The organism is Microbacterium sp. Cr-K20, assembly GCF_000708325.1.
GTDB lineage: Bacteria > Actinomycetota > Actinomycetes > Actinomycetales > Microbacteriaceae > Microbacterium.
In genome coordinates, this window is record NZ_JARE01000082.1 from 55830 (window position 1) to 169084 (window position 113255).

The 113255-nt window shown below is 68.0% G+C and carries 108 protein-coding genes and 3 tRNA genes (2 of these 111 cut by a window edge); 57 read left to right on the plus strand and 54 right to left on the minus strand.

Translation table 11 applies throughout. The features are described from left to right. The 3 genes from GZ67_RS0118855 to GZ67_RS0118865 all read right to left on the minus strand — a co-directional run. A protein-coding gene (locus GZ67_RS0118855; protein ID WP_029264221.1) for an MSCRAMM family protein crosses the window boundary here: on the minus strand, positions 1-82 show its 5' portion. 1877 nt of this gene lie to the left of the window's left edge; the window shows 82 of its 1959 coding nt (coding positions 1-82); the start codon lies at positions 80-82; the stop codon falls past the left edge of the window. 81 nt (positions 83-163) lie between these two features. Further along, complete coding sequence (locus tag GZ67_RS0118860) at positions 164-1219, minus strand: LLM class flavin-dependent oxidoreductase (protein ID WP_029264220.1); 1056 nt, start codon at positions 1217-1219, stop codon at positions 164-166. A 28-nt stretch (positions 1220-1247) separates the two neighbouring features. Beyond that, positions 1248-2759 (minus strand): DUF7059 domain-containing protein, encoded by a 1512-nt coding sequence (locus GZ67_RS0118865; RefSeq protein ID WP_029264219.1) that lies wholly within the window; start codon positions 2757-2759, stop codon positions 1248-1250. Between the two features lie 97 nt (positions 2760-2856). On the opposite strand from GZ67_RS0118865, the gene GZ67_RS0118870 reads away from it, so the two are divergent. From GZ67_RS0118870 to trxA, 4 genes are all read left to right on the plus strand, one after another. Beyond that, on the plus strand, positions 2857-5037 hold the full coding sequence (locus GZ67_RS0118870) for a DUF6049 family protein (protein ID WP_029264218.1): 2181 nt from the start codon (positions 2857-2859) through the stop codon (positions 5035-5037). Beyond that, positions 5030-6646 (plus strand): murein biosynthesis integral membrane protein MurJ, encoded by a 1617-nt coding sequence (gene murJ / locus GZ67_RS0118875; protein ID WP_029264217.1) that lies wholly within the window; start codon positions 5030-5032, stop codon positions 6644-6646. Before GZ67_RS0118870 ends, murJ begins: the two co-directional genes overlap by 8 nt. Before the next feature lie 119 nt (positions 6647-6765). Further along, the gene (gene trxB, locus GZ67_RS0118880; RefSeq protein WP_029264216.1) at positions 6766-7740 is read left to right on the plus strand and encodes a thioredoxin-disulfide reductase; all 975 of its coding nucleotides are present in this window, start codon (positions 6766-6768) and stop codon (positions 7738-7740) included. A gap of 66 nt (positions 7741-7806) precedes the next feature. Then, positions 7807-8130 (plus strand): thioredoxin, encoded by a 324-nt coding sequence (gene trxA / locus GZ67_RS0118885; protein ID WP_021201395.1) that lies wholly within the window; start codon positions 7807-7809, stop codon positions 8128-8130. 63 nt (positions 8131-8193) lie between these two features. Here trxA and GZ67_RS0118890 read toward each other — a convergent pair whose 3' ends face one another. From GZ67_RS0118890 to rpmH, 10 genes are all read right to left on the minus strand, one after another. Beyond that, positions 8194-8529, minus strand: a complete 336-nt coding sequence (locus tag GZ67_RS0118890) for a hypothetical protein (protein WP_017829903.1) — start codon at positions 8527-8529, stop codon at positions 8194-8196. Positions 8530-8538: 9 nt separating this feature from the next. Continuing rightward, positions 8539-9987 (minus strand): sugar porter family MFS transporter, encoded by a 1449-nt coding sequence (locus GZ67_RS0118895; protein WP_197021091.1) that lies wholly within the window; start codon positions 9985-9987, stop codon positions 8539-8541. 63 nt (positions 9988-10050) lie between these two features. Beyond that, entirely contained in the window at positions 10051-11022 is a 972-nt protein-coding gene (locus GZ67_RS0118900; RefSeq protein WP_029264214.1) for a ParB/RepB/Spo0J family partition protein, read from the minus strand. After that, positions 11022-11897: a ParA family protein gene (locus GZ67_RS0118905; protein WP_231481882.1), complete on the minus strand. Its 876-nt coding sequence runs from the start codon at positions 11895-11897 to the stop codon at positions 11022-11024. The genes GZ67_RS0118900 and GZ67_RS0118905 overlap by 1 nt, the downstream gene beginning before the upstream one ends. A gap of 1326 nt (positions 11898-13223) precedes the next feature. Continuing rightward, on the minus strand, positions 13224-13844 hold the full coding sequence (gene rsmG, locus GZ67_RS0118910; protein ID WP_029264212.1) for a 16S rRNA (guanine(527)-N(7))-methyltransferase RsmG: 621 nt from the start codon (positions 13842-13844) through the stop codon (positions 13224-13226). Positions 13845-13880: 36 nt separating this feature from the next. Beyond that, positions 13881-14372 carry a Jag family protein gene (locus GZ67_RS0118915; RefSeq protein WP_029264211.1) on the minus strand — a complete coding sequence of 164 codons (492 nt, stop codon included), beginning with the start codon at positions 14370-14372 and terminating at the stop codon, positions 13881-13883. Then, entirely contained in the window at positions 14369-15439 is a 1071-nt protein-coding gene (gene yidC, locus GZ67_RS0118920) for a membrane protein insertase YidC (protein ID WP_029264210.1), read from the minus strand. The genes GZ67_RS0118915 and yidC overlap by 4 nt, the downstream gene beginning before the upstream one ends. 3 nt (positions 15440-15442) lie before the next feature. Then, positions 15443-15793 carry a membrane protein insertion efficiency factor YidD gene (gene yidD / locus GZ67_RS0118925; protein WP_029264209.1) on the minus strand — a complete coding sequence of 117 codons (351 nt, stop codon included), beginning with the start codon at positions 15791-15793 and terminating at the stop codon, positions 15443-15445. After that, positions 15790-16143: a ribonuclease P protein component gene (gene rnpA / locus GZ67_RS0118930; RefSeq protein ID WP_081860056.1), complete on the minus strand. Its 354-nt coding sequence runs from the start codon at positions 16141-16143 to the stop codon at positions 15790-15792. The genes yidD and rnpA overlap by 4 nt, the downstream gene beginning before the upstream one ends. A 6-nt stretch (positions 16144-16149) precedes the next feature. Continuing rightward, positions 16150-16287 carry a 50S ribosomal protein L34 gene (rpmH, locus tag GZ67_RS0118935; protein ID WP_013584598.1) on the minus strand — a complete coding sequence of 46 codons (138 nt, stop codon included), beginning with the start codon at positions 16285-16287 and terminating at the stop codon, positions 16150-16152. 438 nt (positions 16288-16725) lie between these two features. On the opposite strand from rpmH, the gene dnaA reads away from it, so the two are divergent. The 7 genes from dnaA (at position 16726) to GZ67_RS0118970 (ending at position 26743) form a co-directional block, all read left to right on the plus strand. Continuing rightward, positions 16726-17994: a chromosomal replication initiator protein DnaA gene (dnaA, locus tag GZ67_RS0118940; RefSeq protein ID WP_372469430.1), complete on the plus strand. Its 1269-nt coding sequence runs from the start codon at positions 16726-16728 to the stop codon at positions 17992-17994. A gap of 494 nt (positions 17995-18488) precedes the next feature. Next, a complete protein-coding gene (gene dnaN / locus GZ67_RS0118945; RefSeq protein WP_029264206.1) occupies positions 18489-19631 on the plus strand; it encodes a DNA polymerase III subunit beta in 1143 nt (380 codons plus the stop codon). A gap of 212 nt (positions 19632-19843) precedes the next feature. Continuing rightward, a complete protein-coding gene (recF, locus tag GZ67_RS0118950) occupies positions 19844-21037 on the plus strand; it encodes a DNA replication/repair protein RecF (RefSeq protein WP_029264205.1) in 1194 nt (397 codons plus the stop codon). Further along, positions 21030-21533 carry a DUF721 domain-containing protein gene (locus GZ67_RS0118955; RefSeq protein WP_029264204.1) on the plus strand — a complete coding sequence of 168 codons (504 nt, stop codon included), beginning with the start codon at positions 21030-21032 and terminating at the stop codon, positions 21531-21533. The genes recF and GZ67_RS0118955 overlap by 8 nt, the downstream gene beginning before the upstream one ends. A 118-nt stretch (positions 21534-21651) precedes the next feature. Continuing rightward, entirely contained in the window at positions 21652-23742 is a 2091-nt protein-coding gene (gene gyrB, locus GZ67_RS0118960; protein ID WP_029264203.1) for a DNA topoisomerase (ATP-hydrolyzing) subunit B, read from the plus strand. Between the two features lie 44 nt (positions 23743-23786). Then, positions 23787-26342, plus strand: a complete 2556-nt coding sequence (gene gyrA, locus GZ67_RS0118965; protein ID WP_029264202.1) for a DNA gyrase subunit A — start codon at positions 23787-23789, stop codon at positions 26340-26342. After that, positions 26339-26743: a DUF3566 domain-containing protein gene (locus GZ67_RS0118970; RefSeq protein ID WP_029264201.1), complete on the plus strand. Its 405-nt coding sequence runs from the start codon at positions 26339-26341 to the stop codon at positions 26741-26743. Before gyrA ends, GZ67_RS0118970 begins: the two co-directional genes overlap by 4 nt. Positions 26744-26815: 72 nt before the next feature. Here GZ67_RS0118970 and GZ67_RS0118975 read toward each other — a convergent pair whose 3' ends face one another. After that, entirely contained in the window at positions 26816-27526 is a 711-nt protein-coding gene (locus GZ67_RS0118975; protein WP_036304393.1) for a VIT1/CCC1 transporter family protein, read from the minus strand. Positions 27527-27658: 132 nt separating this feature from the next. Between GZ67_RS0118975 and GZ67_RS0118980 the strand changes: the two genes are divergently transcribed. The 6 genes from GZ67_RS0118980 (at position 27659) to GZ67_RS20680 (ending at position 31767) form a co-directional block, all read left to right on the plus strand. Beyond that, a complete protein-coding gene (locus GZ67_RS0118980) occupies positions 27659-28927 on the plus strand; it encodes a sensor histidine kinase (protein WP_029264199.1) in 1269 nt (422 codons plus the stop codon). After that, positions 28915-29604, plus strand: a complete 690-nt coding sequence (locus GZ67_RS0118985) for a LuxR C-terminal-related transcriptional regulator (RefSeq protein WP_029264198.1) — start codon at positions 28915-28917, stop codon at positions 29602-29604. The genes GZ67_RS0118980 and GZ67_RS0118985 overlap by 13 nt, the downstream gene beginning before the upstream one ends. Next, positions 29601-30560: a hypothetical protein gene (locus GZ67_RS0118990; protein WP_029264197.1), complete on the plus strand. Its 960-nt coding sequence runs from the start codon at positions 29601-29603 to the stop codon at positions 30558-30560. Before GZ67_RS0118985 ends, GZ67_RS0118990 begins: the two co-directional genes overlap by 4 nt. Positions 30561-30645: 85 nt before the next feature. Then, positions 30646-30719 (plus strand) — tRNA-Ile (locus GZ67_RS0118995). 26 nt (positions 30720-30745) lie between these two features. Then, positions 30746-30818, plus strand: a tRNA-Ala gene (locus tag GZ67_RS0119000). Between the two features lie 133 nt (positions 30819-30951). Next, positions 30952-31767, plus strand: coding sequence for a hypothetical protein (locus tag GZ67_RS20680; RefSeq protein ID WP_136025802.1), 816 nt, complete (start codon positions 30952-30954; stop codon positions 31765-31767). A gap of 110 nt (positions 31768-31877) precedes the next feature. Here GZ67_RS20680 and GZ67_RS0119010 read toward each other — a convergent pair whose 3' ends face one another. Genes GZ67_RS0119010 through GZ67_RS0119025 form a run of 4 tightly spaced genes read right to left on the minus strand, consistent with a single transcriptional unit; the run spans position 31878 to position 34819 of the window. Then, positions 31878-32252 (minus strand): HNH endonuclease, encoded by a 375-nt coding sequence (locus GZ67_RS0119010; protein WP_029264195.1) that lies wholly within the window; start codon positions 32250-32252, stop codon positions 31878-31880. A gap of 29 nt (positions 32253-32281) precedes the next feature. Beyond that, entirely contained in the window at positions 32282-32713 is a 432-nt protein-coding gene (locus GZ67_RS0119015) for a hypothetical protein (RefSeq protein WP_051662644.1), read from the minus strand. Continuing rightward, on the minus strand, positions 32713-33849 hold the full coding sequence (locus GZ67_RS0119020) for a M24 family metallopeptidase (RefSeq protein WP_029264193.1): 1137 nt from the start codon (positions 33847-33849) through the stop codon (positions 32713-32715). The genes GZ67_RS0119015 and GZ67_RS0119020 overlap by 1 nt, the downstream gene beginning before the upstream one ends. A gap of 58 nt (positions 33850-33907) precedes the next feature. Then, positions 33908-34819 carry a helix-turn-helix domain-containing protein gene (locus GZ67_RS0119025; RefSeq protein WP_029264192.1) on the minus strand — a complete coding sequence of 304 codons (912 nt, stop codon included), beginning with the start codon at positions 34817-34819 and terminating at the stop codon, positions 33908-33910. A gap of 156 nt (positions 34820-34975) precedes the next feature. On the opposite strand from GZ67_RS0119025, the gene GZ67_RS0119030 reads away from it, so the two are divergent. The 4 genes from GZ67_RS0119030 (at position 34976) to GZ67_RS0119045 (ending at position 40427) form a co-directional block, all read left to right on the plus strand. After that, complete coding sequence (locus tag GZ67_RS0119030) at positions 34976-36520, plus strand: APC family permease (protein WP_051662646.1); 1545 nt, start codon at positions 34976-34978, stop codon at positions 36518-36520. Next, positions 36517-37653 carry a tyramine oxidase subunit B gene (locus GZ67_RS0119035; RefSeq protein WP_029264190.1) on the plus strand — a complete coding sequence of 379 codons (1137 nt, stop codon included), beginning with the start codon at positions 36517-36519 and terminating at the stop codon, positions 37651-37653. The genes GZ67_RS0119030 and GZ67_RS0119035 overlap by 4 nt, the downstream gene beginning before the upstream one ends. A 40-nt stretch (positions 37654-37693) precedes the next feature. Then, positions 37694-38872: an N-methyl-L-tryptophan oxidase gene (solA, locus tag GZ67_RS0119040; RefSeq protein WP_029264189.1), complete on the plus strand. Its 1179-nt coding sequence runs from the start codon at positions 37694-37696 to the stop codon at positions 38870-38872. Positions 38873-39002: 130 nt separating this feature from the next. Beyond that, positions 39003-40427: an aldehyde dehydrogenase family protein gene (locus tag GZ67_RS0119045; protein WP_029264188.1), complete on the plus strand. Its 1425-nt coding sequence runs from the start codon at positions 39003-39005 to the stop codon at positions 40425-40427. Between the two features lie 48 nt (positions 40428-40475). Here the strand turns inward: GZ67_RS0119045 and GZ67_RS0119050 are convergent, their stop codons facing one another. Further along, positions 40476-40922, minus strand: coding sequence for a DUF1801 domain-containing protein (locus tag GZ67_RS0119050; protein ID WP_029264187.1), 447 nt, complete (start codon positions 40920-40922; stop codon positions 40476-40478). Between the two features lie 116 nt (positions 40923-41038). Between GZ67_RS0119050 and GZ67_RS0119055 the strand changes: the two genes are divergently transcribed. Together GZ67_RS0119055 and GZ67_RS0119060 are read left to right on the plus strand one after the other, a co-directional pair. Then, positions 41039-42634: an amidohydrolase gene (locus GZ67_RS0119055; RefSeq protein ID WP_029264186.1), complete on the plus strand. Its 1596-nt coding sequence runs from the start codon at positions 41039-41041 to the stop codon at positions 42632-42634. Between the two features lie 44 nt (positions 42635-42678). Then, positions 42679-43101, plus strand: coding sequence for an NUDIX hydrolase (locus tag GZ67_RS0119060; protein WP_029264185.1), 423 nt, complete (start codon positions 42679-42681; stop codon positions 43099-43101). Positions 43102-43103: 2 nt separating this feature from the next. Here the strand turns inward: GZ67_RS0119060 and GZ67_RS0119065 are convergent, their stop codons facing one another. Next, a complete protein-coding gene (locus tag GZ67_RS0119065) occupies positions 43104-43559 on the minus strand; it encodes an aminoacyl-tRNA deacylase (RefSeq protein WP_029264184.1) in 456 nt (151 codons plus the stop codon). Between the two features lie 56 nt (positions 43560-43615). Then, the gene (locus tag GZ67_RS0119070; RefSeq protein ID WP_029264183.1) at positions 43616-44116 is read right to left on the minus strand and encodes a hypothetical protein; all 501 of its coding nucleotides are present in this window, start codon (positions 44114-44116) and stop codon (positions 43616-43618) included. A gap of 144 nt (positions 44117-44260) precedes the next feature. On the opposite strand from GZ67_RS0119070, the gene GZ67_RS0119075 reads away from it, so the two are divergent. Continuing rightward, on the plus strand, positions 44261-44818 hold the full coding sequence (locus GZ67_RS0119075; protein ID WP_029264182.1) for a peptidylprolyl isomerase: 558 nt from the start codon (positions 44261-44263) through the stop codon (positions 44816-44818). Positions 44819-44839: 21 nt separating this feature from the next. Continuing rightward, a complete protein-coding gene (locus GZ67_RS0119080) occupies positions 44840-45733 on the plus strand; it encodes a rhomboid family intramembrane serine protease (RefSeq protein WP_029264181.1) in 894 nt (297 codons plus the stop codon). Between the two features lie 280 nt (positions 45734-46013). Here GZ67_RS0119080 and GZ67_RS0119085 read toward each other — a convergent pair whose 3' ends face one another. Next, positions 46014-46253, minus strand: a complete 240-nt coding sequence (locus GZ67_RS0119085; protein WP_029264180.1) for a cell division protein CrgA — start codon at positions 46251-46253, stop codon at positions 46014-46016. A 104-nt stretch (positions 46254-46357) separates the two neighbouring features. On the opposite strand from GZ67_RS0119085, the gene GZ67_RS0119090 reads away from it, so the two are divergent. Genes GZ67_RS0119090 through GZ67_RS0119100 form a run of 3 tightly spaced genes read left to right on the plus strand, consistent with a single transcriptional unit; the run spans position 46358 to position 47965 of the window. After that, positions 46358-47152: a class E sortase gene (locus GZ67_RS0119090; protein WP_029264179.1), complete on the plus strand. Its 795-nt coding sequence runs from the start codon at positions 46358-46360 to the stop codon at positions 47150-47152. A 28-nt stretch (positions 47153-47180) separates the two neighbouring features. Continuing rightward, positions 47181-47336 carry a hypothetical protein gene (locus tag GZ67_RS20945; protein WP_036304389.1) on the plus strand — a complete coding sequence of 52 codons (156 nt, stop codon included), beginning with the start codon at positions 47181-47183 and terminating at the stop codon, positions 47334-47336. Next, a complete protein-coding gene (locus GZ67_RS0119100) occupies positions 47333-47965 on the plus strand; it encodes an anthranilate synthase component II (protein ID WP_029264178.1) in 633 nt (210 codons plus the stop codon). The genes GZ67_RS20945 and GZ67_RS0119100 overlap by 4 nt, the downstream gene beginning before the upstream one ends. Before the next feature lie 32 nt (positions 47966-47997). Here GZ67_RS0119100 and pknB read toward each other — a convergent pair whose 3' ends face one another. Genes pknB through GZ67_RS20950 form a run of 7 tightly spaced genes read right to left on the minus strand, consistent with a single transcriptional unit; the run spans position 47998 to position 56861 of the window. Next, positions 47998-49689 (minus strand): Stk1 family PASTA domain-containing Ser/Thr kinase, encoded by a 1692-nt coding sequence (gene pknB / locus GZ67_RS0119105; RefSeq protein WP_029264177.1) that lies wholly within the window; start codon positions 49687-49689, stop codon positions 47998-48000. 44 nt (positions 49690-49733) lie between these two features. Next, positions 49734-51476 carry a protein kinase domain-containing protein gene (locus GZ67_RS0119110; RefSeq protein WP_029264176.1) on the minus strand — a complete coding sequence of 581 codons (1743 nt, stop codon included), beginning with the start codon at positions 51474-51476 and terminating at the stop codon, positions 49734-49736. Further along, on the minus strand, positions 51473-52927 hold the full coding sequence (locus tag GZ67_RS0119115; protein WP_029264175.1) for a penicillin-binding transpeptidase domain-containing protein: 1455 nt from the start codon (positions 52925-52927) through the stop codon (positions 51473-51475). The genes GZ67_RS0119110 and GZ67_RS0119115 overlap by 4 nt, the downstream gene beginning before the upstream one ends. Then, positions 52924-54309: an FtsW/RodA/SpoVE family cell cycle protein gene (locus GZ67_RS0119120; RefSeq protein WP_029264174.1), complete on the minus strand. Its 1386-nt coding sequence runs from the start codon at positions 54307-54309 to the stop codon at positions 52924-52926. Before GZ67_RS0119120 ends, GZ67_RS0119115 begins: the two co-directional genes overlap by 4 nt. Continuing rightward, positions 54306-55610, minus strand: a complete 1305-nt coding sequence (locus GZ67_RS0119125; protein ID WP_029264173.1) for a PP2C family protein-serine/threonine phosphatase — start codon at positions 55608-55610, stop codon at positions 54306-54308. Before GZ67_RS0119125 ends, GZ67_RS0119120 begins: the two co-directional genes overlap by 4 nt. A gap of 7 nt (positions 55611-55617) precedes the next feature. Next, positions 55618-56139: an FHA domain-containing protein FhaB/FipA gene (locus GZ67_RS0119130; protein ID WP_029264172.1), complete on the minus strand. Its 522-nt coding sequence runs from the start codon at positions 56137-56139 to the stop codon at positions 55618-55620. Then, the gene (locus GZ67_RS20950) at positions 56136-56861 is read right to left on the minus strand and encodes an FhaA domain-containing protein (protein ID WP_029264171.1); all 726 of its coding nucleotides are present in this window, start codon (positions 56859-56861) and stop codon (positions 56136-56138) included. The genes GZ67_RS0119130 and GZ67_RS20950 overlap by 4 nt, the downstream gene beginning before the upstream one ends. A gap of 144 nt (positions 56862-57005) precedes the next feature. On the opposite strand from GZ67_RS20950, the gene GZ67_RS0119140 reads away from it, so the two are divergent. Continuing rightward, positions 57006-57088: transfer RNA gene (locus tag GZ67_RS0119140), tRNA-Leu, on the plus strand. A gap of 105 nt (positions 57089-57193) precedes the next feature. Here GZ67_RS0119140 and GZ67_RS0119145 read toward each other — a convergent pair. Then, complete coding sequence (locus GZ67_RS0119145; protein WP_029264170.1) at positions 57194-58042, minus strand: ribokinase; 849 nt, start codon at positions 58040-58042, stop codon at positions 57194-57196. 112 nt (positions 58043-58154) lie between these two features. Between GZ67_RS0119145 and GZ67_RS0119150 the strand changes: the two genes are divergently transcribed. Beyond that, positions 58155-59087, plus strand: a complete 933-nt coding sequence (locus GZ67_RS0119150; protein WP_029264169.1) for a nucleoside hydrolase — start codon at positions 58155-58157, stop codon at positions 59085-59087. Positions 59088-59090: 3 nt separating this feature from the next. Here the strand turns inward: GZ67_RS0119150 and GZ67_RS0119155 are convergent, their stop codons facing one another. After that, positions 59091-60107, minus strand: coding sequence for a LacI family DNA-binding transcriptional regulator (locus GZ67_RS0119155; RefSeq protein WP_029264168.1), 1017 nt, complete (start codon positions 60105-60107; stop codon positions 59091-59093). Between the two features lie 104 nt (positions 60108-60211). Between GZ67_RS0119155 and uriT the strand changes: the two genes are divergently transcribed. The 4 genes from uriT to GZ67_RS0119175 all read left to right on the plus strand — a co-directional run bounded on the left by uriT (position 60212) and on the right by GZ67_RS0119175 (position 71315). Continuing rightward, positions 60212-61627 (plus strand): uridine transporter UriT, encoded by a 1416-nt coding sequence (gene uriT / locus GZ67_RS0119160; RefSeq protein ID WP_029264167.1) that lies wholly within the window; start codon positions 60212-60214, stop codon positions 61625-61627. 148 nt (positions 61628-61775) lie between these two features. Further along, positions 61776-68564 carry a DUF7927 domain-containing protein gene (locus GZ67_RS0119165; RefSeq protein ID WP_029264166.1) on the plus strand — a complete coding sequence of 2263 codons (6789 nt, stop codon included), beginning with the start codon at positions 61776-61778 and terminating at the stop codon, positions 68562-68564. A gap of 174 nt (positions 68565-68738) precedes the next feature. After that, positions 68739-70283, plus strand: a complete 1545-nt coding sequence (locus GZ67_RS0119170) for an FGGY-family carbohydrate kinase (protein WP_051662647.1) — start codon at positions 68739-68741, stop codon at positions 70281-70283. Between the two features lie 21 nt (positions 70284-70304). Further along, on the plus strand, positions 70305-71315 hold the full coding sequence (locus GZ67_RS0119175; RefSeq protein ID WP_051662648.1) for an NAD(P)-dependent oxidoreductase: 1011 nt from the start codon (positions 70305-70307) through the stop codon (positions 71313-71315). A gap of 53 nt (positions 71316-71368) precedes the next feature. On the opposite strand, the gene GZ67_RS0119180 is transcribed toward GZ67_RS0119175, so the two are convergent. Next, the gene (locus GZ67_RS0119180; protein ID WP_168380822.1) at positions 71369-72280 is read right to left on the minus strand and encodes a sugar-binding transcriptional regulator; all 912 of its coding nucleotides are present in this window, start codon (positions 72278-72280) and stop codon (positions 71369-71371) included. Positions 72281-72378: 98 nt separating this feature from the next. Between GZ67_RS0119180 and GZ67_RS0119185 the strand changes: the two genes are divergently transcribed. From GZ67_RS0119185 to GZ67_RS0119195, 3 genes are read left to right on the plus strand one after another with little or no spacing between them, the layout of a single operon-like run. Further along, on the plus strand, positions 72379-73722 hold the full coding sequence (locus GZ67_RS0119185; RefSeq protein ID WP_197021090.1) for an MFS transporter: 1344 nt from the start codon (positions 72379-72381) through the stop codon (positions 73720-73722). 27 nt (positions 73723-73749) lie between these two features. Further along, positions 73750-74376 carry a class II aldolase/adducin family protein gene (locus GZ67_RS0119190; RefSeq protein ID WP_029264161.1) on the plus strand — a complete coding sequence of 209 codons (627 nt, stop codon included), beginning with the start codon at positions 73750-73752 and terminating at the stop codon, positions 74374-74376. Positions 74377-74388: 12 nt separating this feature from the next. Beyond that, positions 74389-75912 carry an aldehyde dehydrogenase family protein gene (locus GZ67_RS0119195; protein ID WP_029264160.1) on the plus strand — a complete coding sequence of 508 codons (1524 nt, stop codon included), beginning with the start codon at positions 74389-74391 and terminating at the stop codon, positions 75910-75912. A 9-nt stretch (positions 75913-75921) separates the two neighbouring features. Here the strand turns inward: GZ67_RS0119195 and GZ67_RS21085 are convergent, their stop codons facing one another. Both GZ67_RS21085 and GZ67_RS21090 read right to left on the minus strand, forming a co-directional pair. Next, complete coding sequence (locus GZ67_RS21085; RefSeq protein WP_205818583.1) at positions 75922-76506, minus strand: MFS transporter; 585 nt, start codon at positions 76504-76506, stop codon at positions 75922-75924. Then, the gene (locus GZ67_RS21090) at positions 76503-77120 is read right to left on the minus strand and encodes an MFS transporter (protein WP_205818586.1); all 618 of its coding nucleotides are present in this window, start codon (positions 77118-77120) and stop codon (positions 76503-76505) included. The genes GZ67_RS21085 and GZ67_RS21090 overlap by 4 nt, the downstream gene beginning before the upstream one ends. A 90-nt stretch (positions 77121-77210) precedes the next feature. Here GZ67_RS21090 and GZ67_RS0119205 point away from each other — a divergent pair, with 90 nt between their 5' ends. Both GZ67_RS0119205 and GZ67_RS0119210 read left to right on the plus strand, forming a co-directional pair. Then, positions 77211-77654, plus strand: coding sequence for a winged helix-turn-helix transcriptional regulator (locus GZ67_RS0119205; RefSeq protein ID WP_029264159.1), 444 nt, complete (start codon positions 77211-77213; stop codon positions 77652-77654). Between the two features lie 124 nt (positions 77655-77778). Beyond that, positions 77779-78429, plus strand: a complete 651-nt coding sequence (locus tag GZ67_RS0119210; RefSeq protein ID WP_136025806.1) for a hypothetical protein — start codon at positions 77779-77781, stop codon at positions 78427-78429. Between the two features lie 21 nt (positions 78430-78450). Here GZ67_RS0119210 and GZ67_RS0119215 read toward each other — a convergent pair whose 3' ends face one another. The 4 genes from GZ67_RS0119215 to GZ67_RS0119230 form a co-directional block, all read right to left on the minus strand. After that, complete coding sequence (locus GZ67_RS0119215; RefSeq protein ID WP_029264157.1) at positions 78451-78753, minus strand: hypothetical protein; 303 nt, start codon at positions 78751-78753, stop codon at positions 78451-78453. Further along, positions 78750-79016, minus strand: coding sequence for a hypothetical protein (locus GZ67_RS0119220; RefSeq protein ID WP_029264156.1), 267 nt, complete (start codon positions 79014-79016; stop codon positions 78750-78752). The genes GZ67_RS0119215 and GZ67_RS0119220 overlap by 4 nt, the downstream gene beginning before the upstream one ends. Before the next feature lie 285 nt (positions 79017-79301). Next, positions 79302-80105 (minus strand): SDR family oxidoreductase, encoded by an 804-nt coding sequence (locus tag GZ67_RS0119225; protein ID WP_029264155.1) that lies wholly within the window; start codon positions 80103-80105, stop codon positions 79302-79304. Beyond that, the gene (locus tag GZ67_RS0119230; RefSeq protein WP_029264154.1) at positions 80102-80602 is read right to left on the minus strand and encodes a MarR family winged helix-turn-helix transcriptional regulator; all 501 of its coding nucleotides are present in this window, start codon (positions 80600-80602) and stop codon (positions 80102-80104) included. The genes GZ67_RS0119225 and GZ67_RS0119230 overlap by 4 nt, the downstream gene beginning before the upstream one ends. Before the next feature lie 77 nt (positions 80603-80679). Between GZ67_RS0119230 and GZ67_RS0119235 the strand changes: the two genes are divergently transcribed. After that, entirely contained in the window at positions 80680-80973 is a 294-nt protein-coding gene (locus GZ67_RS0119235) for an LPXTG cell wall anchor domain-containing protein (RefSeq protein ID WP_029264153.1), read from the plus strand. Here the strand turns inward: GZ67_RS0119235 and GZ67_RS0119240 are convergent. Continuing rightward, complete coding sequence (locus GZ67_RS0119240; RefSeq protein ID WP_029264152.1) at positions 80957-81484, minus strand: helix-turn-helix domain-containing protein; 528 nt, start codon at positions 81482-81484, stop codon at positions 80957-80959. The two genes, GZ67_RS0119235 and GZ67_RS0119240, sit on opposite strands and share 17 nt — an antisense overlap. A 70-nt stretch (positions 81485-81554) precedes the next feature. Between GZ67_RS0119240 and GZ67_RS0119245 the strand changes: the two genes are divergently transcribed. Together GZ67_RS0119245 and GZ67_RS0119250 are read left to right on the plus strand one after the other, a co-directional pair. After that, the gene (locus tag GZ67_RS0119245) at positions 81555-82265 is read left to right on the plus strand and encodes an ABC transporter ATP-binding protein (RefSeq protein ID WP_029264151.1); all 711 of its coding nucleotides are present in this window, start codon (positions 81555-81557) and stop codon (positions 82263-82265) included. Further along, positions 82262-83056, plus strand: coding sequence for an ABC transporter permease (locus GZ67_RS0119250; RefSeq protein WP_029264150.1), 795 nt, complete (start codon positions 82262-82264; stop codon positions 83054-83056). Before GZ67_RS0119245 ends, GZ67_RS0119250 begins: the two co-directional genes overlap by 4 nt. Before the next feature lie 19 nt (positions 83057-83075). On the opposite strand, the gene GZ67_RS0119255 is transcribed toward GZ67_RS0119250, so the two are convergent. Further along, on the minus strand, positions 83076-84227 hold the full coding sequence (locus GZ67_RS0119255) for a calcium:proton antiporter (protein ID WP_029264149.1): 1152 nt from the start codon (positions 84225-84227) through the stop codon (positions 83076-83078). Positions 84228-84423: 196 nt separating this feature from the next. Between GZ67_RS0119255 and GZ67_RS21180 the strand changes: the two genes are divergently transcribed. Continuing rightward, positions 84424-84558: a hypothetical protein gene (locus GZ67_RS21180; RefSeq protein ID WP_017829963.1), complete on the plus strand. Its 135-nt coding sequence runs from the start codon at positions 84424-84426 to the stop codon at positions 84556-84558. A gap of 67 nt (positions 84559-84625) precedes the next feature. Here the strand turns inward: GZ67_RS21180 and GZ67_RS0119265 are convergent, their stop codons facing one another. Then, the gene (locus tag GZ67_RS0119265) at positions 84626-85612 is read right to left on the minus strand and encodes an SRPBCC family protein (protein ID WP_029264148.1); all 987 of its coding nucleotides are present in this window, start codon (positions 85610-85612) and stop codon (positions 84626-84628) included. Next, a complete protein-coding gene (locus tag GZ67_RS0119270; protein ID WP_029264147.1) occupies positions 85609-85854 on the minus strand; it encodes a hypothetical protein in 246 nt (81 codons plus the stop codon). The genes GZ67_RS0119265 and GZ67_RS0119270 overlap by 4 nt, the downstream gene beginning before the upstream one ends. Positions 85855-86000: 146 nt before the next feature. On the opposite strand from GZ67_RS0119270, the gene GZ67_RS0119275 reads away from it, so the two are divergent. Next, positions 86001-86309: a hypothetical protein gene (locus GZ67_RS0119275; protein WP_029264146.1), complete on the plus strand. Its 309-nt coding sequence runs from the start codon at positions 86001-86003 to the stop codon at positions 86307-86309. A gap of 15 nt (positions 86310-86324) precedes the next feature. On the opposite strand, the gene GZ67_RS0119280 is transcribed toward GZ67_RS0119275, so the two are convergent. Both GZ67_RS0119280 and GZ67_RS0119285 read right to left on the minus strand, forming a co-directional pair. Then, positions 86325-87509: an alcohol dehydrogenase catalytic domain-containing protein gene (locus GZ67_RS0119280; protein WP_029264145.1), complete on the minus strand. Its 1185-nt coding sequence runs from the start codon at positions 87507-87509 to the stop codon at positions 86325-86327. 88 nt (positions 87510-87597) lie between these two features. Then, a complete protein-coding gene (locus tag GZ67_RS0119285) occupies positions 87598-88914 on the minus strand; it encodes a cytochrome P450 (RefSeq protein WP_036304435.1) in 1317 nt (438 codons plus the stop codon). 154 nt (positions 88915-89068) lie between these two features. Between GZ67_RS0119285 and GZ67_RS0119290 the strand changes: the two genes are divergently transcribed. Beyond that, on the plus strand, positions 89069-89551 hold the full coding sequence (locus tag GZ67_RS0119290) for an SRPBCC family protein (RefSeq protein WP_029264143.1): 483 nt from the start codon (positions 89069-89071) through the stop codon (positions 89549-89551). Here GZ67_RS0119290 and GZ67_RS0119295 read toward each other — a convergent pair. Genes GZ67_RS0119295 through GZ67_RS0119305 form a run of 3 tightly spaced genes read right to left on the minus strand, consistent with a single transcriptional unit; the run spans position 89529 to position 93236 of the window. After that, positions 89529-90533: a hypothetical protein gene (locus tag GZ67_RS0119295; RefSeq protein WP_029264142.1), complete on the minus strand. Its 1005-nt coding sequence runs from the start codon at positions 90531-90533 to the stop codon at positions 89529-89531. The genes GZ67_RS0119290 and GZ67_RS0119295 overlap by 23 nt on opposite strands. A gap of 7 nt (positions 90534-90540) precedes the next feature. Then, complete coding sequence (locus tag GZ67_RS0119300; RefSeq protein ID WP_029264141.1) at positions 90541-92379, minus strand: substrate-binding and vWA domain-containing protein; 1839 nt, start codon at positions 92377-92379, stop codon at positions 90541-90543. Positions 92380-92411: 32 nt separating this feature from the next. Continuing rightward, entirely contained in the window at positions 92412-93236 is an 825-nt protein-coding gene (locus GZ67_RS0119305; protein WP_269319700.1) for a shikimate 5-dehydrogenase, read from the minus strand. A gap of 569 nt (positions 93237-93805) precedes the next feature. Here GZ67_RS0119305 and GZ67_RS0119310 point away from each other — a divergent pair. Further along, positions 93806-94012 carry a cold-shock protein gene (locus GZ67_RS0119310; RefSeq protein ID WP_017203899.1) on the plus strand — a complete coding sequence of 69 codons (207 nt, stop codon included), beginning with the start codon at positions 93806-93808 and terminating at the stop codon, positions 94010-94012. A gap of 137 nt (positions 94013-94149) precedes the next feature. Here GZ67_RS0119310 and GZ67_RS0119315 read toward each other — a convergent pair whose 3' ends face one another. Continuing rightward, complete coding sequence (locus GZ67_RS0119315; RefSeq protein ID WP_029264139.1) at positions 94150-94815, minus strand: HAD hydrolase-like protein; 666 nt, start codon at positions 94813-94815, stop codon at positions 94150-94152. Between the two features lie 143 nt (positions 94816-94958). On the opposite strand from GZ67_RS0119315, the gene GZ67_RS0119320 reads away from it, so the two are divergent. Further along, the gene (locus GZ67_RS0119320; protein WP_029264138.1) at positions 94959-95270 is read left to right on the plus strand and encodes a hypothetical protein; all 312 of its coding nucleotides are present in this window, start codon (positions 94959-94961) and stop codon (positions 95268-95270) included. Between the two features lie 27 nt (positions 95271-95297). Here GZ67_RS0119320 and nucS read toward each other — a convergent pair whose 3' ends face one another. Further along, entirely contained in the window at positions 95298-95993 is a 696-nt protein-coding gene (gene nucS, locus GZ67_RS0119325; protein WP_029264137.1) for an endonuclease NucS, read from the minus strand. Between the two features lie 56 nt (positions 95994-96049). Next, a complete protein-coding gene (locus tag GZ67_RS0119330; protein ID WP_029264136.1) occupies positions 96050-96937 on the minus strand; it encodes a GAP family protein in 888 nt (295 codons plus the stop codon). Between the two features lie 116 nt (positions 96938-97053). On the opposite strand from GZ67_RS0119330, the gene GZ67_RS0119335 reads away from it, so the two are divergent. Continuing rightward, on the plus strand, positions 97054-98250 hold the full coding sequence (locus GZ67_RS0119335) for a sensor histidine kinase (RefSeq protein ID WP_029264135.1): 1197 nt from the start codon (positions 97054-97056) through the stop codon (positions 98248-98250). Continuing rightward, a complete protein-coding gene (locus GZ67_RS0119340; protein ID WP_029264134.1) occupies positions 98247-98894 on the plus strand; it encodes a response regulator in 648 nt (215 codons plus the stop codon). The genes GZ67_RS0119335 and GZ67_RS0119340 overlap by 4 nt, the downstream gene beginning before the upstream one ends. Before the next feature lie 4 nt (positions 98895-98898). On the opposite strand, the gene GZ67_RS0119345 is transcribed toward GZ67_RS0119340, so the two are convergent. Then, complete coding sequence (locus GZ67_RS0119345; protein WP_029264133.1) at positions 98899-100137, minus strand: MFS transporter; 1239 nt, start codon at positions 100135-100137, stop codon at positions 98899-98901. Between the two features lie 60 nt (positions 100138-100197). Between GZ67_RS0119345 and GZ67_RS0119350 the strand changes: the two genes are divergently transcribed. Next, a complete protein-coding gene (locus tag GZ67_RS0119350) occupies positions 100198-101256 on the plus strand; it encodes a LacI family DNA-binding transcriptional regulator (RefSeq protein WP_029264132.1) in 1059 nt (352 codons plus the stop codon). Between the two features lie 24 nt (positions 101257-101280). Here the strand turns inward: GZ67_RS0119350 and GZ67_RS0119355 are convergent, their stop codons facing one another. Further along, complete coding sequence (locus tag GZ67_RS0119355) at positions 101281-102780, minus strand: hypothetical protein (protein ID WP_029264131.1); 1500 nt, start codon at positions 102778-102780, stop codon at positions 101281-101283. Between the two features lie 118 nt (positions 102781-102898). Here GZ67_RS0119355 and GZ67_RS0119360 point away from each other — a divergent pair, with 118 nt between their 5' ends. Genes GZ67_RS0119360 through mnhG form a run of 6 tightly spaced genes read left to right on the plus strand, consistent with a single transcriptional unit; the run spans position 102899 to position 109256 of the window. Continuing rightward, positions 102899-105865, plus strand: a complete 2967-nt coding sequence (locus GZ67_RS0119360; protein ID WP_029264130.1) for a Na+/H+ antiporter subunit A — start codon at positions 102899-102901, stop codon at positions 105863-105865. Next, positions 105865-106464 carry a Na(+)/H(+) antiporter subunit C gene (locus GZ67_RS0119365; protein WP_029264129.1) on the plus strand — a complete coding sequence of 200 codons (600 nt, stop codon included), beginning with the start codon at positions 105865-105867 and terminating at the stop codon, positions 106462-106464. Before GZ67_RS0119360 ends, GZ67_RS0119365 begins: the two co-directional genes overlap by 1 nt. After that, positions 106461-108014 (plus strand): Na+/H+ antiporter subunit D, encoded by a 1554-nt coding sequence (locus GZ67_RS0119370; protein WP_029264128.1) that lies wholly within the window; start codon positions 106461-106463, stop codon positions 108012-108014. Before GZ67_RS0119365 ends, GZ67_RS0119370 begins: the two co-directional genes overlap by 4 nt. Then, positions 108011-108604, plus strand: coding sequence for a Na+/H+ antiporter subunit E (locus tag GZ67_RS0119375; protein WP_029264127.1), 594 nt, complete (start codon positions 108011-108013; stop codon positions 108602-108604). The genes GZ67_RS0119370 and GZ67_RS0119375 overlap by 4 nt, the downstream gene beginning before the upstream one ends. After that, on the plus strand, positions 108601-108870 hold the full coding sequence (locus tag GZ67_RS0119380; protein ID WP_029264126.1) for a monovalent cation/H+ antiporter complex subunit F: 270 nt from the start codon (positions 108601-108603) through the stop codon (positions 108868-108870). The genes GZ67_RS0119375 and GZ67_RS0119380 overlap by 4 nt, the downstream gene beginning before the upstream one ends. Further along, positions 108867-109256 carry a monovalent cation/H(+) antiporter subunit G gene (gene mnhG / locus GZ67_RS0119385; protein WP_029264125.1) on the plus strand — a complete coding sequence of 130 codons (390 nt, stop codon included), beginning with the start codon at positions 108867-108869 and terminating at the stop codon, positions 109254-109256. Before GZ67_RS0119380 ends, mnhG begins: the two co-directional genes overlap by 4 nt. Positions 109257-109278: 22 nt before the next feature. Here the strand turns inward: mnhG and GZ67_RS0119390 are convergent, their stop codons facing one another. Together GZ67_RS0119390 and GZ67_RS0119395 are read right to left on the minus strand one after the other, a co-directional pair. Next, complete coding sequence (locus tag GZ67_RS0119390) at positions 109279-110040, minus strand: alpha/beta fold hydrolase (RefSeq protein WP_051662649.1); 762 nt, start codon at positions 110038-110040, stop codon at positions 109279-109281. A gap of 57 nt (positions 110041-110097) precedes the next feature. Beyond that, positions 110098-112761: a penicillin acylase family protein gene (locus tag GZ67_RS0119395; RefSeq protein WP_029264123.1), complete on the minus strand. Its 2664-nt coding sequence runs from the start codon at positions 112759-112761 to the stop codon at positions 110098-110100. A gap of 288 nt (positions 112762-113049) precedes the next feature. Here GZ67_RS0119395 and GZ67_RS20300 point away from each other — a divergent pair, with 288 nt between their 5' ends. After that, a protein-coding gene (locus GZ67_RS20300; protein WP_231481883.1) for a GntR family transcriptional regulator crosses the window boundary here: on the plus strand, positions 113050-113255 show its 5' end (the start). The gene runs 463 nt beyond the window's last position; 206 of the gene's 669 nt are visible here — the first part of the coding sequence; the start codon lies at positions 113050-113052; the stop codon falls past the right edge of the window.

A 113255-nucleotide genomic window follows, 5' to 3' on the forward strand; every position in this document is an offset into this window, starting at 1 on the left:
CGGCCGAGGCCGGGAGGACGCCGACGAGCACCGCGATGAGGACGATGGTTCCGGCGATGGTCGCTCTGCGAGAGGCACGCATGCGGTCAGCGTACTGATATACCGGTGCGGTCCGAAAGTGAATTCCTCGATACGGGGTGCCGGCCAGCGGGCGCGCGCCGCGTCAGATCGCGTCGCCCTGGACGGGTCCTTCCGTGTTGGGCTTCCAGCCGAGCGCCGGTGCGACGTGTGTCGCGAACGCCTCGAGCACGTGCAGGTTGTACTCCGGGCCGAGCTGGTTCGGGATCGTCAGCAGAAGGGTGTCGGCGGCCATCACGGCCTCGTCCTGCTTCAGCTGCGCGATGAGCACGTCCGGTTCGGCGGCGTAGGTCTTGCCGAACGTCGAGCGGAAGCCGTCGATCACACCGATCTGGTCGGCGTTCTCCTCGCTGCGCAAGCCGAAGTACGCCCGGTCCATGTCGGAGACGAGCGGGAAGACGCTGCGGCTCACCGAGACCCGCGGGCGGCCGGTGTGCCCCGCCTCCTTGTATGCGGAGCGGAACAGTTCGATCTGCTCGCGCTGCAGCTCGTGGAACGGCTGACCCGTCGCCTCGGTCACGAGGGTGGAGCTCATCATGTTGAGACCCTTGCGTCCGGTCTCCTCGGCCGTGGCGCGCGAACCCGAGCCCCACCAGATGTGATCGCGCAGGGTCGGCGACTGCGGCTCGATCGCGAGGTACCGACCGGCACCCACCATCCGCGGGTCACCGGGAGCGAGGCCCTCGCCGTCGATCGCCCGCAGGAACAGGTCGAACTTCTCCCGCGCGAGCACGCTGCCGCGCTCCGGGTCTTCCTCGTCGACGTAGCCGAACGTCTCATAGCCGCGCAGCGCCGTCTCGGGTGAACCACGGCTCACGCCGAGCGCGATCCTGCCGTCGGCGATGAAGTCGAGGGCGGCCGCCTCTTCGGCGAACTGGAACGGGTTCTCATAGCGCATGTCGATCACGCCGGTGCCGACTTCGATGCGCTTCGTGCGTGCGGCCATCGCCGACAGCAGCGGCATCGGAGAAGCGGCCTGACGCGCCCAGTGGTGCACGCGCACCGAGGCGCCGTTCACACCGATCTCGTCGGCTCCCTCGGCGATCTCGATCGTCTGCTTCAACATGTCGCCCGCGGTACGGGTCGCCGAGCCGGGCACGTCGGCGTAGTGACCGAAAGAGAGGAATCCGAAAGCCTTCATGATCTATTCCAACGCATGAATCTGAGGACTATTCCCCCGGCAGCAGGATGCCGTCGAGGATGAGGGAGCGGATGCGGGGCTCGAGGTCGGCCCACAGGTCGGCGAGCGGCACCTCGAAGAGGTCCGCCAGCGCGGCCGCGATCTGCACCACGGTGAGCTCGCCGTCACAGGCGCCGACGAAACCGGCGAGAGCCGGGTCGACAGAGATCGTGCGACCGAAGCCGCCGCCCTGACGCAGCTCGATCACGCTCGGGTCGTCGTCACCCGGCATCAGATGCCGCGCCTCGGTGACGTCGGCAGCGACCACCAGGGTGGCCGGCAGCCCTTCGGCGAGCACATCCTGCGCCGCGAGGCCCGTCGCCAGGGCGGCCCCGACGTTCGCGATGTGCTGGGCGATGCGCTCGGTGCGCCGCAGTGGTTCGCCCGAGGTGCCCCGACGCATCAGCACGTAGCCGAAGCCGATCGAGGTCACTCCACGGGCGGCGAAGTCGTCGAGCCATGCGGTCAGCAGCGGCGTGAAACCGGGGTCGCGCGGCGTGGTCCCCCCATCGCGGATCCACAGTTCCGCGTAGCCCAGAGGCGAGAGTTCCTCCCGCTCGATCACCCAGAGGTCGAGTTCGGCCGGCACCCAGGCTTCGAGACGTGCGAGCCCGGTGATCGCGGCCTTCGACTCCCAGTTGCCGAGCAGCTGCGCGATGCCGTTCCGGGTCAGGTGGGCAGGGGCGCTGCGGATGAACTGCTCCACCAGCGCATCCCCCACGAGTCCGCCGTCACGGTATTCGTATGCGGGCACTCCCTCGACGCGCGGGGTGATCACGAACGGAGGATTCGAGACGATCAGGTCGAACGCCTCCCCCGCCACCGGCTCGAACATGCTGCCGTGGCGGAACTCGATGTTCGTCACCCCGTTGAGGTGGGCGTTGATTTCGGCGAACGCGAGGGCACGGGTCGAGATGTCGGTCGCGACGACCGTGCCGGCACGTCGTGCGACGAGGAGCGCCTGGATGCCGCATCCGGTGCCCAGGTCGAGCGCGCGCTCCACTTCGATCGGGACGATGGTCTCGGCGAGCGTGCGCGATGCCCCGCCGACACCGAGCACGTGGTCGGCGGGCAACGGGGCGTCGAGGGCGACCTCATCGAGATCGCTCGCGATCCACCATTCCCCCACCCCGTCGGCGTCGACGAACGACTGCGGTCGCAGCAGGGCCGTCGGCGTCACCGTGTCGGGGTCCGCCTCGGCGAGACCGAGTGCCACGAGTCCGTCCACTCCGAGCCGCGGCAGCGCGTCGATGACATGGGCGCGCGGCTGTGGCATTCCGAGCACGAGCAGACGCCCGAGCGTGGCGAGCGTTCCGGAGTCACCGTCGATGGCCCGCAGGATCGGCTCCCGCATCCCGCGGGCGAGTGCGTCGTCCGCCTCCTCACCCCACAGGCGCCGCAGCGGCTCGGAGCGGAGGTCCGCAGCGTCGAGATCCGCGGCGAGCGCGGCCGTGCGGAGAGGGTCGGGGACCGGTGCGGGGGTGTCGGACACGGCCGTCACTCTACGCGTCTTCAGGGTTCTCTTTCGCAGAGCCTCCTAGAATCACTAGGTCAGTACTCACGAGCAGCCTCTTCCCGGGCGTTCGAGGAAGACCTTCATGACCGCGATCACCCCCGACATCGGCCTCCGTGCGCGCCTGCGACGGCTCGCAGGAGCGACCGCTGTTCTCGCGATCGCAGTGAGCGGCTGTGCGTTCGTCGCACCGAGCGCCGCGGTCGCCGCCGATCAGGCGCAATCCGACGACGAAAAGAGCGTCGAGCTGCATGTCTCGGCCGGTCTTCGCGGGCTCGTCGCACCGGGGTCGTCCACGTCGGCGATCGTCACCGTGGAGAACGCCACCGACGCGGCACTCACCACGGGTGGTCAGGTCGAGGTCGAACTCAATCGCACCCCGCTCACCGATGCTGAGGCCGTCTCCACCTGGCTCGACGACGGCGAGGCGACAGGGGCCTTCGCCTCCATCGGCGCCGAAGACACCGATCCGATCGATGGCGGTGCGTCGGCGACGACCACGATCTTCGTGTCCGAGGCGACCCTGGGTGACCTCGCGCCCGGCGTCTACCCGCTGCGCGCGGAACTCACGGCCTCGACCGGCGATGCCGCAGACGCCGAGGCCGTGGATGCGACCGCGACGAGTGTGCTGGTGATCGCCGCCCCCCAGACCGCGCAGGTCGGGGTGCTCGTTCCCGTCACGGCGACGCCGGAAGGCGGCGCACTGCTGACGGCCGCCGAGCTCTCGGAGCTCACCGCTCCCGAAGGAACCCTGACCGCGCAGCTCGACGGCGTCGCCGGGACGACCGCCGTGCTGGCCATCGATCCGTCCATCCCCGCCGCGATCCGGGCGCTCGGCACCGCCGCCCCGGAGACCGCCCGCGACTGGCTGACACGACTCGACAACCTCCCGAACGCGCGTTTCGCGCTGCAGTTCGGTGATGCGGATGCGACGGCGCAGGCGCAGGCGGGTCTGCCTGAGCTGCTGCAGCCCCGGGCTCTCACCCCATTGCTCGATCCCGCGAACTTCCCGGGAGTCCCGGCAACGGCCGCACCGACCGATGCGCCTGATGCGACACCCGGTCCGACCCCGAGCGCCACGGAGTCTCCGGCACTCCCCAGCGATGACGAACTCACGGCGATCGACGGCGCTCTGCCGCACATCCTGTGGCCGCAGACCCCCACCTCCGCCGACCTGACCGCCTTCGCCGGCTACGTGGGCGCCGACACCACGACGATCGTCTCCTCGACGGCGGTCGGCGGACAGAGCGCGGCTCATGCGACAGCTGGCGGCAACGACCTCCTGGTCACGGATGCCGCGACCTCCGACGTGCTCTCGCGGGTGGCGGCGGCGCGGAATCCCGCCGACCGTCAGCGGCTTCTCGCCGAGGCGGCCGCCCTCCTCCAGCTGGCACAGCGTGCCGCCCCCACCGCTCCCCTGCTCGTCGGCCTGGACCGAGACGAGAACCGCTCCTCCGACGCGCTGCGCGACGCGATCACCGCCGCCGACTCCGCCGGGTTCGAGCTCGCGACGCTCCGGGCTACCCCGCCCGCCGCGGCGACCGTCACCGGGGAGCCGGATGCTGCGCGGTCCGCCGCGGTCACGACGCTTCTCACGGATGAGTCCCGGCTCACCGCGTTCTCGTCGATCCTCGCCGACCCCCAGGTGCTGCTCAGCCCCGAACGCATCCGGATCCTACGCACGCTGTCGGTTGGAACATCGGCCGCCACGTTCGCCGAGGGTTTCGCGGATCATCAAGCACAGACGAACGCCACGCTCGACGCGGTCAACATCCCCCCGTCCAGCACGATCCAGCTGCTCACGGCGAACGCCGATCTGCCGATCGCGGTGCGCAACGACCTGCCGTGGCCTGTGACGGTGCAGCTCTTCGTCTCGCCGACGGATCCGCGTCTCGAGGTCAGGTCCCCGGACGAGACGATCGTGCAGGCTCAGTCCACGACCCGCATCAAGGTGCCCGTGTCGGCTCGAGTGGGCAGCGGCGAGGTCGACCTCCGACTCAGTCTCTACAGCCCCACGGGCGTGCAGATCCAGGGTGATCAGACGCTCAGGGTCGCGGTGCGTGCGGAGTGGGAGACGATCGGACTCGTCGTCCTCGGCGGCATCATCGTGCTGCTGATCGCGCTCGGTGTGATCCGCACCGTGCGCCGCAAGCGGCGTGAGGCAGTCGAGGAATCAGCAGTCGAAGCGCAGATCGAAGCCCTGGAGGAAGAGGAAGCCGTGGAAGCCCGCCCGGACGCCACCACGACAGAAGACACGCGTGAGTAGCCTCGGCCGCGCGAGCGCCGTCATCGGCGCCGGCACTCTCGTCTCCCGTCTCACCGGCCTGCTGCGCAGTATCGTCCTCGTCGGAGTGATCGGCTCCTACAAGTCGGGTCCCGCCGACGCGTTCGCCGCCGCGAACACACTGCCCAACAGCGTCTTCTCGCTCATCTCGGTCGGCATCCTCACAGCCGTGATCGTGCCGCAGATCGTGAAGGCCGCCGCGGATGCCGACGGCGGCAACGCGTTCATCTCGAAGCTCTTCACGCTCGGGACGGTCGTGCTCGTCGCCGTCACCGCAGTCGCGACGATCGCCGCCCCTTGGCTGATCCAGCTCGTCGCGGGTGGTCTCCCGCCCACGACCCAGGCACTTGCGACAGCACTCGCATACTGGTGTCTTCCACAGATCCTCTTCTACGGCCTCTACGCGCTCCTCGGCGAAGCACTGAATGCCCGCCGCATCTTCGGCCCGTTCACGTGGGCCCCCGTCGTCAACAACATCGTCTCGATCATCGGCTTCCTCCTGCTGGGATGGGTGTTCTCGCCCGTGTCCCGAAGCGCTGCGGACTGGACGCCGGACATGATCGCCGCACTCGGCGGGACCGCGACCCTCGGCATCGCCATCCAGGCCCTCGTGCTCCTGCTGTTCTGGCGGCGCACCGGTCTCGCACTCCGCCCGGACTTCCACTGGCGCGGCGTCGGATTGGGTGGTGTCGGAAAGCTCGCCGGCTGGACTTTCCTCATGGCGTTCGCATCGCTCGCGGCAGGGATCCTTCAGGGACGGATCGTCAGCGCCGCCTCCGAATCGGGTGCCTCGCTCGCGGTCACCGGCAATGCCTGGCTGATCTTCATGCTGCCGTACTCGGTCATCGTGCTCTCGATCGGGACGCCGTACTTCACGCAGATCAGCGAGCATGCGGCAGCCGGTCGTCACGACGAGGTGCGGGGAGACATCTCCCGCAGCATCCGCACCCTCCTGTTCTTCATCGTCGCCGCAGTGGCGGCCGTAGCCGCCGCCGCGATTCCCGCCTCGCGCGTCTTCACAGAGAGCGCGCCCGATGCGCAGGGCGCTGCCCTGGTGCTGCTCTGTTACCTGATCAGCCTGATCCCGCTGACGATCCTCTTCATCGTCCAGCGCACGTTCTACGCCTACGACGACACCCGCACGCCGTTCTGGTTCACGATCTTCCAGTGCGTGCTCATCGTGATCACCGCTCTGGCCGCGGCCGGGCTCCTCGCCGCAGACGTGATCCCGCTGACCCAGCTCGCCGCAGCCGTCGCCCTCGGTCAGTCCGTCGCAAGCACCCTGCAGACGATCGTCGCCACCTGGCTGCTGCACCGGAAGATCGGTGGGCTCGGGGTGGGGTCCTGGATGCTCGCCATCCTGCGATTCGCCGTGGCGGGAGTCCCTGCCGGCTTCGCCGGCTGGGGCGTGTATCTGCTCCTCGGCGGCCCCTTAGGGTGGGCGACGTCCGGTGTCATCCCGGCAACTCTCGCGACCGCGATCATCGGCCTCACGGTCGTCGTCGTCTACGTTGCGATCCTCGCCCTCATGCGCGCCCCCGAGCTCAAGGCGGCCGGCGGCCTCGTGCGTCGTTTCCTGCCCGGCCGCTGATCCGCATCCGGAGCCGTCTCCCAGCCCGGTGGCGCACACTGGCGAGGGAATGCCGCGCGGTTACCATGGGTTGAAGCAGTCGAAGGTCATTCGACCGCAGTTTCTAAGACGGAGAGCACATGCGTCAGGTCATCATCATCGGCTCCGGCCCCGCCGGATTCACGGCTGCCATCTACGCGGCCAGGGCCAACCTCAAGCCGCTGCTCATCGCGAGTTCGGTCGAGGTCGGCGGCGAGCTCATGAACACCACCGAGGTCGAGAACTACCCGGGCTTCCCCGAGGGCATCCAGGGTCCTGAGCTGATGGCGAAGTTCCAGGAGCAGGCCGAGAAGTTCGGCACCGAGGTCCTCTACGACGACGTCACCGAGCTCGACCTCGACGGCCCCGTCAAGACGGTCACGCTCGGCTCCGGTGCCGTGCACGAGACGCAGTCGCTGATCTACGCGACCGGCTCGGCCTACCGCAAGCTCGACATCGCCGGTGAGGAGCGTCTCTCCGGCTACGGCGTCTCCTGGTGCGCCACCTGCGACGGGTTCTTCTTCCGCGAGAAGACGATCGCCGTCGTCGGCGGTGGCGACTCCGCCATGGAAGAGGCCACGTTCCTCACCCGTTTCGCCTCGAAGGTCTACGTGATCCACCGCAAGGACACGCTGCGTGCCTCGAAGATCATGCAGGAGCGCGCCTTCGCGAACGAGAAGATCGAGTTCGTGTGGAACAGCGAGGTCGCCGAGGTCCTCGGTGGCGACTCCGTCTCCGGTGTGCAGCTGCGCAACACGGTCGACGGCACGCTCAGCGACCTTCCCATCGACGGACTCTTCATCGCGATCGGCAACGACCCGCGCACGCACCTCGTGCACGACAAACTCGAGCTGACGCCCGAGGGCACCATCTGGGTCGACGGCCGTTCGTCGAAGACCTCGGTTCCCGGCGTGTTCGCCGCCGGCGACGTGATCGACCCGACGTACCGCCAGGCCATCACGGCCGCCGGTACCGGCACGGTCGCGGCCCTCGATGCGGAGCACTTCCTCGCTGATCTCGAGGATGCCTCCGTGGAGGTTCCGGCTGCGGAGGCCGCCGAGATCATCGTCGCCTGAGGCGGCGGGAACACTTTTCCCTCGTTTGCTGTTGTAGCAGGCGAACCCCAATCAAGGAGAACTCTGATGAGTGCAAAGGCTACGAGCCAGGCGACCTGGGAGCAGGACGTTCTGCAGGCCGACGGTCCGGTGCTGGTGGACTTCTGGGCTGAGTGGTGTGGTCCGTGTCGCATGGTCGCGCCGGTTCTGGACGAGATCCAGGCCGACAACCCCGACAAGATCACCATCCTCAAGCTCAACGTCGACGAGAACCCCGAGCTGGCGATGAAGTATCAGATCACGTCGATCCCGGCGATGAAGGTCTTCCACGGTGGTGAGGTCAAGACGACCATCATCGGTGCGAAGCCGAAGTTCGCGCTCGAGAAGGACCTCGCCGCATTCATCGGCTGATCCTCTGACGTCGAAAGGCCGCCATCCCCCGGGGGTGGCGGCCTTTTTCGTGTCCTCAGGCGGTCAGGAGGCGTCGGCGACGCTGGGGTCCCAGCGTCGGTGGCGCTGCTTCTCGTCGAGAAGCCCCCAGACTGCTGAAGTGAGCTCGGGGTACTCAAGGGCGATCTGCCGCAGCACACGGTAGTGCCGAGCGGCGTTCGGGCGCACTCCGTCGTTCGCGTTGATGTTGTCGGCGCGCAGGAGGTAGACGACCAGCTCGTCGACGCTCGGCAGCTCCTCCATGAACTCCCAGGGGTCCTCCCCGCCGAGGAGTCGCTCCTGGATGAGGACCGCGAGCTCGTCTGCCGCCTCCGCGCGCAGCACTTCCAGGCTGGCGCGGCGCTGTACGGACTCGGTCATACATCCAGCCTACGTCTGCTGCGGACCCCCGCGTCGCACGACCTTCATGTTCTCGGTCATCTCCTCGAGCTCCTTGCCCTTGGTCTCGGGAACTTTGAAGAACACGAAGAAGAACGACAGGAGGGCGAAGAACGCGTAGAAGCCGTAGGCGAACGTGAGTCCGATCTCGGCGAAGGCCGGGAACGTGGTCGAGATGAAGAAGTTCGCGACCCACTGTGCTGCCGCAGCCACCGCGAGAGCACCGGCGCGGATGGAGTTCGGGAAGATCTCGCCCAGCAGCACCCAGACCAGCGGACCCCAGCTCGCGCCGAAGAAGACCACGAAGCCGTTCGCGCAGACCAGGGCGACGGTCGCCCACGGGTCCGGAAGCGTCGCCGTCCCCTGAGCGTCGAGCGTGCCGAACGAGAACGCGACGGCCATGAGCCCCAGCGTGACAGTCATGCCGACGGATCCCACGAGGAGCATGATGCGCCGCCCGATCTTGTCGACGAGCAGGATGGCGACGATCGTCACGACGATGTTCGTCACCGACGTGATGACGGAGGTGAGCAGGGCGCTCGACTCGTCGAATCCGACCGACTGCCACAGGGTCGTCGAGTAGTAGAAGATCACATTGATGCCGACGAACTGCTGGAATACCGAGAGCAGGATGCCGATCCAGACGATCGGCTTCAGTCCGAACCTGTTGCCCCGAAGGTCTCGCAGGGACTCAGCGCGCTCGGTGTCGATGGTCCCCGTGATCTCGGAGATCTTCGCGTCGACGTCAATCGTCCCCGTGACGGTCTGGAGAACCTCCTCCGCCCGTTTCAGCTCCCCCTTTCGCACCAGGTAGCGCGGGGATTCGGGGAGTCGTAGCGCCATGATCCCGTACACGAGTGCCGGAATGGCTTCGACGATGAACATCCATCGCCAGGCGGTGAGTCCCCAGAGCGGCTGGTCTGCGGCGCCGGCGATATTGGCCAGCAGAGCATCCGACAGGAGGGCAGCGAAGATTCCGGTGACGATGGCCAACTGCTGCAGGGATCCCAGACGTCCACGGACGGCTGCGGGCGATACTTCGGCAATGTACGCGGGGGCGATCACCGAGGCCGCACCGACACCCAGTCCTCCGACCACACGCCAGAAGATCAGATCGATCACACCGAAGGCGAGGCCCGATCCGATCGCCGAGACGAAGAAGAGCACGGCCGCGGCGACCATGACCGGAATGCGTCCGTATCTGTTCGAGACGAGTCCCGCGAACCACGCTCCGATCGCGCACCCGATGAGCGCTGAAGAGACCGCGAATCCCTTCAGCGCGGCTCCGAGGTCGAACCCGGAGACATCGCCGGCCAAGGCATCAACGGCACCGTTGATCACGGCGGTGTCGAACCCGAAGAGGAATCCACCCAACGCCGCCGCGATACTGACCCCGATCACACGGCGCTTGATGGCGGCTGGACCTGTTGCTCTGGACATGACTGACTCCCCCTCGACGTCGAGATGACGCGAGTCTAGATGAAGGGCGGACGACGGTGGGTGTTACCTGGCGGAGCCGTAGCCGCTCTCGCCGAGCTCCTCGAGAATTCGATTGAGATCCTGAATCGAAGCGAAATCGATCGTGACCTGGCCTTTTCGTGCACCGAGTGCGATCTTGACGCGAGTGTTCAGCCGGTCACCGAGCTTTCCGGCGACCTCGTCGAGGTATGCCCGCCGTGCTCCGGGAGTCGCTTTCGTCGTCTTGCCGGCCGACGGCTGCGACTTCGCAGCCTCTTCCGTGGCGCGCACGGAGAGGTCTTCGTTCACGACCTTGTCGGCGAGGCGCTGCATCGATTCGGGATTCTCGAGACTGAGGATCGCGCGGGCGTGGCCGGCGGTCAGCACGCCGGCAGCGACGCGCTGCTGCACGGGGACGGGCAGCTTCAGGAGCCGGATCGTGTTGCTGATCTGGGGCCGCGAGCGGCCGATGCGCGTGGCCAGCTCCTCCTGAGTGATGCCGAAGTCCTCCAGAAGCTGCTGGTACGCAGATGCTTCTTCCAGCGGATTGAGCTCGGACCGGTGGAGGTTCTCCAGCAGGGCATCGCGGAGGAGATCCTCATCGGCCGTCTCGCGGACGATGGCCGGGATCGTCTCGAGTCCTGCCTCACGAGCGGCGCGGGTGCGCCGCTCCCCCATGATCAACTCGTACTCGCCCTCGGTGTTCTTGCGCACGACCACGGGCTGCAGCACGCCGAACTCGCGCACGCTGTGCACCAGCTCCGCGAGGTCTTCCGGGTTGAAGTGCGTCCGCGGCTGGCGCGGATTCGGGACGATCGCGTTCGGGTCGACCTGGACCAGGTGGATCCCCGGGACCTCTTCCAGCGCCGGGGCCTCGGCATCCGGCCCGACCGTCGCCTCCGCGGCAGCCGGCCGCAGGCTCGCACCGGGGAAGAACACATCGACGGGACGCTCCGCCTGATCAGCCGTGGGGATCAGGGCCCCGATACCCCGACCCAGTCCAGTGCGCTTGGCCATCATTTCTCCTTGCTCTGCGTCGCTGTCCGCGATGCGATCTCGACAGCGGCCTCGCGGTAGGCGATGGCGCCGGCGGATTGTCCGTCATAGGCGATCACGGTCTGTCCGAAGCTCGGCGCTTCGGATACACGGACCGAGCGCGGAATCACCGTCTCCAGCACCTGATCCGGGAAGTGCGTGCGCACCTCTTCAGCGACCTGCTGGGCGAGGCGGGTGCGGCCGTCGAACATCGTGAGCAGGATGGTGGAGAGATGCAGGTCGGGATTCAGATGCTTCTGGATCATCTGGATGCTGCCGAGCAGCTGGCTCAGCCCCTCCAGTGCGTAGTACTCGCACTGGATCGGGATGAAAACCTCGGATGCGGCCGTGAAGGCGTTGATCGTGAGGAGCCCCAGCGACGGCGGGCAGTCGATGATCACGAAGTCCATCGGATTGTCGGCGAGGTAGTCCACGAGCGCGCGCCGCAACCGGTGTTCGCGGGCCACCTGTGCGACGAGCTCGATCTCCGCCCCTGCGAGGTGGATCGTGCTGGGCGCGCAGAAGAGGTTGGGATCTTCGGGACTGGGCTGGACGATGTCGGCGAGGGGGAACTCCTCGATGAGCACGTCGTAGACACTGGGGATGTCGGCGCTGTGCGGAACACCGAGCGCGGTCGACGCATTGCCCTGCGGGTCGAGGTCGATGACCAGGACCTTCGCCCCCAGGCCCGCGAGGGCGGACGCAATGTTCACGGCCGTCGTGGTCTTCCCCACGCCGCCCTTCTGGTTCGACACCGTCAGGACGCGCGTCTCGCCGGTGAACTCGACCGATGCGGCCTCCAGTGCGCGCCTCCGGGCCGAAAGGTCGGCAATCTCCCGCGCGAGCGGTGTATCCATCCCGAACGATTCGTTCGTCGATGTCTTCTCGGATTGTTTCACGTGAAACATCCACTCCTTTCGGGGCCGCGTTCCACTCTAATCGCTGCGGGCGACACCGGCTTACGCGAGTCCACGACGTGCCTCCGATCCCGCAGGAAGCGAGCCCGCACAGCTCGCTTTCGATGGGCACCGCGACCGGACGAGAGGGGATCCATGCTCTCCGCACCACGCACCTGGATCGATGTTTCACGTGAAACGATGACGGATTCACTTCCTCATGAGGCGGGCACGGGGGCCGACAACCCTCACGAGCAATCTGGTCGGCTGGGAGGGAGTGGTCGGCCGCTCGCGCAGGCAACTGATGCGGCGGAAGGAGTGACGATAGCCCGAAGCCACCCGGGCAGCGGGCTCGACATGTGTGGTGCAGAGACTGGAGCGAAGCTGTGCGAGCGCGCCGCGCACGACAACGACGGCAACCACTCCCCCACCCGCGCCCACCAGCAAGGCGACACTGCGGTGTCTGAACCGCAGCGGGTAGTTGCACCGTCGTACGCCACACCTGTTCTGGCGGGGCACACTGCCCCGCAGAGCGACGTTTCACGTGAAACATCGTCCACGTCCGCCTCCGGCACCACGCTGAGGCAGAGGAGAACCGCGGCACCTCGCAGGGGGTCCCACTGAACTCGCCGTGCTATCGACACCGTGGGCCGTTCCTCCGACTTCACAGACGTACCGTCCCCACGCCGGCATCACCGCTCGTTCCGGCGCCGCCTTCCGACCAGCACCGGTGAAGCTCACGACGAGTGGGTCGCGACCGCTCGAGACGAGGCCGAGGGGAACAGCGCCCAGACCAGCGGGAGCCACCCCGGTCCTCACAGAGCACTACCTCCCGGAACCGCAGCCTTCACAGCCATCGCGACGCCTCCCCCGTTCGTCATACCCGCCATCGATATACGGGTACGCGGCAGAAGAGGAGAACCTCCTCCGTAGGACCGGTCGCCCGTTTCACGTGAAACACCGCGCACGGAGATCCCTGGTTTGCAGGCATGCGTCGCGTCGATGGGTAGAACTCCGTGCACGGTCACCATCTCAGCCGCGAACTCCTTCCTACTCGCAGGGAAGACCACGGTCGACTGCGTGAAGTCCCCACGGGCGACCGAATGCACACCGGGTTTCTCCCGCACGAAATCCGGCGGCCGAGCGGTGTCCACCGGTAGATGAGAAGGCTTCGCCAGCTACAGCTATCGCGGTGTTTCACGTGAAACATCGATGCGCCGCGACTACCCCGATACGAAGAAGCGGGGTGTTTCACGTGAAACACCCCGCTTACCTGATGGCAGAAGCTCAGCGCACTCGAGCTCGGACCACGCGGGTCGTCTCCGGCAGCACACCCTCTCCCAGTACTTCCACCCGTACGTCGGAGAGACGGAACTTCTTGATCTGCTTCTGAGCAGCCTCGACCTCGTTCGCCGCATTCATACCCTTGAGAAGGATGAGCTCTCCCCCGTCACGCACCAGCGGTGCCGTGATCGGGACGAGAGTCCGCAGCGCGCTCACCGCGCGCGCCGTCACGACATCGAAACTTGCGGGGGGCACGTCTTCAGCCCGCGCACGCAGCACGGTCGTGTTCGTCAGCCCGAGTTCCGAGACCTGTTCATTGAGCCAGGTGATCCGACGCTCCATCGGTTCGACGAGCGTCCACTCCACATCAGGACGAGCGATTGCGAGCACGATCCCGGGAAGGCCCGCACCGGATCCGATGTCGGCAACAGAACCGCGGAAGAGAGGCGCGGCGATCACACTGTTGAGGATGTGGCGCGTCCACAGGCGAGGAAGCTCTAGAGGACCGATGAGTCCTCGCTCCTCCCCTTCACGTGCGAGCGCTGCTGTGAACGCCCGCGCGATCTCGATGCGATCTCCGAACAGCTCGGCGGAGATCGGCGGTTCCTGCTCGAGCTCACTCATGAAGGTTCACACAGAATCGATGTTTCACGTGAAACATCAACGACGGCGGAGAACCGTGTGCCGGTCAGCGCCTTCGCCGTACGACTCGGAGACGAGCCCACGTTCCGCGGCGATGTCATGCACGAGCTTGCGCTCATAGCTGGACATCGAGGGCAGCGAGGCCTGGGACGAACCCTCATCGAGCTTGGCTGCGGCAGCGTCGACGAGCGTCTCGAGCTGGCGACGGCGCGTGTCGCGCGAGCCGGCGATGTCGAGGATGAGGCGCGAGAACGAGCCAGTCTTGCTCTGCACGGCCAGACGGGTCAGCTCCTGCAGCGCCTGCACCGTATCGGGGGCGGAGAGCAGGGACAGCCCGTCGCCCTCAGCTTCGATCGAGACGTAGGCGCGGCCCTGACGGACGTCGAGATTCAGGTCTCCGTCGATGTCGGCGATGTCGAGAAGTTCCTCGAGGTAGTCCGCCGCGACGTCGCCTTCGTTCTCGAGCTGAGCCACCGTGGGCTCGGTGTTCTCGGTCATGGTCTCAGTCATGAGCCGCTCCCCTTCTTCTTCGCGCGCTTCTTACCCACCGGCTGCTGACGCTTCGGTGCTTCCGCCTTGGCCTTCTCGGCCTCTTCGAGCAGACGCTGCTGCTCCGCCTCGTATGCGGCCATCGGCACGACCTTGCCTGAGGAGTCGATCGCCTTGCCCTTGCGAGCGAGACGCTCTTCACGGGCCTTGGCGGCTTCAGAGCCGGGAGTCGGCATCTCGCGGATGACGAGGAACTGCTGTCCCATGGTCCAGAGGTTCGAGATGAACCAGTACACGACGACACCGAGCGGGAAGAAGACACCCGAGAAGATGAAGCCCAGCGGAAGGACATAGAGCATGATCTTCTGCATCTGGTACGCCTGGCCGGTCTTGGCCTCGGGCGACAGGTTCTTCGAGATGATCTGCAGCTGCGTGAAGAACTGCGAGGCGATCATGAGGACGACGAGCGTGACCAGGATGACGATCGCGGTCGTGTTCTGCGCGTCGACCGCGTTGCCCAGGGTCTCGTGCAGCGAAGCGACTCCGAAGAGCTTCGCGTCGTAGAACTCCTTGGTGAGCTCCGGGCTCAGCAACCCGACGCCACCGACACTGTCCTTGGCGTGCTTGCTGACGTCACTCAGAACGCTGTACAGAGAGAAGAAGATCGGCATCTGCACGAGCAGCGGCAGACAGCTCGACATCGGCGTCGTGCCGTGCTTCTTGTACAGGGCCATCGTCTCGCGGCTCATGGCCTCGCGAGAGAGCTGATCTTTCTTACCTCGGTATTTCTCCTGAACTTTTCGCAGTTCAGGAGCAATTTCCATCATCTTTCGCTGGCTCTTGATCTGCTTCACGAACAGCGGGATCAGGGCGGCACGGACGACGATGACGAGTCCGACGATCGACAACACCCAGGTGAGACCGGATGCGGCGGGAAGGCCGACGGTGGTCAGCAGCCAGTGCCAGGCGACGAGGATGAGTTCGACGACCCACTTCAGCGGCCAGAGGATGGTGCCGATCAGATCGAAGCCACCCGCAGCAGGTGCATCGCTGGGAGTGGAGCTGGCTAGCAGAAGGTCAAGACCCACCGATCAGTCCTTTCGGGAAGGGACGACGAAACCGTGTGCAGTCAGGTCGTAGCGGAAGTGTTCATGCGGACGGACGTCGTCGACGCCACCGCTGGTCCAGGGATTGCAGCGGAGGATGCGCCATGCCGAGAGCACCGCCCCCTTCACCGCGCCGTGCTGCTGCACCGCACCTACAGCGTAGGCGGAACAGCTGGGGTAGTACGCACAGACATCTCCATACATCGGGGAGATCACCTTGCGATAGGCGGTGAGGAATCCCAGCACCAGATTGCGCGGCACCAGGGGAACGCTGCGAAGCACATCCTGCGACTGCATGCGCGCCGTCCCGATGGACGAGGCCGGGAGAGCGGTCATGCCGACACCGCGACCGTTGGGGCGAGTCGACTCAGACACCGATCGACGTCAGCGCGGAGTTCCGCGAAGGATGCCGTCGCCGACGCAGGAAGGGCACGGATGACGACATCCGTGCCCTCGGGAACGCGTTGCAGCGCTTCCGCGCACACGGCTTTGAGTCGCCGACGCACGGTGTTGCGCACCACAGCGGTGCCTACCTGCTTGCTGATGATGAATCCGAACCTCGCGGCCCTGCTCTCGCCCGTCGTCAACATCGAGGTGATGACGCGCGCCCCGCCACAACGGGATCCGCGTCGAACGACCAGACGGTAGTCGCTCCCGCGGGTCAGCCGATACGGGCGGGCGAGCACAGTGGACTACGCAGAGAGCTCGGTGCGGCCCTTCGCACGGCGGGCAGCGAGGATGCCGCGGCCGGCACGCGTACGCATGCGGGCACGGAAGCCGTGCTTCTTGGCGCGACGACGGTTGTTGGGCTGGAAAGTGCGCTTGCTCATGGAATCACTCCGGGAATGCTGCCACCGGATTCACTTCGACCGGAGACATGGGGAACTGCCGAAAAAGGCATAAGTCAACCGACTTAGGGTACGTCTTACCGGCGCGCAGAGCAAATCTGCGCGCTTCCGTGGTCGACCACCGGCACGAACCGCACAGCCATTATCCACAACCGGGGCTCGCCCGGCGAGCACAACACGCGCGCGTATTTTCAAGGGCAGGTTGCCGTTCACAGCCGCGGTGACTACCGTGGCATCCTAAGTTATCCACAGGGGCACAGCACGTCGACCCCGCCTCGATTCCTCGTCCGGAGCGTCATGTCATCACCTGCCCAGCCCGACGTCCCCATCTGGACCACGGTGCAGGAGCTTCTGGTCGATGACGATCGTGTCACTCCCCAGCTGCAGGGATTTCTGAGTCTGGCAGTCCCGGCCGGCGTCATGTCCGCGACGCTCTACCTCGAGGTGCCGAACGATCTCACCGCCGCGCAGATCAACAAGCGCCTGCGGCTGCCGATCATGGAGGCGCTCTCGCACATCGGCGAGGAAGTGACCTCATATCGGGTCGTGGTCAATCACGAGTTGGCCGAGCAGCAGGCGGCGCCGATCGCGGTGGGCGATTTCGGGCGACACGAGCAGGTCCGTGTGGAGTCGCCGATGGAGCAGCCGACGCAGTTGCGCCACGAATCACGGCTCAATCCGAAGTACACCTTCGACAACTTCGTGATCGGCCAGTCGAACCGCTTCGCCCACGCGGCCGCCGTCGCCGTGGCCGAAGCCCCCGCGAAGGCCTACAACCCGCTGTTCATCTACGGCGACTCCGGCCTCGGGAAGACGCACCTCCTCCACGCGATCGGTGACTACGCGCAGTCCCTCTACGCCGGGGTCAAGGTTCGCTACGTCTCGAGTGAGGAGTTCACCAACGACTTCATCAACTCGATCGCGAACAACCGTGGCGCCGCTTTCCAGGCCAGGTACCGCGATGTCGACATCCTCCTGATCGACGACATCCAGTTCCTGCAGGGGCGGGCCGAGACGCAGGAAGCCTTCTTCCACACCTTCAACACACTGCACGATCACAACAAGCAGGTCGTCATCACCAGTGACGTCGCCCCGAAGCATCTCACCGGCTTCGAGGATCGGATGCGGAGCCGCTTCGAATGGGGTCTGATCACCGACGTGCAGGCTCCCGACCTGGAGACACGCATCGCGATCCTTCGGAAGAAGGCGCAGAGCGAGGCGCTGCACATCCCCGACGAGGTCCTCGAGTACATCGCGACCGTGGTCTCCTCGAACATCCGTGAGCTCGAAGGAGCCCTCATCCGGGTGTCCGCCTTCGCCAGCCTGAATCGATCGGCACTCGACATCTCGCTGGCCCAGACCGTGCTCCGCGACATCATCGACACGGCCGAGGACAACATCATCTCGCCGACGGACATCATCACGGCCACGGCGCAGTACTTCAAGCTCACAGTCGACGACCTCTACGGTTCCAGCAGATCGCAGCAGATCGCGACCGCTCGACAGATCGCCATGTACCTCTGTCGGGAGCGCACCAGCCTGTCCCTCCCGAAGATCGGTCAGCTCTTCGGCAACCGTGACCACACGACCGTCATGTACGCGTACAAGAAGATCAGCGAGCTCATGAAGGAGCGACGTTCGATCTACAACCAGGTCACAGAGATCACCACGCAGCTCGGGCGTCGCTGACGCCGCGACACGCGGGTATGAGGGGGACTCGGCATCCGAAGGGGTGCTGAGTCCCCCTTTTCGCGTCCTGACAGGCATTCCCGGCACCGGATAGATGCCTCTATGCACATGTGGATAACTTGTGGATGACTGTCAATCTGATCGGGACGAATGTGGGTCAATCGATCAAACCTGTGGATAACTATGGGGGAGCCTCCGCACCCGTAGCCGGCCCCAGCCCGCGGATTCCTCAGGGATTCCACAACTGACAAGCGTGTAGTTCCTTACTCGCTCTTGCTATCCACCGAGTTATCCACAGTATCCACAGCTGTTAACACCGTTAAGGAGTTAAGTCTTTCAAGGCGCGATCCCATCACCAGACGGTGGGGAGAACCGTCGAACGAACGACAAGAACTCCGGCGTAGGGATCCGGGCGAACAGGGGGCTAGCATGGGAAGCCCTGCACCGGCAGGGCCGACGACAACGCGTCACAGTTCGACGACAAGGGAGCACCAGTGAGGTTTCAGGTCAACCGCGATGTCTTCAGCGAGGCTGTCTCGTTCGTCGTCAAGCTTCTGCCGCAGCGCAACCCGCAGCCGATCCTGGCCGGTGTGCTGATCGAGGCGGACGGTTCCGGACTCACACTTTCGGCTTTCGACTACGAGGCCTCCGCACGGACGACGATCGAAGCCACCGTCGAGACCCCGGGCACGATCCTCGTGCACGGTCGACTTCTCTCCGACATCGCCAGCCGGCTTCCGAACGCTCCGATCGAGATCGCTGTCGAAGAAGACGGTGGCATCACCGTCACCTGCGGCTCCGCCCGGTTCACCCTCGCGGCCATGCCCGTCGAGGAATACCCGTCGATCCCCGAGGTGAGCGGGTCGTCCGGCGTCGTTCCTGCCGATGACTTCGGTACGGCGATCTCGCAGGTCGGATTCGCGGCTTCCCGCGACGACGTGACCCCGGTGCTGACCGGCGTGCAGCTCGAGGTGTCGGGTCACAGCCTCAGCCTCGTCGCGACCGACCGTTACCGGGTCTCTCTCCGTGACGTTCCGTGGGACGGGGAATCCGTCGAGGCGACCGCACTGGTTCCGGCGCGTACGCTGCTCGAGGTCGGAAAGACCTTCGGCCACGCCGGCACCATCCAGATCGCTTTCTCCGGAGCAGGGGACCGCGAGATCATCGCGTTCACCGCCGGCAACAAGACGGTCACATCGCTGCTGATCAAGGGCAACTTCCCGCCGGTCCGTCGCCTCTTCCCCGAGCAGACCGACCACTACGCGGTCGTGAACACCGCTGATCTCGTCGAGGCCGTCCGGCGTGTGTCGCTCGTGCTCGACCGTGCCGCGCCGCTTCGCTTCACGTTCTCGAACGACAGTGTGACGATGGATGCTTCGGGCAGCGAGCACGCCAGGGCTTCCGAATCCGTCGACGCGATTCTCTCGGGCGGCGACGAAGTCACGCTCGGCCTGAACCCGCAGTATCTGATCGAGGCTCTCGGTGCGGTGAAGAGCGAGTTCGTCCGCGTGACGTTCACTTCGAGCGACAACGCCAACAAGCTCAGCCCCGTGCTCATCACGAGCCAGACGTCGGTCGATCAGGCCGGTCTCGACTCGTTCAAGTACCTTCTTCAGCCGAACCTCCTCCTCCGCTGATCTCTTCTCTCTCCTACCCGAAACGTTCCCGGATCAGCCGTCAGCCGATCTACGAACCGTCGCGGGTGAGGATGCTCCCGGAGCGAGCATCGGGAGGGACCCACGAAGTGGGAGGGAACCCGCTCTGCGAGCGAAGGGTGCGTCCTCACCCACGACCCACGCGCGAACACCAGAGAAGAACAAGTGTCAGACCCCGAAGATAGGCTGACTCCGTGATTGTGGAGCACCTGAGTCTGGTCGATTTCCGTAATTACGCGACCGCCGAACTCGCCCTCCACCGCGGCCCGAACGTACTGGTGGGTCGCAATGGGCAGGGCAAGACGAATCTGGCTGAGGCGGTGGTGTTCCTCGCCACTCTCGGTTCGCACCGGGTGTCGTCGGATGCGCCGATGGTGCGCGATGGGCAGGAATTCGCGATCATCCGTGCGCGACTCTCGCATGGTGAACGGCGCGTTCTCGCCGAGGTGCAGGTGAACCGGCAGGGCTCGAACAAGGCCCGCATCAACGGCTCGCCGTCGAAGCCGAACGAGCTTCCGCGCTACGCGCATGTCGTGCTCTTCGCCCCGGAAGACCTGCAGATCGTGCGCGGCGATCCGTCTGCGCGTCGCCGATTCATGGATCAGCTCCTCATCCAGCGCATTCCTCGCATCTCGGCGGTCCTCGCGGACTACGACCGTGTGCTCAAGCAGCGCAATGCTCTGCTCAAGTCAGCGAGAGCTCGCGGCATCCGCGGAGAAGGGCTGAGCACCCTCGATGTCTGGGACGACAAGCTCGTCTCACTGGGATCCGAGATCATCACGGCGCGGCAGCGGTTGGCTGCCGATCTTCAGCAGCCGGTGGCCGACGCCTACGAAGCCATCGCCGGCGCCGACCATCGTCCGCAGTTGGAGTGGGCGTTGTCGGTCGGCGGCGCTGATCCGGAGGAAGACGACGACGCAGCGACGGATGCGGAGGAGGCACCGGCCATCGCCAAGCTCGGTGATCAGCAGCACATCGCCGAGTTGTTCCGTGCATCGCTGGCGGCGAAACGGTCGACCGAGATCGATCGAGGGCTCACGCTCACCGGTCCGCATCGTGACGACCTGGTCCTGCGCGTACGTGATCTCCCGGTGAAGGGCTACGCCTCGCACGGCGAATCCTGGTCGGTGGCACTCGCTCTTCGACTGGCGTCGGCCGAGCTCTTGCGCAGCGAGTCCCCGGCGGGAGACCCGGTCCTGATCCTCGACGATGTCTTCGCCGAACTCGATGCCGATCGGCGACAGCGCCTCGCGACTCTGACGGCCGGCTACGAGCAGGTGGTGGTGACCGCAGCGGTGGAGGAGGATATCCCCGAGGTGCTGCATGCCCACGTGGTGCGCATCAACGCCGGGACGATCAGCGACGAGCGGGAGGCAGCGGATGACTGACGCCGCATCGACTCCGCCGGTCGAAGTGCCCGAAACCGTGGGAACGTACCTGCGTCTGCGCGGCTTGCAGCCGAGCTCGAAGAGCTGGAAGCGCAAGCGCCGCATCGTCACCGACGACGACAACGCGCCGTTCACCCCGGGTCGGGATCCGGGTGCACTCGGCGCGGTGCTCGACAAGCTGAGTCGGGACTCCGGCTGGCAGATCACGCTCGCCCGTGAGGACCTGGTCCGGCAGTGGGCCGATCTGGCGGGCGCCGATACCGCGAAGCACTCCGAACCGGTCTCTCTCGAGCGCGGATTGCTCACCGTGAAGTGCGACTCGACGGCCTGGGCGAAGAACCTCCAGTTCATGCGGGCGACCATCCTCACCGAGATCGGCCGTCGCTATCCCGACGCGGGTGTCGAGAACCTCCGCTTCATCGGACCGGACGTCCCCTCCTGGAAATGGGGTCCCAGAGTCGTTCCAGGGCGGGGCCCGCGCGACACCTACGGGTAGGACACCACGAATGGGGTCCACAACGCTCAGAGGGCCACACACGGCCGTTGAGCGGCATTTCCCGACGAAACCCCGCTAGAATGGGAGTTCGTGATATCGATGTGGAGAATGCCCTCTGATGACGCCTGAATCCCCTGCTGACGAGACGGAATCGAACACCGGGGGAACCTCCGACCCCATCGACGGCTCCGAGACCACGAGCAACACGATCTCTCCCAAGATCAAGCAGCCCGGCGAGTACGGAGCCGACTCGATCCAGATCCTCGAAGGCCTCGAGGCGGTGCGCAAGCGCCCCGGTATGTACATCGGGTCCACGGGTCCGCGCGGTCTGCACCACCTGGTCTACGAGATCGTCGACAACTCGGTCGATGAAGCACTCGCCGGATACGCCGACACGATCTCGGTGACGATGCTCGCCGACGGTGGCGTGCGCGTGGTCGACAACGGTCGTGGCATCCCGGTCGACCCGCACTCCTCCGACCCGAACAAGTCGACGGTCGAGGTCGTGTTGACGATCCTGCACGCCGGTGGAAAGTTCGGCGGCGGCGCCTACGCCGTCTCCGGTGGTCTGCACGGTGTCGGCTCCTCGGTCGTGAACGCGCTGTCGACCCGCTTCGACGTCGAGGTCAAGCAGAAGGGCTTCGTCTGGCGCCACTCCTTCGCCGACGGCGGCATCCCGCAGCAGAAGCTCGAGAAGGGCGAGGCGACCAACGAGACCGGTACCAGCATCACGTTCTGGCCGGACGCGTCGATCTTCACCGAATCGATCGACTTCGACTACGACACACTGCGCACGCGGTTCCAGCAGATGGCGTTCCTCAACAAGGGATTGCGCATCGATCTGCGCGACGAGCGCGAGTCCTCGGCCTATGAGGTGGAGGAAGAGGGCGCGACGATCACGAAGCAGCCCGGCGATGTCTTCTTCTACGAGCGCGGACTCGTCGACTACGTCGAGTACCTCAACAAGGTGCGCCATGCCGAGGTCGTGAACGACGAGATCATCGCGTTCGAGTCGGAGGACACGCAGCGCAAGATCTCTCTCGAGGTCGCCATGCAGTGGACCACCTCGTACACCGAGAACGTCTTCACCTACGCCAACACGATCAACACCCACGAGGGCGGAACGCACGAGGAAGGCTTCCGCGCGGCGCTCACGACCCTGGTGAACAAGTACGCCCGTGCGAACAACATCCTCAAGGAGAAGGACGACAACCTCTCCGGCGACGACGTGCGCGAGGGACTCACGGCGGTCATCTCGATCAAGCTGGGCGAGCCGCAGTTCGAGGGGCAGACCAAGACCAAGCTCGGCAACACCGAGGCGAAGGCTTTCGTGCAGAAGGTCGTCGGCGATCAGCTCGGAGACTGGTTCGAACGCAACCCGGTCCAGGCCAAGAACATCATCCGCAAGGCTCTCGACGCGGCGACCGCTCGCCTCGCCGCCCGCAAGGCCCGCGAGACCGCACGTCGCAAGAGCGTCTTCGAGTCGGCGGCCATGCCGGACAAGCTCAAGGACTGCACGAGCAAGGATCCGTCGATCAGCGAGATCTTCCTCGTCGAGGGTGACTCGGCCGGTGGTTCCGCCGTGCAGGGTCGCGACCCGCACACCCAGGCGATCCTGGCGCTCCGCGGCAAGATCCTCAACGTCGAGCGCGCGCGTCTCGACAAGGCCCTGGGCAACAAGGAAGTCCAGGCGATGATCCAGGCCTTCGGCACGGGCATCGGCGAAGAGTTCGACATCGAGAAGGCGCGCTATCACAAGATCGTGTTGATGGCCGATGCCGACGTCGACGGCCAGCACATCACCACGCTGCTGCTCACGCTGCTGTTCCGCTACATGCGCGGACTCATCGAGGCCGGCTTCGTGTATCTCGCGATGCCGCCGCTGTACCGACTGAAGTGGTCGAACTCCCCGCACGAGTACGTGTTCAGCGATGCCGAGCGCGACGCTCTGCTCAAGCACGGCCTCGACAACGGCAAGCGGATCCCGAAGGACGCCGGCATCCAGCGCTACAAGGGTCTCGGTGAGATGAACCCGAAGGAGCTGTGGGAGACGACGATGGATCACACCACGCGCACCCTGCAGCAGATCACCATCGAGGACGCCGCCGCCGCCGACGAGATCTTCAGCGTGCTGATGGGTGAAGACGTCGAGTCCCGACGCAGCTTCATCCAGCGCAACGCCAAGGACGTCCGCTTCCTCGACATCTGACGCCCCGCGGGCTCAGACCAGATGTGTGACAGAGAGATTGATTGATGACTGACGAAGAACGCACCGAGCCGGAACACGACCACGGCAAGATCGACCAGGTCGACCTCCAGTTCGAGATGCAGCGCAGCTACCTCGACTACGCCATGGCGGTCATCGTCGGGCGTGCCCTCCCCGACGTGCGCGACGGCCTCAAGCCGGTTCACCGCCGTGTGATCTACGGCATGTACGACGGCGGCTTCCGCCCCGACAAGTCGTTCTCGAAGTGCGCCCGTGTGGTGGGCGAGGTCATGGGCCAGTACCACCCGCACGGCGACTCGGCGATCTACGACGCCCTCGTGCGTCTGGTGCAGCCGTGGTCTCTGCGGTATCCGCTGGCTCTCGGCCAGGGCAACTTCGGCTCTCCCGGCAACATGGGCGCCGCGGCTCCTCGATACACCGAGACCAAGATGGCCCCGCTCGCGCTCGAGATGGTGCGCGACATCGAAGAGGACACGGTCGACTTCACCGACAACTACGACGGTCAGACTCAGGAGCCGACGGTCCTGCCGGCCCGCTTCCCGAACCTGCTCGTCAACGGCTCGGTCGGTATCGCGGTCGGCATGGCCACGAACATCCCGCCGCACAACCTGCGCGAGGTATCGGCCGCGGCGCTGTGGGCACTCGACAACCCCGGCATCTCCCGCGAGGAGCTGCTCGACGGCCTGATCCAGCGCATCCCCGGTCCGGACTTCCCGACCGGCGCGCAGATCCTCGGCACCAAGGGCGTCCACGAGGCGTACCGCACGGGCCGCGGCTCCATCACGATGCGCGCCGTCGTCAACGTCGAAGAGATCCAGGGGCGCACCTGCCTCGTCATCACCGAGCTGCCCTACCAGGTCAACCCCGACAACGTCGCGGTGAAGATCGGTGACCTCGCCCGCGACGGCAAGATCACCGGCATCGCCGACATCCGTGACGAGTCCTCCGACCGTACGGGTCAGCGCCTGGTCGTCGTGCTCAAGCGCGACGCGGTCGCGAAGGTCGTGCTGAACAACCTGTACAAGCACACGCAGCTGCAGGAAAACTTCGGCGCGAACATGCTCGCGATCGTCGACGGCGTGCCGCGCACGCTCGCGATCGACGGTTTCATCACGCACTGGATCACGCACCAGATCGAGGTGATCGTCCGGCGCACGGAGTTCCGTCTGCGCGAGGCCGAGAAGCGCATGCACATCCTGCGCGGATACCTGAAGGCGCTCGATGCGCTCGACGAGGTCATCGCGCTCATCCGTCGGTCGCAGACCACGGCCGATGCGAATGAGGGACTCCAGGAGCTCCTCGACATCGACGAGATCCAGGCCGACGCGATCCTGCAGATGCAGCTGCGCCGTCTGGCTGCACTCGAGCGTCAGAAGATCATCGACCAGGCGAACGAGCTCGAAGCACAGATCACCGACTACAAGTCGATCCTCGCCGACGAGGGCCGTCAGCGCACGATCATCCGTGAAGAGCTGACCGGCATCGTCGACCGCTTCGGTGACGAGCGCCGCACGCACATCCTGCACGGCTTCGACGGCGATGTCTCGATGGAAGACCTCATCGCCGAGGAGGAGATGGTCGTCACCGTCACGCGCGAGGGCTACATCAAGCGCACGCGCAGCGACAACTACCGCTCCCAGCACCGTGGCGGCAAGGGGGTCAAGGGCGCGCAGCTTCGTGCGAACGACATCGTCGAGCACTTCTTCGTGACGACGACGCACCACTGGCTGCTCTTCTTCACCGACAAGGGTCGCGTCTACCGCGCGAAGACGTATGAGGTGCCGGAGGCCGGACGCGATGCCAAGGGCATGCACGTCGCGAACCTGCTGGCGCTGCAGCCCGACGAGAGCATCGCGCAGGTGCTCGACATCCGCGACTACGAGGTCGCCGACTACCTGGTGCTGGCCACGCGCGAGGGTCTGGTCAAGAAGACCCGCCTCGAGGCGTATGACACCAACCGTCAAGGCGGCGTCATCGCGATCCGTCTGAACGACGAGGACGAGCTCGTCAGCGCGCTCCTCGTGAACGCCGAGGACGACATCCTCCTCATCAGCCGTCGCGGCATGTCGGTGCGCTTCGAGGCGACCGATGAGGCGCTGCGTCCGATGGGTCGGGCGACGGCCGGTGTGCGGGGTATGAAGTTCAAGATCGACGAGGACTGCCTGCTGTCGGCGTCGGTCGCCGCCCCCGGGAAGTTCGTGTTCATCGTCACGGACGGCGGCTACGCGAAGCGCACCGCGGTCGAGGAATACCGGGTCCAGGGACGCGGTGGAACAGGCATCAAGGTCGCCAAGCTGAACGACGATCGGGGCACTCTCGCGGGTGGTCTGATCGTCGCCGAGGACGACGAGGTCTTGGTGGTTCTCTCCAGCGGCAAGGTGGTACGCTCTGCCGTGGCCGAGGTCCCCGCCAAGGGTCGAGACACCATGGGAGTGGTGTTCGCCCGGACGACGGAGGCCGACCGCATCCTCGCCATCGCCCGTAATGGCGAGCGTGGCCTCGCCGAAGACGAGGCCGATGCGGAGGATGCCGAGACCCAGGCACCTGAGACGACAGAGACCCCCGAGGATACAGACGCATGAGTACAGTGGCCGACAAGCTGGCGAAGAAGTCGACACGCAAGACCAGTGGCAAGCAGGTCCGCCTGCGTCTGGTCTACGTCGACTTCTGGTCGGCCGTGAAGCTCTCGTTCCTCGGAGCGGTCGCTCTCGCCGTGGTCACGATGGTGGCGTTCTTCCTGATCTTCCTGGTGCTCCAGGCGACCGGGATCATGAAGACCGCTGAGGGATTCCTGCTCGGCATCACCGGCAACGAGTTCGTGCTGTCGGAGGTCGTCGGTCTGCCGCAGGTCATGGCTTTCGCCGCGGTCGTGGCGATCCTGAACCTGATCGTCTTCACGGTGCTCGGCGCCGTCGTCGCCGGGATCTACAACCTCGCGGTGAAGGTGACGGGCGGACTGCTCGTCGGGTTCATGTCGAACTGATCCTCGAACCGGATTTCCGAAGGGCGGATGCTGCGGCATCCGCCCTTCGTCGTCCCCCGGTGTGCTCGGCGCTCAGACGACGCCGGTCGTGCCGAGGAGCGTGCCGATCAGCCAGGTCGCGGCGAGAGCGAGCGCTCCACCGATGACCAGTCGGATAGATGCCCTCAGGGGCGGGGACCCGCCGATCCGCGCCGACAGTGAACCGGTGATCGCGAGGGCGATCAGGACGGCGACGAAGGTGATCGGAACACGCCACTCGGGCGGCGGCAGCAGGATGGCGAGTAGCGGGAGCAGAGCTCCGAGCGTGAAGGCGACCGCCGAAGAGAGCGCCGCGTGCCACGGATTGACGAGATCGTCCTGGTCGATGCCCAGCTCGACCTCCAGGTGGGCGGAGAGCGCATCGTGTGCGGTGAGCTCCTCGGCGACCTGACGTGCGGTCTCCTCGGAGAGGCCCCGGTCGCGATAGAGCTCGGTGAGTTCGGCCAGCTCGGCGGCCGGCATGGTGCGCAGCTCCTCACTCTCCTTCGCGATCAGCGCGCGTTCACTGTCGCGCTGGCTGCTCACCGAGACGTACTCTCCGAGCGCCATCGAGATCGCCCCGCCGACCAGTCCGGCGATCCCCGCGGTCAGCAGGGCCGCGTTGTCGGTCGTCGCGCCCGCCACGCCCACGACCAGTGAGGCGACCGAGACGATGCCGTCGTTCGCGCCGAGCACTCCCGCGCGCAACCAGTTCAGTCGTTGGCCGAGACCTGCGCCGTGAGGTTCACCTTCGTGGGCTGCCATGCAGCCAGTGAAGCAGATGGACATCGCGCTCGATAGGGGCGGAAAGCACCCACGACGGGTTATGGAAAACCCGAAGCGGAGTGTCCGGCTGACTCGGTGTCATGCGTGTCTGCCCCGCCGTACCTTGGAACCATGACCACTCAGACTGCGACCCCGGCTCCCGCCACGGCGGTGAAGCCGCCGTTGCGCATCTTCCTCACGATCCTGCACCTCGCAGGTGTCGGCGCGCTCGGCGGCGCCATCTTCGGCATGCTCGGCGGACTCCTCGGCACCGGCCTCGGTCTGCTCTTCGCCGCCGGCATCGGCCTCGTGCTCCTCGTCGGGCTCGTGTACGCCCTGTACGGACTCGGGTGGTTCGAGGTCGCCCGTGTCGGTGCCCTCTACCGCACCCCGATCACCCCGTTGCGACTGCAGCAGCGCGACCGCCCCGGGTTCGTCGGCTGGCTGCGCTCCCTCGGGCGCCAGGCGATCGACCCCCGCATGTGGCGAGCGGTCGCGAACTTCGCCATCTCGGCCGTGCTCGGCTTCATCGTGCTGCGGCTCGCCTGGAGCCTGGTGTGGTCGATCATCATCTCCTTCGCCCCGCTCACTGCGGCGGACGCGGTCATGGGACCGTTCGGCGGCGGAGGCATCCCCGTCGCCTGGGCACCGCTGGTCGGTATCCTCGGCATCGCGGCCTCCGTGGTCGGGATGATCGGCCTGGCGCTGCTGCACCGCACGCTGTCACTGGCGATCGTCGTCCGCAGCAAGGAGACGGAGCTCACCGAACGCGTCCGCACCTCGACCGCCCAGCGGGAAGGAGCGGTCCGCGCCGCCGATCTGGAGCGCACGCGCATCGAGCGCGACCTGCACGACGGCGTCCAGCCGCGGCTCGTCTCCGTCGGCATGACGCTCGGGCTCGCTCAGCAGAAGATCGACAGCGACCCGGACACTGCCAAGGAACTCATCAACGAAGCACACACATCGACCAAGGCGGCCATCACGGAGCTGCGGCAGCTCGCCCGCGGCATCCACGCGTCCGTGCTCGACGACCGCGGCCTCGACGCCGCGCTGTCGGCCCTCGCCAGCCGATCGCACATCCCCGTGCACCTCGATGTGCGCATGGACGGACGATGCAGTCGCGAGGCCGAGGCCGCCGTGTACTTCTCGATCGCGGAATCACTGACCAACGCCGCGAAGCATTCTCGGGCCAGTGAGGCCCGAGTCATCGTACGACTCCGCGAGGGGAACACGCTCTGGGCGCGGGTCGAGGACAACGGCATCGGCGGCGCGCAGGTGCAGCCGGGTGGCGGCCTCGACGGCATCGCGAACCGCATCCTCGCCGCCGGCGGGACGTTCCGCCTCGACAGTCCGCAGGGCGGACCGACCAGCCTGGAGGTGAACGTACCGTGCGCATCCTGATCTGCGAGGACTCCGTTCTCCTCCGCGAAGGACTGGTCCGTCTGCTCGAGGACGCCGGCCACGAGGTTGTCGCCGCTCTCCCCGACATCGAGGGCCTCGACGAGGCCGTCGCCACCACGGCACCCGACCTGTGCATCCTGGATGTCCGGCTGCCTCCCACGTTCACCGATGAGGGGATCCGCGCGGCGCTCGGACTCCGGTCGACGCATCCGTCGCTCGCCATCCTCGTGCTCTCGCAGTACGTCGAGGAGCGCTACGCCTCCGACCTGATCGCGGCGCAGGGTGGTCCGCTCGGATACCTGCTCAAGGATCGCGTCGCCGACGTCTCGGAGTTCCTCGCCTCGGTGCAGCGCATCTCCGAGGGGGCCACGGTGCTCGACCCCGAAGTGGTGGCGCAGCTGCTCACGCGGCGCAACCGTGACGACAGGATGATGCGTCTCACGGAACGGGAGCGCACCGTGCTCGCGCTGATCGCGGAGGGGAAGTCGAACCAGGCGATCGCCGGTCTCCTCTTCCTCTCCGAGGCGAGTGTCGAGAAGCACATCACCGCCATCTTCCAGAAGCTGGGCTTCGAGCAGGACGAGTCGGGCAACCGCCGCGTGCTCGCCGCCCTCGCCCACATCGAGAACACCGGTGGCCCGACGCCGCCGACCGGCCAGACAGGAGTGGCACGATGACCACCGACAACAACGGCGCCCCGGGCGAGCACACCCCGCTCACCCCGCCGCCCGCTTCTCCCCCGCCCGCTTCCGCACCACAGACGCAGACACCCTCGACGCCCGCCCCGCCGGCGGCTCCGACGCCTCCCCCGCCCGGTGCTTCGGGCGGTCGCTCCTCGGGAACGACGGTGGTCATGGTCATCACGGCCGTGGTCGGCGGCATCGCCCTGCTCGGTGCCGGAGGAACGGCCGCTGCGGCTGCGGCCGGGAACATCGTGTCCTCGAGCCGTCCGGACTCGGTGCAGACCGTGGGCGTGGACGGCATCGAGGGGATCGACGTCGATGCGGATGCGAGCACCATGCGAGTCGAGTTCGGCGATGTCGATGAGGCACAGCTCTCCATCACCAACGGCCGCGGCACCGCGTGGACATTCGACCGCGACGGTGACGAACTGATCGTCCGGAGCCCCGACGGGGTGTTCGGCTGGTGGTTCGGCAACTGGTTCGGTGATGAGGAGATCGCCGTCCTCACGCTGCCGGAGAGCCTGCGCGACGATGCGCTGGATGCCGATCTCAATCTGGACGCGGGCAGCCTGGACGTCGTGGGTGACTTCGGAGTGCTCGACGTGCGCGTCAACGCCGGTGCCCTCGACGTGGAAGGGTCGGCCAGAGAGCTCGACGCGGAGATGAACGCCGGTCGCGCCGACATCCTCCTCGACGGCGTCATCCGCGCCGACCTCGGCGTCTCTGCGGGCGATCTCACGGTCGAGCTGACCGGCACGGCACCCTCGGAGACGACGATCGAGGTCAATGCCGGGACGCTCGATCTGACCGTGCCGGACGTCGAGTACGCGATCACCCAGGACGTCAGTGCCGGCACATTGAACGCCAAGGTCGACGAGGGCTCCAGCGCGCGAAGGACCATCGACGTGTCGCTCTCCGCGGGCACCGCGACCATCCGTCCCGGCCGCTGAACACCGTCGAGGGTGGGGACTCTCCGGGGTCCTCCCCCTCGATTCGGATTTTCCGTGTTTCTCCGGTAAAGTCTTGGAGGTTGACGGGGCTATAGCTCAGGCGGTTAGAGCGCTTCACTGATAATGAAGAGGTCCCAGGTTCAAGTCCTGGTAGCCCCACCCTTTAACTCAAGAAATTCCCTCACGGGGCCTTAGCTCAGTTGGTAGAGCGCCTGCTTTGCAAGCAGGATGTCAGGAGTTCGAATCTCCTAGGCTCCACAGGATCGAGAAGCCCCCGGCAGTTGCCGGGGGCTTCTCCGGTTTCCGGGTCGGAAAGGGAAGGCCACCGCAGCAGATCTCCGATGGTTATCGAGGCTAGTAGCGTCGAGACTGACGACATGAGAGGTGCCGGATGCCCGACACGCACAGAACCCTGCCAGGGCTCAGCTATGACGCATACGTTGAACTGCGCGAGCACGACATAACCAATGACAAGCTCGATCCGAATGAATGGCGTCTGGGGCAAGCTTCATCGTGGGCACACTGGGGACCCTGCGGTGCTGCCCCACGCATCACCGCAGAGAACCGGCATCTCTCCTCAGCAACGAGTGCCGCGGGGTTGAAAGCCACTATCGCCGACCTCACGCGAATCGCTCACACGGACCGGGCCGGTTTCGAGGCCTCACCTTATCCGCTCACTCCGAGCGTGGCGCTTCTGGGTCTCAACTTCGCCGGTAGCAGTCTGGATCCCACGTCCGCTGACTTCGCCCCTTTCCATCATCCAGGGCCGACGTCTACCGACCATTTCCTCCGAGCGAGCGTCGAGCTCGCGGCCTTCGACGCAGGGCTTCCAGGGGAGTACCCCGCGCCGTACATCACGGACGTGTTCAAGCTGGCGCCCACGCCCTATGGACCGGACCTCGCAAGAGCGTTCGACGGACGATCCCACCCTGCGATCGAAAACGGTCTGGCGGTGCTCAGCTTCGAGCTCGAAGTCCTGACGCGTGCGAACCATGGCCGTCCGCCATTGCTCATCGCTCTGGGGGATCATGCCCACAATTGGCTTTCCGGTACGGCCAAGCATCCAGATGCCGTCCGGTTTCGGGATCTGGTGGAGCAGACGGGGTCCCCTCTGCATAAGGCCGTTCACTATGCGAACGTCGGGCGCGTTTCCTTACGGGCATCACAGATCGAAGCTGTGCTTCGCAAAGCGATCCTCACGGGCTGAATGCTGGAGACGTAGCACGCACAGTGCTCGGCCCCCAGGAGCTTCTCCCGTCTTCGGGACGGACCCGACGATTGCGCGGGACGAGACCTCAGCGCTCACGCGCTTCGGCCTCACTCGACCGGACGCAGATCGCGCAGGATCGTCGCCTGCCGGACGAGGAACGTGCGCTCGTCGAGCTTCTTCCGGCGAAGCCAGCCGGTCACCTCGTCGTTGTGCTTGCTGGCGTTGCAGGATGCGCAGGCAGGGACGACATTCTCGAGCGTGTAGCGGCCGCCGCGCGAGATGGGCTGGATGCAGTCGCGCTGCAACGCGGCCCCCTCGCCGCCGCAGTAGGCGCATCCGCCCCAGGCATCCATGAGGTCGTGCCACTGGGCGTCGGTGAGGTCGTTGTCGACCTTGGCGAGTCGGTTCGTCCGACGCTTGGCGTACCGCGCACGTGTCGCCGGCGACGCGTTGGCGGAGGAGACCTTGCGGGGGCGGCGCATGCGCTGATGCTACCGCGGTGGATGCGGGCTCAACGCCCGCCGCCGCCGAACTTCGAGAAGAAGCGGTCAGCCGCCGTGCGCTGCTCTGCGACGGAAGCGACGGTCGTCGGATCCACGGGGCTGAACGTGAACACGAGGTCCTGCGGACCAGCGGCGCCGAGCCGGTACGCGCTCAGACCACCACCCTGATCGCGCGCCATGCCACTGGGCCAGACGTCGGCCCGTGCACCGGCGACCCCCAACCGCCACCCGCGCGGGTCGAGGTCTTCCCGCAACAGGCACAGCGCCTCGAAAGCATCGTTCGCCTGCCGCTCGACAGCGCCGAGCTCCGGGGAGTTCACGACCACCACCCACTGCCAGTCATCGGTCTGCCACCAGCTGATCCTCACCTCGTGGATGAGACCGCCGTGGGTGGCGGAGATCTTCTGGGGACTCTGCGGCCGCGCCGGTACGTCGTCCATCAGGAGCCGATCGCGTGCGCACCCACCGACACGAGCTCGTGCGGCGCGACGTTCAGCCGCTCGCCGCCGTCGGCCGTGACGATCACGATGTCCTCGATGCGTGCGCCCCACGCGCCGGCGAAGTAGATGCCCGGCTCGATGCTGAACGCCATCCCTTCCCGCAGCACCAGGTCGTTGCCGGGCGCGATGTAGGGCTCTTCGTGCACCGAGACGCCGATGCCGTGGCCGGTGCGGTGCAGGAACGCCTCGCCGAGACCCGCAGCCGCGAGCACGTCCCGCGCGGCCGCGTCGACCTGTGCCGCCGTCGCCCCCGGACGAACGGCATCCACCGCGGCCTGCTGCGCCCGCACGAGAACCGCGATGCGCTCGGCCGCTTCGGGGTCAGGGCTGCCGACGACGTAGGTCCTCGTGCTGTCGGAGTTGTAGCCGCTCGGCACCGCACCGCCGATGTCGACCACGACGACGTCGCCCTCTTCGATCACCCGGTCCGAGACCTCGTGGTGCGGGTCGGCACCGTTCGGGCCCGAGCCGACGATCACGAACTCGACCGTGCGGTGGCCCTCCGCCACGATGGCCTCCGCGATGTCGGCCGCGACCTCGCGCTCGGTGCGTCCGGCCCGAAGCCACTCCGGCACGCGGCGGTGCACCGCGTCGATCGCGTCCCCCGCTCGGCGCAGTTCGGCGATCTCCTCGGCATCCTTGATCATGCGTCCTTCGCGGAGCACGGGTGTCGTCAGCTCGAGACGCACGCCGAGACGCTCGCCGATCGGGACGACGTGCAGCGCGGGCAGCGCATCCGAGACGCCGACGCGGGAGACCGTACCCACGGCCTCGGTCACGAGCGCGTACGGGTCTTCGCCGTCGACCCAGTCGGCGACCGCGAGTCCGAGCTCACCGACAGCGGTGGTGCGAACCTTCGCGAGCTCCATCCGCGGCACGACGACCGTCGGAGCGATGTCGGGGCCGATCACCAGGGCCGTCAGTCGCTCGATCGTGTCGCCCTCGACGCCCAGCAGATACTGCAGGTCGGGGCCAGGCCCGACGATGATCGCATCCAGCCCGGATTCGGCGGCGAGGGATGCGGCGCGGGCGAGGCGGGCGGCGTACACGGAGGCGGGGAAGGGCAGTGTGCTCACGGGTTCCACGCTACTGCGCGGGTACCCGCGACGGCACCCGCGTTCCGTGGACCCGGCGTCAACCGGCGCGCACGGCGCGGGGCGGGACTCCGTACTGGGCGCGGAACACACGGCTGAAATGCGCCGCATCGACGAAGCCCGCACTCATCGCGATCTCGGCGATGGAGCGGTGCGCCTGATACGGGTCGGTCAGCGCGTCGTAGCAGCGCTGCAGTCGGCGTCGCCGGATGACCGTGGAGACCGAGGCGCCCTGCTCACTGAACATCGAGTGCAGATGCCGCACCGAGATGTAGTGCGCCGCCGCGATCTGCGACGGAGACAGCTCGCTGTCGGCGAGGTGCACGTCGATGTACGTGAGGATGTGCGTCAGCGTCGTGGAATGTGCGCTCACCGGACCGTCGGTCGCGACGAGGTTCGCCTCGAGCACGGTGCTGAGCATGTCGACGGCGGTACGCAGCATCCGTCGGGCGATGCGGCTGTCGAGGTGGTGTGCACCTTCCGCGAGCGAGCCGAGGTAGGGACCGACCATCGCACCCAGCGCTCCACCGGCATTGAGGCGTGTGGCGGTGATGCGGCTGGTGTCCTCCGTGGGGATGTCGAGGAGGACCTTCGGGAACATCACCACCGACATCTGCACGGCGTCATCGAAGAGCAGGGAGTACGGACGGTCGGTGTCGTAGAGCGCCATGTCGCCGCTGCCGAGTGCGGTCTCGCGTCCGTCCTGCACGATCATGCCGCTCCCGCGCTCGATGCGGGAGAACTTGAAGTACTGCTGCGGGGCACGGGAGATGAGGGAGGGAGTGCGATGCACGCCGTGCCCGTCGGCGTCGATCGCGAAGACGTGGATGTCGCCGGCAGCGGTGGCATCGATCGCACCCTGGAAGCGATCCTGCTCCGGCGCTGTCACGTCCAGCGCGACGACGGCGCGGGAGACCGCATGGCGGTAGTCGAGGAACGACAGACTCTGCATCAGGGCTCACCTCACTGTGGCCGATCATATACGATGCTGCATTTTAGCATTCGTGCGCTGTGCCCGCGTAGACAAGTGTTCTGCTCTCGCCGTCAATCGACGACGGCTCCCCCTGGCGAGTATGAGGACTTACCCGAGCATCGAAGGAGCTGTGCCATGGTGACGTCCACTCCCACAACCTCGACGACGAGAACGGCCGAGCATCGGCGCCTCGGCGTCTTCGCGGTCGCATTCATGATCATCGCCGCCTCCGCGCCGCTCACCGTGCTCGCCGGCGGAGTGACCAGCGCCTACGCGGTCACGCACGTCGACGGCATCCCCTTCGGCTACATCGTGCTCGCGGTGGCACTCGGCATCTTCGCGATCGGCTACGCCGCCATGAGCCGGTTCGTCACGAATGCCGGCGCGTTCTACGCGTACGTCGCGCAGGGGATCGGTCGCCCGACCGGCGTCGGGGCCTCGGTGCTCGCGTTCCTCTCCTACAACGCCATGCAGATCGGCATCTACGGGATGCTCGGGTTCCAGATCAGCTCGTTCATCGAGTCGAAGACCGGTTGGGCGAGCCCCTGGTGGGTCTGGGTCCTCCTCACGATCGTGCTCGTCGGCGTGCTCGGAGTCCACCGGGTGGATCTCTCGGCGAAGGTGCTGGGCGTGCTCGTCGCGCTGGAGTTCGTGGCGGTGATCGTGTTCGACCTGTTCGCCTTCCGGAACCCGGCCGAGGGATTCACGGCGGCCCCCATCACCCCCTCGGCGCTGTTCGTCCCGGGAGTCGGGGCCGTCCTCGCGTTCGGCATCGCCGCGTTCATGGGCTTCGAGTCGGCCGCGATCTACGGCGAGGAGTCCAAGGACCCGAAGCGCACCATCCCGCGTGCGACGTTCCTCGCGGTCTGCGTCTCCGGCATCTTCTACGCCATCTCCTCGTGGGCGCTCGCGCTCGCCGTCGGCCCGAGCAAGATCACCGACCCCGCGGGCATCTCGCCGGAAGAGGCCGGTCCTCCGCTGTTCTTCAACTTCGTCGCCGAGCACCTGGGCGTCATCTGGGTCGATGTGATGTCGATCCTCTTCATCACCAGCCTGTTCGCCGCCCTCGTCAGCTTCCACAACGCGGTCGCCCGCTATGCCTTCTCGCTCGGTCGCGAGGGCGTGCTGCCGCGGGTGCTGGGTACCGTCCGCATTCGCAGCGGTGCGCCGTGGGCCGGGTCGCTCCTGCAGTCCGCGATCGCGGTCATCGTGATCGTCGGTTTCGCGATCGGCGAGCAGGGCTGGAACCCCGAGAACGGACCGTACCCGGTGATCACGCTCTTCACCTGGCTCACCAACCTCGGCGCCTTCGGACTCGTGCTGCTCCTGGTGCTCGTCTCGGTCGCGGTGATCGGCTTCTTCCGCCGCGACAGCCGAGAGGTGGGCGCCGGCAGCAGGCTGGTCGCGCCGATCATCGCCTTCGTGGCGCTCGCGATCGTCTGGGTGCTGATCCTTCTGAACTGGGATGTGCTGCTCGGTCAGGCCGAGTCCACCCCGACGACCTTCATCCTTCCCGCTGTGCTGCTCGTGCCCTCGGCCCTGGCCGTCGTGTGGGCGCTGTGGCTGCGCAGGGCGCGGCCGGAGGTCTATCGCCAGATCGGCCACGGCACCGAGCTGCCGGAGGCTCCGATCCTGGGCGAGCCCGAGCCGGTGGTCGACGCGACGAGAGGAAACCTGTGAGCACCACTGACACCAGACTGACCTTCCGGTATCTGTCCGAGCCGGACACGATCGCGGCCGGCGTCACTGACATGGGGCTGTGCGTCGACGTGATGGAGGAGACCCTGCGTCTCGTCGACGACGGCGACTACCGGATGGGCGGACCGGACGGGAACTCGCACGGCTCGATGGTCACCTTCCCCGCCGAATCCGCTCATGAGGGAATGCCGCTCGACGGACCCCATCGCCGGATGATGGCGATGCCGGCGTACCTCGGCGGCACCTTCCAGACGGCCGGCTGCAAGTGGTACGGGTCGAACATGGCCAACCGCGAGAACGGTCTGCCGCGGTCGATCCTGATGCTCACGCTGAGCGACAAGGACACCGGCGCGCCACTCGCGCACATGTCGGCGAACCTGCTGAGTGCGTATCGCACGGGCGCCGTGCCGGGAGTCGGTGCCCGCCACCTCGCGAACCCCGATGCGCGGAGCGTGGGCATCGTGGCACCCGGCGTGATGAACCGCACGACGCTCGAAGCCTTCGTGGCCGTGCGCCCCGAGCTCGACACCCTGAAGGTCGCCGGACGCAGCCGATCGAGCATCGACTCCTTCGTGGAGTGGGTGCGGCGCGAGTACCCCCAGTTCACGACGGTCACGGTCGTCGACAGTGTGGAGGATGCCGTACGCGACAGCGATCTGGTCACGGTCGCCCCCACGACGCCGGCCGGTTCGGCGAACTACGTGCGGATCGAGAAGCGGTGGCTCAAACCGGGTGCGCTGGTGAGCCTGCCCGCCGACATCATGATCGACGACGAACTGCTCCACGGAGCGCGACACGTCGCCGACTTCCGTGGGCTGTACGAGGCGTGGAGCGAAGAGGTGCCGCACCCGGCGCACGAGCACATCGGGCTCCACGGCATGTACCTGCTGGATCGGATCCGTTCGGGGGACGTGCGCGACGAGGCTCTCGAGAACCTCCCCGCCATCATGAGCGGGCAGGCAGAGGGACGCCGAACGGAGGACGACATCTTCCTCTACTCCGTCGGCGGGATGCCGGTGGAAGACGTCGCGTGGGGGACCGTCGTCTACCGGCGTGCGATGGCCGAGGGCATCGGCACGGAGCTGCTGCTCTGGGACACTCCGGCTCTCGCATGACCGGCGTCCGTCCCCCATCGATCATTCGTCAGGAGTTCCCATGAGTGCGCAGGTCAGGAAGCGGATCGTCATCGTCGGGCTGGGGGCGGTGGGTGCGCTCGCCGCGTGGCGACTGTCGCAGCGTGACGACGTCGAGGTCATCGGCATCGAGCAGTACGGCAAGGTGCACGACCGCGGCTCCTACGCCGGCGAGTCTCGGGTCTTCCGCACGGCCTATCACGAGGGCGGGCGCTACGTGCCGATGCTGCAGGAGTCGCGGCGACTGTGGCGTGAACTCGAGCAGCGGTCCGGCCGGGAGCTCTACCTCGAGGTGGGGGCCCTGTCGATCGCCCAGCCCGACCGGATGGAGATGCGCACGACCCTCGACACCGTGCGCGAGTTCGACCTGCCGCACACCCTCTACGACACCGAGGAGCTGCGACGCGCCCACCCGCAGCACAACGTGCACGACGGCGACGTCGGGGTGCTCGACCACCACGGCGGCGGCATCCGTCCCGAGGTCTCGCTGATGGCTGCGCTCGATCTCGCCGAGGCGGCCGGTGCGCAGCTGCGCTTCCACACCCCGGTGCTCGCGATCGAGGAAGAACCGGGCGGCGTGGTGGTGCGCACCCCGACCGAGGCGATCCGCGCTGACACCGTGATCCTCGCCTCCGGCTCCTGGTCCACACGGCTGGACCCCCGGCTGCACGACCTGTTGCGGTTGCAGGTCCTCGGGCTGACCTGGTTCATGCCCACGGACATCGCCGACTTCCTCCCCGAGCGCTTCCCCGCGTTCCTGCGCGACGTGGGCCCCGTGCACTTCTTCGGGGCGCCGAGCCTCGACGGATACTCGATCAAGGCGAGCAGCAACCCGACCTGGCCGGTCGCCCGCGATGTCGACGAGGTTCCGCGGGAGTACACGCGACACGAACTCGCGAAGATCGGGCAGCAGGCGAAGGAGTTCTTCCCGTCGTTGAACCCCGAGCCCGTGCGCTCCAGCGTGCACCACTGCGCTTACACACCCGATCGCACCCCCATCGTCGACGTGAGCGAGAGCGAGCGGGTCGTGACGGTGACCGGTCTCTCGGGTCACGGCTTCAAGTTCGCGCCCGTGCTCGGGGAATGGGCTGCGCGGCTCGCCACGCGGCCGAGCGATGCCGGCATCGACCCGCACTTCTCGCTGGCCGCGCACCTCGACCGATTGGCGACCGTCGGTGCGTACCGCGGCGGCGGTCACTGAGCCCGGTCCGCGCTCTTCGGTCACGGACCGGCAAGCGCGCCGCACGGGCAGTCAAACTCCGCTCGACCCCCGAGCACAGACTCGAACTGCGCGATGAACCTGTCGCGCACCCCATCGTGAGGAGACAGTGATGTCGGAGAACGCCCCGGTTCTGGACGAGGCCGCCCTGTTGGAGCGCGTCGGCGCCCCCGAAGGTCAGGGCCGCGAAGTGGTCGACGCGGCGACGCGCGAACCGATCGGACGGGCGCCCGTGCATACGGTCGAGGAGCTCGACGCCGCGGTCGCGCGGGCGAAGGCGGCGCAGCCCGGGTGGGATGCACTCGGCCATGCGGAGCGCAGTGCGCTCCTGAACCAGGTGGCCGATGCGATCGACGCGAACGCCGAGCCGCTCGCCCGGCTGCTCTCGCGCGAGCAGGGCAAGCCGCTCAACGGGCCGAATGCCCGCTTCGAGGTGGGCGCGTGCTCCGCGTGGCTGCGCACCGCCGCCGCGACGCCCCTCGAGCCGGAGACCGTGGTGGACGACGGTGAGACCCATGCCGAGCTCCACTACCGCGCGATCGGCGTGGTCGGTGCGATCGGACCGTGGAACTGGCCCCTCATGATCGGCATCTGGCAGATCGCTCCGGCGCTGCGCATGGGCAACACGGTCGTCGTGAAGCCGAGCGGATACACGACGCTGAGTGTGTTGGCGCTGATCGAGGTCATGAACCGGGTGCTCCCCCGCGATGTGCTCATCGGTGTCGCCGGAGACCGCGAGGTGGGGGCGAGGATCGCCTCCCACCCGGACATCGGCAAGGTCATGTTCACGGGTTCGACGGCGACCGGGCGCAGCATCGTCGAGAGCTCGGCGCAGAACCTCGCCAGGCTCACGCTCGAGCTCGGTGGCAATGACGCGGGGATCGTCCTGCCGGGCGTCGACGCGACCGCCATCGCGCAAGACCTCTTCTGGGGCGCGTTCATCAATACGGGACAGACGTGTGCGGCGCTCAAGCGCCTCTACGTGCACGACTCGGTCTACGACGAGGTCGTCGACGCACTGGCCGATGTCGCTCGGCAGACCCCGATGGGCAACGGCCTGGATGAGCAGAACGTGCTCGGTCCGCTGCAGAACCGCGCCCAGTTCGAGATCGTGCGCGACCTGGTCGACGACGCGGCGCGCAACGGCGGTCGGATCGTCACGGGCGGTGCACCCGCGACCGAGCTCGGGGAGCTCTTCTACCCGATCACGCTCGTCGCCGACGTGACCGACGGGGTGGCCCTCGTCGACGAGGAGCAGTTCGGTCCCGCGCTGCCGATCATCCGGTACACCGATGTGGACGAGGCGATCGCCAGCGCCAACGGCCTCGATGTCGGCCTCGGGGCGTCGGTCTGGGGTGAGCGGGAGGAGGCGCGCCGGGTCGCCGCGCGCATCCAGGCCGGAACCGTCTGGATCAACTCGCACGGTGGTGTGCATCCGATGATCCCGTTCGGCGGCCACAAGTCGTCGGGCTACGGCCTCGAGTTCGGGGTCGAGGGACTCAAGTCGGTCGCCGTGCCGCAGGTCATCAACGGCTGAGTGACAGGGTGCGCGGCCCGTGGCCGCGCACCCATCTCGGCAGGGGCGTCAGCTGATCGCGACGCGGATGCGCTCCGCGAGGAACTCCAGGTCGGCCTTCGTGAGATCCGTGACCGCGTAGGCGGTCGGCCAGACGGTGCCCTCGTCGAGGTTCGAGATGGGCTCGAAACCGAACGTGCCGTAGCGCACCTTGAACTTGCTCGCGGGCTGGAAGAAGCAGAGCACCTTGCCGTCGCGACCCCACGCCGGCATCCCGTAGTAGGTGCGGGGCACGAGCTCAGGGGCGACCTCGGAGACGAGGGCGTGCAGCTTGTTCGAGAGAGCCTGGTCTTCGGGCGTCAGCTTCTCGATCGCCTCCTTGATGTCGGCCTCACCCGCGGCGCGCAGCTCTTCGGGCGACTTCTTCGCCCGGGAACGACGGGTGCGGGCCTCCTTCGCGGCGGCCTGCATGGCTTCGCGTTCCTCGGCGCTGAAGTTCTTCTCTTTCTCGGCCATGGTCGGTCCTCTCGATGTGCTGCTGGTGTGGGATTCAGACTACGTACGCTCAGCCGCGGTGTGCTTCTTGATTCGTGATCGATCCTCGACGGCACCTCGACTGCCAGACTGACGCCATGACGACAGTCTTCACCGGCCGTATCCGCCCGCTCGTCCCGAGCGCCGACGCCGAAGTGGAGGCGATGGTCGTCCACGACGGAACGATCGTCGCCGTCGGGACGACGGACGACCTCCTCCGCCGCTTCCCGGATGCCGAGACCACAGCCCTCGACGGCTGGGTCATGCCCGGTCTGATCGAGCCGCACGGGCATCCGGGCTTCTCCGCGATCCTGCTGTCCGACCTCGTGGTCGACCTCCGTCCCGTGGTGATCCCTGAGGCGGAAGGCGTCCTCGCGGCGCTCCGAGCGGCGGTGGCGGATGCCGGCGGCGAAGCGGTTTTCGCGAACGGGTGGGATGCTCTGCTGCAGCGTGGACTGCCCGACCCCGACATCCGCTTGCTCGACGAGCTCGCGGGCAACGTGCCCCTCGTCGTCATCCACAACTCCGGTCATTCCGTGTACTTCAACACCGCGGCCGCGCTCGCCGCAGGCATCGATCGGGAAACCCCCGATCCGGTCGGCGCCTCGTTCGGCCGTGATGCCGCCGGGGAGCTCACAGGCGTCGCCCTCGAGGCCGCGGCGGTCGAGCAGGTCGTGGCGCCGATGCTCGCGAAGGCGCAGGAGCATCTCCCCCGGATCCTCCCCGCGCACCTGCACGACCTGGCATCCCGCGGCATCACCACGGTGTCGGACCTGTCGTGGAACCCCGAGCTCAACCCGCTCATCGATGCTCTCCGGGCGCAGGGTGCGATGCCGGTGCGGCTGCGGTGGTACGAGATGTCCCGCCCCGGCGGAGTCGTGGCTCCGCCGAGTGACGGCGATCCCGTGTTCCGTCAGACCGGGGTGAAGACCTGGTCCGACGGCTCTCCGTGGGTGGGCAACATCGCCACCTCCTTCCCCTACCTCGACACCCCGGCGACCCGCTCCCTCGGGCTCGAACCGCATCACATCGGACACGCGAACTACACGGCCGAACAGCTGCCCGCGATCGCCGAACCCTATACCGCCGCGGGCTGGCAGCTCGCCTGCCATGTGCACGGTGACCTCGCGATCGACGCGACGCTCGACGTGTACGAGCAGCTCATCCGGCAGCACGGGCTCACCGACCACCGCTTCCGCCTCGAGCACTGCGGGGCCATGACACCCGTGCAGTTCGAGCACGCGGCGGCCCTCGGCGTCACCGTCAGTCTCTTCGTCGACCACATCACTTACTGGGGAGAGGTGCTGGTCGACGACCTCTTCGGCCCGGAGCACGGCGGTGCCTGGGCCGATGCCGGTGCCGCCTTCGCCGCCGGTCACCGGGCGACCTTCCACAACGACGGCTGGGTCACCCCCACCGAGCCGTTCCGCAACATGGCCGTCGCCGAGACCCGAACCACGCGCAACGGATATCGGATGCCCGGCGGCACGGCGGTCACCCGCGACCAGGCCCTCCTCGCCCACACCACGAACGCGGCGTGGCAGCTCTTCAGCGAGCATGAGGTGGGTGCGCTGGCACCCGGACTCCTCGGCGACTTCATCGTGGTCGACCGTGATCCCCTCACGGTCTCGGCCGAAGACCTCGCCGAGACGCGGGTGATGGCGACCTACGTGGGCGGCGTCCGGGTCGTCTGACACGCGGTCATCCGGGGTCCTCGCTGCCGGATAGTGTGTGATCCATGGACCTGCGTGTCGCGGCGTACGCGGTCGTCACCGATGACGACGGGCGTCTGCTGTTGGCGCGGTGGACCGAGGGCCGTCGCGTCGCATGGACCATGCCGGGTGGCGGACTCGAACCCGGTGAGTCGCCGGAGGATGCGGTGCGCCGCGAGCTCCGGGAGGAGACCGGCTACACCGTGAAGGTCGGCGAGCTCCTCGGCATCCACTCCCGGGTCATCCCCGCGGGACGCCGCGTGCAGAAGGCCGCGGATCCGCTGCACACGCTGCGCATCGTCTATCGCGCGCAGGTCACGGGCGGCAAGCTGCGCTTCGAGACCGATGGCTCGACCGACATGGCCGAGTGGTTCCCCTTGAAGTCCGTGGCCGAACTGCAGCGGGTCAAGCTCGTCGACATCGCGATGCGCATGGCCGGCATCCTCTGAGGTCAGCGCTCCTCGGGAACCGAGATGTCGGCGACGGTCGCGCCGTACGCGGCGATGAGGTCGTCGGCCTCGACGAAGAGGCTGTAACCGTGAGCGCCGGCACCCATCGCGATGCGCTGACCCACGATGGACTCGTCGGCGTAGATCGGCCAATCCGTGGTGCTGCCGATGGGAACGATGGTGCCCCGCTCGTAGCCGGTCGCCTGGAGCGCGAGCTCGGGCTCGGGCAGGCGCAGCTTGTTCACGCCCACCAGGGCGCGCAGCTTCGGCCACGAGATCGAGCGTCCGCCGGGCACGAGCGCGAACAGGAAGGTATCGTCCGAGCGTTTCACGACGAGGGTCTTCACGATGCCCGACGGGGGGATGCCCAGCAGCTCGGCGGCCTCGAACAGGCTGCCGGCCGCAGGGCGTTCGAGGATCTCGATGTCGAGTCCGCGCGCGGCGGCGGCCTCACGCACCCGCGCATGCCGATCGCCCCCGCCACCAGAGGCGACGGAGGCGAGATCAGACGGGGTCACGCGTCGGGCGCGGCGAGCGGGTCGTCCGCGACCCAGAGCTCGTCGTCGGCACGCAGCGCCTGCCAGGCGGCGTAGAGCACACCGACGGCCGCGGCAGCACCGAGGATGATCGCGATGACCGAGCCGACGCCCGGGCCCGACTTCTGCGGCGCGGTCGCCTTGCGCACCTGCACGGCCACACCGTGGCGCTTGGCGTTCGCGACGTCCCACGCGGTCAGCGCCGTACCGACGACTCCGCCCACGATCGGGACGAACTTGTCGTCGACGACGTGCTTGCCGAGCTTCACGCCACGGTCGACGACCGGGGCGACACGGCGGTTGTACGTGTCCTGGATGACCGGCACGACCTGCTCGCGATTGATGTTTCCGAGCTGACGTCCGGCCTCGCGGGCGACATCGGCGGCGTGACCGACGAGCACCTGCTGGTTCTCCCAGAGCTGGTTGGCGTCGTTCTGAAGACGACGCAGTTCCTTCTTCCGCTTGCGGCTGAGGCTCACGATGCTCTCCTGTCCATTGGAGTACGGGTTCCCCATCTTGCCACGGGAGGCTGGATACCGGGCGGGAATCGCCCGGCCCTTGCGCTGTCGGCGGATCCGGGGTACGCCGGGCGAACTCACCGAAAGCTCTGCGAGAATGAGGGCATGGCTCACGCTTCCCACGTCGCAACCCTGCACACCAACCACGGTGACATCGTCATCAACCTCTTCGGCGATCACGCACCGAAGACGGTCAAGAACTTCGTCGGCCTCGCCGACGGCACCCAGGAGTGGACCGATCCCGCCACCGGCAAGCCGGGCGAGGGTCCTCTCTACAAGGACGTCATCTTCCACCGCATCATCCCGAACTTCATGATCCAGGGCGGCGACCCGCTCGGACAGGGCGTCGGCGGTCCCGGCTACAACTTCGACGACGAGATCAACATGGAGCTCGACTTCAACAAGCCGTACATCCTCGCGATGGCCAACGCCGGCCTTCGCCGCAACGCCATCACAGGCAAGCCCGAGGGCACCAACGGGTCGCAGTTCTTCATCACCACCGACCCGACCCCGTGGCTCCAGGGCAAGCACACGATCTTCGGCGAGGTCGCCGACGACGCCTCGCGGGCTGTCGTCGACAAGATCGGTGCCGTGCCGACCAGTGGCGGAGACCGTCCGGTCGAGCCCGTCGTGCTGCAGTCGATCGACATCGTCGCGGCCTGACGACAGCTGCGGCCGATCCGGATGACCACGCCTGAGTTCACGAGCAATCGCGACAACTTCTGCTACCGGCATCCGGATCGGCAGAGCTTCGTGCTCTGCCAGCGGTGCATGCGCACCATCTGCCCCGAGTGCCAGACTCAGGCACCCGTCGGCGTCATCTGCCCGGAGTGCATGAACGCCGAGCGCAAGAACCGCACCCCCGCGCAGAAGAAGGCCCAGCGTCGGTGGGGTGCTCGCAGCGGCGGCACCATGTCGATCGCCCGCAGCGGCAAGCCGGTCGTCACCTACGTGCTGCTCGCCGTCACGTCGTTCATCGGACTGGTGCAGCTGATCCCCGGGATGAACGGTCCGATCACGCAGGCACTCGCCTTCTACGCGCCGTATCTCTACCCGAACCTCTTCGGTGCGGGCTTCGAGCCCTGGCGCCTCCTCTCCGTCCTGTTCGTGCACGGCAGCTTCATCCATCTCGCGCTGAACATGCTCGCCCTGTGGATGCTGGGGCAGAGCCTCGAGCCCATGCTCGGCCGCGCCCGCTTCCTGGCCCTCTATCTGATCAGCGGCCTCGGCGGATCGGTGGCGGTCGCCCTCCTCGCCCCCCTGGACCCGACGGTCGGCGCATCCGGCGCGATCTTCGGAATGCTGGCCTCGCTGTTGATCATCGGCCGCCACATCGGCGCGAACGTGACCGGGATCCTCGTGATCCTCGGCATCAACTTCGCCTTCGGCTTCTTCGCCGGTGGCATCTCCTGGCAGGCGCACCTCGGCGGTGCGATCGTCGGCGCCCTGGTCGCCCTCATCTACACCCGGACGAGGCGTCGAGACCAGCGCACCTGGCAGATCGTTCTCCTCTCGGCGCTCGTCGTCCTGTTGATCGTCGTCGTCGCCTTCATCCCACCGTTGCTGATTTTGTCCTGATCCCGAGTTGTTAACAGGGTTGTTAACCCCTGTGAATAACACCGGTGTAATTCTCCCCAGGCTGTGGAGAAGGTTGTGGATAACTTTCGCTCGGTTCGGCTTGTGGGTCGGGCGCGGGGTCGTTCCCTTCGCTCGCAGAGCGGGTCCCTCCCGCTTCGCGGGGCCCTCCCGATGCTCGCTCCGGGAACAACCCCGCGCCCTTGCCTGAGCCGTCCCTCCCTCGGAGCATGAAGAAAGGCCCCTCGCTGTGCGAGGGGCCTTTCGGGAAGAAGGAGTGGCGTCAGCGCCAGCGAGTGGTCATCAGGAAGCCGATCAGAGCGATGCCGAGACCGATGGCCAGGTTCCAGTTGTCGAGACCCGGGATCGGGAACTGCATGCCCGAGATGTAGAAGACCAGGATCCACGCGAGACCGAGCAGCATGAAGCCGATCATCACCGGCTTGAACCACACGGCGTTGGGAGCGGCCTCGCCTTCGGCGCGCTCGACGACGGGTTCTTCACTCTTACGCTCACGTGCCATGCCGTCATTGTACCCAAGAGACCCTTGAGCTGCCGAGTCCGCAGCGAGCGAGGGGATGGCGGGCTCTCCGACATCCGTTCAGCCTCCCGGGATATGATCGCGCCATGACTGCATCCGTCGTGCCTGGGGGGCGACGCCCGCGGCGGGAGCGACCACGCTCGCGCGCCACCTTCGCGAGCGTGCTCGGCGAACTGCTCCTCACCGCGGGAGTGCTCGTCCTGCTCTTCGTGGCGTGGCAGATGTGGATCGGCGACATCATCATCAGCGCCCAGAAGAACGAAGAGGGTGCGGCGATCTCGCAGGAGCTCGCACAGGGCGAGGCGCCGGAGCTGCCGCCGGTCGTGGAAGAGGACGACGGCACCACCACCTACGTGCCCCCGGTGCCCGTAGCACCGGCAGACGCCACATGGTTCGGGCAGATGCACATCCCCCGTTTCGGAGCCGACTACAACTTCGGCATCTACGGCGGAACGAGCCGTGCGCGAACCCTGGATCAGAAGGGGATCGGCGTCTACAAGGACTCCAAGATGCCCGGCGAGGTCGGCAACTTCTCGATGGCGGGACACCGCACCACCTGGGGCAAGCCTTTCAACCAGCTCGACAAGCTGCAGCTGAACGACGCGATCGTCGTCGAGACTCCCGACGGCTGGTACACCTACCGCTTCCGCACGCTCGAGTACGTCAAGCCGACACAGACCGATGTGCTCGCCGACGTGCCGCAGATGCCCGAGCAGCAGACCGGAGAGCAGTACATCACGCTCACCGCCTGCTCTCCGCTCTACTCCCTCGCCGAGCGCATCGTCGCCTACGGGGTGTTCGAGAGCTTCCAGCCCCGCGCCGAGGGGCTCCCCACCGCGCTGACCGACCCGCCGCCGCCTCCGGCCGCACCATCGGTGTGACCGTGGACGCTCACGAGGGAGAAGACTGATGTACGCCGCACTCTGGCGCCTGCTGCCCGGCCCGTGGTGGCTGCGCGTCCTCATCCTGGTCGTCCTCATCGCCGCCGTGCTGTACGGGCTGTTCTGGTACGTGTTCCCCTGGATCAGCCCGATCATCGCCCCCGGCGAGGTCGACGTCGAATGACCCGAGTTCTCGTGGTGGACAACCACGACAGCTTCGTGCACACGCTCGTCGGCTACCTCCACGAGCTCGGCGCCGAGACCACGATGGTCGAATCCGACGCGCTGGACGCCGCCGAGTTCGAGCGGATGCTCACCGGCTACGACGCCCTGTTGCTCTCCCCCGGCCCCGGACGTCCCGCGGACGCGGGAGTGTCGCTCGACGCGGTGCGGATCGCCGCTCGACGGCGGATGCCGACGCTCGGCGTCTGCCTCGGACACCAGACCATCGGCGAAGCGCTCGGCACCGCGGTGAGCGAGGCGCCCGAGTTGATGCACGGCATGGTCTCCGCGGTCACGCACGACGGATCGGCGCTGTTCGCAGGGATCCCGTCGCCGTTCGACGTCGGCCGATATCACTCCCTGGCGCTCGCGGCAGCGGACCTCCCGTCCGAGATCGTCGTCACCGCCTGGACGGCGAATGGAACGGTCATGGGGCTCGCGCATCGAGAGCTGCCGCTGCACGGCGTGCAGTTCCACCCGGAGAGCGTGCTCACCGAAGGCGGGTACCGGCTTCTCGCGAACTGGCTGGAACTCTGTGGCGACGCGGATGCCGTGGCGCGATCCGAAAGCCTGCATCCACTCTCACGCTGACACGACGGCGCACGGGGCGCGTCGCGAGAGACTCAGGGCGCGGCGCAGTAGCGAAGCTCGACCGGCGAGCCGATCGGCACGTCGCCCGGTGCGACCGACATCGAGTGTACGGTCGGGGGCTCCGTGGGAGCGCAGTCCGCCTCTTCCACGGGCACCGGCGTCAGCCCGAGGTCGGTGAGGTTCGTCGTCGCGGCCTCGACGGTCCAGCCGACGAGGTCGGTCAGCGTCACCTTGCCGCTGGCGACGACGAGGTTGACGACGGTGTCGGGGGCGACCTCAGTCTCTGCCGCCTCGCTGGCGGAGATCACGGTGCCGGCGGCGAGACCCTTGTCGTTGCGCTGGATCACGGTCCCGAGTTCGAGGCCGGCGGCCTTCAGCGCCTTGGTGGCATCGTCGAGGCCCATGCCTTCGATCTTCGGCACCACCACGGTCTCCACGCCCGAGGAGACGTGCACGGTGACCGTCGAGCCCTCCTCCACCGAGACTCCCGCCTCGGGGTCGGTGCGGATGACGTTGCCCTCGGTGATCTCGGAACTCGACTCGATCACGATCTTCGCCGTCAGATCGAGCTTCGCGAGGTCGTCCTGTGCGCGCTCGGACGACACGTTCACGAGGTTGGGGATGATGCGCGAGGTGCTCGGCACCTCGGGCGGACGCATGCTGATCGTGACCACCCAGAACAGCACGGACGCCAGCAGCACCGCGAGCAGGGCGACACCGGCCCAGATCCAGGCGACCGGAGGACCCGACTGGGTGCGGGTCATGGTGGTGTCGGAGCTGAGCTGGCGCAGCGAACGCGCGGTCTCCTGAGCCTGACGCGGGCTCGGACCGTACAGCTCGCTCGTCAGTGCACCGAGCTGCTTGCGGGTCGGCGCGATCCCGGTGACGGCGGCATCCAGGGCGGCGCGGAAGTGCGCGGCATCCGGGTACCGCTGATAGGGGTCTTTCGCGAGGGCTCGCAGGACGATCGGGTCGAGTGCGCCCGGCGCATCCTCGTTCACCTCGGTCGGCGGGATCGGGGTCTCGCTGACGTGCTGGTAGGCGACCGCCACCGGCGACTCGCCACGGAACGGCTGGCGGCCGGTGAGCAGCTCGTACAGCACGACACCGGTCGAGTACAGGTCGGCGCGGGCATCGACGGGCTCGCCCTTGGCCTGCTCCGGAGAGAAGTAGGCAGCGGTGCCGATGATCTGCGTGGTCTCGGCCACGGTCGACGAGGAGTCGGAGACGGCTCGGGCGATGCCGAAGTCCATGACCTTGACCTGGCCCTTGTCGGTCACCATGACGTTGCCGGGCTTGATGTCGCGGTGCACCACACCTGCGCGGTGCGAGTAGTCGAGTGCCTCGAGGATGCCGTCGACGTAGCGCACCGCGTCTTCGACCGGCACCGGGCCGTCGGCGATGATCTTCTTCAGCAGCGTACCCTTGACGAGCTCCATCACGATGTACGGCGGCTCGTCGGACGACGGATCATTCGACGAGGGGTCGCCGGCGTCGAACACGCGCACGATCGACGGGTGCGACATGCGGGACGCCGCCTGCGCCTCCAGGCGGAACCGGGTGCGGAAGGCGGTGTCGCGTGCCAGGTCGGGATCGAGGATCTTGATCGCGACCTCACGGCCGAGCGTCAGGTCGTAGCCTCGATAGACCTTGGCCATACCGCCATGCCCGATGAGCTCGTCGACGCGGTATCGACCCGCGATGACTCGTGGCTCTGTGGACACGTACTACCCCCTGGAAAACGACTGCGGCTGAGCTGGATTAAAGGCTACCCTTCGGTGCCGCCGCCTCCGTCACCCTCGCCGGGGTCGGTCGCGGCGACGATCGGAACGGAGAGCGGCGGCGACGCGGACGACGTGCGCTGGTCGCCACCCGAGCACATGCCCTGGTACGTGACGATGAGCTGCTGGCCGGCGGCATCAGCCACCTGAATCTGCGTGTTCCGCTGCGTCGGCTGGAAGTTCGGCCCGCCCGACACGAACGTGCCGTTCTGGAGCGAGACGACGTATCCGGAGAGCGTCGTGCCGCTCGGGCAGGTGAACCCGGTGCCCCAGGAGATGGTGACGGTGCTGCCGGCGATCGGGTCGCCCGTGATGGTCGGGGTGTCGGTCGGGGTCGGCAGGGCTGCGCGCGCGGCGTAGATCGTGAGGGTCATCGGCTGCGTCGTCTCGACGTTGCCGGAGGGGACGACGCGGTAGACCTTGCCGACGTCGCCGTCGGTCGGGGCCGGGTCGCCCTCGGGGCAGGTGATCTCGCCCGTGAAACCGGCCTCCTTGAGCGTGGACGTGGCCGTGCCGCAATCCATGCCCGCCAGGCCCAACGCGGTCACGTCGACGCGGACCACCTCGGGCGGCGGGGTGGTCGCCGGTGGTGGCGTCTGCGTCTGGGACTGCGAGGGAGAGGCCGAATCCGACGGCTTGGCGTCAGGGTCGCCCTGGTTCATCAGCATCGCCCACACGGCTCCGCCGAGCACGATCACCAGCAGGGCGATCAGCGCGATCAGCGGCCAGGTCCACGGGCTCTTCTTCTTCTTCTCGTCCGCCGCAGCGTCCTCTGTCGGGAGCTGAGCGGTGGTGGGAAGGATGCGGGTGGTGCCGTCGTCTCCGGACGCCGTGAGCATGCGCGTCGCATCGTCATCGCCGGCGATCCCGCCGGTCGCGATCGCGGGCACGGCGATGGCCGCGGAGTTCAGGTCGCCGCGACGAAGCGCCTGGGCCGCACGGGCCACCGTCGCGGACGACGAGGGGCGGTCGCTGGGCTTCTTGGCGATCATCGCCATGACGAGGTTCTGCACCGGGATCGGCACGGTCGGCGGCAGCGGCGGCGGCTGCTCGTTGATCTGCGCCATCGCGATCGCCACCTGCGACTCGCCCGTGAACGGACGCTTGCCCGCCAGGCACTCGTACGCGACGATGCCGAGCGAATAGGTGTCGGTGGCGGGAGACGCCGGGTGACCCGATGCCTGCTCGGGAGACAGGTACTGCACGGTGCCCATGACCTGGCCGGTCGCCGTCAGCGGAACCTGATCGGCGATGCGGGCGATGCCGAAGTCGGTGATCTTGACGCGGCCGTCGGGCGTGATCAGCAGGTTTCCCGGCTTGATGTCGCGGTGCACGAGACCGGCCGCGTGTGCGGCCTGCAGAGCGGATGCCGTCTGGGCCACGATGTCGAGCGTCTTGTCGGCGCTGAGTGCACCGTCGCGCTCGAGCACGGTCGAGAGAGCCTCGCCGGGCACGAGTTCCATGACGAGGTAGGCGCTGCCGTTCTCCTCGCCGTAGTCGAAGACGCTGGCGATGCCCTCATGGTTCACGAGAGCAGCGTGCCGCGCTTCCGCGCGGAACCGCTCGAGGAACCCGGGGTCCCCCATGTACTCGTCCTTGAGGATCTTGATCGCGACGGTACGTCCGATGACGTGATCCGTCGCTTCCCACACCTCGCCCATGCCACCGATCGCGATACGCGACTGCAGCTCGTAACGACCACCGAACGACACACCCTGCGTCGGCCTCATCTGCCCAGCACCGCCTCTATGACCTTCTTCGCAATCGGAGCGGCGATGGTGTCGCCACTGCCTGATTGTCCCTGTCCGCCGCCGTCTTCGACGACGACCGCTACTGCGACCGCGGGGTCGTCCGCCGGCGCGAAGCCGGTGAACCACAACGTGTGCGGCCTGTTTCCGTTCTCTGCGGTGCCCGTCTTACCGGCCACGTCGATCCCGTCTATTCTTGCACCCTGGGCCGCGCCCGTAGCGACGCTGGCCACCATCGACGCGGTCACGTCGTCGGCGACATCGGCCTCCATCGCACGGCCGAACTCGCTGTCCTGGAAGGCCTCGATCACCGACAGGTCGTTCCCGATCACGGCATCCACCATCCGGGGATTCATCACGACGCCGTCGTTCGCGAGACCGGCCGACACCATCGCCATCTGCAGGGGGGTCGCGGTGACCTTGCCCTGGCCGAATCCGGTGAGTGCGGTCTGCGCGTCGTCGAGGGCACGGGGGTAGCTGGAGGGGGTCGATTCCAGCGGAGTCTCGAAGGACTTGTTGAAGCCGAGCTTCTCGGCCATCTCGCGGATCGTGTCGTCGCCGAGCTCGACGGCGAGCTCCGCCATCGGGATGTTGCAGCTGAGCCGGATGGCCTCGGCGATCGTGACCGTGGCGCCCGGCCCGCACTTGCCGCCCCAGGCGTTCGACACCCGATTGGAGGAGCCGGGGAGCGTGTACGAGATGGGGTTGGGCAGCGTCGACTGCGGGGTCCAGTTCCCGCTGGCGTACGCCGCCGCTGCGACGACGACCTTGAACGTCGATCCCGGCGGGTTGAGGTCGCCGGCGATCGCGCGGTTGGACAGCGGCTTGCCGGGGTCGGCGGCGAGCTGGTCGTAGGTGGCGTTCGCCGCGTCCGCGTCGTGCGTCGCCATCTGATTCGTGTCGAAACCCGGGGTGGAGACCATGGCGAGGATGCGTCCGGTCTTCGGTTCCATCGCGACGACGGCACCCTGCAGCCCGCCGAGTGCTTCATAGGCGGCGCGCTGAGCCGCCGTGTTCAGCGACAGCTCCACGCTGTACCCGCGCTGGGGCTGGCCGGAGATGATGCGTTCGACCTCGGCGAGCAGGGCATTGGCGCCTGTGCCGGAGAGTTCGGCGTTCATGGCGCGTTCGATACCCGTGCGCGAATCGAGTGCCGCGTTGAAGTAGCCGGTCACCGGTTCCCACATCGCGGCATCCGTGTAGACGCGCTGGAACTGGTACCTGTCGTCGCTGGGCACCGAGTTGGCGATGGTGGCGCCGTCGACGATGATCGCGCCGCGCTGGATCTCGTAGCTGTCGAGGCGGGTGCGCTTGTTGTTGCTGTTCTGGGCGAGGGCATCGGCCTCGACCACCTGGATCCAGCTGGTCGCGGCGAAGAGCGCGATGAACATGAACAGCATGACGATGCTGAGGCGGCGGAGCTCTCTGGTCATCCGATCACGACCCTCGGTTGGCGGCGGACGCCGTCGGAGATGCGCAGCAGCAGCGCCACGATGAGCCAGTTGGCCACGAGCGACGATCCGCCGGCGGCGAGGAACGGGGTGGTCAGGCCGGTCAGCGGGATCAGCCGGGTGACGCCGCCGACCATGATGAACACCTGCAGCGCGATGGTGAACGAGAGGCCGGTGGCGAGCAGCTTGCCGAAGTCGTCCTGACCGGCGAGACCGATGCGCATGCCGCGGCTGACGAAGACCATGTAGAGGCACAGGATCGCGAACAGCCCGATCAGGCCGAGCTCTTCACCGAGGCTGGTGATGATGTAGTCGCTGTGCGCGAGCGGCGTGACCTCCGGGCGTCCCTGACCCCAGCCGGTGCCGATGAGTCCGCCGCGGGCGAGCCCGAACAGGCCCTGCATCGGCTGATACCCCGCGCCGTCGGGATCGACCTGGTTCGCGTCGAACAGGAACAGCCAGTTGATGAAGCGACCCTGCACGTAGCTGAGGATCTGCGTCGCGAGTGCCACGCCGGCGACGACGAGTCCGAGGCCGATGAGGACCCAGCTGGTCTTCCCGGTGGCGACGTAGAGCATCGCGACGAACATGCCGAAGATCAGGGTTCCGGTACCGAGATCGCGCTGGAAGACGATGATCCCGAGCGAGATGAGCCAGACCACGAGGACAGGTCCCAGTTCCCGCATGCGGGGCCAGGTGATGCCGAGAACCCTCTTGCCGACCGACGTGAGGCTCTCGCGGGTGCGTACGAGGTAGCCGGCGAAGAAGATCGCCAGGCAGATCTTTGCGAGCTCGCCGGGCTGGAAGGCGAAGACGCCGCCCAGCGACACCCAGACGGCCGCGTTCGCGTCGTCGATGCGGAGGCCGGGCACGAACGGCAGCAGCAGGAGCAGGATTCCGGCGAGACCGAAGATGTAGGTGTACCGGAACAGGATCCGATAGTTGCGCAGCAGGATCACGACCGCGATGGCGCCCGCGAGGGAGATCGCGGTCCAGGCGAGCTGTTTCGTGGAGTAGGCGTCCCAGCCGGTGTTCTTGAAGGCGATGTCGATGCGGTAGATCATCGCGATGCCGAGGCCGGTCAACAGCGTCGCGATGGGCACGACGAACGGATCCGCATCGGCGGCGACGAAACGCAGCACGATGTGCAGAGCGAAGGCGAGGGCCGCGAGACCGCCGCCGATCGCGAGGATCATCGGGTCGATCACGCCGAGTGCGCCCAGCTGGACGAGAGTGAGCGCGGCGCCGCTCATCGCACAAGCGAACAGCAGCAACCAGAACTCGCGGTTGCGCTGCGTCTGCGGCATCCGGAGTCGCTTGAGGGCCTTGATGACGGTGGTGTCCGCCTGCACGTCGGTGCTCATCCCTCACCCCCCGCGGGGGTCGCGCTCGGCGTCGGCAGCGGGGTGGGAAGCGGTGTCTGCTCGATCACGTTCGCGTCGGCGCCCGCCCGCAGACGGTCGACGATGGCCATCGCGTCGGCCAGCGAGCGCGCATTGATCGTGCGTTCGACGGATGCCCGCTGATACTGCGGCAGGTTCGCGAGGAGGATGTCGGTGTCCTCGATCGGGGTGGACAGCGTGATCGGGCCGATGTTCTGCTGCACGCCCTGGAAGATCACGACGCTGTCGTCGTCGGCGCCGATGAAGTAGCGCGTCTGGGTCCAGCTGTACGCGGCGAAGGCGGCCACGACCAGCATCGCGACGACCAGGAGCGCGCCGGCGATCCAGCCCGCCCGGCGGCGCTTCGCGCGACGCCGATCCTCTTCGATGAGCTCCTCGAGATACTCGGGGGCGGGCTCGAAGTGGCTGGGCTCGTTCGCGGCCTGCCGAACCGGGTGCAGCCAGTTTCCGCGCGGCGGGCGCACCGGCGGCACGTAGACGCCGTCGGGGTTCGAGGCCGAGCCCACGATCGTGGGGGTGCCGGAGTGGATCGGATGCTGCCCGCCGACGTCGACGAGCACGATCGTGACGTTGTCGGGAGCGCCTCCGTCGAGTGCCTGCTTGAGCAGGTAGTCCGCCGTGCGGCCGGGGGCGACGCCGAGCTGCATCGCCTTGAGGATGCGAGTCTCGTCGACCACTCCGGAGAGCCCGTCGGAGCAGAGCAGCCATCGGTCGCCGGGCTGCGTGTGCATGACGAACATGTCGAGCTCGGGGTCGGCATCCATGTCGCTGAGCACCCGCATGAGGACCGAGCGCCGCGGGTGGTAGCGCGCCTCCTCCGGGGTGATCCGACCGGAGTCGACCAGGCGCTGCACGAAGGTGTGGTCGGCGGTGATCTGGGTCAGTGCGTCGTCGCGGTACAGGTAGATGCGCGAGTCGCCGATGTGGCCGATGACCGCGTACTCGTCGACCATGATGATCGCGCTGACCGTCGTGCCGAGACCGGCGAGTTCGGGACGCTCCTTCGCGGCGCGGATGAGGTCGCCCGCGGCGGTCGTCGCGGCGGCCTGCAGCGAGGCCTGCGCGTCTTCGACCGAGGAGTAGCCCTGGTCGAGGGGCTGCAGCCGCTGGATCGCGATGCTCGAGGCGACGTCTCCACCGGCGTGGCCGCCCATGCCGTCGGCGACGGCGAACAGGTTCGCTCCGGAGTACCCGGAGTCCTGGTTGTTGGAGCGGATCTTCCCGGTGTGGGAGATCGCGACGCTCGAGCCTTCGAAGACCATGCCGGGGTCAGGCTCGCAGCTCGAAGGTCGTGGCGCCCACCTTGATGGGGGTGCCGAGCGAGAGGGCGACCGGTGAGGCCGACACGCGCTGGCCGGCGACGAAGGTCCCGTTGGTCGAGTCGAGGTCCTGGATCGCCCAGCTGTCGCCGCGCAGCATCAGGCGGGCGTGGTGGCTGGACGTGTAGTCGTCACGGATCACGAGAGCCGACTCGCTGGAGCGGCCGATCGTGAGCGAGTCGGCACTGAGCGGGAGCTCGAGGCCGGCCTTGGGCCCGGACGTGATGACCAGGCGCTTGGCGGTGGCGACGGTCGCCGGTCCGGTCGAGGAGCGTGCGGATGACGGCTTCGCCGCGGGGGCCGCTGCCGGTGCTGCCGCAGGAGCGGGTGCGCCGGCGGTCGCCTCGGCGGGGAGCTTGCGCACACGGACGCCGAAGAGGTCGGCGCGGAGCGAGTACACGACGCCGAACACGAAGAACCACATCAGGACGAGGAACCCGATGCGGAGCAGGAGGAGGATCAGTTCACTCAACCGAGGGCTCCGAACGCTCGGGTGGCGTCGTCGCCGCGGGGCGCAGGACGCGACGGGCTGGCCACGGGGACGATCCGGAACACCAGGTCGGTACGTCCGATGGTGATGGTCGTGTCGGTGGGGAGGGCGGCCTCGCGGAGCTTCTGGCCGTTGACCTTGGTGCCGTTCGTGGAGCCCAGGTCGCGCATCATGGCGCGCTCGCCGTCCCACAGGATCTCGGCGTGCTTGCGGCTGGATCCGGCGTCCGCGATCGTGATGTCGGCATCCGTCCCCCGGCCGATGACCGTGCGGGCGCGGTTGATCGAGAGACGACGGCCGTCGACGTCGACCACGGCCTGCCAGCTCACCCGGCTCTCGACCGTGCCCGAGTTCACGCGCACGGTTCCCGTGGCGACCTTCTCGTCGGCTTCGAGGTTGATCGACAGCGGGCCGGAGAAGCTGTAGCCCTGTGCCTTGGCGTGCTTGGTCAGCAGAGCGAGCAGCTCGTCGGTGAGGGCGCCGCCGAGTCCGCGCATCCGCTCCGCGTCGTCCGGGCTGAGGCGCACGACGAAACTGTTCGGCGCGATGATGCGATCGCGGCTCACGACCGCCGCCTTCGTGTCGGCCTCGCGACGGAGCGCCGAAGCGATCTCCACCGGCTGAATGCCGCTGCGGAAGGTCTTCGCGAACGCGCTGTTGACTGCGCGCTCGAGACCCTTCTCAAAGCTGTCAAGTAGTCCCACTGGGCTCCTCTGGCATGCCGACCGGTAGACACATCGTAGCCAGGTGACCTGGGGGAACGCCGCCGATCGGGGTCTGAGGCGTGCATCAGGGGGTGAAATCGCGTGATATCTTTGGGAAGTTGAGTTCTTCGGAACGAGACACTCGCGCGAGTGGCGGAATGGTAGACGCGCTGGCTTCAGGTGCCAGTGTCCGTAAGGACGTGGGGGTTCAAGTCCCCCCTCGCGCACAGCGAATGACACAAGGCCGGGCCCACAGGGCTCGGCCTTCTGTCACTCTGAAGAAGGCCCGGTTCCGTTGAGGACACCGGGCCTTCTCCTTCTCCGGGCGCCGCTCAGGCCACAGGAAGATACCGGCTCAGGTGTTCGAACGGGGGCTGGGACGACAGGTGCGACACCGCCGCGGATCCCACCGCGCAGGCGGCGGCCAGCGCATCGGCCGGCGCGTGCCCGGCACGCAGCGCGAGTACGAGGGCCGCGCAGAAGGCGTCACCGGCACCGACGGTGTTGACGGCCTCGGCGGGGACGCCGTCGGCTCGGGCGATCTCCTCGCCACGGCGATACAGCGCAGCGCCGGCCGCGCCGTAGGTGACCGCGACGAGTTCCGCCTCTGCCAGCTCGGGCATGAGCTCGCGCTCGGTCTCGTTCACGATGAACAGGTCGACCCGGCGCAGCAGAGCCTCGGGCAACGGCTGGGCGGGAGCGGCATTGAGCGCGATGAAACCCTCCGCCGAGGCGACGACCTCCTCGACCACCGCGAGCGCGATCTCCAGCTGCATGAGCACGGCCTCGTCCGCGCCGAAGGTCACACCGACCAGGGAGACGTGGTCGTTGGCGCCGGGGCAGACCGCGATCTGGTTCTCGGCATCCGCGTCGACGACGATGAGCGCGGTGCCGGTGGCGTCATCCACGGTGCGCAGATCTGCGACATCGACGCCGGCACGCTCCATCTCCGCGCGGGTCCAGGAACCGTCGGCGTCGTCACCGACGGCACCGACCATCCGGACCTTTCCGCCCAACTTCGCGGCGGCGACGGCCTGGTTCGCGCCCTTCCCGCCCAGGTCACGGGAGAGTCGCCCGCCGGCCACGGTCTCCCCGGCAGTGGGGAGTCGTTCGACGAATGCGGTGACGTCGACGTTCGCGCTGCCGACGACGACGAGGGATGGAAGAGCAGGAGAGGTCATGGCAGCAGCTTTCGGATCGAGCGGAGGCATCGGAACGCGGAAATCGCGGCCGGCTTGACGTTCATGATAGAAAGTGTAAACGTTTACGCACGTACATCTGCAAAGGAGCACCATGACAACTCCCGTCCTTCTCGACTGCGATCCCGGCCACGACGACGTCTTCGCCATCTGGCTCGCGGCCGGAAACGACGCCATCGACCTCCGCGGTGTGACGACGGTGGGCGGCAACGGCTACCTCGAGCACACCACCCGGAATGCGCGGATCGCACTCACCGTCGCCGGCGTGACGGACGTGACGGTCGCCGCCGGTGCCGACAAGCCCCTCGTCCGTGAACTCACCCCCGGCGCATGGATCCACGGGGAGAACGCGCTGGGCGGACCGGTGCTCCCCGAGCCGACCGTGCCCCTCGACCCGCGTCACGCCGTGCAGTTCCTCGCCGACACCCTCGCCGCCTCGCCGGAGCCGATCACCGTGATCCCCACCGGCCCGCTCACCAACATCGCGCTCCTCCTGCAGCAGCATCCGGAGGTCGTGCCCCAGATCAAGGAGATCATCTGGATGGGCGGCTCGACCGGCCGCGGCAACGTCGGCGCGTATCCGGAGTTCAACGCCTGGGCAGATCCCGAGGCCGCGGCCGTGATCTTCGCATCCGGCGTTCCGCTCACCATGGTCGGGCTCAACATCTCCCACCAGGCACTGATCACCGACGAGGTGATCCAGCGGATCGGTGCGGTCGGCAACGCAACCTCGGCATTCGGAGTGGAGCTGCTGCGCTTCTTCTGCAGCACCTACGAGAAGGCCGAGGGCATGCCGGAGGGACCTCTGCACGATCCCATCACCGTCGCCATCGCGATCGATCGGGCCGTCGCCACGGTCCAGCGCTGCCACGTCGACATCGAGACGACCGGTGAGTTCACGGCCGGTGCGACCTGCGTCGACCTGCACGACATGCTGGGCAAGGAGCCGAACACCGACGTCGCGATCACCCTCGACGCGCCGAAGTTCTGGGACCTGGTGACGGATGCTGTCGGCGCATTGGCCTGATGCTCAGCGCGGTGCGGCGGGCGTCGTGGACTCGGCCACGCGCAGACTCGGCGCGAGACGGCTGAGGATGTACGGCGCGTCGGGATCCTCCATCCGCCGCACCAGCGCCTCCGTCGCCTCGCGGGCCAGCTCGTCGAACGGCTGCACCACGGTCGTCAGCCGCGGCTCGCAGACATCCGCGAGCATCGTGCCGTCGAACCCGGTGACCTGCACGTCGGAGGGGACGCTCCGCCCCGCATGCTTCAGTGCGGCGATGGCGCCGGCCGCGACGAGGTCGTCTCCGGCGATGATCGCATCGGGAAGCGGGCCGCGGGCCAGCAGCGCCTCCGCGGCGCTCTCGCCGAACGACAGCAGGTACTCGCCGAAGATGCTCTCCTCGTGCGGCAACCCGCGGGTGCGCACCGTCGCCTCGAAGGCGGCCCGCCGCTCGCGACCCACCGAGGTCACGTCGTTGCCGGAGACGAGGACGACACGCTTCGCGCCGCGGGAGGTGACGTGCTCGACGGCGAGGTCGATGCCGGCATCGTTGTCGACCCCGACGAAGTCCGCCGGAAGATCGAGCACTCGCCGGTCGAGCTGCACCAGCGGAACCCTGCGCGCGGTGTCGGCGACCGCCTCGAACGAGAGCTCGGCATCGGACGGCACCACGAAGATGCCCTCCACGCGCCGTTCGACCAGCATGCGCAGACGATCGCGTTCCCGGTCGACGTCTCCGTGTGAATCCGCGATGACGAGGTCGAACCCGCGGCGCTGCAGATGGTCCTCGAGGCGGTGTATGAGCTCACCGTAGAAGGGGTTGCTGATGACGGGGACGACCACCCCGATGGTGGCGCCTGTGCCCGCGCGCAGACCGCGGCCGATGAGGTTGACCCGGTAGCCCAGCTGCTCGGCCACCTGCGCGACATGCTCGGCCGTGCGTCCCGACACGCGGTCCTTGCCGTTGAGGGCCCGGGAGACCGTCGCGATGGACACACCGGCGGCGGCTGCGACCTCGTGCAGCGTGACGGACGCCTTCTTCATCAAGACTCTCATCCCCGGTGCCGGTGGCACCACGACTCAAAGATATGACGTGCGTAAAGGATTACGCACGCGAACAGCCAACAATCGACACGAAGAAGTGAGCAATGACCAACCAGACAGATGCGGTTCGTACCCGTTCCAGCGTGGTTTCGCTGATGATCGCGCTCCTCGCGGCGTGCCTCGCGTTCCAACTCAACGCCAGCATGCTGAGCCCGGCTCTGGTGACGATGGAGCGTGAGCTCGACGCGACCGCCTCCGAGATCGCGGCGACCCAGACCGTCTTCTTCACGGCCGCCGCCCTGTTCACCCTCTTCCTCCCCCGTCTCGGCGATCTGATCGGGCGCCGACGGGTTCTGGTCGGGATGCTCGTCGTGATGGCGGTCGGCTGCGTCGTCGCGGCGCTCGCCACCAACGTCCCGATGCTCTTCATCGGTCGCCTCATCCAGGGCGTGTCGGGACCGGTGGTTCCGCTGTGCCTGATCATGTTGCGCGCGGCCGTCGCGGATCCGAAGGTCTACGGCACCCTGCTCGGCGTCGTGACCGCGGTCAACGGAGGGATCGCCGGGGGCGACGCTCTGCTCGGCGGGTATCTGGCGACCAACCACGGCTTCGCCTCGATCTTCTGGACCATGGGCGGTGTCGCCGTCGGTGCGGCTCTCGTCGTGCGCTTCCTCGCCCCCGAGACGATGGCCGAAGACCGTCCGCGGATGGACTGGTGGGGCTCGCTGCTGCTGGTCGTCTCCGTCGGCTCGATGCTCGTCGCCCTGAACGAGCTCGGGAAGCTCGCGGCGGCGGACCTGATCCTCGTGATCGTCCTCGCGGTGGTCGCCGTCGTCTCGTTCGTCTCCTTCTGGAAGCTCGAGGGCAGGCTCGATCATCCGCTCGTCTCGATCCCCCAGCTGAAGCAGCGCGCCACCTGGGCGTTGAGCGCCACCTCACTCCTCACCCTCTCCGGGATCTTCGCGATCATGAACGGCGTGGTGCCGGCCCTCGCGCAGGACTCCGCGATGAACCTCGGGATGAGTGCGGAGGAGGTCTCGCTGTGGATCCTCATGCCCTACGCCCTCGCCGGCCTGCTGATGGGTCCGCTCAGCGGAAGACTCGCCGCCACGGTCGGGTACCGGACGATGCTGCGGATCGGCCTCGGCGGCACCATCGTGGTGCTCGGGCTCATGGTCGCCAACGTCGAGACCGCCTCCCGTCTCGTGCTCCTGCTGCTCGCCGTCGCCGTCGGCATCACCTACGCGGGAGTCGGCAACATCATGCTCAACGGTCTGGGTGTCGTGCTCTCACCGAAGGAGCGCCCCGGGTCGCTTCCCGGGTTGAACACCGGTGCCATCAACCTCGGCGCCGGCCTGAGCTTCGTCGTCATCTACGCCGCCCAGACCTCGTTCGCCTCGGAGTCGGCGGGAGCGGGAGCGGGATACGTCGCCGCACTGGTCACCGGAGCCGTCGTGTTGGTCGGTGCGTTGATCTTCTCGATGTTCATCCCGAAGCCGGTGCATGCCGAACTGAGGTGACGCGTCGCCCGGGGTGATTTTTCCCGGATCAGGTGCGGAAAAGGGGTGGGCGTGATTGAATATGCGCAGCCTCTCGGGGGAGGGAGCGGGTCCATAGGGGCGCGCCCCGCGAGTCCGCACGGACCTCGCCCGACACGAAGAGGTTCTGATGACCGACAAGTCCCGCAACAGGCGCGCCCGGCAGAACCCGCACTCTCTGAGGAGCCGCTTCACGGCCGCGGCCGTCGCCCTCACCGTCGGTGTGCTCGGGGCGCTGAGTCCCCTGGCCGCTGCGCCATCGCAGGCCGAGTCGAATGCACCGAACACGGTGCTCATCGGCGAGAACACCTTCTATGTGTACGCCGCCGCCGGCGACGTCGTCACAGCAGAGTTCATCGCCAATGATCTCAATCCGACGCAGGGACAGACCTTCACCCTGACCGACCCCTCGGGCGCCGTGCGCTGGACCTGCGACCTTCCGCCGGCCACTGCCCCGGAAACCGTCTGCACCGTGCCGGCCGGCATGACCGGTCCCGGCGGGGTATGGCTCCTCGAGACGGACGGAATCGGGGCGGAGACGCCGAACTGGCCGGCGGGGTCGGGAAACGACACGCGATGGGACATCACCGTGCTCTCCGGCGGCGCACCGATCGAAGGTCGAGTGTGGTCGAAGCAGTACCGCGCGTACAGCTCATTCACTCCGGGATCGGGCACCGCCTTCCCCAACTCCGACCTCAGTTTCTGGGTCGTGTCGGAGAACGGCTCGCAGTACACCGTGGAGATGCCCGTGTTCAACGGTGGTGGCTGGAGCTTCAGCAGCGATGCCTTCGGGAACGTCGTCGACCCGGCGCTCTGCACCCCGGCCTATCGATCGCTCGCGCAGACGAGTAACTCGCCCGAGCATCAGGGTCCTGGCCCGGAGTGCGGGCCCGGCTACAACCTCTTCTTCGAACCCCCGGCAGCCGACCTTCCCGGGTTCGCTTCGTCGGCCGATGGGAACGAGTTCGTCAATCCGGACTACGTCACGCCGAGCTTCGACGACACCACGTACACGCGAACCAACGCCCTTTCGCACGCCGGAGCGCTCTCTTACGACCTGAACAACTTCACGGGCAACTACGTCGTACGGGTCGACGTCGACGGCAACGGGTCGTACACGGACCCTCTGGATGTCACGCTCCCCCAATCGGGAACGGACGGCGCCGTGAGCGCTCCGTGGGACGGCCGGGACTCCGCTGGAACGCTCGTCGATGTCTGTACGACGGTGAACCTCGAGGTCGCCATCGAGAAGACGGACGAGATCCACTTCGTGCTCGGTGACGTCGAAGTTCTGCCCGGCGGCATTCGCATCACGCAGATCGTCGGGTCGAGCGCCGGAAACGACACCATCTATTGGGACGACACCGAGGTTCCGTTGTCGGGTGTGGGCCCCAAGTCCACGACGAGCACTCCGATCGTCAATCTCGCCGGTCTCAGCAGCGCCGGCTTCATCCACGGGTGGGCATCCACCGGCACGAACCAGTGGGGGAACTTCGCGGCCATCGACAATTGGGCCTACGGTGACATCGACGTCAGCGCGCAGGCGTCTTCGCCCGGAAACTGCCTCACCTTGACGAAGACCTCCGACGCGACCGTCGACACCCGCCCGGGTGATGATGTGGAGTACACCATCACCGCGACCAACACGGGTGCGGAACCGTACACCGCGGCGAACCCGGCGGTCATCACCGATGATCTGACCGCCGTCCTCGATGACGCCACCTACAACGACGATGCCACCGCGACGATGCCGGGGACCATCGCCTACGCGGCCCCCGATCTGACCTGGACCGGCCCGCTCGCGGTGGGTCAGAGCATGACGCTCACCTACACGGCGACGGTCGCAGCCGGAGGAGACGGCATCGCCCGGAACGTGGTGTTCAGCGGCACGCCGGATACCCCGACCCCGGCGTGCAACCCCCCGAACGGCGACGGGGTCGACCCCACCACCGGGATCGCCTGTGCCGAGGCGGAGTTCCTGCTGCCGAAGCTGTCGGTCGTGAAGGCTGCCGACACGACCGAGCTCCCTGCGGACGGCGGCGTGGTCGAATACACGATCACGGCCACGAACACGGGGCCCGGCGCCTACACGGCCGCCGAGCCCGCCCGCGTGACCGACGACCTCAGCGCCGTTCTCGACGACGCGACCTTCGGAGGGATCACCTCGCCGACCGACGGCTCCGCGGAGCTCGTGGGAGAGGAGCTGACCTGGGTCGGCCCGCTCGCCTCCGGCGAGAGTGTCACCATCACCTACACGGCGACGTATGACTCCGCCGCGGGCGACAACATCCTCTACAACCTCGTCTGCATCCCGACGGACGAGACGGCAGCAGGACAGGACGACTGCGCGAGCGTGCGCATCCCGGCGGCAGAACTCGTGGTGGACAAGACGGTGGACCCCGAGTCGGGCACCGCGGTCGATGCGGGGCAGGTGGTGACGTACACCCTGTCGTTCGAGAGCGTCGGTGAGGCCGCGGCGGCGGTGGACAAGGTCGACGACCTGTCCGACGTGCTCGACGACGCGGAGTTGGTCGCGGGCTCGATCACGACGTCGAACCCGGGGCTGACGGCAGAACTCCAGGGCACCGACCTGATCGTCGCCGGCACCGTCGCGGTCGGCGAGACGTATACCGTGACGTATTCCGTGACCGTGGGTGCGTTCGCAGACCAGGAGAACCATGTTCTGGCGAACGTGGTGCAGAACCCGGACGGGTCGTGTGATGTCGAAGGATGTCCGGAGACGGAGAACCCGGTCCGTCATTTCGTCGTCGAGAAGGACGCGGACGTGACGACGGGTGTGGAGACGGGCGATGTGGTGACCTACACGGTCACCGTGACGAACGATGGTGAGGGTGCCTATACGGTGACCGAACCGGCCGGTTTCACGGACGACCTGACCGATGTGCTCGACGATGCGTCTTACAACGGCGATGCCGTCGCGGTGGCGTCGGACGGCTCGACGGTGCCGACTCCGACTCTGGCGACTCCGGTTCTCACGTGGTCGGGTCCGATCGCGGCGGGCGAATCCGTATCGGTCACCTACTCGGTGACGGTGACCAACGCCGGTGATGCGGACCTAGTGAACACCGCGACGCCGGTGTGCGCACCGGGCGTCATCTGTGATCCTGTGACGCCGCCGGTGGACATCGACCTGCCGCGGATCACCCCCGAGAAGTCGTCCGATCCCGTCTCGGGCTCGGGTGTGGTCGCCGGAGATGTGATCACGTACTCGCTGACCTTCACCAACAGCGGCCAGGCCGCCGGTGACGTCGCATCGACCGATGATGTGTCGGAGGTGCTCGACGACGCGGAGGTCACGACCGACCCGACGGCCGATCTCGCGGGCATCACGGCCACGTTCGACGCGGGCGCGGGCGAGATCCGCATCGAGGGGTCGCTCCCCGCCGGTGCGACGGTGACCGTGACCTATCAGGTGACCGTGTTGGCGGACGGTGAGCGCGGCGACAACATCCTCACCAACGTCGTCACCCCGGATGTGCCGCCATACGTATGCGATGACAGCGACCCGGACTGCGACCCGTTCGTGCCGCCGAGCACGGAGCACCCGGTCGGGCAGCTCGCGGTGGACAAGACGGTGGACCCGGAGTCGGGCACTTCGGTGGACGCGGGGCAGGTGGTGACCTACACCCTGTCGTTCGAGAGCGTCGGTGCCGCGGCATCGGCGGTGGACAAGGTCGACGACCTGTCCGACGTCCTGGACGACGCGGAGTTGGTGGCGGGGTCGATCACGACGTCGAATGCGGCGCTGACCGCAGAGCTCCAGGGCACGGATCTGGTGGTCACCGGGTCCGTCGGAGCGGGCGAGACCTACACCGTGACGTATTCCGTGACCGTGAGTGCGTTCGCCGACCAGGCGAATCACCTCCTTGCGAACATCGTGCAGAATCCGGATGGATCGTGTGGTGTCGAGGACTGCCCCGATACGACGAACCCGATCCGTCATTTCGTCGTCGAGAAGGACGCGGATGCGACCACGGGCGTGCAGACGGGCGATGTGGTGACGTACACCGTCACCGTGACGAACGACGGTGAGGGTGCCTATACGGCGACCGAGCCGGCCGGGTTCACGGACGATCTGGCCGATGTGCTCGATGACGCTTCGTACAACGGCGATGCGGTCGCGGTGGCGTCGGACGGTTCGACGGTGCCGAATCCCACGGTGACCGGTGCGGTTCTCGCGTGGTCGGGGCCGATCGCGGCGGGCGAATCCGTATCGGTCACCTACTCGGTGACCGTGACGAACGCCGGCGACGCCGACCTGGTCAATGCGGCGACGCCCGTGTGCGCACCGGGCGTCATCTGCGACCCGGTGACGCCGCCGGTGGACATCGACCTGCCGCGCATCACCCCGGAGAAGTCCTCCGATCCGGTCTCGGGCTCGGGTGTGGTCGCCGGTGACGTCATCACTTACTCGCTGACGTTCACCAACAGCGGCCAGGCCGCCGGTGATGTGGATTCGACCGACGACCTCTCCGCGGTGCTCGACGACGCGGAGGTCACGACGGACCCGATCGCGGACGTCGCCGGCATCACGGCGACGCTCGACGCGGGTGCCGAGCAGATCCGCATCGGGGGGTCGCTCCCTGCGGGCGCGGTCGTCACGGTGACGTACCAGGTGACGGTGCTGCCGGACGGGGAACGCGGGGACAACGTCCTCACCAATGTGTTGACCCCGGATGTGCCGCCCTACGTGTGCGGCGACACCGACCCGGACTGCGACCCGTTCGTGCCGCCGAGCACGGAGCACCCGGTCGGCCAGCTCGCGGTGGACAAGACCGTGGACCCGGCGTCCGGCACAGCTGTGGATGTCGGGCAGGTCGTGACCTACACCCTGACGTTCGAGAGTGTGGGGGCTGCGGCATCGACGGTGGACAAGGTCGACGACCTGTCCGACGTGCTGGACGACGCGGCGCTGGTCGCGGGCTCGATCACGCCATCGAACGCGGCGCTGACCGCAGAACTGCAGGGAACCGATCTGGTGGTCACCGGATCGATCCCCGCTGGAGCGACGTACACGGTCACCTATTCGGTGACGGTGAGCGCGTTCGCCGATCAGGAGAACCATGTCCTCGCGAACGTCCTGCAGAACCCGGACGGCTCGTGCGGCGCAGAAGAATGCCCGGACACATCGAATCCGATCCGCCACTTCTCGGTAGAGAAGGACGCGGATGCGACGGTGGGCGTGCGGACCGGTGATGTCGTGACGTACACGGTCACCGTGACCAACGACGGGGAGAGCGCGTACACGTCGTTCGTCCCGGCGGGCTTCACGGACGATCTGATCGATGTGATCGACGACGCCTCGTACAACGGCGACGCCGCAGCGGTGGCGTCAGATGGGTCGCTGGTGCCGGCTCCGACCCTGGAGGGTTCGGTGCTCGCCTGGTCGGGTCCGGTCGCCGTCGGCGAATCGGTGTCGATCTCCTACTCCGTGACCGTGACGAACGCGGGAGATACGGATCTGGTCAACACGGCCACGCCGGTGTGCGCGCCGGATGTGGCCTGCGACCCGGTGACCCCGCCGGTGGACATCGATCTGCCACGGATCACTCCCGAGAAGTCATCGGACCCGGTCGCCGGGACGACCGTGGAGGCGGGCCAGGTCGTCACCTACACGCTGACGTTCACCAACAGCGGCCAGGGCGCCGGCGACGTGGCATCGTCGGATGACATGTCGCAGGTGCTCGACGATGCCGAGCTCACAGCAGGCCCGACCGCGGATGTCGCCGGCATCACGCCGATATTCGATGCGGACGCGGAGCAGATCCGCATCGAGGGCTCGCTTCCCGCCGGCACCGTCGTCACGGTGACCTACCAGGTGACGGTGCTGCCGGACGGCGACCGCGGCGACAACATCCTCGCCAATGTCCTCACCCCGGACGCCCCGCCGTACGTGTGCGCCGACGGCGACCCCGACTGCGACCCGTTCGTGCCGCCCGGCACCGACCACTTCATCGGCGAGCTGCGCGACTGGAAGACGGTCGACCCGGCCTCCGGAGGCACGGTCGTGCCCGGGCAGGTCGTGACCTACACGCTGCACTTCGAGAGCGTGGGCACCGGGCCCGTCACGGTCGACCGCGAGGACGATCTCACGGCCGTCCTCGATGATGCGACCGTCACGTCGGATCCGGTGAGCTCGGACGCCGCGCTCGCCGCCTCCGGGATCGTCGACGGGCGCTTCGGGATCACCGGAGCGCTCGAACCCGGAGATGCCGTGACCGTCACGTACCAGGCGACGGTCAACCCGGACGGTGAGCGCGGCGACGACCGCCTGTCGAACCACCTCCTCGACCCCGACGCGGCCCCACCGGCCGAGTGCGTCGTCGCCGAGGGCGAGGAGTTCCCCGACTGCACCGTGGACCACGTCAGCAGCGTGGTGGTCGTGAAGTCGGCCGACCCCGCCTCGGGGACCGAGGTGGAGGAAGGGCAGCAGGTGGAGTACACCGTGACGTTCCGCAACGTCTCGACCAACCCGGATGCGGCGGGTGCAGACGTGGACTACACCGATCACCTGACCGATGTCCTCGACGATGCGACACTGACCCGCGGACCCCAGGGGTCGACGGACGCGCTGGCCACGGCGGTAGAGGGGCAGACCATCCGCATCACGGGCTCGGTCGCATCCGGCGACACGGTCGCCGTGACATACGTGGTCACCGTGCAGCCGTGGGCGGACCAGGGCAACCACAGCCTCGGCAACGTGATCGCGGTGACCGGCGAGGAACCGATCTGCGTCGACGGGAACGGCCTGTGCACCACGCATCCGCTGGGTGAGCCGGATCCGCTCGCGGTGACCGGTGGCCAGGTGGCCGTCGGCGCACTGGCTGCCGGTGTGGTCCTGCTCGTGGCGGGCGGGCTCCTGGTGGCGATCCGCCGTCGGCGTCAGGCGATCGAGTAGCGTCGCGCTCGTCCTGCTCGGGTGCCCGCCTTCCGGCCGGCACCAGGGTTTGCGCGTGCCCGGGGGGTTGCGCCCGTGTCCGCGGCCCGGCCGACGACCCCCCGTTGCGCTCCCCCGACACCGAGCTATACTGAACAATAGATCACCAGCCCGCACTATTGTTCGGAGTTCAGTGTGCAGAGCCGCACTCGCATCATCCTCGGCGTCGACGCCGGCACCACCTCGGTGAAGACCGTCGCCTTCGACCTCGACGGTCGCATCGCGAGCGTCTCCCGTTCGAGCGTGCGCGTGCAGCGGGCCGAAGACGGGCGCGCCGAAGCCGACATGAATCACATCTGGGACGCCGCAGCGTCCACGATCGCTGCCGTGGTCGATGACATCGGCGACGCGGAGATCGTCGCGATCGGCGTGACCGGCCAGGGCGACGGCGCCTGGCTGGTGGATGCCGACGGTCGACCCGTCGGACCCGCGGCCCTCTGGTTGGACGGGCGCGCCCACGAGCGCCTCGAAGAGTGGCTGGATGACGGGCGCGCAGCAGCCGTCCATCAAGCGACCGGCTCTCCCCTTTTCTCCGGCGCGCTGCCGATCCTCGTCGACGAGCTGATCGCGGCGGATCCGACCCTGCGAGAGCGGGCCACGACGCAGCTGAACTGCAAGGACTGGCTGCGCTTCAAGCTCACCGGTCGCCGTGCGACGGATCCCAGCGAGGCCTCGCGCACCTACCTCGACACGGCGACGGGGGCCTACGCCGAAAAGCTGTTCGCCGTACTCGGGCAGGAGCATGTGCGCGACTATCTGCCGGAGGTGCTCGATCCGCAGCTGATCGCCGGTTCCGTCGAGCCGAGAGTGGCTGCGGCGCTGGGGCTCCCCGAGGGGCTGCCCGTCGTCGTCGGAGTCGTCGACACCGCGGCTGCCGGCGTCGGACTCGGCGTGCTCGACGACGGCCGTGGCTACGCCATCCTCGGCACCACGAGTCTCGTCGGCATCAACCACGCCTCGCGTGCCGACGTCCGCAGCGAATCGAGCATCGTGCTCGCCACCGGTCGCGGAACCCAGGTGCTCGAGTCCATGGCCCCGATGACCGGTACCCCCAACCTCGATTGGGTGCGCGCCACGCTCGGTCTGGCGGACGAGGACTGGGTCGTCGTCGAGAAGCAGGCCGTCGCGGTCGCGCCGGGCAGCGGGGGCGTGATCTACCTCCCCTACGGCGCCCCGAGTGGCGAGCGAGCTCCGTTCTTCGCCCCCGACGCCTCGGCATCCTGGCTCGGGATGAGCGTCACCACGACACCGGGTCAGCTGTTGCGGAGCGTCTACGAGGGCCTGGCCTTCAGCCTGCGCGAGTCCACCGACGCGCTGGGGCTGGAAGGCCCCCTGCTCGTCTGCGGAGGAGGCTCCGATTCCGACCTCCTGTGCACGATCCTGGCCGACGTCCTGGCGCGCGACATCGTGCGTCAAGACGAACCGGAGGTGGGCGCCCGCGGCGTCGCCACGCTCGCGATGGCCGCGGTCGGACTGGCTGACGACCTGCACGACGCGTCGCGCCGACTCACGCCGTCGACCACCACCTTCTCCCCGGACGCCGCCCGCACCGCGCTGTACGACGACGCGTATGCGCTCTTCCTCGCGACGCGCGATGCTCTGCGCCCGCACTGGGGCGGACTCCGCCGCCTGCGCGAGAGCGCCGAGCAGCATCCCGCTCCCGAGTCCTCGGCTCACTGACCACCACCTGAAAGAAGACACATGACTGAAACGTCCCGCCCGAAGGTGCTCATCACCGCTCCGTTCGACGCCGGCATCGCCGATTCCCTCGCCGACGCCTTCGACGTCACCCTGATCGACCCGACCATGGACGGCGGATCCCTCGCCGACCGCGGAGTCGACGACGCGCTCGCCGCGGCGGATGTCGTCATCGCCGAGCTCGACGTGGTCGACGAGAGCGCGCTCGCGAACGCTCCGGCGCTCAAAGCCGTCGTCTCCTGCCGCGCCAAGCCGGCGAACGTCGACCTCGACGCCTGCACGGCCCGCGGCATCCCCGTCTTCACGACCCCCGGTCGCAACGCCGAGGTCACGGCCGATCTGAGCTTCGCCCTGCTGCTGGCCACCGTGCGCAAGGTGAGCCAGTCGGAGCGCTGGCTGCGTGCCGGCAACTGGACCGAGGACGACGTGTTCGAGCCCTACGAGGTCTTCCGCTCGATCGGGCTCGGTGGGCGCACGCTCGGCATCCTGGGCGGCGGCGCGATCGGCCGTCGGATGGTCACCCGCGCCCGCGGATTCGGTATGAACGTCAAGGTGTACGACCCGTTCCTCGCCCCCGATGCGTTCGGCGACGAGGCCCTCGTCGTGCCCCTCGACGAGGTGCTCTCGACCTCCGACATCGTCACCGTGCACGTGCCGCTGATGCCTGAGACCGAGGGACTTCTCGGTGAGCGCGAGCTCGCGCTCCTCCGCCCGGACGCCTATCTGATCAACGCCGGCCGCGCCGCGATCATCGACGAGGAGGCACTGATGGCCGTCCTGCGCGACGGCCGCATCGCCGGTGCCGGCTTCGACGTCTACTACCAGGAGCCGCTCCCGCAGGACCACGAGCTCTTCACGTTCGACAACGTCACGCTGACGCCGCACATCGCGGGCGCCTCGGATGACGTCATCGTCGAGCACTCGCGCATCGCTGCGGCGGCGCTGCGGGGCTGGCTCGCCGGGCAGCGCGTTCCCGGAACCGCGAACGAGAAGGCTCTCGCCGCCGTCGGCTGAGCGTCTGAACGCGGGGAGCGGATCGTGCGTCGCGCGGTCCGTTCCTCGGCGCGTCAGTCGAGCAGCGCCGTGACGGTGTTCGAGTCGGTGACGAGCATGTTCACCATGCCGCTCGAGAGCGCGGTGCGCACGGCATCGAGCTTCGCCGCGCCCGCCGCGATCGCGAGGCGGTGCGGGATGGCGCGAAGCTGATCGAGGTCGAGCCCGACGACGCGCGAGTCGAGCTCGCCGCGGACCGGGGCGCCGTTCGCATCGAAGAAGCGTCCGCCGATGTCGCCGATCGCTCCGGCTTCGTGGAGCGCGGCTCGTTCACGCTCGCTCAGCGACCCGAAGAGCAGTCCGCGGCTGTCGTGCGTGCTGCCGATGCCCGCGATCAGGGTGCTGGCCTCGGCCGCCCGAGCGAGCACGTCGCGCACTCCAGGGTCGGCGTACGCGCTCTCCGCGGCCTGAGGTGTCGCGGCGACCAGGGGGGCGGGGAGGTGGAAGGCCGAGCCGTCGGTGCGGCGGGCCAGGGCGAGGGTCAGCTCGTGCGGGTTGGCGCCGTTCGCGAGACCGCTGCTCGATCCGGTGAGCGGCACGAAACGCGCCCCGAGCGAGCGGGCCGGGAAGGCGTCGACCACCGCGGCGACTGCCGTGGAGAGACCCATGGCGACCGTGGTGTCCTTGTCGATGACGCTCGCGAGCGCTTCGGCGCCGACCGTCGCCATCGCGCGGGACGCCTTCGCGGGGTCGTCCACGCTCGGGGCGATCCAGGCCTGGCGCAGTCCGTAGCGGCTGAGCAGCGCCTGCTCCTCGGCGGCGAACAGCGATTCCTCGACGTGCACGATGATCTCGACCATGCCGCTGTCGCGGGCCTCGGCGAGCAGTCTCGTGACGCGGACGCGGGACAGGCCGAGTGCGTCGGCGATCTCCTGGTGCGTGAGCCCCAGCTCGTAGTACATGCGCGCCACGCGACCCATCAGCATGCTGAACATCCTCCCACGCCGACTCCTCCGGTCCTGCTTGACAATTCCGCGACGCGTGCCCAAGATGTCCATGGGCATTCGTTCACGATGCTGAACAAATGTACACCACATCCCGAAATCTCTACGCGCTCAACGAGGAGACACCCATGGTCACCCCCGCATCACCTCCCGCCGAGGGCCGCTTCGCGCGCCTCCTCAGCTCTCAGGGCATCTCGCGGCCCATCGCCTGGGGCTTCGTCGCCCTGACGATCTTCATGATCGGCGACGGCATCGAGGCCGGCTTCCTCTCGCCGTACCTCGACGAGCGCGGCTTCGACGGCGGTCAGATCGCCCTCCTCTGGTCGGTCTACGGCATCGTCGTCGCGGTGGCCGCCTGGTTGAGCGGCGCCCTGGCCGAAGCCTGGGGCCCCAAGCGCGTCATGATGCTCGGCTTCGGCATCTGGGTCGTCTTCGAGGTGCTCTTCCTCGTGTTCGGCGTCATGGCCGGCAACTTCGAGATCATGCTCCTCGCCTTCGGGATCCGCGGGCTCGGCTACCCGATGTTCGCCTACGGGTTCCTGGTCTGGGTCACGATCGACACCGACGAGCAGGTGATGGGTCGCGCCGTCGGCTGGTACTGGTTCTTCTCCACGCTCGGACTCGGCGTGCTCAGCTCCTACTTCGCCGGGGCCGTCATCCCGATCATCGGCGAGCTCGCGACGCTGTGGATGGCGCTCGCCTTCGTGGTCGTCGGCGGAGTGATGGTGCTCGTGCTGCTGCGCAATCCCGTGACCAAGAAGGTCACCGTCGCCAGCAGCGTGAAGGGTGTCGTCAGCTCCCTCACCATCGTCGCGACCAACCCGAAGGTCGGCGTCGGCGGCGTGATCCGCATCATCAACACGCTCTCCTTCTATGCGTTCGTCGTGTTCCTCACGACCTACATGGTCCGCGACGTGGGCTTCGACCTGGCGCAGTGGCAGATCATCTGGGGCACGATGCTCGCCGCGAACGTGGCCGCGAACCTCCTCTCCGGCTACCTCGCCGACTGGATCGGTCGCGTGAACGTGGTCGCCTGGGCCGGTGGCATCGGATGCTTCGTCACCGTGCTCGCCCTCTTCTACGTGCCCACCCTGATCGGACCCAACTTCTTGGTCACGATCGCGATCGCCATCGTCTACGGCCTGGCCCTCGGCATGTTCGTGCCGCTGTCGGCGATCGTCCCGCTGCTCGCCCCCAAGAACAAGGCTGCCGCGGTCGCCATCCTGAACCTCGGCGCCGGCCTCAGCCAGTTCATCGGGCCGGTCATCGCGGGCCTCGCCGCACCCATCGGCGTCGAGGGCACCGTCTGGATCATCGCCGTGCTCTACCTCGTCGGCTTCGGCCTGACGTTCCTGCTGAAGGCGCCCAAGGAGGCGGATGACGTCGTCTCGGCGAACCCCGCCCCGAGCGCCGTCACCGCCTGAATCCCCCACCCTGACAAGGAGTCACCCATGACCACGCGTGTGGAATCACTCATCGAAGAACTCTCGGCCGTCGGCGTCGACATCGTCGCCCGCGGGCTCGCCCTCGCCTCCGGAGGCAACATCTCGGCGCGCATCGATGAGGACACCTTCGTGGTCACCGGCTCCGGCACCTGGCTCGACAGGCTCACGCCCGAGGACTTCTCGGTCATGAGCCTGTCGGGTGAGGTGATCAGCGGCTCCTCGAGCCCTTCGAGCGAGTGGAAGCTGCACCAGCGCAGCTACGCCACACGGTCCGACGTCAACGCCGTGGTGCATGTGCACCCGCAGCACGCGGTGCTCCTGAACGCCCTGGGTCACGACGTGCGCCTGATCACCCTCGACCACGCCTACTACGTGCGCTCTGTCGGGACCACTCCGTACTACCCGAACGGATCGGACGAGCTCGCCGACTCCGCCGCCGAGCAGGCCGCGCACCACGACTGCATCATCATGGGCCACCACGGCTGCTCCGCCCTCGGCGACTCCGTGAGCATGGCCTTCCGCCGCGCGCTCAACCTCGAGGAGGCGGCCACCGCGACCTACCGCGCGCTGCTCCTCGGCGACACCGAGTCCGCCTTCCCCGCCGAGGCGCTCGCCGCCCTGCACCACGCCTGAACAGGAGCCGCGATGACGACCGTCCCCACGCACATCAGCATCGATCCCGACATCAGCGAGGCGACGAAGCGCTTCCTCGCCCAGCCTCCTCGCCTGCTCATCGACGGAGAGCTCGTCGAAGCCCACTCCGGACGCACCATCGACATCGTCGACCCGGGCACCGGTGCCGTCATCGCCCGGTCGGCGGCGGCGGATGCGGTGGACGCCGACCGCGCGGTGCAGGCTGCGCGTCGGGCCTTCGCACCGGATGCGCCCTGGCGGAAGATGAGCGCGCTCGATCGCGGACGGATCATCCTGCGTCTCGCCCGCATGCTCGAGGAGCGCGCCGACGAGTTCGTGGAGCTCGAGGTGCTCGACGGAGGCAAGCTCAAGGGTGCCGCCGCGAGCGTCGATCTGCCGCTTGCGATCAACCACTTCGAGTACTTCGGCGGCTGGCCGTCGAAGATCGAGGGCAACACGATCCCCGTGTCCGTGACGGATGCGATGGTGCGCACCGAGCGGGTCCCGGTCGGAGTCGTCGCGCAGATCGTGCCCTGGAACTACCCGCTGCTCATGGGTGTGTGGAAGATCGCTCCCGCGCTCGCCGCGGGCTGCACGATCGTCATGAAGCCCGCCGAGAACACCCCGCTGTCTCTGCTGCGCCTCGGGCAGCTCGCGCTCGAAGCGGGCATGCCGAAGGGCGTCCTCAACATCCTCACCGGATACGGTGCCGAGGCCGGCGAGGCGCTCGTCGACCACCCCGACGTCGACAAGGTGGCCTTCACCGGATCGACGGCTGTGGGTACGCGCATCGCCCAGCGTGCCGCTCCGATGGTGAAGAGAGTGACACTGGAGCTCGGCGGCAAGAGCCCGAACATCATCTTCGACGACAGCCCGGTCGAAGAGGCGGCGGCCGCTGCGGCCAGCGCGATCTTCTTCAACGCCGGTCAGGCCTGTGCGGCGGGCTCGCGGCTGTACGTGCAGAAGCGCTCGTACGACGACGTGGTCGGTCGGCTCGCCGACATCGCCTCGTCGATGACGGTCGGCCATGGCTTCGACCCGTCGGCGCAGATCGGGCCGGTCATCTCCACCCGCCAGCACGAGCGCGTGCTCGGCTACATCGACGGCGCTCAGGAGCAGGGGGCCACGGTCGCCGCGGGAGGATCCGCCTTCCCCGAAGCCGCGATCCCCGGTGGCTACTACATCCGTCCCACCGTGCTGACCGACGTGGACGACACCTTCACCGCCGTGCGTGAAGAGATCTTCGGCCCCGTCGTGGTGGCGCAGCCCTTCGACGACATCGACGAGATCGCGCGCCGGGCGAACGACTCGCCCTACGGCCTCGCGGCGGGCATCTGGACGCGCGACATCAGCAAGGCGAATCGACTCGCAGCGCTCCTGCAGGCGGGAACCGTCTACATCAACATGTACGGCGCGACCGATGCGGCCGCCCCCTTCGGCGGATTCAAGATGTCGGGCTACGGCAGGGACATGGGCCACGCCAACCTGGAGTCGTACCTGGAGACGCGCACGGTCTGGACGAACCTGGCGCACTGACGTCGCCGATCATCCCCGCTGCGTGATCGGGCCGGAGTGGCGTGCCGAGTCCGGCCCGCTGGTCCGGGGCTTCCGGACAAAGGGAAGTCCGAGTCCCCACGCGACGAGAGCCGCGGCGGCGAACACCGCGCCCAGGATCGAGGATCCGGCCCATCCCCACGCGCTGAAGGAGACGGTCGTGGTGACGGCGCCGACAGCGGAACCCAGCGAGTAGAAGACCATGTACCCGCCGATGGTCGTGGAGACCCGATCCGGATGCAGCGTGGTGAGAGTGTGCTGGTTGCTGACGTGCACGGCCTGAACGGCGAAGTCGAGCACGACGATGCCGACGATCAGCAGCATCAGTGACCACGGGAGCTGTGCGATCAGCACCCAGGAGGCGACCAGTGCGACGAGCGCCAGACCGGTCACGCGATTCGCCTTACCGCCGTCCGCCCAGTGGCCCGCGCGAACGGCGCCCAGAGCACCCGTCAGGCCGGCCAGGCCGAAGAGTCCGATCTGGGTCTCCGTGAGGTGCCAGGGCGCCTCCGACAGGGGCAGCGCCATCCCGCTCCAGAGCGTTCCGAACGAGGCGAAGAGGAAGAAGGCGATCACGCCCGGCTGAGGAAGGCGGGTTCGGTGAGCAGCCGACCGATGCCGCCGACGAGGACGCTGTGGTGGCGGGATGGCGGGCGCACATCGACGGGCAGCAGTCGAAGTGCTGCGGCCCCCAGCAGGAGGGAGAGCGCCGCGAGCAGGACGTAGCTGCTGCGCCACCCCCAGAGATCGGCCATCATGCCGGCGATCAGCCGCGAGCCGAGGATGCCGACCACCACGCCCGACGTCACGAAGCCCAGGTTCCGTCCGCGCTCGCCGGGATCCGACACCGCTGCGGCGTAGGCCACCGTCGTCTGCACGACGACGGCGAAGATCCCCGTGAGCGTGAGGCCGGCGAACGCGACGCCCGCGGCCGGGGCGACTGCGACCGCGAGCATCCCGATGCCCACCAGGCCCAGATGGAGGGCGATCAGCCTCCGCCTGTCGAAGCGGTCGCCCAGCGGCACGAGCAGGACGAGGCCGATGAGGTAACCCAGCTGCCCCGCCGACACCAGCCAGCCGAGCGCATCGGTCGGCAGCTGAAGGTCTCGCCCCATCTGCGCGAGCACGGGCTGCGCGGCATAGACCGTCGCGACGGCGACGGCGCAGATGGCGGCCAGCAGTGTCTTCATCCGGAGAGTCACATCGTTCCTTTGGTTGCAAATTGCTACCAAAGTGACGGTAGGGCATAATGGTTGCAGATTGCAACTCTTGGAGATCTCATGAGCGATGCCCCCGATCGTCCGCAATGGACCGATCCGACCTGTCCCGTCGCGCGCACCGTCGACCTCGTCGGCGACCGCTGGAGCATGCTGATTATCCGCGACGCGATGGACGGCGCCCGCACGTTCACCGACTTCCAGAAGCGCACGGGCATCGCCCGCAACATGCTCGCCGACAGGCTCCGCCGCCTCGCCGCGTACGGGCTCGTCGAGCAGGTCGATGCTCCCCCGGCCAAGCGGAAGCACTATGAACTGACCGCTGCCGGAGAGGAGCTCTTCCCGGTGATCCTCGCCCTGCGGGGCTGGGGAGAGCGCCATGCCTTCGCTGCCGGGGAAGCTCATTCGACTCTCGTCGATGCGGCGGGTGAGCGGGTGGTCGCATCTGAGCCCCTCGGCACCGACGGTGCGCCGCTGACCAGTGGGAACACCCGCGTCGTGAGGTGAGTGCGTCCTGCCTTCGCGGGGGAGTCAACCCGGTGGGCCCTCGGTCCGGGCTTTGGGGCGCTGCTCTGCGGTTTCTGACAGGGTGGAACGCAGGACCTGCCCCTGGACGATGAAGCGGTGAACGATGAGTGGACCTGATTCCCCGGTGATCGGGGTCGACGACGCACCGTCGCGGTGGTCGCCATGGTGGCTGGCATCCGGAGCGCTGTTCATCGCCTCGGCACTGCTGGCCGCGTTCCGCAGCCTTCCGGGTTCACTTGACCCGGGTGCTCTCAGCGGGGTCTCGACCGCAGCGACCCTGGCCTTCAGCCTCGCGCTCGTCGCCGCCGGCGTCGGAGCTGCGCGCCACGACCACACCCTCCGCCTGCCGAGGGCAGCGATCATCTCGCTCTTCCTGCTCGCCGTCTGGCTTCCTGTAGGTCCGCCGGTGCTGACCGCTTCGTTCGGCATCACCTCGGCGGTGCCGGTCTATGTGAACGCCCTCGTCAAGCTGGGGCTGAGTGGTGCGATCGTCGCCGGAGTCCTCCGAAGCCCACTGCCGAAACCCTGGAGGTTCATTCCGGCGATTGCGCTCGCCGCCGTGGTCTTCGGGTCGCTGCTCCAGGTCGCCTTCCTGTCCGGCAGTGTGACCGACCAAGGCGCGATGATCCTCGTCTCGAACCTGCTGACCCTGGTGTTCATCCTCGCCACCGGAGCGCTGGGCGCGGTGGCGCTCCGGGCCGCCAAGTCGCGGGCCGGGTCAGTGGTCGTGTTCGGGGGATCGGTCGCGTCCTGAACCCGGCCGGCGGCCCGTTCGTCAGGCGACGGTGAGGTACCCGCTCGAGGAGTCGTCCTCGACGAGGGTGTAGGACAGCACGCCGTCTCCGTGCGCTCGCGTTCGGCGCCACACTCGCTCGTGACCGCCGGTGGCGTAGTCGAGGACGATCCATCGGGGCGCCTCGGGATCACGTCGCCCGACGATGTAGGAGACGCTGCCGAGGCCGGTCGAGCCGAGATGGGCGATGAACTGATCGGAACGCGGGCTCTTCGGCGGCGTGCGGCACAGGTCCGTCGGGCGGATGCGCAGGGTCAGGTCCGCCTGCGCCGGCCGGGCCTTCACGCGGCACCCCCGGCACGGGCGCCCAGCTCGGCGAGATCGCGGAGGCCGTGCGCGTCGAGATAGGCGCGGATCGTGTCCTGGACGATGCGGATCTGCGACTCGTTCCCCATGGCGGCCTGCATCGCGCCCATCGTGGGCGTCGGCTTGCCGTTCACGCGTTCGAGCGCCTCCCACACGATGTCTTCGCGTGAGCCGCGGCCCATCGAGTGCGGCATCGAACTGAACACCGGGTTCGGCTTCCAGCCGGTTCGGGTCTCCTCCATCAGTGGTTCCTCTCGTCTCACCGGACGCTGTCGAATGCGGGTGCACTCGGTCTCGTGCGCGGGCACGCCGAATAGCCCTGGGGCGAGGTGCCCCGGTGGACGGCGCGCGGTCCTGCGGCCAGGGGCCTTCCCGAAGACTGTCGGATGTCGACGCGGGAAGGACGATCTGGCCGTCCGGTTCCCTCCGACCGTATCACGTTATTTTGAGTCATTCAAAATAACGGAGGCGATGAAATGCGAAAGGGCCCGATCCGCTGCGGATCGGGCCCGGTCATCCCCTGCGTGTCAGCGGCGAGGGTCGTCGTTCCACGACCAGATGTCGTCGCCGCGGAGCACTGCGTCGGCGCCCCCGTCGCAATAGATGGTCTGGCCGGCCATGTGGGTGTTGGCCGGGCTCGTCAGCCACACCAGCAGTTCGGCGATGGACGACGCCGGCTGGTGGTAGTTGAGCGGCATCGGCACCGCGGCGTCGACCTGCGCCAGACCCTCCGGGTTCCCGAGCAGCCCTGCCGTCATCGGCGTGGTGACGGTGCCGGGGGCGACGGCGTTCAGCGGAATCCCGGCGCCGGCCCATGCCGGTGTCACGGATTCGCGGCGGACCCAGCGTGACAGTGCGCGCTTGCTCGACGAGTAGTTCAGGAATCCGGCCTCCGGGGTGGTCGCGAGCTGGTCGCCGATCGACAGCGCCAGCGTCTCGTCGCCGCTCAGCGCGGCGTCGACGAGTTCGGCCGATACCGGCTGCAGCGAGGCCATCGACGAGACCACGGCGGCGCGCGGCTGGTCCGCCAGGCTCAACGTCGGCTGAAGCGCTTCCAGGAACTCGGTCACGCCGAAGTAGTTGATGGCCATCGTCTTCGAGATCGGCGCGGCGATGCCGGCACACGCGATCACCGCGTCGATCATGCCGCCGGCGGCCGTGATGGCCGCTTCCGCCGCCGCCCGGCGGCCGTCGGGGGTCGACAGGTCGCCGGAGACCTCGACGCCGGCGAGGTCCACGCCGATGACGGTGTGTCCCTGCGCGCGGAGCAGCTGAGCAGTGGCGGCGCCGATGCCGGATGCGGCGCCCGTGATGACGTAGGTGCGTGTCATGTTTCCTCCTGAGTTGAGGGGATGGTGTCGGGTGGAACGGGGGAGACCGTCGCTCGAGACGCTCCCGGCAGTGCGACGACGAAACGACTGAGCCTGGTCTGGAAGTCCGCGATCTCGTGCGGAGCCCAGCCCGCGAGGGCCTCGCCCACCATCTGCTGCCCAGCGGCCACGAGTCGCGCATATGATTCGATGCCGTCATCCGTCAGCCGGACCACGACCGTGCGTCCGGAACGGATTCGATCGAAGAGCCCCTGGGCGGACATGCGGGAGACGAGCTTCGAAGCGGTCGGGCGTGACAGAGACGCTCGTTCGGCGAGCTCACTGAATCCGAGGGAGCCCCCGCCCGCACCGACCGTGTACAGCGCGCGGACCTCGGTGGCATCCAGAGGGGCGTCGAGCTCCGCGGCGACCGAAGCCTGCAGGTCGTTGCGACTCCATTCAGCCACCACCCGCACGAGCGAGTCGCGGATGCTCTCGATCTCTCTGTCGATCGCCATAGTTCGACAATATCAGCTCAGTTGCGTGAGGCAACTGTTGATGCCGCGCATCCGGGAGTGGCGGGCGACCCTCCCTGGTGCTCCCGAATGACGGTGTGATCAGCGTGACGATCACCACGCCCGCGAGCGAGGGAGCCGAACCGCCGACCTCTCAGGTCGCCGCGATCACGAACGTGTACGCGGTGCTGCCTCCGGATCCGACTCCGGATGGCGGCGGCGGTGACGGCGGCGCGATGCCGGCGACCGGGCTGGACGGGTCCTCCGCGTCGTTGTACGCCGCGCTCGGAGCGCTCCTCCTCCTGGCGGGAGCTGTCCTGATCCGCCGGCGACGGGGCGGTCTGGTCGGTCGGGGGGTCAGTCCTCAGGAATGACGATCATGCTGAGGCCGACCCGGCGCCGCCCCTCGCCCTGCTCTGTCGTGTAGGGGGCGATCAGCGTGGCCAGTCCGGCTTGCAGTTGCTCCAGCGCGGCCTCGTCGACATAGAGCGGGACGGAGCCGAAGCCGAGGAAGCCACGCGCGCCTGGAGCCTCTTGGTCGGCGAAGCGGTCGAATCGGCCGGCGAGATCGCCGAGAAACGTGAGGAATGCGGAACGGAGCTGCAGGTCGCTCATCGCCTGCAGCTCGGCCTCCGGCACGTGCGCCATACGGTCGCCGAGGGTGAGCGTGCGCTCGGTCGTGCCCCGCACTTTCCGCTCTTTCGCCACGGCGAGGACGCCGGCGTCGATGAGGGCGGCGACATGCCGGTAGAGCGTGGGCTGCGACACGTCGGGGATCGCGTCGCGGAGCTCGGCGGTCGTCAGGTCGCGTCCGCCGAGCTGCTGGACGATGCGGATGCGCACGGGGTGCAGGATGACGTCGGCGATCGAAGTCTCTGGGGTCACGGGACGCCTCCATTATTATCACTGTGATAATGTTCTCGTTCTGTAGTCAGTTTACGGGGAGGGATCAGATATGGCAGCCATCGAGGTCACGGGTGTGACCAAGCGCTACGGCACGGTCGAGGCGGTGTGCGACGCCGACTTCGCCGCCGAGAAAGGTCGCATCACGGGTCTTCTCGGTGCGAACGGCGCGGGCAAGTCGACGACACTGCGGGTGCTGCTCGGACTGGCCCGCCCCGATGCCGGGTCCGCGCTCATCGACGGCGTCCCCTACCGAGCGCTGCACGCGCCCGCGCGCACGGTGGGTGCGCTGATCGACATCGCCGGCGCGAACCCGAGGATGACCGCCCGCGCGCACCTGCGCACGTACGCCGCTCTCAGTCGGCTGCCGAAGACGCGTGTCGAGCAGGCTCTCGCCGAAGTCGGCGCTCTCGAGTACGCCGACCGACGCATCGGGACGTTCTCGACCGGGATGCGCCAGCGCCTCGGGCTGGCGACCGCCCTCCTCGGAGAGCCCGAGATCCTCGTGCTCGATGAGCCGCTCAACGGACTCGACCCCGCGGGGATCGCCTGGCTCCGCTCCTTCCTCCGCGACTTCGCCGACGCCGGGGGGACGGTTCTGCTGTCCTCGCACGTGCTGAACGAGCTCGAGCACACGGTCGACGACGTCGTGGTGCTCGACCGGGGCCGCGTCCGCTGGTCCGGGACGCTCGCCGAGACGATCTCCGGGCGCGAGTCGCTCGAGGCGGCCTTCCTGCAGATCACCCAGGAGGTGGCGGCGTGAGCGTGCTGCGCGGAGAGCTGATCCGCGTCACCTCGACCCGGTTGCTGCTGTGGACAGCGGTCACGGCCGTCGTGGTCGCCGCCTTCCTCTCCGGGGTGCTCGCGATCGTCGGGCCGGAGAACGCCAACCCGCCCATGCCGGGCATCGACACCGCCGAGGGTGCGGGCCTGATCCTCGGCCTCTCCACCGTCACCCTGTTCATCCCGGCGCTGATCGGCACGGTGGCCGTGACCGGCGAGTATCGGCATCGCACCATCGGGACGACCTTCTTGGCCGTTCCGCGCCGCGGGCGGGTGCTGGGCGCGAAGCTCGTGGTGTTCGCGCTGGTCGGCCTCGTCTACGGGGTGCTGTCCTCGCTCACGACGGGGCTCGTCCTCGTGTCGGCCGCGGCTGTGCGCGGTGTCCCTCTCGCGATCGGCGTCGATGACCTGCTCCTGTCTCTCGGCAAGCTGGCGGTCGCCTCGGCGGTGTACGTGCTGCTGGGGGTGGCGATCGGTGCGCTCGCACGCAACCAGATCGTCGCCATCGGCATCGTGCTCGGGTACTTCTACTTCCTCGAGAACGTGATCATGATCGTCCCCGGAGTCAACGCCCTCTACTCGTACCTGCCCGGCGGCGCGACGGCGTCGCTCACGCGCTTCACGTTCCTGACCGATGCGATCTCCGAACAGACGCCGCTCGCCGCCGCCCCGCTGGTGTCGCCGATGCTCGGCGCGCTCATCCTGCTCGGATACACGGCCGTGGGCGCTCTGGTCGCCCTGGCGGTGCCGCTGCGGCGGGACATCGCCTGAGCATGCCCCGCCGCACGCCTCAGCTGAAGAGGACGATCACGTAGACCGCGAACGTCACCAGGTGCGCGGCGCCGTGCATCGCGGTCACCCGCTTCGCCGCGAACGTCGTGACGGAGAGCAGCAGCGTGACCCCGAGCATGAGCAGGTTCGCCGGAGACTCCGCCAGGACGACCGTCTGACCGGTGAGCATCCCGATGATGAGAACCGCGGGGATGGTGAGGCCCACCGTCGACACCAGTGCTCCGTGGCACAGATTGTTGACGCGCTGGGCCTCACCGCCGAGAGCGGCGCGCACCGCGGTGATCGACTCCGGCAGGAACACGATGCCGGCGATGAGCACGCCGGCGAGGGCGACCGGAGCGCCGAGCCGGCCCAGACCGTCGTCGAGCAGCGCCGCCATGTCGTGCGACAGGAGCACGATCGGGATGACGGTGACCACCAGGAGCCCGAGGCGCACGAGGACCTCCGTGCGATGCTCGGCCAGCACCTGCCGGATCCCGCCGGCGTTTTCCGCCTTCTCCTGACGCTCGGCGCTCTGCAGCAGCCGGGGATCGACCTCGGTGAAGTCGCTCGCCTGTGCGCCCATCTGCCGGTAGAGGAAGAACGCGTAGAGCACGAGGGTGAGCACGATGATGGGGATCTCCTGCCCCGTCGTGTACGAACCGTCCGCGCCGATCAGGGCAGGGAGTCCGAACGCGAGGGCGACCAGCACCACCAGCATCGACAGGTAGGCCGAGGTGCCGGTGCGGTTGTGGGCCATGCCGCGGTGGCGGAGCCCGCCGAGGAGGAGTGCCAGACCGATCACGAGGTTCAGGATGATCATCGCGACGGCCATGACCGAGTCGCGGGCGATGGTCGCATGCTCGCCCGGTCCGAGCATGACGGCCGAGATCAGGATGACCTCGATCAGCACGATCGAGAGCGTCAGGACCAGGGATCCGTAGGGGTCGCCGAGTCGATGTGCGAGGGCCTCGGCCTGCTTCACCACGCCGAATGCGCAGACGAGGATCACGGCGATGATCCCGAGGAGAGCGATCACGAGGACCGGTCCCGGCACAGGCGGCGCCAGCACCGGGTGGAGGAGGAGGAGAGCCGCGAAAGCGCCCCATCCCAGGGCGACTCGGACGATATCCGTGACGCCGATCAACTGCTTAAGCTCCGTGCGTGACATCGCCGGACTCCTTCGAGGTGGGGCCGTCCCCGACTGATGACCACGAGCGGGTCGTCCCGGTCGCAGCGTTGTGTCAACGCACTTTCTGACTCCACAAGCTTAGCAAAAATTTCCCGATCAGGAGGAAATTTGACTTCCGCTGGGCGCTGGCTATGGTCGGAGGTTACGCCAGCCACCGAAGGGGAAGCGAGTAACCATGTCCGGAAAGTCCATCCAGGGTCGCGACAGCAAGAAGGCGCCGCAGCTCTCGCTCAAGGAGAAGCGAGCTGCGAAGCGGGAGAAGAACGCACCAGCCGAGTTCATCAAGCCCCGCAAGGGCGCGAAGGGCTGACGGGATTCCGGCCCGGCCGGCGGCGCATCGTCCCCGATGCGGGTGATGCGCCGCCGGCGTTCGGGCGTCAGCGGAAGACGCGGGTGATGCCGCTTTCGAGCTGCGTGAGCTGGATGAAGAGCACGAAGCGGTGGAGCGGCGTCAGCAGCCTGCGGACGCTGCTGCGCACCAGGCCTCCGCGGCGGTGCTCGGTCTCCCAGGTGAGGGTCGTCCTGAGCTGTATTCCGCCCGCGGCATGTTCGAGCGCGAACCCGACCGACCGCGCATTCGACCGCGGGGCGTCCGGGTGGAGGAAACGCCATCGGATGTCGGTCGGCTCGTCGCAGTGCACGAGCCGCACGAGCTGGCGACGGAACTCTTCTGCGACCCGGATCGGCCGTCCGTCCGCCGAGGCCGACGCCGTGCGGGCTTCCCATTCGGCCGCATCGTCGCCCGACTCCGCGATGGAGGCGATCCCCTGATCCCATTCGGGGATCCGGGCCGGCGAGGACAACAGCGCCCAGACGTCTTCGATCGACGCGGGGACGAAGACGGACCGGGTGCCCGACAGGCTGCCCTCACCGTTCGGTGTCGGAACGGTGACATCGACGCGTTGCGCGTCTTCCAGTCTCGTCCTCAGCACGTCCGGATCCACGTCGAGGCGACGCAGGATCGCCTCGATCAGCCCACTGCGCTCGTCGACGAGCGCGCGCAGCACAGCGGCGGAGTCACCGCGACGATCTCCCCTCGACGCGTCCTTCAGGACGGCGATCGCACGGTCGGTCCACTCGTAGCCGGACGTCTCGTGGAAGACGATGCGAGCGCCCTCGTTTCCGCCGGACGAGATCCCGACGAGGTCGAGCTGCTCGGCGTGCTGGGAACCCACCGCCGCGCGCGCCGCCGTCAGGCTGACACCCAAGCCTCGGAGGACCTGTCCGCCGACGTCGGGATCGAGGGTCAAGGCGAGAAGGAGATGGTCGATGTCCGCGTCGCGGACGCCGAACCGGGATGCCTCCTCCATGGCTGCCAGCGACAGCGTGTGCATCGTCGCGGCCGCTCGGGTGAATCTGCTCATGAGTTCCTCCGCGGCACGATGATGCTCGGGTCGATCCGCTTGGCGTGCTTCTTGTGCACGGCCTGTCTCGTCACGCCCAGGGCATCCGCGATCGTCTGCCAGCTCATTCCGGAGCGCAACGCGGCCTCGACCTGGCGCAGCTCGAGCGTGTCGGCGAGCGTGCGGAGCGATGCGACTGCCCGCAGCCCTGCACGCGGGTCGGTCATGTCCGCAGCGATCTGTGCGACATCCAGCGATTCCATGCTGTCAACCTACGTTGCTCGACCCCGCCCTGTCAACCTGGGTTGCTCATGCCGCGGAGGGGTACTCCGGCCGGGCGGTGGTGTCAACGGGCCTGCGGTGCGCCGGCATCCGATCGACTCTGGTGTCCCGAGGAAAGGAGCACACGATGAGCGGCATCGAGGACCAAGGGCTGCGGCCCGAGAACGTGCAGTCCCCGGCCGACGCCGATGCGGATGCACGGATCGCCGAGCATCTCGCCGAACGCACGGGCGAGGACGCGGGGTCCGCTGGAAAGGTGCCGGCGGGTGGCGCCGGCGCCGACTCCGGTTCCGCCGAGGCCGTGCGCGTCGATCCGGATTCGCGCTCATCCGTCCCCGATGAGTCGACCCACAACGACGAACCCGGTATCGGTACGCGCCGGGCCGACGTGGACGAGGCGAACCGCGACGACGGGGACCCCGGCAGTCGAGCCTGAGGTCCCCGGCGTCTTTCACACGGTGGACGGGTGCAGCACGACCTTGATGCAGCCGTCCTCCTTCTTCTGGAACGTGCGGTAGAGGTCGGGTGCATCGTCGAGCGGCGCGTGATGGGTGGTCAGATCCATGACTCCCAGCGGGTCGGCGGGGTCCTCCACGAGGGGAACGAGCTCGTCGACCCAGTTCTTCACGTTGCACTGCCCCATCCGCAGGGTGATCTGCTTGTCGAAGAGGGTCTTCATCGGCATGATGTCGGCGTCTCCCGCGTACACGCCGCTGAGCGATACCGTGCCGCCGCGGCGCACCACATCGATCGAGGCGTAGACGGCGGCGAGCCGATCGACTCCGGCCTTGTCGAGCACCTGGCGCGCGGCGGGGTCCGGCAGCAGACCGACGGCTTTCTGGAGGAAGTCGACTCCCGTGCTGCCGTGCGCCTCGAGCCCCACGGCATCCACGACCGAGTCGGCGCCGCGCCCCTCCGTGAGGTCCCGTAGCTCGTCGACGATGCTGTCGGTCAGGTCGAACGTCTCGATCCCGTGGCGCTCGGCCATCGTCCGCCGCTCGGGCACCGGGTCGACCGCCAGCACCCGGTAGCCGCGGTGGCGTCCGACGCGGGCGACGAACTGCCCGACGGGGCCGAGGCCCATCACCGCGAGCGTCCCGCCCTCGGGCACCTGCGCGTACTCGACGCCCTGCCAGGCGGTCGGAAGGATGTCGCTGAGGAAGAGGTAACGCTCGTCGGGCAGATCGGGCGCGACGGGGATGTGGTTGTAGTCGGCGAGCGGCACCCGCAGATACTCGGCCTGTCCGCCGGGCACCTGGCCGTAGAGCTTGGTGTAGCCGAACAGTGCCGCGCCGCTTCCGTACTCCCGTACCTGCGTCGTCTCGCACTGCGACTGGAATCCGCGTCGGCAGAGGAAGCACTCGCCGCATGCGATGTTGAACGGGATCACCACACGGTCGCCGACCGCGAGCTTCGTGACTCCCGCACCGACCTCGACGACGACTCCCATCGGCTCGTGTCCGAGGATGTCGCCGCGGTCGATGAAGGGTCCGAGCAGTTCATACAGGTGCAGATCGGAGCCGCAGATCGCGGAGGACGTGATGCGGATGATGGCATCCTCCGGCTCCTGGATGACGGGATCGGGCACTTCCTCGACCGTCACCGTGCGCTTGCCCTGCCAGGTCAGTGCTTTCATGATGTCTCCGTTCGTCGATGCGTGTCGGACCACGCTCGTCGCTCGACGGCGCCACCTGAACCGGGTTGACAGCTCGGCATGCAGGGGTTCAATGGAACGGGCAGCCCCTCGCCGCCCCCGCGGCTCGCACTCGCCCGCCGGACGACGGCATGGTCGGAAGGCGACGCCGATTCACCTCGAGTCCGCCGTCGAGGATCCGCAACCGCGGATCGCTCAGCACGGCGATCGCCCCCGAGAGCCCGGCGATGACGAGCTTCTCGCCCGGGCAGCGATGCCCGGTCGCGACCTCCGCCCCTCCCTGCGGGATGAACGTCCGCACCGCCTCGTAGTCCGTGACGTCGGTGAACCGCTCCGGCGCGAAGCGGTGCGCATGCGCCCAGGACTGCTCGTCGGTATTCGTGCCGAGGATGTCGAGCACCACGCGTCCGCCGGCGGGAACCTGCACGTCACCGATCTCGATGTCGGTGGTCGCTCGCCCCGGCAGCATCGGGACGAACAGTCCGGTGCGTCGCACCTCCTGCGCGAACATGGTCGCGAGCTCTCCGCCGACCAGTGCATCGCGCTCCTCGGCTTCCGCGGCGATGCGGGCCCTCCACTCCGGCCGATCATGCAGCTCCTCGGCCGCGAACGCGACGAATCTCGCGGCCGCGATCATGGGACGGATGCTGTTCTGCAGCTCGACGCCGGCGAGGCGGGCCGTGAGGAGTTCACCGTCAGGGCCGCGGTGCGACGCCCACAGTGCGAGCGCCGTGCCTTCCTGGGCATGGAGGGATCCGTCGCGCACGGCCTCGATGAGGCGCATGGCTTGCCGATCCGACCACAGCCGATTCGCCACGGCGGCGAGGTAGGCGGGAGAGTACGGCGCGCCGAAGCCGTCCACGATCTGCGCGAGCCGTGCGGCCCAGCGGGTCTTCGCTGCCGGGGTCCCGGGAAGCCCGGCCCAGCCCATGATCGCCCGCCCCAAGGCGCCCACCGCGGCGTCATAGGCGCTGCGGGTGCCGCCCTCGAGCCAGTCGTCGCGCTCGGACCGCCACTCCCGTTCCAACCACGGGATCAGGCGCTCGGCCTGCGCGTCCTCGTAGGCGGCCTCGACGAAGGTCGCCTTGCGGTGGCGGTGCTCCGCCCCGTCGAGGCTGTGGACCGAGCCGTGCCCGAACAGCGTCTCGCGCACGATGCCGGGCATGGCACCCGCCCGGGCGATGCGACTCTCGTCGTAGAACAGGTCGACGCCCTCGGCGCCGCGCACCAGCACCGCTTCGTGGCCGAGCAGGCGCATCGGTGCGGAACGCGATCCCGGTCGGGCGCGACGCCAGATGCGCTCGCCGAAGTCGTAGCCGCGGGTGAGCAGTGACGGGGAGTCGTCGTGGATGACCGCTTCGACGGCGCGGCCCACGCGTGAGGTCATTCTCTGGAACATGTCTCGACCGTGACAGGGTCTGCGGGATCGCTCCAGGGGGGCGCGTTCACGAGTCGATTGTGCTATTCGCCTCATCGGCCCCGTGTCAAGCGGGTTCTGCAGCCGAGCCCTGGCGGGCACGATGAACACGGATGGAGGAACCATGGCGACGAACACTCGTGACCTGGCCTGCACCACGGATGACGTGTTCCGGGTGCTCGCGAACGGCTGGCTGTATCCCGGATGGGTGGTCGGTGCCTCGCGGATGCGCGACGTCGATGCCTCCTGGCCGGCGGTCGGCGCGCAGCTGCACCACTCCTTCGGCGTGTGGCCGGCGCTGCTCGACGACAGGACCGAGGTGCGGGAGTGGGAGCCGCCGCACCGGATGGTGCTCATCGCCCGGGGCTGGCCGATGGGCGAGGCCAAGGTCACTCTGCGCGCGCGCACGACGGCATCGGGCTGTCAGGTGCGCATCGACGAGGAGCCCGTGAAGGGGCCGGCGGCACTCATCCCCCGCTTCCTCACGACGCCGATGCTGCGCTGGCGCAACGCCGAGACGCTGCACCGGCTCGCCTACCTCGCCGAGGGCCGAGCGGGAGGCGACGGCAGGGCGTCGGGCGAGGTCACTCCCCCGAGTTCTTCTTGAACTGCCGCTCCCAGTCGCGCAGCTCCGAGCGGCCGATGAGCGAGTCGAGCGACACCTGGAACAGCAGGCCCTTTCGGGCGTTGACCTGCTTGATGTTGTCGATGATCTGCGTCGTGACGGCCGCCAGTGCCTCGCGCACCTCGGCGACGCGCTCCTCCGGTGCATCCCACAGGTCGGGCCGCGTGAGCAGGTCGAGCAGATAGTCGCGTTCCAGCGCGGCGACGAGGCGGGCGAGCTTGTCGGAGTACTCCGCCTCGGCCAGCGCGACCTGGTCGGTCTCCGCCTTGGCGTCGAGTCGTACGAACAGCTGCTCGACGTGGGAGGCGAGCGCCTCGATACCCGCGGCCGTCTCCGCGGCCACAGGGTTGCCCGGGAGGTTCGCATAATCGACCCGCAGCTCGCGCAGCCGGTCCACCCGCAGGCGGATGCCGGGAGGAACCGGATCCGCCGCGGTCTTCGGCGTACGACGGCGACGGGCGAGCAGTCCGATCGCCGTGCCGCCGGCTGCGAGCAGGACGGCTCCGCCGATCACGACGGGCAGCAGCCAGTCGGTCCCTCCCCCGGCTTCCAGGCCCGGGGAGGACGGATTCTCCTGGACGATCTGCTGCACGGTCTCGACGAGAGCGGTCTGGGTGTTACCACCGGCCGCTGCCTCGTTCTCGTTGGCGATCCGCAGCACGTCGTTGCTGTCGATCACGGTGGAGCCCGCCTGCAGGTCGTCGCCCACGGCGAGCACGACGGTCGTCTGCGGCACTCGCTCGCTGAGCCGGTCGAGCAGTTCCAGCGGGTAGACGGTGCCCAGGTCGGCATCCTCCGGCAGCACCACGACGGCGATCGTCCCGTCCCCCGGCACGGCGGCCGACAGGGCATCGGTCATCGCCGACTGCCCCTGCACGCCGGGGGCGACGTAGACGTCGCCGGACTGCAGGGCGGCGATCGCGTCGGTGACCCCGCTCGGGTCGGATGCCGTGGAGCTGATCATTCCCACCTCAGAAGTTGTTGATCACGGAGGCGAAGACGAGGTCGATGCGCTCGGCGTCCGACGCGTCGAACATCTGGCCGCCGGTGGCATCGGCGATCCGCTGCAGCACCGAGGTGTCGGCGGCCGAGCTGTACGCGATGGGGAAGATCCGCACAGGGGCATCGGTTCCGCCCTCCTTCGTGCTCTTGCCGATCTTCGCGATCAGCGAGTCGAGGGATGTCGTCGAGTCGGTGTCCTCGCCGTCCGACAGCACCACGATCGCGTTGATCCGTCCGGGCTCGGCGCGCTCGCTCATGGCCTCGTACGCCGTGAGCACCGCGTCGTACAGCGGTGTGCCGTTGCGCTCGGCGTAGCGGAGGTCGTCGAGGGAGGAGTCGAGCTTCTCGCCGTCGGCGCCCAGCGGGGTGACCCCACGGAGCACCTCGATGTTCTCGCCCTCGTCGGAGGAGACGCCGGTGGTGAACGCCCAGACGCCGACCTCGTCGGTGGAACGGAAATGGTCGAGCGTCGTCTGGGCGCCCTGGATCGCCCCGTCGAGCCGGGAGCGGCCGTCGCCGATCGGCTCGTCCATCGAGCCGGAGATGTCGATGAGCTCCAGCACCGAGGAGGGCTTGCGAACCTGCGTCCACTGGTCGATCGCGGTGGAGATCACATCGACCTCCGGCTTCGGCAGCGTCACCGCGGGCTGTGCGGGGTCGACGCCGAAGTTCGCCGTGAACAGGTCGCCCAGGGGGACCGACTCGTCGAGCGGACGGAAACCGTACTCGGGAAGGATCGTCTGCGCGGCCTCGGTCTGCAGGAACGCCGCGAACGCCTCACCTGCCGTGCGCTGCTCGGGCGTCACCCAGTCGGCGCCGAGAACGGTGACGGGGTTGTCCGACCACATCGAACCGCCCGCGGGGTACACCGCGACCAGCTTGGTCTTCGGCGGGACCAGGGTCTCTCCCGGCTGCACGGTGTGCGAGTCGGGGTTGCCCTTGTTGTAGTTGAGCAGCGAGGTCTCCTCGAGCGCGACCGCCGAGACGTAGGCCGAGCCGTTGGCGCCGTTCTGCGTCTCGTCGTACAGGGTCGACAGCACGTTGCCCGTGGTGTCGCCGTAGTGGATCACGCACTCCTCGAACACGCGGGAGAAGTCGGCCGCGGCATCCACATCGGCCGAGGTCAGCCCCTCCGCCTTGCCCGACGCCTCGTACGACTGCATCAGGATGGTCGACAGCCCGGTGGTCGAGGTGTTCGGGTTCGTCTTCGAGATCTTGAAGGCGCCCCAGATGTCCTTGCCCACGCTCCCCCAGCCGTCGGGGTCCTGGCACAGGCCTTCGAGGTCGGTGATGCTGATCGGCTTGTCCGGCCACCCGAGCGCCTTGGCCATCGGCTCGGGCATACCGAACACGACAGGGGTCCGCGTGAAGGATGCGGGTGTGCCGACGAGGTTCTGCGAGGCGGCCGCCGCGACGCGGTCGGTCCAGACGGTGGAGGCGGGCGACCACAGGGTGGGCCACAGTGCGCGGTCGTCGCTCGGCCAGTCCTCGCCGGATGTCAGGTAGCGGGCGGCGTTGCCGGACGAGACGTTCGTCGGCCGCACGGTGGCGCAGGTGTCGAGCTTCTCGTGCTCCGGAGAGTCTTTGAACGCGGTCGCCAGCTCGTCGAGCATGTTGACCTTCTCCGACGAGGTCGCCACGGTGATGTGCGTGCAGCCGTCGTCGGGAAAGCCCTGGCTGCCGTCGGGGGTGGGCTCTTCTCCCCCACCCGTGCAGGCTGCCAGCACCAGTGCGACGATCGCCGCCGTGGCCAGGGCGGCAGGTATGCGGCGGATGGTGGTCCTTCGTGCGGTGCGAGGCGCGCTCATGCGCCAAGGGTACCGATGTATCGGGCTCCCGATCACGCGGTTCCGGCGCGCATGAACTCCTCGGCCGCCTGCACCTGCGCCGCGCTCGGACGGATTCCGGTGTAGAGCACGAACTGCTCGAGCGCCTGCAGGGTCGCGACTTCGGCACCGGTGATCAGGGTCTTGCCGGCGGCGCGACCCGCGATGATCAGGGGTGTCTCCGCGGGCAGCGCGACGACGTCGAAGACGACGGATGCCGCAGCGATCGCCGCCTCCGAGAACGACAGGGCGTGCTCCTCCGAACCGCCGGCCATGCCGATCGGGGTGACGTTGACGAGGATGTCCGCCGTCGAATCGGACGCGTCCGCTCGCCAGCGGAATCCATACAGGTCGGACAGCGCGCGCCCGTTCGATTCGTTCCGGGCGACGATGGTGACATCCGCGAAGCCGGCGTCGCGGAAGGCGGCTGCGGTCGCCTTGGCCATGCCGCCCGAGCCCCGCAGCAACACGGAGGCAGCAGGATCCAGCTCGTTGCGCGCGATCAGCTGCGCGATCGCGGAGTAGTCGGTGTTGTACGCCGTGAGCACGCCCGCATCGTTCACGATCGTGTTGACCGAATCGATCGCGGTCGCCGAGGGGTCCATCCGGTCGACCAGCGCGATCACGTCTTCTTTGTACGGCATGGAGATCGCGCAGCCGCGGATGCCGAGTCCGCGCACGCCGGCGATGGCCTGGGCGAGGTCGGTCGGAGCGAAGGCCTTGTAGATCCAGTTGAGTCCGAGCGCCTCGTAGAGGTGGTTGTGGAAGCGCGTCCCGTTGTTGCTCGGCCGCGCCGACAGCGAGATGCAGAGCGTCATGTCCTTGTTGAGCAGCGTCACCGCATCAGGCTACCTCCGCGTCGGCTCGACGCCGGGAGAGCAGCGGCCGACCTCGGTCGATCTCACCAGGACGGGGTCCGTGACGAGACGGTGCGTCCTCCCCTATGGTGAAGGTGCATGCACACGGGGATTGATCGTCTTCGTCTCTCCCCAGGAGACGAACGGCCCACCCCAGGGGCAAGACGATCCGTGCATGCGATTGGGCCCCCTCGAGTGGTTCAGTCCCCAATGGACCGCTCGAGGGGGTCGCTATCGCCCTCCGCGCACTGATTTTCGGATTTGTCCCCCAAAAGGGGGACAAGCGCTCCGAAAAGGAGTTAGGCTGTTCTTGACGCACCCTCCGGTCGTCTTCGGCCCTCATCGCTCCCCCCGCGGTGAGGGCCACACCATTTTCTGGGCGTCGTGCGTTCGCGCGCCCCGGGAATCCGCCGGATGACGGCCGTGTGCCGCTCGTGCAACATTTGGATTACCTTCTTGCAGCGGCTATTCCGCTCGGGGGCTCCTCCACTAGCGTTAGCGATGTCGGGGCACCCCTGCGTCGGCTTCTTCATCAGCAGAACAGGCAGTACATGAGCACCCAGGGCACGGTCAAGTGGTTCAACTCGGAGAAGGGCTTCGGCTTCATCTCCCCCGACGACGGAGGCGCTGACGTCTTCGCGCACTACTCCGCCATCCAGTCATCCGGCTACCGGTCTCTCGAAGAGAACCAGCGAGTCGAGTTCGATGTGGCACAGGGTCCGAAGGGCCTGCAGGCAGAGAACATCCGCCCCGTCTGAGACGGGCCGGGAACACGTACTCCCCGACCGGAGCGCCATGATGGCGTCATCCGGCGGGGAGTTCTGTGCTTCTGATGGGTCGCTCCGATGTGCCGGCACGGCAACCGCCGGATGCGCGCGGGTCGCCGGTGCCGGCGTCAGTCGATAAGGAGAGCGCGCAGCTCGGCCACGCTCGTCACACGGAACTCGGCCTCGTCGCCCTCGTGTGCGTCGCTGAATCCCCACCCGACGAAGATCACGGGGACGCCGTTGGCCTTGCCGCCCTCCACGTCGTGGTGACGGTCGCCGATGAGCACCGGTCGTGACGTGTCGGCACCGAGCTCGCGGAGCCGGCGCAGCGCCTCGGCGACGATGTCGGTCTTCGAGGCGAGCGTCGCCTCATCGGGTGTGGCGCCGACGGTCGTCAGGAACGACGGGCGGAGGCCGAAGTGGTCAACGAGTGCGTCGACCTGGTGCTCCGGCTTCGAGCTGGCCGTCGCCTGCGGGATGCCCGCCGCCGCCAGTTCGTGGATGAGGTCGGTGACACCGGGGTATGTGGCCACATCGGTGGTGTAGCCGTCGGCCTTGCCGAGCGTGCGATAGAAGGTGACCGCCTCGCGGGACTCCTCGGGGGTCATGCCCGCCTGGTCCTGGAACGACTGGAACATGGGCGGCCCGATCCAGTGCACCAGTTCCTCACGCGTCGGCGCCGGCCGGCCGAAATGAGTGAGGGCGACGTTCAGCCGGCGGAGGATGCCGACGGACGCATCGATGATCGTGCCGTCGACGTCCCACAGCACGCAGGAATAGGGGGAGTGGGGCATGCCTCCAGCCTATGGGCCCGGCAGCGAGGGCCATTCCTCCTGCACAGCTGTGCTCCGAAAAAGCTTGTTCACACCTTATGTGAGAGCGAAAGGTCCTCATATAAGGTCGTGACAAGAGCGGATTTGCAGGTCAGAATGGGGGAATGTACGTGTCGGTGGAAGTCATCACGATGCTGGCGACAGCAGCGGCGACTCTGGTCGCGATCGTCAGCGGGTTCGGCTGGATGATCACTCGGATGGACGCACGCTTCGAAGCGCAGGATGTGAAGCTCGAACTGCGGTTCGATCGCATCGACCGCCGCTTCGAACGGGTCGATGAACGGTTCGAGCGGATCGATGAACGGTTCGACCGGGTCGATCAGCGGCTGCGTCTTGTCGAGCTCGAGATGACCGAGGTGAAGATCGCGGTCGCGCGGCTGGAGGGACCGACGCCGCGGCTGATGGCGGCTCGCTGATCCGTGCGGGGGTCAGACGGCAGAGGCTCAGAACAGGCGGGGGATGCCCGACTCGATGCCCTTCATGTCGTCGTAGTCGAGCACCAGGCAGCGGATGCCGCGGTCCTCGGCGAGCACTCGGGCCTGGGGCTTGATCTCCTGTGCCGCGAAAACGCCCTGTACGGGGGAGAGGTGCGGGTCGCGGCCGAGAAGCTCGAGGTAGCGGGTCAGCTGCTCGACGCCGTCGATGTCGCCGCGGCGCTTGATCTCCACCGCGATCGCGGCGCCGTCGGCATCGCGCACCAGCAGGTCGACCGGGCCGATGGCCGTCGGATACTCGCGGCGCACGAGGGTCGCGCCCTCGGAGATGCGCTCCACCTGCTCGGCGAGCAGCCGCTGCAGGTCGGCCTCGACGCCGTCCTTCTGGAGTCCCGGATCGAGGCCCAGCTCGTGGGAGGTGTCGTGGATGATCTCGTAGATCTGCACCCGCAGCGCATCGCCGGTCTTCTTGTGGGTGACGCGCCAGACCTCGACGACGCCGGCGCTCGCCTCCTCCTCACCCGGTTCCTCGCTCGACAGCGAGCACGGCGGGCTCATCCAGTTCAGCGGCTTGTAGCTGCCGCCGTCGGAGTGCACGAGCAGACTCCCGTCTCCCTTGTGCACGAGCAGACGCGTGGCGAGCGGGAGATGGGCATTGAGCCGACCGGTGTAGTCGACCGAGCAGCGGGCGATGACGAGACGCACCCGTCGAGCCTACTTCGTCGAAGTCCTTCTGGTCGCCGCGTCGGGCTGCGTGGCGATCAGTTGCCGAGAAAGCCGCCGAGTGCGTCGAAGAGTCCGAGTTCGGTGGCCGCGGAGCGGGCGATGAGGAACCCGATGATGCCGATGATCCAGGCGGTGTTCTCCGCGCCGGTGCGCTCCATCCACGCCGCGAAGCGCTCCAGCGGGCGCTGAACGAGGGGAGCGGCGACGATGCGCAGGACGAGCAGGACGATCGCCGGCAGGATCATCAGGGCGCAGTAGCCCGCGAGTGCGAGCACACGCAGCGGGGTGTCGACGGCGGCATCCGCGAGCATCGTCATCGCGACGATGTACGGGAGCATCGTGGCGATCTCCACCACCCCGGCGGCGATCGCGACGGCCATCACGGCGGTGCCGCGGGTGCGCGGATCGAGCAGGCGCTCGCGCCAGCGTGTGATGCGGCCGGGTCGGACGGTCGCTGTTCCGGCCTGATCCGCAGCGGGCGACGCCGGGAGCGGAGTCGCCGATACCGGAGCAGGGGCATCGCGCACGGGCATCCCCGTCCACGGGGAGACCTGCGCCGGCGCGACGGCCGGACTCGCAGGGACAGCGGAGGCGCCCTTCGGTTGCTTGTTGCCCGTCGGCATCACGAACGCGGTGATCAGGAGCGCGGCTCCGGCGAGGAGGCGGACGACCAGGCCGGTCGGTGACGCGAGGAAGTCCGACGCGACATCGACGAGGTTCACCAGCCCCCACAGGAAGAGGAGGCCGACGGCGAGGTAGAAGGCCGCGATCGTCACGAGGTAGAGGAGGATGCGTCCGGCGCGCACCCGCCCGGGGTGCAGCAGGAGGAAGACCGGGATGAGGAGTGTGCCGACGCTGAGCCCGTCGATCAGCGCCAGCAGCGCGAGGGAGAGGGGGAGCGGGAGCCCGCCGAAGAGTTCCATGGCTCCACTGTCGCCGGGGCGGGGGCGGCGGTGGATCGGGCGAAAGTACCGTTCGTCGTGCGCTCCTCATCCCTTCGACGGATGCGACCCCAGCCTTGCCGTGGTTGCATGAGGTCATGCACGAGCAGGTCGACGGCGGCATCGGCGCCTGGTATCGCCGGCACCGCGGGTGGGCGGACCCCGCCGGGATGGCGCTCCTCGCCGTCGTGATGGCCGCGCTCGGATTCCGTGGGGTCTGGGGGTCGTTCTCGCTTCTTTCCGGGCCGGTGTCGCCGTGGTGGGCGCTCGCCTTCGCGCTTCCGGCCTGTGCGCTCGCGCTCGTCAAGCGACGCCTGCCGATGACCGTGCTCGGCATCGTGACGATCCTCTTCGTCGCCGACCTCCTCACGGTCGGCGGCATCGGGACGCTCTTCGTGCTGCTCGACGTGCTGTGGACCGCGGTGTTCCTCGCCGGCCCACGACGTCGTCGTGCTCTGCTGATGCTCCTCAGTGCCTCGACGGTCATCCTCTTCATCGTCGCCTGGCTCTTCACCGACATGCCCTTCGCCGTCGCCTTCCTCATCGGGGTGCAGTTCGGCGCGATCTTCGGCACGGACTACTGGTGGGCGGTCGCCGTCTCCCAGGCGCACGAGCTGGCCGAGCTGCACCGTCAGCGGGCGGAGGACGCGGCGGCCGTCGCCGAGCGCGACCGCGCCGAGGCCGTGCAGCGCGAGCGCGAGGCGATGGCGCGCGAGCTGCACGACGTGGTGGCCGGCCACGTGATGGCGATGGCGATCCGAGCCGAAGCCGCCCTCTCCACGACGCCCGACCAGACGAAGGACCGCGAAGCGCTCCAAGCGGTGCGCGATGCGGGCCTGGATGCCCATGGAGCCCTGCGGTCGATGATCTCGGTGCTCCGCCGCGGCGACGGCGCCCTCGTGGCCACACCGCGCTGGGCCGATCTCGACGGCATCGTGCGCGATGCCGAGCGTGCGGGGCTCGTCGTCGGCTTCGACGCCCCGGACGTGCCCGAGTTCGGAGCCGCCGCAGAACAGGCCGTGGTCCGCATCGTGCGGGAAGCCCTCACGAATTGCATCCGCCACGCGGGCGGCGCCGAGGTCGACATCGAGATCGTGGAGAGGAACGCCGAGGTGCAGGTGAGGGTTCGGTCCCGTGGAGGTGTGGCCAGCGCCGCGGCCGCGCACGGAGGCGAAGGCTGGGGCCTGCAGATGCTGCGGGAGCGCGTGGGAGCGCTGGGCGGATTCTTCACGGCGGGCCCCGCCCCGGACGGATGGTCGGTCGAGGGCCGGCTTCCGCTCGAGGTGCGGGTATGAGCGCCCCGACCGTGCTGCTCGCAGACGATCACGGCGCCATCAGGGCGGGGTTGCGGATCATGCTCGAGGCGCACGGGATCACCGTGGTCGGCGAGGCGGCGGACGGCGACGTCGCTGTGCGCAACGCGGCGGCGCTGCGGCCCGACGTGGTGCTCATGGATCTGCGGATGCCCGGCAGGGACGGCGTCTCCGCCACCCGGGAGATCGTCGAACGAGGACTCGGCGACGTGCTCGTGCTGACCAGCTTCGATGAGGATGAGCTCGTCCTCGGGGCGATCCGCGCGGGTGCGGTCGGCTTCCTCCTCAAGACGGTCGATGCGCCCGCGCTCGTGCAGGCGGTGCGCTCCGTCGCTGCCGGAGAGGGCGCGCTCGACCCTCGGGTGACGCGTCGCGCGCTCGCCGCAGTGGTCCAGGACGTGGCGGCGCCGCCACCGGCAGCGAGTGCGGCGGCGCAGGCCGACCTGACCGTTCGCGAACGGGAGGTGCTCGACGGCATCCTGCAGGGCTGGTCGAATGCGCAGCTCGCGGCACGGCTGCGCATCTCGGTGCCCACGGTGAAGACGCACGTGTCGAACGTGCTGACCAAGCTCGGCGCGCGCAGCCGCTCGCACGCGGCAGCGATCGTGCGAAGCCGCGAGGGCTGAGCGCTCAGCGCTGCTCTGTGCTCGCCGCCGGGGTCTTCTCGTCGTCGCGCAGCGGGCGGGCGGCGCCGGAGAACAGCCCGGACGTGACGACCAGGGCGACCAGGATGAACAGGGTATTCAGCAGGCCGATGTGCTCGCTGATGACGCCGAGCACGGGCGGTCCGCCGAGGAACGAGATGTAGCCGATCGTCGCTGCCGCGCTGACGCGAGCCGCCGCCTTGGCCGGGTCGTCCGCGGCGGCGGACATGCCGAGAGGGAAGCCGAGAGAGGCCCCGATGCCCCAGAGCGCCGCCCCGACGAGCACCAGCGGGAAGGTGGGCGCGAGGATGAACAGCAGGATCCCCGATGCCGCGGCGACGGCGAGGATCCGCAGCACCAGGACGCGTCCGAATCGGTCGACGAGGGGGCCGCCGAACAAGCGCACCGTCGTCATCCCGATGGAGAACACGGCGAGCGACACGGCTCCTGTGCCCTCGGCGAAACCATGACCCTGTTCGGTGCCGAGCGCGATCCAGTCGTTGGCGCCGCCCTCGGCGAACGACATTCCGAGCATGACGACGCCGATCAGGTAGGTGCGGGGTTCGCGCCAGGCCTCGAGCGCGGTGTGCATGCGCTCGCGGAACGGCGGCTTGACGTGATCCTCCGGGTCGAGGGCGGCCTCACGCACCGGCACCTGGAAGAAGCAGACCACCGCGATCACGGCGATCAGCACGCCCATGGTCACCGCATGTGTCGCGACATCGATCGCGAGGTGGGCGGCGAGGGCGCCGATGCCGGCGCCGATGACGGTTCCGAAACTGAAGAAGGCGTGGAAGACGGGGAGGATCGTGCGGCCCATCTGCTGCTCGATCGCGGTGGCCTCGACGTTCATCATCACGTCGACGCAGCCGTTGCCGAATCCGAACAGGGCCATGCCGAGGAGGACGACGGCCACCGAGCCGAACACCGTCGCGCCGAGGCCCACGAGTGCGATGCCCAGCGCGAACATGAGCATCGCCGCCAGCATGCCGCGGCGGGCGCCGGTGCGCGCCATCACCGCGGGGCTCGTCGAGATGCCGATGATCGAGGCGACACCCATGCCGAGAAGCAGCATCCCGACCTGCGCGTTGTCGAGCTCGAGCGCCTGTTTGATCCCGGGCACGCGCGCCGCCCAGGTCGCGATCGAGAGGCCGCTCGCCAGGAAGATGGCGAAGATCGCGGCGCGCCAGCGGACGAACTGCGAACGGGTCAGGACTGCTTCCATGCCGGACAGCCTATCGAATCGATTCGACCCGGGGGAGCGGAAGCGAGCTATCCTCGAAGCATGAGCAGTCAGGAGACGCCGCGTCGGCCCACGATCGCCGACGTCGCACGCGAGGCGGGCGTGGCCACGTCCACCGCCTCGGTGGTCTTCAGCGGTAAGGCCAAGGTGGCCCCCGCGACGCGCGAGCGCGTGCTCGCCGCGGCCGCCGAGCTCGGCTACGCCGGACCGGATCCCCGCGCCGCCTCCCTGCGCCGCGGTCGCAGCGGCATCGTCGCCGTCGTGCTCGAAGGACATCTGCGTGCGGCGTTCCTCGACCCCGTGACGACGGCCATGATGGACGGCCTCACCGACGGACTCGCCGAACTCAGCGCCGGCATCCTGCTGATGCGCGACGAGCCGGGGGAGGGCACGGCGATCGCCGATGCCCCCGTCGACGCGGTCGTGCTGATCGGCTGTTCCGGACGCACACGGGCATCCCTCGAGGTGGTCGTCGGCCGGGGGCTCCCGGTCGTCGTGATCGAAGGCGACGCCGGAGAGGCGATCCCGCGCGTCACGCTCGACAACGCGGCAGCCTCCGCCGACATCGCGAAGCACGTGCGCGACCTCGGCCACCGCGATGTCGCCCTGGTCACCCTGCCGCTCGACAGCGACCGCGAGCGTGCAGCCGTCACACCGGAGCGTCTCGCCAACGCGACCGTCGACGTCACGGTCCACCGGTTGGCCGGCACCCGGGAGGTGTTCCCCGACGCCCCGGCGATCTCGGCATCCGGCAGCCTCATCGACGAAGGCGTGCGCGTCGGCAGGATGCTGCTCGCGGACCCCGCCACCCGGCCGACCGCGGTGCTCGCCCAGAGCGACCTGCTGGCCGTCGGGGTCATCCGCGCGGCCGAGGAGAAGGGACTCCGCGTCCCCGAAGACCTCTCCGTCGCGGGTTTCGACGGTATCGCGCTGGACGGTCTCGGCGACCTCACCCTCACGACGAGCGTGCAGCCGGCCGTCGAGAAGGGCCGCGCGGCGGGGGAGCAGGTCGCACGCATGCTGCGAGGCGAACCGGGGATCACGCAGCATCTCACCTGTCGGTTCCGCGTCGGCACCACCACCGGCCCGGCCTCGCGCTGAGCTCCGCCCCGCCGGCGGCCACAGTCAGCTGCGCTGCGGGCCGAGCGGAAGCGCCGTGTCGCCGAGATCGAGGACGCGGTAGCGGCCGCAGTCGATCACCTCGTCGGGAATGGCCGGTGCGGGCAGGTTCCAGGGGACCGTCTGCGCATCCTCCACGAGGAACGTCACCTCTCCGACGTCGAAATCGCGACGGTTCACCAACCAGGCATAGCCGCGCAGCTCATGATCGACCTGCACGAGCTGCGCAGGATCGTCGAGGTGCAGTTTCGGCAGACGTACGGTCCAGAATTGACCGGCCCCGGTGCGGCCGGACGCGTCGACCCAGTCGGTCACGCAGGTGAGGTCGGGGTCGGCGACCTCGGCGGCCGCAGCGAGGCGCGGAATGCTCAGGATGCCGCCGAGCGCGAGCAGCACCGCGGCGATCGCGGCGACGAGCGACCGCGCGCGGAGCGGCTTCCACCCCGCGCGCGGCAGGGCGACCAGGGCCAGAACGGGCGCGAACACCACAGGCTGCAGGTAGCGGGCCGCGTGGGTGCCGAGCGCGATCGCGCCGATCACGACGAGAACGGGCATCAGCCAGGCGACGGCGGCGACGAAGCGCGAACCCTCACTCGCGGCGCGTGTCGTGCGGACGACCGCGAGCACGATGAGCACCAGCACGATCAGGCAGCCGAACACCCCGCCGGGGGTCGAGAGGCGGTCTGCTGCGAGTCCGCCGTAATAGCCGAGTGAATCGGCCCATCGCTCCGGCTGTACGTAGCCGGCGCCCGTGTTGGCGATCCATGCCCGAAGTGGAATGCGTCCGACGAAGCCGAGAGCCGTGCCGATCAGGAGCACGCCGAGGAGCAGCGTCAGGCGCGACCGCTGCCGCGAGCGGATGGTCAGCAGCGCGAGCAGCACCGCGATCGGAACCGTCGCCCACGCCGCGTACAACGGATTCGACAGGGTCGACAGGGCCGCCGTGGCGCCGAGCGCGAACAGGAGACCGACGATCCCCGACGGGCGGTCGAGCGCGCGACGCACCAGACCGACCGAGAGCACGACCGCGACCACGGTCGCCGAGTAGTAGGTCGTCGTGAGTTGCAGGGACGCGAGCTCGAGCGCATCGCGCGATGCGGAGACCTCGGTCACGGCGATGGCACAGAAGGCCGCGAGTCCGAGAAGAGCCCACGCGACGGGTGCCCGGTCCTCTCTCCGCCGACCAGCCACGAGCCGAAGTGCTCCGTAGAGGGCGAGCATGTTGATCACGGCATTGTTCGCGAGCAGGCTGTTCACATCGACCGGAAGGAGCAGGTCGAGCCCCGCGAACACCGCGGATTCGGGGAGGAAGAGCACGCTCGACATCGCCCAGTCCAGCGGCTCACCGGAAAGCGCCGACTGCCCGAACATGGCCACGATCAGGGAATCCCCGTCGCGGAACAGCAGGTCGGAGCGCGCCGAGGATGCGACCTGCGCGGCGGTGATCACCGCGATCGCCAGGGCGCCGAACCACCCGGCCAGCTCCCGCCCCCAGACCCGCCGCATGCGACCACTCTTGCACGATCACACTCCTGCGGACCAAGTGGAGTCTTCGCCCGGGTAAACTGCTTATGACACCCCCCGCCTGGCCGCAAGGCCGACGACCCCCGAGGGAGCCGCGTATATGCTGACGCTCCTCGCCGTGTTCCTGCTCGGGTCGCTGTTGATGCCCGTTCTGGTGCGCTGGCTCGGAGCTCAGGCCTTCGCCATCGCCGCACTCGTCCCCGCAGCGGCTTTCGTGCACGCGCTCGTCATGACGCCGCAGGTGCTCGACGGCCCGGTCCCGTACGAGTCGGTCGAGTGGATCCCGCAGCTCGGACTGAACCTGTCCATGAACATGGACGTGCTCGGCTGGGTGCTCACCCTGATCGTGACCGGCGTCGGCGCCCTCGTGCTCCTCTACTGCCGGTGGTACTTCTACGAGGACTCGGCCGGCGTCGGCCAGTTCGCGGGCGTCCTTCTCGGATTCGCCGGCGCGATGTACGGCCTCGTGCTGACGGACGACCTCGTCATGCTGGTCATGTTCTGGGAGGTGACGAGCATCCTCTCGTACCTCCTCATCGGCCACTACCGCCGCCGCGCCGCCAGCCGACGTGCGGCACTGCAGGCCCTGCTCGTGACCACCCTCGGCGGACTCGTGATGTTCGTCGGCGTCGTGATCCTCGTCGTGGACACCGGAACCTCGAGCATCCGCGAGATCCTCGAGATCGCACCGACGGGCCCTGCGGTCGATGCCGCGATCGTCATGCTCCTGATCGGCGCGATCAGCAAGTCGGCCCTGTTCCCGTTCCACTTCTGGCTCCCCGGTGCGATGGCCGCGCCCACCCCGGTGAGCGCGTACCTGCACGCGGCCGCGATGGTCAAAGCCGGCATCTACTTGATCGCCCGGTTCGCGCCGATCTTCGCGTTCAGCGCGCCCTGGCGCCCGATCGTCATCACCCTCGGCATCCTCACGATGCTCATCGGCGGCATCCAGGCGCTGCGCGAGACCGACCTCAAGCGCATCCTCGCGTTCGGCACGGTCAGTCAGCTCGGGTTCTTCGCCGTCGTCGTCGGCTACGGCACGCAGGCGGCGGCGCTGGCCGGACTCGCGCTGGTGATCGGCCACGCCCTGTTCAAGTCGGCCCTCTTCCTGATCGTCGGCGTCATCGACCGCCAGCTGTCGACCCGTGACATCACCGAGCTCTCCGGTGTCGGGCGGCAGGCGCCGGTCATGGCGACGGCGGCATTCATCTCGGTGGCATCGATGGCGGGCATCGCCCCGACAATCGGGTTCGTCGCCAAGGAGTCCACGCTCACGGCTCTGCTCGACGACGCCCTGGGGGGTTCTCCCTGGGGTCTGGTGGCGCTCATCGGCGTCGTCCTCGGTTCCATGCTCACCGCGGCATATGGGGCGCGTTTCCTCTGGGGAGCCTTCTGGAAGAAGCGCGACGCGCAGGGGCAGCTGCCCGACACCGCCTGGCCCGATCCGCCGGTCGGGTTCCTCTCGGCGCCGATCATCCTCGCCGGCGTCACGCTCGCCGCGGGTATCGGGGCGCCCGCGCTCGACGTGGCTCTGCAGGGCTACGCCGTCACCGCGACTCCCGGGCTCGACCACGCGGGCGAAGCCGTCGAGGGTCCGGGGCACCTCGCGCTGTGGCACGGTCTCGAGCCGGCGCTGGGCATCTCGATCGTGTCCATCCTGCTCGGCATCGGCCTCTTCCTGCTCACCCGCCGGACCGGCTGGGACCGCAAGCCCCGCCTCCTGCGCTTCACCGCCGCCGATGTCTATTACCTCGTCATGCGCGGCATCGACCGTCTCTCCGTGCTCAGCACCACCCTCACGCAGCGCGGCTCGCTGCCGGTGTACGTCGGCACCATCTTCGTGGTGTTCGTCGCCGCTGAGGTCACCGCGCTCATCGCCAGCGACATCGATCGTTACAACCTCTCCGCCTGGCACACGCCGGCGCAGATCGTCGTCGCGCCGATCATGGCGATCGCCGGAGTGTTCGCGGTGCGTGCCCAGAAGCGTTACACCGGCGTCGTCCTGGTCTCGGTCACCGGGCTCGGGATGGTCGTGCTGTTCGCGACGAGCGGCGCACCCGACCTGGCGCTCACGCAGATCCTGGTCGAGACCGTCACGATGGTGACGTTCGCTCTGGTGCTTCGCCGCCTCCCCGCCCGGATGGGCGAGCACAACGCCTCGGTCGGCCGCGTCCCCCGGGCGCTGCTGGCGATCGGCGTCGGCGTCACGATGGCCTTCGTCGCGGTGGTCGCCACCCAATCCCGCATCGCCGATCCCATCTCGGAGGCGTTCCCGCAGCTCGCGTACGAGATCGGTCACGGCAAGAACGTCGTCAACGTGGCCCTGGTCGACCTGCGTGGCTGGGACACGATGGGCGAGCTGTCGGTGCTCGTGCTCGCCGCGACCGGCGTGGCCTCGCTGGTGTTCGTCACGCACCGAGCCGACCTGCTCGCCGCCACCAAGAACCTGCCGAAGGCGACCCGCAAGGCCGCGCGCAGTCGCCCGCTCGTCGAGACGACCGAGGGCATCCGGTTCCAGAACTCCGAGAACGAGAGCAGCCCGCGGGCATGGCTCGTCGGTGGGCAGAAGATGAAACCCGAGAACAGGTCGATCCTGCTCGAGGTGATCGTCCGCATCCTGTTCCACACGATCATCGTGGTGTCGATCTTCCTGCTCTTCGCCGGGCACAACCTGCCCGGCGGCGGTTTCGCCGGCGGACTCGTCGCCGGCATGGCGCTGGTCATGCGCTACATCGCCGGAGGCCGCTGGGAACTCGGCGCCGCCGCACCGACGGATGCCGGCCGACTGCTCGGAACCGGCCTCATCCTCGCCGTCGGCACGGCCGTCGTCCCGCTCTTCTTCGGGCTCGCGCCGCTGACGAGCACGTTTTGGGAATGGGAGATCCCCGGTATCGGGCACATGGAGTTCGTCACCTCGACCATCTTCGACGTCGGTGTCTACCTCGTCGTGATCGGGCTCGTCCTCGACGTGCTGCGCAGCCTCGGCGCCGAGGTCGACAGGCAGGCGGCTCTGCGCTCGACCCCCGGTCCTGAAGGCTTCCTCTCGCGCGGCAGGGGGAGCAGCTGATGGATGTCTCGCTCACCCTGATCGTCATCATGGCCATCCTCTTCGCGTGCGGCGTGTACGCGATGCTGGAGCGCAGCCTCACCCGCGTGCTGATCGGCTTCCTCCTGCTCGGCAACGCCACGAACCTGCTGCTGCTGATCGTGATGGGCGTCCCGGGCAACGCGCCGTTCTTCGGCACCGAGGGTGAGATGAGCGACCCGCTCCCCCAAGCGCTCACCCTGACCGCCATCGTGATCACGTTCGCGGTCTCGGCCTTCCTCCTGGCCCTGATCTATCGCTCCTGGCAGCTGGGCCAGGCCGACACCGTCGAGGACGACGAGGCTGACATCGCGCTCCGCGAGCGCACCGACGCCGACGAAGATCTCATGGACGACGAGTCCGAGACCGACGAGGACGAGGCGACCACCGACTTCGTCGGCGTGCAGACCGCACCGATCACTGTGCTGCACATGCGCGACCACCCCGCCATCCACGACGATGCACCGTTCGACGCGCCGACGGGCTGGGGCGACGAACCCTCCTCACCCTCAGCCGAGGGCGACCAGGCGCGCCCCGATGAACCCGACGACCACGACGAGAACGAGGAGGGCCGGCCATGACCGCACTGGTCCCGCTCCTCGTCGGGCTCCCGCTCCTCGGCGCCGCCATCACCCTCGTGTTCGGCCGGAACGCGCGGCTCCAGGTCGTCGTGACCGTCGCCACACTCGCCGCGGTCTCGGTGATCGCCGCTGTGCTCCTGGTCGTGGTGGATTCCGGCGACCCGCTCGCCGTCTCGGTCGGCGGCTGGCCGGTGCCCTTCGGCATCGTGCTCTATGTGGACCGGCTCGCCGCGCTCCTCGTGCTCATCTCGAGCATCGTGCTCCTCGCCGTCCTCCTCTTCTCCATCGGCCAGGGCGCCGCCGACGGCACGGACGAGACCCCGATCTCGATCTTCAACCCCTCATACCTGATCCTCGCGGCCGGTATCTTCAACGCCTTCATCGCCGGCGACCTGTTCAACCTCTACGTCGGCTTCGAGATCCTGCTCGTCGCCTCGTACGTGCTCATCACTCTCGGCAGCACCGAGTCCCGCATCCGCACCGGCGCCGTCTACATCGTCGTCTCGCTGGTCTCGTCGATCCTGTTCCTCGCATCGATCGCCATGATCTACGGCGCACTCGGCACCGTCAACATGGCCCAGATCGCCGAGCGCATGTCGGAGCTTCCACAAGAGACCCAGCTGGTGCTGCACCTGATGCTGGTGGTGGCCTTCGGCATCAAAGCCGCGATCTTCCCGGTGTCCTTCTGGCTGCCCGACTCGTACCCGACCGCCCCCGCCCCCGTCACGGCGGTGTTCGCGGGCCTGCTGACCAAGGTGGGCGTCTACGCGCTGATCCGCACCGAGACCCAGCTGTTCGCCTCGAACAGCATCGACACGGTGCTGCTGATCATCGCGCTCGCGACCATGATCGTCGGTGTGCTCGGTGCCGTGGCGCAGGCGGAACTCAAGCGAATACTGTCGTTCACGCTCGTCAGCCACGTCGGCTACATGATCTTCGGCCTCGCGATAGCCACGCCGGCCGCGATCGGCGCGACCGTGTACTACATCGTCCACCACATCGTCGTGCAGACGACCCTTTTCCTCGCGGTGGGACTCGTGGAACGACGAGCGGGGAGCACCTCGATCCTGCGGGTCAAGGGGCTGCTCAAGGTCGCACCGGTGATCGCCGTGCTCTACTTCGTGCCCGCGATCAACCTGGGTGGCCTTCCACCGTTCTCCGGCTTCATCGGCAAGTTCGCGCTCTTCGAGGCGGCGGCTTCCGTCGGCACCCCGATCATGATCGTGCTGATCTTCGGCGGCATCGTCACTTCGCTGCTCACCCTGTACGCACTCATGCGCGCCTGGAACCTCGCCTTCTGGCGCGAGGAGGAGGACTCCACCGAGACCGAGGGCCGCATCTCGTACCTCGGCAATGCCCCGGCCGCCGACGAGCAGCAGGAGCGTCGCCGCATCCCGAAGATCATGACGATCGCCACGGCCGGCATGGTCGCCGTCACCGTCTCGCTCACGATCTTCGCCGGACCCCTGTACGCGCTCTGCGACCGCATCGGCGCCGCTCTGCTGCAGCCCGTCAGCCTCGTCCAGCTGGAAGAGGAGGTGGGCGGATGAGACGACAGACCAAGCGTCACCTCTGGCGCGACATCCGGGTCCAGCTGCCCTTCCTGGCCTGGCTCGTCGTGCTGTGGATGCTGCTGTGGGCGCAGTTCACCGTGCTGTCTTTCCTGTCCGGACTCGTCGTCGCGATCTTCGTGACCCGCGTGTTCCGGTTGCCGACGGTCGAGCTCTCGGGTCGGATCAATGTCGCCTACGCCGCGCTGTTCGTGGTGCAGTTCCTGTTCGCGGTGCTCAGCGGAGCCATCTCGGTGACTCTGCAGGTGTTCGACTTCCGCCGCCAGCCGGGCACCGCGATCATCGCGGTGCCGCTGCGCTACGCCGACGACCTGGTCATGACGCACGTCGCTGTCGTGTCGTCGCTCGTCCCCGGTTCGCTGGTGGTCGAGACCGACCGCGACCGACGCATCCTCTACCTGCATGTGATCGGGGTCAGGAACCGCGCCGACGTCGAGAAGCAGCGTGCCGGAGTGCTCCGCTGGGAGCGACGGGTCGTCCGGGCGCTGGGCGACCCCGCGCAGTACCGCGCACTCAAGGCCGACCAGCGCGCCGGCCTGACCGGATCGACGAAGGGCGGTGCCCGATGAACATCCTGCTGCTGCTGATCATGGTGGTCTTCGGCATCGCCGCCGTCCTCACCCTCGTCCGCATCGTCCGAGGACCGTCGATCCTCGACCGTGCCGTCGCCTCCGACGTGCTCCTCACCGAGGTCATGTGCGTGCTCGGGGCGGAGATGGCCATCAACGGTCACACCCGCAACATCCCCGTGCTCCTCATCATCGCCGCGATCGGGGTGTTCGGCTCGATCTCCGTCGCCCGGTTCGTCGCGAGAAGGGACAACACGACCTCATGAACATCCTCGGTCTCGTGATCCCCGACCCCGTCATCGACGTGGCTGTGCTGGTACTGATCCTGCTCGGGGCGCTGCTGTGTCTGTCGGCGGCGGTCGGTCTGCTGCGCTTCCGCGACGTGCCGTCCCGGCTGCACGCGGCGACCAAGCCCCAGGTGCTCGGGCTGCTGCTGATCTGCATCGCGATCGCCCTGTCGCAGCGGTCGGTCGGCGGCATCCTGCTGGGATTCGTGCTCGTCGCGCCCGTCGTGCTCATGCAGTTCGCGACGGCGCCGCTGTCTGCGCACATGGTCGGGCGACAGGCCTACCGCAACGGCACCATCGAACAGCGCGGCCTCGTCGTGGACGAGCTCGCCGAGTCGAAGCAGACCCCGCCCGCCGCCGGCTGAGCCCCGCGAGACCGACCGACCGTCAGAGGCGGGCGGCGAACTCGTGGATCAGGCGAGCGGCGGGCTCGGAGTCGCTGATGAGTGTGCCGTGTCCGTGGTCGGGGATGACCTCGAGCGCGGCACCGGGGATCGCGTCGAGGATCTCGCGGCACCAGCTCATCGGCGCGAGCGGGTCGTCCTCACCGCGCAGCACCAGCACCGGGCACTCGATGCGCACGAAGGCGTCCTCGGGCTCGTGCACGACGGTGGCACGGATCTTGCGGATCAGGTGCGGGCCGCCCCGGAGGTACTCCCGCGCGCCGCGCCAGATCACCAGCGGCCGCTCGCCGACGAGATCGGTCAGGAGGTAGCGGGCCTGTGCCGCGATGTTGCGCGCCGCCTTGTTCACCGTGGGGCCCGCCAGCACCACGCCTTCCACCAGCGACGGATGCCGCGCGGCGAGCTCTGCAGCGATCTGGCTGCCCATCGAGTGGCCGATCACGACGACCGGGCCCGAATCCACCTGCTGCAGGTAGGCGGCGACCAGGTCGGCGTGGCGTTCCATGGTGAGGGTGCGCGTCGGCTCCGGCGCCTCGCCGAATCCCGGCAGGTCCAGGGCGATCACCCGACCCTCGAGCCGCTGCACGACGTCGAGGTAGACGCTCCGACCCATCCCGATGCCGTGCAGCAGGAGATACGTGTGCGGGCCTTCGCCGAACGTCTCGGCGATGAGCGTGGCGCCGCCGTGCTCGAACTCGAGGAGCGTGACGGTCGTACCCTTCGGGGCGAGGTAACTGGATGGCACCTCCCCACGGTAGCGGAGCAACCTGCACCGTCCCTTCAGGTCGGCGCAGCCCGCGGATCAGCCGGCCGGCGACAGGATCAGCGTGTCGACCGCTGACGTATCCACCGCCTTCGCGGAGAACGCCCACGGCTTCTGCAGCCCGACCGTCCAGTCGGCGGTCTGGTCGGTGTAGTGCTCGTGGAAGGCATGACCCGACGCGCCGGTGAGGTGGTTCCAGGTCGAGGCATCGAAGTCGGAGAGATCGATCACCATGCGCATCGACGGCACCGTCGTGGTGGCGTACGAGACGCCGAGCTCCCACCCGGTCGCGTTGACCACCGATGCGCCGCCGCCCACCGGGTACGGCCCGCGGTTGAAGAGGGCCTCGACGGGCGCGATCCCCGAGGTGCCGAGTGTGTCGCTGGTGAGGGTGATCGCGTGCAGGTCGCCCCAGTTCCAGCGGGTCGGGACGTCTCCCTGCAGGGCGACGAGTTCGTCATAGGCCTCTTCGGCGGACAACGCCAGCATTGCCTCCATCCCGTCGACGTCGATCTGCGGGTTGCTCCAGAGCGGATCGGACGGGTCGTCGAGCATGTCGGCGACGACCGTGAACAGGCGACCCTGTCCGTCGATCGGCAGGGGCTGCTCGCGCTCGCCGAAGATGTTCTGCACGAGGTTCGACCAGAGCACGTTCGCGTAGGCGGCGGCGGGGGAGGAGGCCGTGTTCTGGCCGTCCCACGGGAGCAGGAGGTCCACGGCCGACTGGACGTCCGCGCGGCTCACGTCGACGTCGGCCATGGCGGTCGCCAGCTGCGTGCCGATCCACATCTCGTCGTCCATCTGGATGTCACGCATGTCCTGTGCGGTCAGCGGAGCGGCGGCCGCGCGTCGTTCGATCAGGTGGGCGATGCGCGCCGCGCGATACCCGTAGTCCCAGTCGCGGGACAGGAAGAAGGCGTAGTCGTCGGTCACGATCGCGTTGTTCGCGGTGACGATGTACCCCGAGGTCGGGTTGTACGAGACGGGCAGCTCGTCGAACGGGATGTAGCCCGTCCAGTCGTAGCTGCTGTCCCAACCCGGCTGCGGCATCCATCCGTCGCCGGCACCGCGGATCGGGAGGCGCCCCGGTGTCTGGTAGCCGATGTTGCCCTCGGTGTCGGCGTAGATGAGGTTCTGTGCCGGCACGTCGAAGAGTGAGGCGGCGTAGCGGAAGTCGTCGAAGTCCTGCGCGGTGGAGAGGGCGAAGATCGCGGTCGCGGTCGTGCCGGGGTCGAGCGCCGTCCAGCGCAGGCTGACGGCGTACTCGGCGTCTTCCTGACCGACGGGCGGAGCGGCGGGCGCCTCGGTTCCTTCCCCGAGCGCCGGCTCGGGGTCATCGGCGATCGCGGTGAAGTCGTCGGTGAGGCCCGAGATGATGGGCCCGTGCACGGTGGAGCGGATCGTCAGCTCGATGTCCTCGCCACCGGCGACCTTGATGGTCTCGGTGCTCTGCTCGAGCGGGACCAGCGCGCCATCGCGCCAGTACTCGTCGCCGACCACCCGCTCCACGTAGAGGTCGGTGACGTCGGTGGTGAGGTTCGTGAACCCCCAGGCGACGTGCTGGTTGTGACCGATCACGATGCCGGGAAGCCCGGAGAACGAGAAGCCTCCGACGTCGAACGGGCAGGCGTCGTTCACGGTCGAGCACTTCAGCTGCACCTGGTACCAGACCGATGGCAGCGACGCGCCGAGGTGCGGGTCGTTCGCGAGCAGCGGCATCCCGGTCTCGGTGAGATCCCCCGAGACGACCCAGGAGTTCGATCCGATGCCCTCGCCGACATCGCCGACGAGCTCGCTCGCGGCCTCGATCACGTTCGAGGTCTCCTGCCACTCGATCGTGGTGGTCGCCTGCTGGATCTCGCCGTCGGATTCGGAGGGCGTGTACGCGGCGGGTTCCGCACCGGTCTCGAGTGCGGGCACCGTCGAGATCTTCGGAACGATCACCGGATTCTCGTCGAACGGGTAGTCGGGGTAGAGCTTCGCGAGTACTTCCCCGGTGTCGACCGCCTCGCCCGCCTCGTCCGCACCGGCCTTCAGCTCGGCGGCCAGGAGCGAGCGCTCGGTCTCATCCTCGATGTTGCCGCGCAGATCCCAGGCCATGGCCTTGAGCCAGGCGACCGAATCCGCGGGCTCCCACGGCTCGGGAGCGTAGTCCGGGTTCTGGATGCCGAGAACGGCATATTCGAGCGAGAGCTCGGCGCCGGACCGTGTCGCGAGGTAGGCGTTGACCCCGTCGGCATAGGCCTCGTAGTAGCCGCGCGTGGTGTCGTCCATCGCCTCGACCTCGGCTTCGGCGACGGTTCGCCAGCCGAGTGTGCGCAGAAAGGCGTCGGTCGCCGCCTGGGACTCTCCGAACATCTCGGCGACGCGCCCTGCGGTGACGTGGCGGCGGAAGTCCATCTCGAAGAAACGGTCCTGTGCGTGCACGAACCCTTCGGCGTAAAACAGATCGTCGGTCGAGTCGGCAGTGATCGTCGGGATGCCGCGGTCATCGCGCTGCACCGTGACCTCGGCCTTCAGACCGTCGAGCTCGACCGTTCCCGAGGTCTGCGGGAAGGAGCGCTGGATCGTCCAGGTCACGAAGAAGGCGGCGGCCACGGCGATCACGACGATCCCGGCCACAACGAGGAAGGAGATCCGTCCGATCCGGGCGCCCAGTGAAGGGCGCGTGGATACGGCGGACTCCTGCGAATCGGTCATCATCGTCGAGAACTCTTTCGGGTAGACAGGTGGAACTCAGTCCCACCGAGCCCCAGTGCGCGTTTCAGGGTCGCGCCTTCGCATCATATCCGCCCGAGCGCTCGTGGATCATCCATTCAGACGAATGTGTTATGTTACCCGTTGCGCTCTGCGCAGAACGGGGACGATGCGGAGGCTCGGCGCGATTACGTCCGGGCCGCCATGTCGGCCGCAACGAGTGGTGGGGGAACCACTGTGGTCGAAGGAGGGTGTGATTTGGTGGGCATGGATGGTGCGCTGGAACGGCGTTCGGTGAGTGACGACGTCTATCACCGGCTGCGGGACGCGATCGTCGACGGTGAGCTTCGGCCGGGCGAGCGGATCCGCGACTACGAGCTGGCGGCGGATCTCGGGACGTCGAAGACGCCGGTGCGGCACGCGCTGGCGCGACTTGCCGAGGGGGGACTCGTCGAGATGCAACGTAACCGCTACACGCGCGTGGCGCCCCTCGATCTGGA

Coding starts and splice junctions, on each gene's coding strand:
- GZ67_RS0118870 (WP_029264218.1), top strand. CDS start 2,857: ATGACCGCGATCACCCCCGACATCGGCCTCCGTGCGCGCCTGCGACGG.
- GZ67_RS0119125 (WP_029264173.1), bottom strand. CDS start 55,610: ATGGTCTTCGAAGGCTCGAGCGTCGCGATCTCCCACACCGGGAAGATC.
- GZ67_RS0119350 (WP_029264132.1), top strand. CDS start 100,198: ATGAGCAGTCAGGAGACGCCGCGTCGGCCCACGATCGCCGACGTCGCA.
- GZ67_RS0119080 (WP_029264181.1), top strand. CDS start 44,840: ATGACCACGCCTGAGTTCACGAGCAATCGCGACAACTTCTGCTACCGG.
- GZ67_RS21180 (WP_017829963.1), top strand. CDS start 84,424: ATGTCCGGAAAGTCCATCCAGGGTCGCGACAGCAAGAAGGCGCCGCAG.
- GZ67_RS0118890 (WP_017829903.1), bottom strand. CDS start 8,529: ATGACCGAGTCCGTACAGCGCCGCGCCAGCCTGGAAGTGCTGCGCGCG.
- GZ67_RS0119025 (WP_029264192.1), bottom strand. CDS start 34,819: ATGCAGAGTCTGTCGTTCCTCGACTACCGCCATGCGGTCTCCCGCGCC.
- GZ67_RS0119110 (WP_029264176.1), bottom strand. CDS start 51,476: ATGAGGCCGACGCAGGGTGTGTCGTTCGGTGGTCGTTACGAGCTGCAG.
- GZ67_RS0119370 (WP_029264128.1), top strand. CDS start 106,461: ATGACCGCACTGGTCCCGCTCCTCGTCGGGCTCCCGCTCCTCGGCGCC.
- GZ67_RS0118895 (WP_197021091.1), bottom strand. CDS start 9,987: ATGTCCAGAGCAACAGGTCCAGCCGCCATCAAGCGCCGTGTGATCGGG.
- GZ67_RS0118970 (WP_029264201.1), top strand. CDS start 26,339: ATGAGTACAGTGGCCGACAAGCTGGCGAAGAAGTCGACACGCAAGACC.
- trxB (WP_029264216.1), top strand. CDS start 6,766: ATGCGTCAGGTCATCATCATCGGCTCCGGCCCCGCCGGATTCACGGCT.
- GZ67_RS0119320 (WP_029264138.1), top strand. CDS start 94,959: ATGTACGTGTCGGTGGAAGTCATCACGATGCTGGCGACAGCAGCGGCG.
- GZ67_RS0119245 (WP_029264151.1), top strand. CDS start 81,555: ATGGCAGCCATCGAGGTCACGGGTGTGACCAAGCGCTACGGCACGGTC.
- uriT (WP_029264167.1), top strand. CDS start 60,212: ATGACCAACCAGACAGATGCGGTTCGTACCCGTTCCAGCGTGGTTTCG.
- GZ67_RS0118905 (WP_231481882.1), bottom strand. CDS start 11,897: ATGGATACACCGCTCGCGCGGGAGATTGCCGACCTTTCGGCCCGGAGG.
- gyrB (WP_029264203.1), top strand. CDS start 21,652: ATGACGCCTGAATCCCCTGCTGACGAGACGGAATCGAACACCGGGGGA.
- GZ67_RS0119150 (WP_029264169.1), top strand. CDS start 58,155: ATGACAACTCCCGTCCTTCTCGACTGCGATCCCGGCCACGACGACGTC.
- GZ67_RS0119155 (WP_029264168.1), bottom strand. CDS start 60,107: ATGAAGAAGGCGTCCGTCACGCTGCACGAGGTCGCAGCCGCCGCCGGT.
- GZ67_RS0118990 (WP_029264197.1), top strand. CDS start 29,601: ATGACCACCGACAACAACGGCGCCCCGGGCGAGCACACCCCGCTCACC.
- GZ67_RS0118980 (WP_029264199.1), top strand. CDS start 27,659: ATGACCACTCAGACTGCGACCCCGGCTCCCGCCACGGCGGTGAAGCCG.
- GZ67_RS0119290 (WP_029264143.1), top strand. CDS start 89,069: ATGGCGACGAACACTCGTGACCTGGCCTGCACCACGGATGACGTGTTC.
- dnaA (WP_372469430.1), top strand. CDS start 16,726: ATGTCCGCGACGCTCTACCTCGAGGTGCCGAACGATCTCACCGCCGCG.
- GZ67_RS0118955 (WP_029264204.1), top strand. CDS start 21,030: ATGACTGACGCCGCATCGACTCCGCCGGTCGAAGTGCCCGAAACCGTG.
- GZ67_RS0119050 (WP_029264187.1), bottom strand. CDS start 40,922: ATGGCCGAGAAAGAGAAGAACTTCAGCGCCGAGGAACGCGAAGCCATG.
- GZ67_RS0119295 (WP_029264142.1), bottom strand. CDS start 90,533: ATGATCAGCTCCACGGCATCCGACCCGAGCGGGGTCACCGACGCGATC.
- GZ67_RS21090 (WP_205818586.1), bottom strand. CDS start 77,120: ATGAAGACACTGCTGGCCGCCATCTGCGCCGTCGCCGTCGCGACGGTC.
- GZ67_RS0119300 (WP_029264141.1), bottom strand. CDS start 92,379: ATGAGCGCGCCTCGCACCGCACGAAGGACCACCATCCGCCGCATACCT.
- GZ67_RS0119270 (WP_029264147.1), bottom strand. CDS start 85,854: ATGGAATCGCTGGATGTCGCACAGATCGCTGCGGACATGACCGACCCG.
- GZ67_RS0119355 (WP_029264131.1), bottom strand. CDS start 102,780: ATGCGGCGGGTCTGGGGGCGGGAGCTGGCCGGGTGGTTCGGCGCCCTG.
- GZ67_RS0119220 (WP_029264156.1), bottom strand. CDS start 79,016: ATGGAGGAGACCCGAACCGGCTGGAAGCCGAACCCGGTGTTCAGTTCG.
- GZ67_RS0119185 (WP_197021090.1), top strand. CDS start 72,379: ATGTACACCACATCCCGAAATCTCTACGCGCTCAACGAGGAGACACCC.
- GZ67_RS0119340 (WP_029264134.1), top strand. CDS start 98,247: ATGAGCGCCCCGACCGTGCTGCTCGCAGACGATCACGGCGCCATCAGG.
- GZ67_RS0119380 (WP_029264126.1), top strand. CDS start 108,601: ATGAACATCCTGCTGCTGCTGATCATGGTGGTCTTCGGCATCGCCGCC.
- rpmH (WP_013584598.1), bottom strand. CDS start 16,287: ATGAGCAAGCGCACTTTCCAGCCCAACAACCGTCGTCGCGCCAAGAAG.
- GZ67_RS0119030 (WP_051662646.1), top strand. CDS start 34,976: ATGGTGACGTCCACTCCCACAACCTCGACGACGAGAACGGCCGAGCAT.
- GZ67_RS0118900 (WP_029264214.1), bottom strand. CDS start 11,022: ATGGCCAAGCGCACTGGACTGGGTCGGGGTATCGGGGCCCTGATCCCC.
- GZ67_RS0119210 (WP_136025806.1), top strand. CDS start 77,779: ATGAGTGGACCTGATTCCCCGGTGATCGGGGTCGACGACGCACCGTCG.
- GZ67_RS0119145 (WP_029264170.1), bottom strand. CDS start 58,042: ATGACCTCTCCTGCTCTTCCATCCCTCGTCGTCGTCGGCAGCGCGAAC.
- GZ67_RS0119225 (WP_029264155.1), bottom strand. CDS start 80,105: ATGACACGCACCTACGTCATCACGGGCGCCGCATCCGGCATCGGCGCC.
- GZ67_RS0119255 (WP_029264149.1), bottom strand. CDS start 84,227: ATGTCACGCACGGAGCTTAAGCAGTTGATCGGCGTCACGGATATCGTC.
- GZ67_RS0119205 (WP_029264159.1), top strand. CDS start 77,211: ATGAGCGATGCCCCCGATCGTCCGCAATGGACCGATCCGACCTGTCCC.
- rsmG (WP_029264212.1), bottom strand. CDS start 13,844: ATGAGTGAGCTCGAGCAGGAACCGCCGATCTCCGCCGAGCTGTTCGGA.
- GZ67_RS0119090 (WP_029264179.1), top strand. CDS start 46,358: ATGACTGCATCCGTCGTGCCTGGGGGGCGACGCCCGCGGCGGGAGCGA.
- GZ67_RS0119280 (WP_029264145.1), bottom strand. CDS start 87,509: ATGAAAGCACTGACCTGGCAGGGCAAGCGCACGGTGACGGTCGAGGAA.
- GZ67_RS0119365 (WP_029264129.1), top strand. CDS start 105,865: ATGGATGTCTCGCTCACCCTGATCGTCATCATGGCCATCCTCTTCGCG.
- GZ67_RS0119175 (WP_051662648.1), top strand. CDS start 70,305: ATGACTGAAACGTCCCGCCCGAAGGTGCTCATCACCGCTCCGTTCGAC.
- GZ67_RS0119310 (WP_017203899.1), top strand. CDS start 93,806: ATGAGCACCCAGGGCACGGTCAAGTGGTTCAACTCGGAGAAGGGCTTC.
- GZ67_RS0119085 (WP_029264180.1), bottom strand. CDS start 46,253: ATGGCACGTGAGCGTAAGAGTGAAGAACCCGTCGTCGAGCGCGCCGAA.
- mnhG (WP_029264125.1), top strand. CDS start 108,867: ATGAACATCCTCGGTCTCGTGATCCCCGACCCCGTCATCGACGTGGCT.
- GZ67_RS0119120 (WP_029264174.1), bottom strand. CDS start 54,309: ATGAGCACCGACGTGCAGGCGGACACCACCGTCATCAAGGCCCTCAAG.
- GZ67_RS0119075 (WP_029264182.1), top strand. CDS start 44,261: ATGGCTCACGCTTCCCACGTCGCAACCCTGCACACCAACCACGGTGAC.
- trxA (WP_021201395.1), top strand. CDS start 7,807: ATGAGTGCAAAGGCTACGAGCCAGGCGACCTGGGAGCAGGACGTTCTG.
- GZ67_RS0119335 (WP_029264135.1), top strand. CDS start 97,054: ATGCACGAGCAGGTCGACGGCGGCATCGGCGCCTGGTATCGCCGGCAC.
- solA (WP_029264189.1), top strand. CDS start 37,694: ATGAGTGCGCAGGTCAGGAAGCGGATCGTCATCGTCGGGCTGGGGGCG.
- GZ67_RS0118975 (WP_036304393.1), bottom strand. CDS start 27,526: ATGGCAGCCCACGAAGGTGAACCTCACGGCGCAGGTCTCGGCCAACGA.
- yidD (WP_029264209.1), bottom strand. CDS start 15,793: ATGACCGCTCTCCCGGCCTCGTCCATCGGGACGGCGCGCATGCAGTCG.
- GZ67_RS0119190 (WP_029264161.1), top strand. CDS start 73,750: ATGACCACGCGTGTGGAATCACTCATCGAAGAACTCTCGGCCGTCGGC.
- GZ67_RS0119015 (WP_051662644.1), bottom strand. CDS start 32,713: ATGGACGACGTACCGGCGCGGCCGCAGAGTCCCCAGAAGATCTCCGCC.
- GZ67_RS20680 (WP_136025802.1), top strand. CDS start 30,952: ATGCCCGACACGCACAGAACCCTGCCAGGGCTCAGCTATGACGCATAC.
- GZ67_RS0119165 (WP_029264166.1), top strand. CDS start 61,776: ATGACCGACAAGTCCCGCAACAGGCGCGCCCGGCAGAACCCGCACTCT.
- GZ67_RS0119195 (WP_029264160.1), top strand. CDS start 74,389: ATGACGACCGTCCCCACGCACATCAGCATCGATCCCGACATCAGCGAG.
- GZ67_RS0119100 (WP_029264178.1), top strand. CDS start 47,333: ATGACCCGAGTTCTCGTGGTGGACAACCACGACAGCTTCGTGCACACG.
- GZ67_RS0118860 (WP_029264220.1), bottom strand. CDS start 1,219: ATGAAGGCTTTCGGATTCCTCTCTTTCGGTCACTACGCCGACGTGCCC.
- GZ67_RS0119055 (WP_029264186.1), top strand. CDS start 41,039: ATGACGACAGTCTTCACCGGCCGTATCCGCCCGCTCGTCCCGAGCGCC.
- GZ67_RS0119045 (WP_029264188.1), top strand. CDS start 39,003: ATGTCGGAGAACGCCCCGGTTCTGGACGAGGCCGCCCTGTTGGAGCGC.
- GZ67_RS0119285 (WP_036304435.1), bottom strand. CDS start 88,914: ATGACCTCACGCGTGGGCCGCGCCGTCGAAGCGGTCATCCACGACGAC.
- GZ67_RS0119395 (WP_029264123.1), bottom strand. CDS start 112,761: ATGATGACCGATTCGCAGGAGTCCGCCGTATCCACGCGCCCTTCACTG.
- GZ67_RS0119265 (WP_029264148.1), bottom strand. CDS start 85,612: ATGAGCAGATTCACCCGAGCGGCCGCGACGATGCACACGCTGTCGCTG.
- gyrA (WP_029264202.1), top strand. CDS start 23,787: ATGACTGACGAAGAACGCACCGAGCCGGAACACGACCACGGCAAGATC.
- GZ67_RS0119115 (WP_029264175.1), bottom strand. CDS start 52,927: ATGACCAGAGAGCTCCGCCGCCTCAGCATCGTCATGCTGTTCATGTTC.
- GZ67_RS0119275 (WP_029264146.1), top strand. CDS start 86,001: ATGAGCGGCATCGAGGACCAAGGGCTGCGGCCCGAGAACGTGCAGTCC.
- GZ67_RS20945 (WP_036304389.1), top strand. CDS start 47,181: ATGTACGCCGCACTCTGGCGCCTGCTGCCCGGCCCGTGGTGGCTGCGC.
- GZ67_RS0119010 (WP_029264195.1), bottom strand. CDS start 32,252: ATGCGCCGCCCCCGCAAGGTCTCCTCCGCCAACGCGTCGCCGGCGACA.
- GZ67_RS0119345 (WP_029264133.1), bottom strand. CDS start 100,137: ATGGAAGCAGTCCTGACCCGTTCGCAGTTCGTCCGCTGGCGCGCCGCG.
- GZ67_RS0119360 (WP_029264130.1), top strand. CDS start 102,899: ATGCTGACGCTCCTCGCCGTGTTCCTGCTCGGGTCGCTGTTGATGCCC.
- GZ67_RS0118915 (WP_029264211.1), bottom strand. CDS start 14,372: ATGACTGAGACCATGACCGAGAACACCGAGCCCACGGTGGCTCAGCTC.
- GZ67_RS0119315 (WP_029264139.1), bottom strand. CDS start 94,815: ATGCCCCACTCCCCCTATTCCTGCGTGCTGTGGGACGTCGACGGCACG.
- GZ67_RS0119375 (WP_029264127.1), top strand. CDS start 108,011: ATGAGACGACAGACCAAGCGTCACCTCTGGCGCGACATCCGGGTCCAG.
- GZ67_RS0119180 (WP_168380822.1), bottom strand. CDS start 72,280: ATGCTGATGGGTCGCGTGGCGCGCATGTACTACGAGCTGGGGCTCACG.
- GZ67_RS0119230 (WP_029264154.1), bottom strand. CDS start 80,602: ATGGCGATCGACAGAGAGATCGAGAGCATCCGCGACTCGCTCGTGCGG.
- GZ67_RS0119330 (WP_029264136.1), bottom strand. CDS start 96,937: ATGGAACTCTTCGGCGGGCTCCCGCTCCCCCTCTCCCTCGCGCTGCTG.
- GZ67_RS0119060 (WP_029264185.1), top strand. CDS start 42,679: ATGGACCTGCGTGTCGCGGCGTACGCGGTCGTCACCGATGACGACGGG.